Source organism: Niallia sp. RD1, from assembly GCF_024219955.1.
In the GTDB taxonomy this organism is placed as follows: Bacteria; Bacillota; Bacilli; order Bacillales; family Cytobacillaceae; genus Niallia; species Niallia alba.
Genome location: NZ_CP100420.1, coordinates 3,154,802 through 3,270,144, shown reverse-complemented (window position 1 = coordinate 3,270,144; position 115,343 = coordinate 3,154,802). Strand labels below are relative to the sequence as shown.

The following is a 115,343-nucleotide window of genomic DNA, read 5'->3' as shown; positions in this document are numbered from 1 at the left end:
AAGCGTTTTTGTATGTTATTTATTGTGTTAATACTGCTGTTTTTTGATAGGAAATTCAGGCTAATATTTTGCATTTTCTCCACATTAGCTGAACTACTTACTTATTATTATGCTGCATTCTTATAATTCTTCTGACTTGATGCACGACGAATCATCATATAAATCCTTTGACTTAAAAAGCCTACTAGCAAGATAACCACTAATAATAAAGTAATCGTTGCACCTGGAGGAGTTCCTAAATGATAAGAAGAAAACAAGCCAGTAAAAATACTAACAGCAGCTACTAAAATTGCAACGATAAATACCCATTTAAAACCTTTCACTAATTTAATGGAAAAAGCAGAAGGCAAAACTAACAATGCTGAAACTAATAACACACCTATAGTTGGAATGATAACGGAAATTGCAATACCTGTTAAAATACTAAAAGCAATCGATAGCATATTTGTATTAATACCACTAGTTGTAGCAGTATCTTGATCAAAAGTCATTATATACATCTGTCTTGTAAAGAAAACAAAAAATAATAGAATAATTCCAGTAACAATTGCTAGTACATTTACTTGCTGTTTACTGATTGTAATGATACTCCCGAATAAATACTGATCCATGCTTGTCGTCATTCCACCACTTGATAAGCTCATAAGAAACAAAGCAAATGACAATCCAGCTGCCATTAAGATAGCAATGGATACTTCTGAATACGTATGGTATGCTCTTCGCATATATTCAATCCCAATTGCCCCAGCGATAACAACTAGAAGACTAGAAAGCGTCACATTCGTTTGAAAGAAAAAACCAATCGCCACTCCAGCTAGTGAGATATGTGACAAAGTATCTGCCATTAATGCCTGTCTTCTTAAAACTAAATATATCCCAATGATTGGTGCGATTATTGCAATGAGCCCACCTGCCCAAAATGCTCTTTGCATGAATTCAAGCTCAAACATCTCCATCCGCCTTTTTCTCCTTTCTCAATATGAATGATTTTATCTAAATAATCCTCTACTTCATCTTGATCATGTGTTACCATGACAACCGTTCTATTATGTTCAATTACCTGGTGCTTCATAAATTCATAAAAACCTTTCCTACTATCCGCATCCATTCCAGTTGTTGGTTCATCCAATACAAGTAAATCAGGTTCTGACGCCAAGATTCGCGCAATCACAATTTTTTGCTTTTGTCCTCCTGATAACTCCCCAACTTTCTTATTTCGATACTCCCACATACCAACCATTTCTAATGACTTCTTCACTGCCTCATGGTCTACGTCTTTCAATCTTTCATACCATTTCTTGCGCTGATATCTACCAGAACGAACAAGCTCTAACACAGTGCTTGGAAAACCAACATTAAAAGAGGAAATTTGCTGGGGCACATATCCTACCGTTAATTTCTTTCCATTTGCATTAAGCTTATTTATTTTCACACTGCCTGACCAAGGCTTCAGTAAACCTAATAATAGCTTTAACAAAGTAGATTTACTTGCACCATTCGGACCTGTGATTCCAACAAACTCTCCACTTTCTAATTCGAAAGAGACACCTTCAAGAGAAGGAACATGTTCATATCCAAATGTAATATTCGATACTGTCGCTAGTTTCATAGTAATTACCCCTTTCTATTTGTAATTTCTGTTTTAATATAACTATCTCTTATACAAAAAATCGCTTATCTTAACTTGCGGTTGGGTTTTACATTCCTCTAAGATTAGGATGAAACAAAATGCTTATTTATACCATCATTAGAGTCTAGCAAAAATCGCAAAATTCCATAATAAAATATTTATAATTTTAGCTATTCTCTTACCTATTTTCTCCATTTATTGACCGTTTAATTCCCCATACCTTTTTGAGAAAGCTCGTTAGTTTGCAACCATTTCGTATTCATTACGATTTAAAGAAAAGATTTACTATTTAATTTAAAGAAAATCATCATTTATTTTATGAACGTTTCCTATATTACTACTTATACACGACACTTAATAATAGACTTTTCCTATTATGGTGTCAATATAAAATGAGACTTCCAACAGTGGGGCTTTTCCTTCCTCCCCCACTGATGGTTAGTTGAACCAATCGGACCTTTACGGACAGTTGATCTCCCACCCATCTTCCTCTTATTCTCATAAGCTTTAGGGAGGAGTCTTACTGTCCGTTAAAAGTGGGATAAATCCAAACGATTCCGATTAAAAATTTTATAATAAATTTGTTAATTGGTCAAGAATTCTCCCTTATTATAGGGAAATTAGTGCTGTTTCTTGCAAGATGAGGCACATCGAAATATTACGAAAAAATAAAGTGAAACTTCCATCAGTAGGGAATTTCCTTCCTTCCCCATTGATGGTTAGTTGAATCATTAGAACCTTTACAGACAGTTGGATCTTCCACCTATCTTCTACGAATTCTCTTAAGCTTAAAGTTGAGTCTCACTGTCCATTAAGAGTAGGATAAAATATTAAAATATCTCTTTTAAAACGGCATATATTTTTAAAAATGGGGTAAATATATGTTAAACAACATAAAAGCATTACAAGATGACATTCATCAAGTAATGCTTTCTTAAAATCCTAATATTAGAATCTTACAACTCTTCCATTAAATACTGTTTTCCAATATCCACTGTCCATAGATGCGATTGCAACACCAGTAGAACTTTGAGAACCAATAAACTTACCGCCACCAACATAGATACCAACATGTCCATCTGTTTTATAAGTATTAAAGAATACTAAATCTCCTGGTTGCATATCACTTGTAGATACGCGAGTACCTGAGTTTTTCAAAGCATCTGTACTAGCAGGAATGCTGTATCCAGCCTGAGAATAAGCCCAGCTAACAAAGCCAGAACAATCAAATAGACCATTTGCTATATCTGAAGCTGTTCTACCTCCGCCAAATTTATAAGTCGAATTACCAATATACTTATAGCCAGCAGTAATTGCTTTTGATTTTCCACCACTTGGTTTCACAGTTTTATTGGAACTTGACGTCTTATTTGAAGTCTTACTTGCACTCTCACTAGTTCCAACTGTTGAAGCAACCAATTGATTTATATTATCTTGTTCTTTTTGTTGAATCATTTTTTTAATTTGTGGTTCTACAGACTGTAAAGAACCATATTTTTGTTCTAATTCTGTTTTATGTTGTTTGTTATCTGCTTCTTTTGCTTTTAAATCTTTTTTTGCTTGCTCATTTTTCTTCTGTTGCTCTAGGTTTTGCTTCTGCATTTCTTCAAGATCTAATTTTGTATTGTTTAAATCATCATATTTTTCTTTTATTTCATTTTGTTTCGTTTCTAAATCTTTTTTATCAGCTTCATTGCTTGCAATTAAGTCTTGATCTGCTTCCATGATTGTAGCTACTGCTCCTACACGGTCAACAAACTCCTTAAAGCTGGCAGCACCGAAAAGTACTTCTATATAATCTACACTTCCCCCATTTTCTTGGAAGGTACGTGCTCTTTCTTTTAATACATTATTACGCTTTTCAATTCTATCTTCTAATTCTTTTATTTGTTTCTCAAGAGAAGCAATTTCTTTTTCGGTTGTTTTCATCTTAGCTTTTGTTTCATTAATAAGACTTTTATTTTCTTCAACTGCCTTATCTACTCTTTTAATTTGTGCTTCTAATTTCTTCAATTCTTCTTGTGCTTCTACAATTTTAATTTGAGCGTCTGAAATTTGGCTTTGTAAAGATTCTTTTTGTTGAGCAACGCTAGTTGCATGAGCATTGATTCCTGGGATGGTAAAGCTAGTACCTAATCCAAGTAGTATTGTCGTGTTTAGAATCACTAGTTTCTTTTTTAACATTTCCATTTTCCCCCTGCACATTGTCTAATGTAGAATTCTTCTAATATATTTATCTATGTATTTTCTTTATGTTTATGGATGCAATTGGTAGAGAGACCCTTTTAATATAGTATTCTCTACTCTATAAATCAAACGAAAACCCTGTTTTCGACGAAAGTTCTTTATATAAAACATCTTTCGCCACAAATAGAAGTATAACATCATAATTTGTCATTTAAGTAATAGGAATATTACAGTTATGTTTCAAATGGCTTTTTTCTTCAATTGTTCACAATTTTTTCAAACTTTTCACCTATAAATTTTTATAAAAAATATAAGTGTATCAATTCTATTAAATAAAAGAACCGTTCTTAATAGAAGTATTTTATCGTTTCCAATCGACAATTCCCATCATTTTTTGCATTTTTCTTTTTTATCTAAAAAAACTATCACATCATTTAAAAGTACTGCTACATAATTAATAGCCTTCTTTTACCTATCCTTCTAATGAAATTACACATTATGTTATAGTAGAATAAACTTGTTATTTACAAAGTGAAGGAATTGATTAATATATGAAGAAAGTAATAGTTGTTGGCGGTGGAATACTTGGTGCTGCTATCACATTTGAATTAGCCAAACGAGGGGCTCAGGTAGTTGTGATCGATAGAGAAGATCGAGGGCAAGCAACAAAAGCAGCTGCGGGCATTATTTGTCCATGGAATTCCCAACGTAGAAACAAAAAATGGTATGTATTAGCTAGAGAAGGAGCAAAGTACTATCCATCTCTCGTTAATGAATTACATAGCTTCAATCAATTAAATACTGGCTATAAAAAGGTTGGTGCGCTTAGCCTGCATTCTGACGAAGCTAAATTAGAAGCAATGAAAGAGAGAACATTAAAACGAAAAATAGAGGCACCAGAAATTGGCGATATAAATATTCTTACCTCTACAGAAGCAAAATCGTTATTTCCCTTATTAGCTCCAGGATATAGTGCTTTACATATAAGCGGGGCAGCAAGGGTAAATGGTTGGGCATTACGTAATGCCCTTATAGATGCGAGCCAACAATTAGGGGCTACCTTTATCCAGTCAACTAGTACCCTTATAAAAGAACACAATACAATTAAAGGTGTTAAACTTAGTGATAACACAACTATCTATGCTGATGAGGTTGTGATTGCTGCTGGAGTTTGGGCGAATGAATTACTTGAACCACTTCAATTATCCTTTGACGTCAAAGCACAAAAAGGACAGATTCTCCATGTAAAATTAACTGATCATCTGTGTTCAGATTGGCCAGTAGTAATGCCGCCACATGATCAGTATTTATTAACATTAGAAAATAACAATATAGTTATTGGTGCTACACACGAAAATACAACCGAGTTATCTGATACTATTACAATTGCCGGGATTAAAGAGATCATCGATAAGGCCTTATTATATGCCCCTGGATTGTCGGATGCAGTATGGAATGAAGTGAAAGTAGGTTTCCGGCCTTTTACAAATGACTTCCTTCCCGTGTTCGGAAGACTGAAACAATACGCCGGACTAACAATTGCTAATGGCTTAGGTGCATCAGGACTAACAATGGGTCCCTTTATTGGAAAACAACTCGCAAAATTTCTTCTTGAATCTGAATGCGAGATTGATTTCCCCCCCTATTCCATTGATAGTTCGATTCAAGAATTATAATGAAAACTTCCAGCAGTGTGGGGAATCCTCCTCCCCTCTGATGGTTAGTTGAACTAATCGGACCTATACGGATAGTGGGTCTCCCACCTATCTTCCTCGTGTTCTCATAAGTTTATGGTTGAGTCTTACTGCCCATTAAGTGTGGGATAAATGTTTAGGACACTTAACTATAACTATGCTGAAAAAGTAAAGTGTCCTTTCTCTTTATCTACATTTACGAACACATCGAATAGGTACATACGCTCAATTTTTTTCTTCCTTTGATAATCATTTTTTCCTTAACACTTTCAGCAATCCCATAAATTATTACACCTAATCAGCCTTTTTCCCTATTACTCATCCTAAATTCTATCAAAAAAGGAGAAAAACACTCTAAACAAGTGGAAAAACCAATAGAATAGATAGTAGTTTCTACATATGGCTCTTCTACACTTTTCATATTAAAATTGTTCTGTATTACGTTCACTTTCATTCTATTGAGCGTTCCTATTAATTGATTATTTAATGTTTACATAAAGGAAAACTTCTATTAGTGGATTTTTATCCCCACTGGTTTTAGTTTAGCAAATAAACAAAACTTCTCATAAATAGGATATAAGTCATTCGACTTTTTTGTTTATTTAATTTTTAGGGGGATTTGGGGAATGAGTCGAATTATCACGATTACTTCAGGGAAAGGAGGAGTTGGGAAAACAACCGTTACTGCAAATCTAGGTAGTGCACTTGCATTAAAGGGATATAAAGTTTGCTTAATAGATGCAGACTTTGGATTACGGAATCTAGATATTCCTTTAGGCTTATCAAACCGAATTATTCTAGATATCTCTGATTATTTGCAAAAAATGTGTTCCTTTAGTCATATCATCGTTAAACATCGAACTATGAAAAATCTTCATTTGGTACCTGGTAGTAAAAAAAGATTATCGGAGATGGAGCTGAAATCATTTAGAGAAATGCTTAAACAGATAGATTCCCTGTATGATTTTATCTTAATTGATTCTCCTTCGGGATTAGAAAGCGGATTTTTTTATGCATTAGATGGAGCTCATGAAGCGATTATTGTAACTACCTCCGACAAAACTGCTTTACAGGATGCAGATAGAGTAATCGGTATATTAGAATCACAAAATGAACTGGAATTATCCTTGGTTGTAAATTCTTATAGAAATAACCAAGAAGTTGAAGATATATTACAATTATTAAATATAAATTTTCTAGGAGCCATTCCTGCAGATGTAAATATAATCGCGGCTAATAACAAAGGAAATCCGATAGCATTAGATCCTGCTATCCAATCTGGAGTGATGTTTAGAAAGATTGCACAAAATCTTTCCAAACACCATTATAACCAGACAATTGATTTACCTACTTATAACCAAACGATTTTTACACATAAGAAATTGAAGTTATCTTTTTAACATTCACGTGAACCTTAAAAAGCTTCTATTCTACTTTGAGCTTATTTGGTATGTTGGAATTTCATAGTTTAAAGTATAGGAACTTAATAGACTATATAAGTTATAGATTTGATTTACTTGTTTAGTAGCCCAGCCTATATCTGAAGCATACTGATGTGTTGCTTTTCCTGTTTTCTCAGCTGCATCAGGATTCCATCTCATTTTATATAAAGTATCCTGTCCAGCATTAACATAACCTTGAGCAATAAATTTCGCTCCACCTATAATAGCAGCTTCTGGAGTAAACCAGCCTGCATTATACGCATATTGTGCACCACTTGAAACAGCAGAGCCGTCATATGCACCAATGCCATACATATTATAAACAGTTTTACCATTAACAACAACGCCATTTGCCAAGGTAGACGTCCCGTTGCCAGTTTCTAAAAGCGCATGTGAAATCAAATAAATTTCATTTATACCATAAGCATTAGCTGCGGTTACGAAGGAAGATGCTTTTCCAGCTAAGATTCCTTTTCCAGCTAATATTTTACTATCTACTTCCTTATCATCTACATTTGCTTTTGCAGATAATTTTAGAAATTGAAGAGATTGTGTTTCACTATTAAGAAAGTTATCTGGGTTAAGATAGTATGCAGTATCCTCTTTGCTAGCACTAACCCATGATTGTGAATAATTTACCTTATACCAGTAGTAACCATCTGTTCCCTTCACTTTGGAAACGATTGTTAATACTTGCCCACTAGTTAAGGTACTTACAACAGAATAATCGGTTCCTGCTCCTCCACGTAATCTCCAGCCATTGCCGAGCACAGTTCCTTTTGTGGAATCAGCCGTTTTGAATGCAATAGCATCTTCTCTGATGTAGGTATCATACTTCTTGTCTGTTTGTGGATTTACGCTTAATTGAATATTCGTCATTTCATCTAATGTAAGGCTATAATTCACATAATTCTTATTTATCGTTGCATTAGAGGTTCCATTGCCTTTTGTAGATAAAAATTCAGTACTTACATAGCCTTCTAAATTATTAACTTTTATTTTAGACCAACCATTTTCTTCTGATTGTACAATTACTACCGTTCCAGCCGAAAGCTTGCTAAGAATTGTACCGCTTGTTGATGGTGTAGATCTTAAATTTAAGCTAGATCCCGGTTGGACATTAACAATTTTTTCTACGAGTGTTGGTGTTTCTTCTGGCTGTTCCTCATCGTTTTTGTCTGTTTCCTTTTCTGGTGTTTCAGGGGCAGATGTAGAAATACTTGTTAAATATTCACTGCTTACATAGCCTTCTATGTCATTTGTTTTAATTTGAGACCAGCCATTTTTCTCTGATAATACTGTTACTATTGTCCCTGCAGCTAGTTTGCCTTTAATCGTTCCGCTTGTGGAAGCTGTCGATCTTACATTTAAATTAGAACCAGATTGCACATTGACTTTCTTTTCTACTGTTGGTGTTTTTTCTGGCTGCTTTTCTTCATCTTTTTGGTCTGTTTCTTTTTCTGGCGTAGTCGGTGTAGAAACGCTTGTTAAATACTCGCTACTTACATAGCCTTCTAAATTATTGGTCTTGATTTGAGACCAGCCATTTTTCTCCGACAATACTGTTACTACTGTCCCTACAGTTAGTTTGCCTTTAATCGTTCCGCTTGTGGAAGCTGTCGATCTTACATTTAAATTAGAACCAGATTGCACATTGACTTTCTTTTCTACTGTTGGTGTTTTTTCTGGCTGCTTTTCTTCATCTTTTTGGCCTGTTTCTTTTTCTGGCGTAGTCGGTGTAGAAACGCTTGTTAAATACTCGCTACTTACATAGCCTTCTAAATTATTGGTCTTGATTTGAGACCAGCCATTTTTCTCCGACAATACTGTTACTACTGTCCCTGCAGCTAATTTACCTTTAATCGTTCCGCTTGTGGAAGCTGTCGATCTTACATTTAAATTAGAACCAGATTGCACATTGACTTTCTTACTGATTTGCGTTGTAGCTTTGTCCGTTGTGCTTTTCCCACTATCTTTTTCGGTTCCTGGATTATTGTTCGTTGTATTATCAGTTATTTTCTTATCAGACAAATAACTATTGCTTACATAGCCTGTCTTCCCTGATACTGTTACTTTATCCCAACCATTTGCACTTGAAAGAACACTTACTGCAGTCCCTCTAGAAAGCTTTGTTACAATAGAACTAGTTGTATTTGCATCCTTTCTAACATTTAAAGAAGAATTTTTATCAACATTTACATACTTCGTTGTTGTTTCTTTATTAGTACTTGTATTTGTTTCTTTCGCTTGTTCTGTACTAACACTTGATTTCTTTTCTGCAAGATATTGCGTTGCTACATATCCTTGTTTTCCATACACTTCTACTTTTGCCCAACCATTCGTTTCAGAATAAACGGTTACCGGTACATCCTTTGCCAATTTAACAATAATAGAAGCGGAATTTGATGGACTATTTCTTAAGTTCAAACTCGAACCAGCAGTGACATTTACGTATTTAGTTACTTTTTTTTGTTCATTTGCTACTTCGGTTGTTTTCTTTTCCTCTGTTGGAACAGCTTTTATGTATTCGGATGCTACATATCCTTTTATTCCATTCACTTTTACTTCTGACCAGCCATTCGATTCAGAAACCACTTCTACCTTTGTGCCATTTTTAAGCTTTGTAACCACATTTCCTTTTGTAGAAGCTGATTCTCTAACATTTAAAGTAGAAGAAGGGTCAATGGAAACATATTTGATTGTACTTTCTTGCTTTGATATTAAAAAGCTTGAAGAAACATAGCCAACTTTTCCATTCACATCCACTTTTGACCAGCCATTTGTTTCGGAAAGGACATTTACTTTTGCTCCAGCTTTTAAAGTTGTTACAATACTTGTACTTACTGATGGACCGCCCCTTACATTTAATACCGATCCTGCATTTACTTCTACATACTTGATGTTGGAAGCAGCTTGAACCTCTTCCATGAAAAGGGGAGAAGATAATGCTGCTAGAAATACTCCAGGTACTACTACTTTTTTCACTACTACATACCTCCTAGATCTATTATCTCGGTTCATTATTAGGCATTCTTAAAACTATCATCTTATTACTAATAAATACTATTACCCCGATTATGTATTCTTTGATACCTATGATATTATCTATTATTCTACTAGTATATAATCCTTTAGTCACGTTTTTTTATGGGTTTTTAACGTTTCAGGTCAAAAGTTTTAGATAAATTGATAATACATCCATATAAAACACGATAAAAGCTGTTTCTTTAGCCACGTTTATATATTTTCTAAATATTCATATAATAAATCCGAAACAAAATTAGGTAGATAATCCTAATCTAATCAAACCCTAACTAAAAAACCTCCTATCTATCGTAAATCACGATAGAAGGAGGTTTCAACAATAATCAAGCCTTTAATTCTCCCAATCTACTGAAAGGTCATAAGCAATTTGACTTTCCATGCGGTTTTTTATTTCCTCTATCGCTAACTCGCTGCCTAATACCCACATTAATTTAGCAACAATTGCTTCAGTATTCATATCTGCTGATAAAATAACATTGTATTGAGCCACTTTTCTTCCTACTTCGTATAATAACAAGTCTTGCCCTTCTTCCAAACATTGAGTAGATATAACAACAGCAACCCCTTGACTCACCATTTCTTCAATCTTCGGCAATAAACTTCTTTCCTCAAAGGGTAATCCTCCATTACCAAAGCTTTCGATAATAACTCCTTTATAGTGGTGTTTAATAAAGTCAAAGATTTCTGGTTTCGTACCTGGATGTAGTTTTAATAAAAACACATCTGGACATATACTTATATCCACCTTCAAGTCGGTCGTCGGCTTGTCCGGTTTCCATATATAATGAATCTGACCTTCCTCTATTGTCGCGACATAGGGATGATTAATACTAGCAAAAGCATCATAGCTTTTCGTACGCATTTTTACTGCTCTCGTGCCAATAATCACTCGCCCGTCAAAGACAACAAATACGCCACCTATATCTTCTTTAGCAAAGCGAATACTATCCATTACATTTTTCTTAGCATCTGTTTGTTTAAAACTTATCGGGACCTGTGAACCTGTAATTACCACTGGTTTTTTTAGATCTTGCAGCATATAAGAAAGGGCAGCTGAGGTATACGCCAATGTATCCGTACCATGTGTAATGACAAAACCATCGTATTCATGGTAATGCTCCGCAATTGTCTTAGCCATCATGACCCAATGTTCTGGCTGCATATTCGTACTATCTCTATTCATAATGATTTCGCAAGTTACATCCACTTCGAGAATATCATTTTTAAAATATTGAAGGAGCTCTTCTGCAGACAAACCGGGTACTAGCCCTTCCTTTCCTTCTACTGAGGCAATTGTACCCCCGGTTGCAAGTAACAGCAATTTTTTCATTTACAGTCCTCCTAAATGCATTACTCCTTAAAGTATACCACTCGCAATATATACCACGTTATTATATAGACTTATATCAGTTTCCGCAATAAGAGGATTCTATCCAATTTGTGGTCTAAAAGTTAGTTTGTTTAATATCTATTAAATAGAAAAAAGAGGCGTAAGATGTTCTATTACGCCTCTCCTTATATTAAGGAATATTTTCGACTTAATCAGTTAATCTAAATAAGTAATTTTCTCTTCAATTGATGCTCGTTCTTTAGGTGCCATAATTTCGTCAGGATAACCAATTGCCAGGACTCCAGCAACTTCATAGTCTTCACTCACTCCTAATGTTTTACGTCCTAAAGAAGAGGAACCAACAGAACTCCAAAACGTTCCAACTCCTTCATCCCAAGCCTGTAGCATGAAATTTTGAATAAAACAGGATACAGCGGACAAATTTTCATCTCGCTCAATTTGGTTCCTTCCTTTATGGGATAAAACAGCAATTATCTTTGATGCATCTCCGAAGTTTGTTTTATGTTTTAGTTCTGCTCGGGTCTTTTCGCCGACAAAAAGAATCTGCCACGGTTCTGTCATCTTATGGTTCGGAGCAAATCTTGCCCGTTGTAGCCATTCCAAAATAACCCCTTTATCTACCTCTTCAGATGTAAATTTTTTTATTGTTCTTCTACTTGTGATAACCTCAGATATATTCATTTTTACCTCTCCCCTTTTTGTAAAGTCTTATTTCTTTCTATAATAACCCTATTTTTATATTTTTTAAATAATACTATTTCTTACTATTTTATTGATTTATTTTGTACTTTAGCTATAAAGCAGTCCATTATTCAAGTAACTACATTTACTTTATATCATAGCTGTTGTTTCTAAATCCACTTCTCTTTATTTCTACATTTACATGGACGTTTATCTTTGCCTCTTTAAAACCTACATCCCAATTATCTTCATATTGTTTAAAATGCTTGTAATCTTGATCTCTAAATATTTCCCCCAATCCAAATATATCAGCCACATATTCTTTTTGCATTTTTTCAATTAATTGATTAAATTCTATTTCTAAATAACTATTAGTCAGGTCTTCAAACTCTTCAAATGCTTTTACCTTTGCAACCTTTATTGCTTTATCAGATCCATCTAGCGTAGATTCAGCATGGACATATATATCAATTTGTGGACTGCCGTTTACTTGCCTAGCTTTAATCTTTGTCTTAGAATGAATGATTCGCAAAGCAAAAAATTTTTTTTCATTATATGGAACAGTTAGAGCAGTTCGTTCCAACTTATTTTGAATCCATAATAAAATTCTTGTATCATATAAATCTAGATACCCTTGCAGCTTCCCATATTTAAAAACAGCTAAAGAATCAATTTTTGCAACTGCTCCTGGGGTCGTCGTTTTCAAATTATCCATATTGCCGCCTTTTTCTTTATCACCCTGTATTTTCATTGCTGCTAAAACTGGAACTTGCCCCTGTGATGCGTATGTACGAATAAAATCATTTAATTTAATTCCAGGTGTCCCTCCCCATTCATCTAACATATTATCCAGCTGTGGAAAAATTTTCAAAGAAGAGACTTTTTGATATTCATTCGTTATTCGCAAAAAATCAACTGCTTCTGTGTCTTTAGCTACCACTATATTAAAGTCATCCCTTATTTCTCTATCCCTGTCGAAATAATCCATAAAACTAAGAATTCCCTCTTTGGCAACTTCTTCTCCAATAATAAGCAATCGCATATGTGAAAAAACCAAATGAGTGGATACAGCAATATTGAATTTATGGGTAATTTCTCCAATTGTATCTCCTTCTATGGTATAAACAATCGCAGGGGCTAAGCCTTGAGCGGTTTTCGGATTTAATTCTGTTGCAGAGGTGCTCTCTATGGATAGTTTATATTTATAGTCATCCCCTTTATCAATTGCTATCCCTGTAACAATTGCATTTTGATTTAACTCCGATTGATCCCAACAGCCAGTTAATAAAAAGATGGATAAAATAGATATACTCAATATGTAGCGTTTCATATTTTTACTACTCCCTTAGAATCATCGATAGCTTAATTTTGTCCATCACCGTTTCATGTTATGGTGGATGAGAAAAAAATAGAAAAAGGATAATTTTATCTTTTTCACAATTTACCAATAGCTTATGAAAAAGAATGAAAATTATCCTTTCTATCCTTATAATTCTATTTATTATTTTTTTTAATGGTAAGGAACAGTTGTGGCTATTATATTTCTCTTATATAAAAGATGGGCGTTTATCCACAGACTGGATTGATTGTGTAAAATATTATGCCAACTTTTCTTTGTGATGAATTGCGGAATAAGACCTGTTACATGGATATTTGTGGTCTTCAGCTTTTTCCTCTATCAATAATAAATCTTGCTAGTGGTTTAATTAAACTTCGATAGTGTGAATGGATCGTTACTAATCGAACTTTTACGGACAGTGGATCTCCCACCTATCTTCTTCATATGTTCATAAGCTTGAGGGGGAGTCTTACTTTCCGCTAAGAGTGGGATAAAAACGCCGATTGCATATAAGTTGTTCTGTATGTCCACCAAAGAAAATTCAATCCCTAGTTAGAATAAAAAAAAGATGAGTACGGTGCTATTGCACCATATCTCATCTTTTTTACTACTATTAATAAGCTAAGCTGAATAGCCCTTTGATATGTGATAAATAACGAATATTACTTGCTTCTTTCATTAAGGAAGCTGGTAATCCCTTTAATGGAGTTGAGCTTCCACCAACGATTGCTACTCCATCTTTTCTACCAAGGCTTGCAAGTGTACCAGAGTTAATTGGATCAAATGTATCTAATGCTTTGTTTTCAAGGTAAGCATATAAATTATAACCAATCAATTCTCCCATTTGCCAAGCAATTTGAGCAGTCGGTGGTGCTGGACGACCATCTCCATCAGCAGGGAAGTATACTGCACTATCACCTGCTACAAATACATCAGGGTGAGAAGTGGATTGTAAGAATTCATTAACAGTTGCGCGACCACGGTTTACTTCCAATCCAGAAACACCAACAAGTGGATTTCCTTGTACTCCGCCAGTCCATACAAATGTATTAGCAATAATTTGTTGACCATCTTTTAGATCAATTACATTGCCTGAAACATTTGTTACTGGTAAGCCAGTTAAGAAAGTTACGCCACGTCTTTCCAAGCTTTTTGTAGCACGTTCGATTAAGTCTTCTGGTAAAACCGGAAGAATTTTCGGACCAGCTTCTACTAATAGCAATTTAATATCACGGAAATCAACGCCATATTTTCTTGTTAATCCTGGTAGGATATCTGCAAGTTCACCAACAAGTTCTACACCTGTTAGTCCGCCGCCACCGATTAAAATAGTAGCATCTTCTTGTTTTCTTGATTTTGCATATTCACGAATTCGCTCTTCTACATGATTGTAGATTTTGTTTGCATCATCTGCAGATTTAAGAACCATGCTGTTCTCTTCAAGCCCTGGAATACCAAAGTATGCAGTTACACTTCCTAAAGCTACAACTAATGCATCATAAGTTAATTTAGATCCATCGCCTAAAACAACTTCTTTTGTATCCACATTGAAAGAATCAACGGAAGCAATTTTCAAATCAATATCTTTTCCTTTAAATAATTTTTCTAGTGGCATAGCAACTGCTTTTTCAGAAACATTACCTGCTGCTAAACGGTGCAATTCAGTGATAATTTGATGTGTTGGGTATTTATTAATAACGGTAACTGTCGCTTCCGCTTTACTGTAAAATTTACGAACATTTAAAGCTGCTAATAGGCCACCGTATCCAGCACCTAAAATAACGATATGTTTTGACATAGTAAATCCTCCGTCCTTATTACATTTAAAAGTATTGGCAGGCTCCCTATCAGTTTGACAAAACAAACTCCTTTTGAAATGGCATTTCTGACTAGGCAAGACTACTTGAAAGATTATTTATTATTACGTTCTGACATAATTTGAAGATAGCTCTGTAAAAAACGGAACATCTTTTGTGCTTGTGGGTCTTTTAACATTTTCATCAACCCGAATACACCGATTGTTTCATTGCTTGCATCTGCACGATCTTTTGCTTCAATTGTAGCTGAAGCCATTCCCTTAACGGAATGAATAACTGGCTCGAACATTTCAGTCGTTGCGCCAACAATATCGCTTTTAAATACTTGGTCTTGTGATAATGATTGAACAACATCATACGTTTTAGATAAACCATTAACCATTTCAGTTAACTTTGGTAATTGCTCGATTAATGTTGTCAATGATTCTTGTACCTCAGGCTTTAACAACTGATCCAATAGGTCTTGATTTGATGTTGCAGTCAGTTGTTGCTCAGCATTTGTTTGGGCAGTAGTTTCTGACATAACTGATTCTCCTTTACTATAAGCTCTTCGCTTAAATGTTATTAACAAATTTTTTGTGATTGAGTGCACAAAAATTTGCGAAAGATAATTTTTACCAACTCTAGTTAAAATGAATGAAGGTATGTACAAATACAAATACTCTATCATGCTCTTCTTTCTATCAGTAGAAGAGGATGTACAACCTCTCCATCATTAAACTCCTTTAATATAATACCACTTTTTGAATAAAAATAAATGTAAGTTTGACAAAAAAATAGAGTTTTTTTAAACAAAAGTGAAGTTTATCACGAATATAGAGTTTAACGTCACAAAATAATCAAAATAAACAATAACTCAAAATATTTCTATTTTTTTACTCTCTCATACTATTATGCTAAAAAAACATGCTATTATTCTTTCCCACTTTATTAACATTCTTCATATACCTTCTAATTTCCTGTAAGCGTTTTTATTTTCTTCAAAAAAAATGTATGGACGGTATTGTTTATACTCTATCCATACATGTTATATATTATTATTTACTTAAGATTGGTAAATAAACAGAACACGTAGTTCCTTTGTTCATTTTGCTTTTCATCTCTATTTTCCCATTCAAATGATGTACAATATTAAAACAAACCATCGTACCAATTCCAGTTCCTTGTGTTTTCGTTGAATAAAAAGGGGTACCTAATCTGTTCAGCTCCTCTTCCGTCATCCCTTTTCCATTGTCTGCAATATTTATTTTTACATAATTCTCTGTGGTTTTTTCAGAAACAATCACTTCACCTTTTCCCTCGATTGCTTCAATAGCATTCTTAATTATATTAATAAATACTTGTAAAATTTCATCTTGCCCTGCTTCAATAATACATTCTGTTTGAACTTGATTATAAATTTTCACATTATTCAAAAGCGCATAGGGACTCATAAGCTCTTCAACTTTTTTTATAAGCTTACCTAGATTGATCTGTTCTTTTGTCCCTTCATTCGTCCGAGCCAGTGATAAATAATCATTAATTATCTTTTCTGCCCGCACCAATTCGGATGACATAAGCAAAAGCATATCTTTTTGCTTCTCCGTAATATTAGATGCTTCCTTTAATAAATGAGTATATCCTTTAACAACAGTTAACGGATTTCTTATTTCATGAGCAACTGATGCAGCCATTTCTCCTATCAACCTTATTCGTTCCGTTTGTTGCATTTGTTCCTTCTTGCGCTCTTGATAAGAGAGTGACTCTATTAGATAGACAGCAATACTTAATGTAACAATATGAGATAAGTATAAATAAATAACAAATGTCCAGGTCAGCTTATTCGTAAAAAATGAAGTAGCAATTAAATCGATGCTTATTGGGACAAGCGATATTAAACAAGCAATCATTATTTTTTTTCCATAGGATTCTGCTTGCTTGTACTTCTTTATAGCTACGTACAGAATAGGTAAAGTGAGTAAAACAATGATAAGCATAACTATTAGGCCCTCATTGTACCCAATCATATATCGATAAATTGCCATCACTATCGTTGTTAATAATCCAGCCGGAAATCCTCCATACAAAAAAGCAACTAACCAAGGAATTGTCCTTAAATCATATATATGACCTGGAGCTATCTCTAAAGGAAAAGACATGGCTAAAATTAATATGATGGAACAATATACACTTGTAAAAAGAACTGTATTCTTAGTTTTCATTTTATGGAAATAATAATAATAAATAAAAATTGGTACAACATTCAATAATAAAAGAAATAAGTAATTGTCAAATCTAATCATTTTTATATCCATTCCTTTCGCTTCGCTCAAGGCACAAAACGTAATGAAACAAGTTTGCACTGAGCGTTATTTTGGCAAATCTATAGCCATAGGGATACCAATCAACTACAAATCACGCGGAGGTGAGTGGGCTGCTCCAGTTGTGGAGTGACCGCATTTTTATATGTGTAGATTGCCTTTCCAAGCACAAATAAGTGTGACTTCGAGCACGCAGACTTATCTTTGTATAAACATTACTCGTTTATCGCTGGGCAATCAGTCAATGTTGTCTATCCCTATAAATCTTATAAAGGAGTTTTCCCTATGGCTTTAAAAATTGTTTATCCCATTTGTTGTGGAATTGATGTCCACAAATCCTTTGTTGTGGCTTGTATTGCCTCCACTTCCAAAGGAGTAACCACTTACAAACGCCATCGCTTTTCAACCTATACAAAAGGATTGCTTGAGCTGTCACAATGGCTTTGTGAAAATGATTGTCAGGATGTTTGTATGGAATCTACCGGGAAATACTGGATTCCTGTGTTCAATGTACTAGAAGATTCCTGTAACATCACCTTGGCGCATCCTAAGTATGTCAAGGCAATCCGCGGTAAAAAAACCGATAAAAAAGATGCTAAATGGATTGCTGATTTATTTAAACATGATCTTGTAGCCGGAAGCTTTATGCCTCCACTTGAGATTAGGCAGCTTCGTGACCTTATGCGTTATCGCTTCAAGCTGACTAACTTTATGTCGAGTGAGAAAAACCGTCTTCAAAACAGTTTAACTGTGTCTAATATTCAGCTTGGAAATATTGTTTCGGATACCTTCGGCAAAAGCTCCATGAACATTATTGAGAAGCTACTAAAGGATCCATTAGACACCTCATTTGATTTAGAACCTTTAATTCATGGCTCCATGAAGCATAAACTTCCTGAACTCGAGCTCGCTATTGATGGATACATTACATCTGAACAGGCTGAAAAATTAAAGGTTATTAAACAACATTATGAAGACCTTGGAGCCCGTAAAGCAGATCTTGAAAAAATTATTCTTTCACTTGCCGCGTCCTACCATGATGAAATCAACTTAATCTTAACTGTTCCGTCTTTTAAAAACATTTTTTCCGCCATTGCCGTGGTTTCCGAAATAGGTGTTGATATGGACGTGTTTCCGACAGCTAAGCATTTATGCTCCTGGGCAGGACTTACACCCACAAATAACGAGAGTGCCGGCAAGAAAAAGTCAGTAAGAATTTCAAGAGCTGGATGTTACATAAAACCACTTTTGGTGCAATGTGCAACCGCAGTGGTTAAAAGTGAAAAACATCCCGAAATTCGAAACCGTTACCTACGGCTAAGAAAACGCCGTGGTCACAAACGAGCAATTATTGCGATTGCACGAATGCTTTTAACAGCTATCTACAATATTCTCAAAAAGAAAGAAGCCTATAACGCTGAATTATATTTAAAATCGGATGTTCTTCCAGTAAACCGTGAAATCACGGTAGAACAAGCGATTTTATTAGCTAAAAACCATGGTTATCATGTGTTAGAAGCATCTTGATTTTGTCGTATAAATTTTAAAAAAATCATCCAATGATGGTTTATTTGTCATGCATTCTTTTTGAGATAGTGATTTCAATAATTATTTCAGACTTTCTCCTCTATTAAAATGAAAATCCTCACCTTATCTAAGTTACCATCTTTTCTCAATTATTTCATCAGGAAATATTTTTTTCCTTTTAGAAAAGAATTTTGGAATAGATATTGTTTCATTACGGGTTATAAGTGAAACAAATAATTGCTGAAAAAGCTGACATACTAATAGTGGTTAACTGCTCTTAATCTTTTGTAATCCCCTATCATTATTTAAAGAGGAGAAAACAATGACAAAATAAGGACCACCCGTGAGAACGGGTGGTTTTCTCTGCGGCTGAAAGCCTTTGTTACTGACCAAACCCTAAAGGGCTACTGAAAGGTTCGCCAATTGTACTACTTCTACTGGCCAGACCTCAAAGGCCTTCTCTCCTAATTTTTTCGTTTCTTTTTCTTCACTTCTTCCCCTGTAAATGGATCAATATATTCCATAATCGTTAATTGTTCTGCGACTAGATCATCTTGTATTTGATTACGGATATATTCTTCAATTACCTTCTTGTTTCTTCCTACCGTATCTACATAATATCCTGTACACCAAAATTTTCGATTTCCATACTTATATTTCAGTTGTGCATGTCTATCAAATATCATCAAGCTACTTTTTCCTTTTAGATATCCTACGAATGCTGATACACTTAATTTTGGCGGAATACTCACTAACATATGTACGTGGTCCTTACACGCAGTTGCTTCTATTATCTCTACGCCTTTCCTCTCACACAAGGTACGTAAGATTTGCCCAATATCTTTCTTTATTTTCCCGTAAATTATTTGTCTTCTATATTTTGGTGCAAATACTATGTGATACTTACAATTCCAAGTTGTGTGTGCTAAACTATTATTGTCTTTTGACATAAGGACTTCCTCCTGGCTATTTATTTTCGGTTGGCGAACCAAAAAATATTTTAGCACCACGAGGAAGTTTTTTTAATACCACGCTGTAAGCTTTTTGGAACCCTAGGCATAGCCCAGGGTTTTCTTTTCTATAATAAAAAAGCAAACTCAAAATCAGAAGATCTTAAGTGGTGGCAACTATCATTAATTGGTGTAGGTTGTACGATTGGTACGGGCTATTTTCTTGGTTCTAGTCTAGGAATAAAGGAAACAGGCCCCTCCATTGTTTTTACATTTATCTTAGCTGCTATCGGTACGTATATTGTTTTTAACCAATTAGCAAAAATGACTGCAAAGGATCCACAAGAAGGATCGTTCTGTTACTATGCAAACAAAGCATTTGGTCCATGGGCTGGCTTTAGTTGTGGGTGGAATTATTGGTTTTCTAATATTCTAATCATGGGAAGCCAATTAACAGCGCTTTCCCTTTTATCTCAATTTTGGTTTCCCAAAATACCATTATGGGTGTTTGCCTGTATTTATGCAGTTCTTTCCTTATTTGTTGTCTTTCTAGGAACAAAAGGCTTCGATCGTGTAGAAAATTATTTGGCCATTATTAAAACAGCAGCCATCATTATGTTTATCGGTTTAGCTGCCGCTGCTGTTTTTGGGTGGATTCATGGTGGAAACGGTGATGTCTCCATTCCTCGTTCCATGGATGACATCTTTCCAAAAGGCTATAAAGGCTTCTGGATTTCATTATTATTCGCATTTTACGCTTATGGCGGAATTGAAGTCATTGGATTAATGGCGATGCAGCTGAAGGATAAAAAAGATGCACCGAAAGCCGGCACCAATATGCTTATTATTCTTGTAATTATTTATGTACTTTCATTAGGATTAGCGACAATTTTAGCTCCGCTAGATCAATTTTCGGAAAAAGAAAGTCCGTTCGTAACTGCGTTATCGGACTATCATTTAAACTTTTTCCCCCATGTTTTTAATGGCGCTATCATAATCGCTGGATTTTCCACAATGACAGCAGCTCTGTTTGGAGTAACTAGCCTTTTAGTGACAATGGCAAAAGGTGGAGATGCCCCCAAAATATTTACAAAAAAGCTAAAAAAATTCAATCAGTTACCTCTTCCTTCCTTTATTCTCGGAGGAGTTGGACTCTTTGCCTCTGTCATTGCAGCACTATTATTGCCTGGGAAAATATTCGAATATATTACAACAGCAGCCGGAATTCTTCTATTATATAACTGGACTTTCATCCTCCTTTCTTCCTTTAAAGTACTTCAAGGAAATTTGTGGGATAAATTAAAGGCGTCCTTTGGTATATTGCTCATCGCCATCGCAGTAGCAGGTACTATTATAGAAAAAGCAGTACGAATCGGCTTTTTTGTTAGTTTAGCATTTGTTTTGATCATTGCAGCTGCCACATTTTTTATGCGACATAAATTAGGTAAAAATAAACCAAGTTGTTCGTAATAGGAGCATTATTTATTCCTTAACTGCGTTAAGCTTGCAAACCAAAACGGGAAAAGTCAGTTAACACTTTGACTTTTCCCTTATCCGTAGGTATTAACGATTCTGTTTGGAGAATACTTTCTCAATTCTTGCCGCAAGTGTAACCACTGTTTCGGTAAATGGCGTATCTTTCACTTCCAGCGATAAGGATTTCAATGTACTTTCTAAAATAAAATACCTAGGATATCTCATCTCTATTTCTTCTTCAATAAACTCTAACAATTGATCCATTTTTTCTTGAGTTTGAAAAAATTCTTCAGCTCTTTTTAAATCTGCTTTCAATTTATAAAGCAAACAAAGAATTTCCTTTTTTCCAGAATCATGATCTTTTAATGATTGTACATTAATCAAATTGTAAAGCGTCTCTGGCTTTAAAAGAACATCCTTAGAATGAGATAATTGTTTTACCATCTCTAAAATTCGATTTACACAATACTGAACAATTTGATGAATATTGGCGTTCTCCTGATAAACTAAGCTATGCATATAAATAGTAGAATGAATCATTCCCATTAACAGGATGGAGCAATCTACTAAATAGTTTCTGCTTGTTGGTCCACAAACATCCATTAACCGATTGTACACCCAGTTTAACTCATGCACTCTTCTGTTTTTTATATAGCCTTTCAATTCTTCATCATTTGTAAAAAGAATTTCTTCAAATAAAGAAATTATCTTATATTGGTTATTTGTCTTAATTAGCATTTCTATTTGTTTTATAAATAGAACACTATCAGCTTTATCCTGCCCTATAAGCAATTGTTTCCTTTGCCATTCCAATTCTGTATAAATGTTTTTGAAAATAGAAATTAACAATTCATTTTTACTGGAAAAGTAATTATAAAAAGTCCCCTTTGAAATATTACTTGCAGCTAGTATATCTTGAATCGATGTGTGCTGAAATCCATTTTCAATAAATAATTCATGCGCTTTATCCATAACATGCTTTTTACGTTTGTTCATTTAACCACCTTGATAATAAATTTAGACTGCTGGTTCAATTTATATACTAGGTTATTTAGAGAAGAATTACAATCATTTCTCTTTAAGATATGGTGGTAAAACATTGTTTTAATAAGGTTTTTTTCAATTAAATAAAAGCGAATTGTAAAGAAATTATTTTTTATTTAGGGATTCTAAACATTTTTATTGCAATATTTATACTACAGGTATATTATTATTTAGGCTTAGATCCAATGGATAAAAAGAACGTAGAGTTCATAGGGAGGAATTGTTTTAATGAACACAAATGCAACATCGAATGAAAAAAAACCGCCATATGGCATTATCGTTATTTTAATGGCGGGTGCCTTTGTCGCATTTCTAAATTCAACACTATTAAATATTGCTTTACCATCTATTAGTGCAGACTTCAAGGTTGATCCTTCGGTTGGTCAATGGCTTGTTACAGGATATATGCTTGTAAATGGAATTATGATTCCAACCTCTGCATTTTTAATTCAAAAATACTCGACAAGAAGATTATTTATTACAGCAATGTCTCTATTTGTAGCCGGTACATTAATGGCTGGAATAGCACATTCCTTCCCAATTTTGTTGCTTTCTCGAATGATACAGGCTTCTGGTTCATCCATTATGATGCCTGTTTTAATGAACTTTTTGTTGACTAGCTTTCCAATAGAAAGACGCGGGAGTGCAATGGGGATTTTTGGTCTTATTATGACATTTGCTCCAGCAATTGGTCCTACTTTATCAGGATATATCGTGGAACATTATGAATGGAGAATGTTGTTCTATGTTGTATCGCCTTTTGCTATCATGGTCTTAGTCTTAGCAATTTTCAAACTTAAAGATAAAAAAGAAAAAACAGATATTCATATCGACCGCCTATCTGTCCTTTTATCAAGCTTAGGGTTCGGTGGATTACTATACGGATTTAGTTCTGCTGGAACAAAGGGATGGAGTAGCATTCATGTATATGGAACTTTAATTATTGGTCTAATAGCGCTAATTTTCTTTGTGCTTCGTCAATTAAAAATGACTGCTCCCATGCTTGAGTTCCGAATCTTCAAGTATCCATTATTTTCTTTGTCAGCGATCATTACGGTTGTAGTAAACATTGCACTATTCTCTGCAATGCTACTTATGCCAATGTATATTCAAACAGTTAGAGGTATCTCACCTTTCCATTCGGGTCTATTATTATTACCTGGTGCGATTATCATGGGGATCATGTCTCCGATTACGGGCAGGCTTTTTGATAAATATGGTGCAAGAACACTAGCCTTAGTAGGTTTAGCACTTACGGCTTTCACAACTTATATGTTTAGTCAATTATCCATGACCACAACTATTACTACACTTGTGATTATCTATTCCTTACGTATGTTTGGTATGTCTATGGTTATGATGCCAATTATGACAAATGGATTAAATGAATTACCATCTAGAATGAATCCTCATGGTACAGCTTTAAATAATACGTTGTCTCAGGTTTCAGGTGCGATAGGTTCTGCAGTGATGATAACCATCATGTCTCAACGTACAAAAACACATGGTGAGGAATTAGCGCAAGAAGCAATGCAAAAAATGAGTAATACAACTACTCAACCAAGCCCAGAAGTAATTGCAACCATGCAAGAGCAGCTTGGAATGAAAGCAATGCTTGAGGGAATTAATGATGCATTTCTTATTTCCGTTGGTATCGTAATTGTAGCACTTGTGCTTGCCATGTTTGTCAAACGTGCGGTTCCACCAAAAGAGTTAGATGAACAAACTGGTCCAACAGAAATGAATGAAGCAGTTGAATGAGAATATAATAGAAACAAGGATATCCATTTTCCGGAAATCCTTGTTTTTAAATTCTATCATTTATTCTGCACTTACTAAAATCTTCACTTGATTTTTTTCGGAAATCAATGATTGAAACCCTTCTTCAATAACATCATCTAATTTAATTTTTTTCGTCACTAATTTATCAGCTGAAAAATATCCTTTTCTCATTAAATTCAGCACACTAGGAAATACATCTCGATAACCAATAATTCCCTTAATAGTACGTTCTTTAATGACGATATCATTAGGAAGGATTTCCGCCCCTTTTTCCCAAATACTAACAATGACTGTTTCCCCTGCAATGGAAGTAGATTGAATAGCTTGTTTTAAAACTACTGGTACTCCAGTTACTTCAAAAGATACATCTACACCACCATTTGTACGATGAATAAGTTCTGCTACAACATCTTCGTATTCAGCTGGATTTATAACGATCGCTCCAAGTTCTTCTGCTTTCGCCTGACGTTCTGGAGAAAGCTCAACTGCATAAATATCTGTTGCACCTGCTGCTTTCAACGCTTCTATTACGAGTAAGCCAATTGGACCACAACCAAAAACGGCTGCCGTATCTCCTGCCTGAACTTTACTTGAACGAACAGCATACAAAGCTACAGCTGAAGGCTCTACTAATGCTCCTTGCTCATAGGACAATTCATCTGGCAATTTATGAAGTAATTCTGTATCGACAGAGACATATTCAGAGAAACCTCCACCTCCACCTGCTAAACCAAGGAATCCCATATTCTCATCTAAATTATAAGCACCTTGGTGGCCATGTGTCGCAAAAATAGGTTCAACAACCACACGATCACCTACTTGATAGTCGCTTACTCCTTCTCCAATTTCCACTATTTCTCCTGAAAATTCATGCCCTAATGTAACGGGTGCTATTTCATTTGTTAAAGGATGTGGTTGATCTACCGGAATAAAGATAGGTCCACCTAAATATTCATGTAAATCACTGCCACAAATACCACACCATTTTACTTTAATTTTCACCTTTCCTTGTGCTACTTGCGGTTCTTCTATATTTTCTAATCGAATATCCTTTTGATTATGCCATCTTAAAGCTTTCACTACCAAACATCCCCTGACTTAAATAGTTTTATAGCTTATCTACTATTTTTCCTAGCTATTTGTTATTTAAGGCCTTAAAAACTTAAGTTTCAGAAACAATTTAATTATAGTACTTCTGTTATTAATTTAAAATTATATTATAATTAACTATAGTTAACTGTTACTTAACTATAATCTATCATTTTCGGAAAGGGATTATTTATGAATATAGAGCAATTAAAATATATAGTAGAAATCTCAAATGCTGGCTCATTAAAAACGGCTGCTCAAAAATTAAATATTTCTTTACCTGCTCTTAGTCAATCTGTGACAAAGCTGGAAAAAGAATTGAGCATTACCATTTTTCATCGTTCAAGAAAAGGAACACATCCAACAGGCGAAGGAAAAATTCTTATTCAAAAAGCTAACGGAGTACTGGAGAAATTACAAGCGTTTTTCGATGAAGCCGAAAAGTTTACACATACATTAAAAGGCGAGTTAAAAATCGCTACCTTTCCAGGTCCATTGGATTTGCTGGCAGATCAAATAACTTTGTATAAAAAAGATTTTCCGTTCACCAAGGCTTCTATAGAAGAGGATAATTCTCAGCATATTATTGAAAAAGTTATAAAGGAAGAAGTAGATATTGGTTTCATTCTATATACGGAAGAAGATATCAAGAATAACAAAAACATACGTTTTCATAAATTATATAATGGATGTATGGTTGTTGCAGTAAATAAGAAGTCTCCTTTAGCAAACAATTCGTACATCACCGAGAAAATGCTAGAGAATCAACCAATTATTTTATATAACGATCATTCTATCTTAGACTTTGTCCAAAACTTAGATGTTTTAGAACATAAAATGGAAATCTTATTTACCACCAACAATGTAGAAACTATTCGATATGCATTAGAAAGAAATACGGCCATAAATATAGGCTACGATTATGCTTTTAAAACAATAACTGGGTTAGCAAACAATAACAGCTATGTCACACTACCATTTGTAGATACGATAAAAAACAACTATTACTTTGGATATATTTATCCTGCGCATAAAGGAATTACTCAGGTTACTAAAGAGTTTTTAAAAAGGTTAACATAAGGTGTTAAAAATTAACCATTAGTGACACCGAAAGGGCACATATAAATCAATTTTTGCTAGTCTTTAATATCAACAAATGCTTTTCCCTTATGAAAAAGATTATGGTGGATTTTATATAGGAAAAAACCAAAAATAATCCCTAACATATTTAAAATAACATCATCAATATCGGTACTTCTTCCAATAAATAATTGGGTAATCTCTATAAATAACGGAATGCAAATGGACATCCAAAGTAATGACGTAAACTTTCTAAATATGCTCCATAATAATGGCAGGAAAATTCCAAATGGGACAAAGACAAGAACGTTTCCCAATAGATTGACTAGAGAAACCTGTTGCCAATTACTAACTTGATCATTTGAAAAAGCTAAGTAAGAATAAATCGTAGAAAAAGGAATAAGATTAATGCTTCTTACCCCCTCTGTCATTTGAATAGAAAGTTGCTGTTTTCCATCCTCTCCAATCGTCATATACCAATGGGGAATCAAAACCACCAGTGTGAACTGGTGGTTTGCTCTGCGGCTAAAAGCCTCTCTTACCGGCCTCGGCCTTAAAGGCCCACTGAAAAGGTTTCCCTTCTGCACCACATTCACTCACCAATTCTAAAGAATTTCTTTATTTACTTCCGATTTTTCTCACCCGTGAACGGATCGAATTCTTCGAACAAAGTTAGCTGATCAGCCATATAATCTTCTTTCAGCTGATTTCTTATATATTCTTGTATTTGTTTCTTATTTCTCCCCACGGTATCAACGTAGAAACCACGACACCAAAATTTACGATTCCCATAGCGATATTTCAAATTCGCATGTCGATCAAATATCATCAGGCTACTTTTTCCTTTTAGGTAACCCATGAACTGCGATACACTTAATTTTGGTGGAATACTAACCAACATATGGATATGATCCGGACAGGCATTTGCTTCATGTATAATGACACCTTTTCTTTCACATAGCTCTCTTATGATTTGTCCTATACTCTTTTTGTATTTGCCATAAATAATTTGCCTTCTGTATTTTGGGGCAAAGACTATGTGATACTTACAATTCCATGTTGTATGTGCTAAACTGTTCATGTCCTTCATAAGGGCATACCTCCTTCTTGCGTGAGATAAAGTGGTCGGGAAACCAACTTTATCCTACCATGAAAGGAGGTTTTTTTGTTACCTCGCTATAAGCTCTCCGGAACCCCCGGCATAGCCAGGGGTTTTCGAAACCATCAAATAATGGTCTGTGATGCTACCCCAATACAGAACATGACAAATAGAAAGAGAAGGCTTTCCTTGATCCATTGTATTTGTTGTTTTTTACATTTGACATATAAATACCGAATTAATAGATAAATCGGTGCTCCCATTAATATATAAATAACCATTGCCTCAAGATACATTCGAATCATACCGTTCCCCCAAATACTATTGAAAATTTTTTCTGCGAATAACGCTTAATATTAGACCAATTAATAATGCATTAATAACGGTTGGCACAACACCATAACTTATAAATGGCAAGGATAAAGAAATAACTGGTAGAAACCCCATGCACATTCCAAGGTTATAAATGACTTGGACACTATACAACGTGATAGATCCTATTAATAGAAATTTTGCATATTGATTCTTTATTTTTTTGACATTGGTAATCATCTTTAGAATAAGCGTACCGAATAGCAATACAAGAATCACAGCCATCACATATCCAAATTGATAGGTAAGTTGAAGAAACACAGTGTCCGTATTATTAATAAAAGTTAACTTTTCCATATCTGGAGGACCAATCCACTTCAGATTAGCCCATATTTTTTCTAAATATAAATAAAAGTAACCAGCTTCTTGGGCATATCTTTCAGGAAATATAAATGCCATCAGTCTATTTAGTTGATAACTTCCTCTTGTAATAAAAAGCATCCATAAAAGAAGGATTGTTCCTGTTCCAAATGTAATAAAGACTTTCTTTTTAGAAAAACCACTCCAAAATAACATAACAGCAACTGTAAAGATATAAATAAAAACAGTGGAAATACTATCAAATCCGAAGAGAAATAGGACACATGAAAAGAAAAATAAGCATAAGAAGGAAACATATCTAAATTCTTTCTTACTAAAAAAAGAAGCCCAGGCTAATAAAAAGAAGGGGATTGCCATTATTCCTTTGATTATAATTGGTCCAATTTTTATATAGTTCATTCCATTAATTGTAATATTGTTAAAGAAAATAACAGTTATCAATATCAACGATCCTGTTAAATAAAATAAATATCCAAAATCAGCAAATTTACGGTAATCCACATACATAAAACCAATGACTATTGTTATGCCCAACAAAATCATAAATAACTTTTGGGCGATAAAAAGAAGAGGTGATGATAACGTTGGCAAAATCCCTATCATTAATAAACTCACTGTTAAGGCAACGATAACCCAATCAATGATAGGACGATAAATTTCACTTAATTCTCGACCTAATTGGATAGGACTTCCCATTTCATTGATTGCTTTTTCTTCCGCTTCTTTTTCTGTCAAGCCCTTTCTTATCCATCCTTTTTTAGCAAGTTGGATATGATGCTCCATTTCTAATTTAATCGATTGCTTTGCTTCTTTCGATTTCACTTGTTCCGTTACTTTATTTAAAAATAGATGCTTGTTACTCATTTACGTACACCCAATCTATCAGTTCTCTAATATTTTTACTACGTCCCCCTTCTGTTTCCAACTTTTTTTCAAGTTTTTTCCCTTTGCGATCTATTTGGTAATATTTAATCTTGTTATTTTCCCATTCTGAAACAATTATATTTTTCTGTTCCAATCGATGCAAAAAAGTATAGATAAACCCTTCCTGATTTTCAAACTTTTGAAAGCCGCGAGCGCGCAACAGCTCTGTTAATTCAAAACCAGTTTTTCTATTATGAAGTAATTGCAAAGCTGCTAAAAGAATTTCTTCTTCCTTATTCTTTATTTGAATTTTTTTCATGATTTCTTTGCGATGCTCAGCCGTAAATGGAAGATGATCAAAATAAGTCTTTTTCAAGCCAGGTTGAAGGTTTTTTAGTCGCTTTTCCATTTCTCTTCATCTCCTACCTCTTTTAGTAAATGCTTTGCTCTTCTTAGCCGTGTTTTAATAGTATTTTCATTCACCCTTAAAATAGAAGAAATCTCCTTCATCGTTAATTCTTCAAAGTAAAAAAGAAAAATTATTTCTCGATACACTACTGGTAAGTTCATCACCGCCTGAACAAGTAATTGTTCTTCCTCTTTCTGAACAATTACTTGTTCTATGCTTTCTCTACTGTCCTCTCCATAAAGATATTCGTCATTCACTTTTATGACATTTTTTGTATACCAGCTTTTTAAATAATCTTTACAATGATTTATAGCAATTCTCCAAATCCAAGTTCGAAAACTCGATTTCCCTTTATATTTATGTAATGAATAATATACTTTAACGAAAATATCCTGCGTTAATTCTTCTGCGATCGCTTCATTTTTCACATAAGAAAAGACTAAATGTAATAGCTCTTGTCCGTATGTGATCATAATTTCATCAAACACTTCTTCTTTATTATCTATTTCCCTCCAGCATATTGACAATTCTTCCAAAACATTAAACCTCCTTACCTTACATTAGACGAAAGACTAAAGAAAAAAGTTTGGATAAAAAGGAAAATTATTTAAAAAAACAAAACCTCCCCGTAATTGACTTATAGCCACTTACGGGGAGGAAACTTGCAGTCCTTTATAATTGTTTCACAGCTTGTAGATTTCTTTTTTTCGTTTCGAATTGTTTGAACATCACGTAATAAATAAAAGCACTTATTACGGCTAGTATTGCGATAATTAGGAATGTCCATTCGAATCCGAACCATGCACTCATTGGAATCGATAGTGGTGCAATCATTTTTGAAAAAGTAAACCTGAGACTTGCTGCTGCAAAATATTTTCCTCGTTGGTTATCTGGAGCAATTTCGGAAATAAAGCTTTGTTGAATTCCTGCTGTCATCAATTCTGCAAAACTAAATAGCAGCATTGCGAACATTAGTCCCCAAATTAAATTTGTTTGGCTAAACATAATAACAGCCGTTGCATAAATAAAGGAAGAAACAATAAAAACATTCTTCTCTTTGAATTTAGCCATCCATCTTGTCACCATAATCGTAAATAAAGCTACTACTAATCCATTTTCCGCTAAAATTAATCCAAAAGCCTGTGTACTTTGAATTTCTAACGACCAATTCCCGATGGAAATTAAGTTTTGCGTAGCAACCATTTCATCAACATATACTGGTAATAATAAATCTAATTGCATAAAGGTTTGCCCAATTAATATGCCTGCTAAAATGAACAATAAGAAAGTGCGGTCTCTTACAATTACTTGATAGTCTTTTAACTGCGTACCAAGTGCCATTATCCAATTCTTTTTCGTACGATCTAGCTCTTTATATGGCGGAGCTGTTTCAGCAATCCAAATTTTTAAAACAATACTTAATAGGATATTTAATAGTCCAGCTGCTAAAAGGAGAAAGAAGCGATAATCTTTATAAAAGAAGCCTCCTAGTATCGGACCAATTACTACTGCTATATTAGTAGACGTATAGAAAATAGCAAAAACGCTGCTACGATCCTTCTCTTTTACTACATCAGCCACCATCGCCTGACTTGCTGGCCAATAAATACTAGTAAACAGGCTAACAATAGTAAAACAGATAAAACTAATGGCCGGAGAATCAAGCCAAGGAGAACTTGCTAGAGCAAAAATTAGATATACAATCCCTTGCGCCATGCTTGATATGACCATCATTTTCTTTCTACCGAATTTATCTGCATAATAGCCGCCAAGCAAATTAGCGACAATAGAAAAAGCTTGAGAAAGTATTAATAAGAACCCAGCAATTGATTTTCCAAAGGATTCAGTAAAATATATCGCTAAAAACGGAAAAAACATCCAAAATGTAACATTAACCGTTGATTCACCAGCAAGGCGAATCTTTAAATTTCGATCCCAATCTCTAAGTCGCATCGCCATGATAGTTATTCACTCTCTTTCTATTTGCTTCCCCTATCATACCTTGATATTTCGGTTTAGGAAAGACTTTCTTTTCTAATAATGGAATCTTTGCAAAATTAGCCCAGCTGCTCTTTTTCTATTGCTTAAATCAAATCACTAGTGTTGCATAAATGTTGTTAGAATATTCAGTTTAAATATGTCCCCTGTTAAGAGCCAAAAAAGTAAATACCCAACTAAAGGTGGATCCATCCATTTGGAAATTTTTTTACAATTAGACTTAAGAGACGACGACAATTTGTTTATTAAGGAATGGTTTTTCCTTCAATCTTTCGAAGCCAAATATGTGCTGGTTTCCACAAAGCTGCCCGTAAATATCGGCTAATTTGTAGGGTTTTTCGTTTACTTTTTGTCTCGATTTGTGCGAGAACATGCAGGCAAAAAACAATAAGTGCGATAAACACTTGATTCTGAATTGCCCATTCGCTTTGGCCGTAAAACTTTTTGATATGGAGATGTTGTTTAATCCATTTGAAAAATAACTCAATCGCCCAGCGTGATTTATACATCTTTGAGATTTCTTCAGCACTTAAATCAAAACGATTTGTGATTAAATGAAGCTCATTTCCTTTTGAATCAATCACTTTTAGAAGACGAAAGTAATTTTCGGCACGGTTTTGCGTCGTACCAATCAACACCATTTGATCCGACAAAACAGATGTATTCTCGGGTAGTTTAAAATCGTAAACCTCCCGTATGACTGCGTTTTTTCGCAGCCTAGAAAGGAAAAAGTAGCCGTCATCTGTCATCCGATCAAAGCGTTCGTAGTCTAAGTAACCACGGTCAAACACATACATACATTCCTTGTCATCAACCATTACTTCAAGCTGACCGCGGTCATGTTCTTTGGCCGTTGTCATAATGGCCTTTTCGGGATAGGATATACCTTTTTCCATAAACACAAGGCGTAAGTGCAATTTAACACCCGCTTTTGTTTTGCGGAATTTTGCCCATTTATGATTAGTCAAATTGAGAGGCAATGTGCTTGAATCAATGATTTTTAATGGCATCACAAGTTTCGTGTTGTGCGTTTTGGCATGAATTTGTGAAACTAAATCAAGGAAAAGCTTTTGGAATAAGTCTGGATTCATGCCATTTAAACGGCGTGAGAGTTGGGAAATACTGATAGAATCAAGATCAATGCCCTTTTGCAGTTGATCATCGAAAAGACAATCGCTCAGCGCATGCAGACTTTCGACTTCTTCTAGCTGCGCAAAAAGTAATAATTTTAGAAATGACTCTGTCGTTAGTTTTTTCGTATAGAAATCTAATTTCAACGTTTTCACGTTTTCTTCAAATAATTGAAGATTTATTGGTGAAAACCATTGTCCAAATGAAGTTTTTCGTGTAATCTTGTCCATGCGATAGTCCTTTTTAGTGGATTTGGACGGGTTACCACCTAACTTATCCATTATAAAGGACTTTTTCTTTGCATAAAATGATAAAATTGAACATTTCAAGTATTTTTAATAGTTAAATTAAATTAACGCAACACTAGTGAAATCAAATATTTAATAGAAAAACAAAGAGGCTTGCTTTCTAGTAACAAGTCCTCTTTTTTAAAGAAGATTTATAAAGTCTTCTTTTTTGCTTCCATATATTTGTTATAAGCTTTTAACCAGGTTTGCGCCATTAACATATTTCCAGCAGAATTCATATGTACACCATCTGTCGTTAATACTTGATGATTTTGTTTTTGTAAATACTCTATAAATACTTGATGTGTTGGGACAACTGTCGCACTATATCTTTCTGCTAGTTGATGAATCACTTCTACATAATCCTTTAATAGAATATTGCCTTCTGCTTCCATCTTTTCTTCAATAATTGTTGGTTCCATCAAAAAGATACTGGCTTCAGTATTCTTAGTTACCTGTTCTAATAACCGATCATAGATTTCTCTAAATCTCACTGGAGTCACTTGTTTCCATTCAGGATGATCTAATTGCCTCCACACATCATTAATCCCAATCGATATTGATACTAGATTGGGGCATAAGGATAGAACATCCGCTTCCCAACGTTGCTCTAGATCAGGGATTCTATTACCATTTATTCCTTTATTAAAAATAATTGGTAATTCTTCTGGTTGATTAATAACAAAGTAGTCTTTAATATAACGAACGTATCCATAACCAATCTGCTCACTATCTTCAAATTTTCCTGCCTGTGTAATACTATCACCAATAAACACAATCCGTTGATTTGCGACCATCTATACCCCTCCATAAAACGGTTTCATTTATACAATAGCACGCTTATCTTGAGCAAATCAACAGCCAATATATACTACATTAAAAGCCTCTATTAGAGCTTAAGAAAACTCCCATAGAGGCTTAAATAAAGTGAAACTTCCTTCCCCACTGATGGTTAGTTGAACCAATCGGACCTTTACGGGCAGTTGATCTCCCACCTTTCTTCCTCGTGTTCTCCTAAGCTTGAGGGGGGAGTCTTACTGTCCGTTAAGAGTGGGATAAACGATTCGATTATTGTTGAGCTTGAACAATTTTTTCTAAATTGCGTTCCATTACCTTAATATAATCTAATCCATTTTCTTCATCTTCTTTACTTAACACTTCTAAAGTGCTTAGCACCTCAGTTTTTGCACCAATTTCAGATGCCAGAGTATCAGCTACTTTTTTAGATGCAGTTTCTTCAAAATAGATAACACTAATATCATGTTCTTTTGCAAATTCTTTTAATTCAGCTAATCTTTGTGCATTTGGTTCTTGTTCTGGTGATAATCCTGCAATCGGCACTTGTGTAAGTCCATATTCACTAGCCAAATACCCAAATGCAGCGTGCTGTGTAATCATTTCTTTTTTTGCTACTTTGCTTAAAGCATCGTTATATTTTTGGTCAAGTGCAGATAATTCAGCAATATATTTTTCACTATTTTGTTGATATGTTTCCTTATTATCTGGGTCTGCTTCGATTAAACTTTCAGTAATTGTTTCTACTTCTTTAATCGCTAATGCTGGACTTAACCACACATGCGGATCTTTCTCATGGCTATGCTCGTGGGCCTCTCCTTCACTTTCATGGTCATGTTCTGCCTCTTCATTCTCATGATCATGATCTGCCTCTTCGCCCTCATGGTCATGGTCTGCTTCTTCACTCTCATGATCATGATCTGCCTCTTCACCCTCATGTTCATGGTCTGCTTCTTCACTCTCATGATCATGTTCATCGGTAATACCCTCTTTTAATGTTATACTTTTACTAGCCTCAACAAATACTGTTTCCTTATTATCAACTGCCGACTTAATTGTATCGATAAAACTTTCCATATATACACTGTTAAAGATAAATAAATCTGAAGCTTGTACATTAGCTATATCTTTCGGAGTTGGCTCCCAACCATGTGGTTCCTGATTAGAAGGAATAAGTAATTTTACATCCGCTTTATCGCCTGCAATATTTTTCGTAAATTCATACATAGGATAAAAAGTAGTCATAATTTGTAGCTTTTCTTTGTTTGCTCCACTTGACTCATCATTATTCCCTTTCCCACATGCTGCTATTACCAATACTGCAAGTAACATAATACTAACTAATTTAAATTTTTTCCCCATTTTTTTCACCCTGCCTTTTTATTTACTTTCTTTATGCAAAGTTTTTCGTTTTAATCGTGGACTATATTTCATAAGTTCTAACCGATCTGGATTATTTCGCTTATTTTTTGTTGTAATATAATTGCGGTCTCCTGTTTCTGTACAAACAAGTGTTATATTTACTCTCATAATTACCATACCTTTCTTTATTCATACCCTTATTATTCTAGTGCCATGCAGGAGTAGGATTCTTGAATAAGTCCCATCCTGCATGGCAGTTATGTACTTTGACGGATCCTTCCCCCACCTAGTTTCCTCCATTCTCCTCAGTTTTGAGGTGGTGGTCTTACTGCACATTAAGAGTGGGATAAACTCCTATCCACACAAATCGAAATTATTACGATTTAAAATATTAAATTAGAAATATAAAAGATTGTTTCATCGACTATACTATATTAACCGTAACGATTACGATTTGTAAAGTGTTTTTTTAAATTTTTTTTCGATAAGTTTCTCATTACAAAAAAGGTTTTTAGAGTAGCAGAATGACTTTTAAAAGAAAAAAGCTATATCTTCCGAAATTTACGGAATTAATATAGCTTTTTCGAAAATTTAAACTTTGAAATATTTAGTAATTAGTTTTTTTATAATGTTTCAACTGTCGATTTAAAATAAACACGTTCTTTTTTCTTCCCAGATTCATATACAGCACAGATCATTTTTTGTGTTTTTAATGCTTCTTCTCCTGTTATATCTAATGGAGTTCCATTTACTAACGAATCATAAAAATTATTGATTTGCTTTACATGACTTACTCCCCAATATCCTTTTACACCATTTTCATAATGAAAAGTTTCCTGAGGGTTATTGTCTGCAATAAATTCTCTTCCATCCAGTAGACGTACAGTTGCCCGATCCGCAACCATTTTGGCAATTCCCTTTTCACAGTGCAGCTCTATTTCAACCGGAGCATCATACGTATAATAATTAATTGCATGAAAAGCAGTCACGATCCCTTTTTTATAGGCAATAACTCCTTCTGCTGCATCTTCTACTTCAATTATTTCATGGGCCCGATTGCTTATGGATGCATCTACATACTTAATCTCATCATTTATAAACCATCGCATTAAATCCATTGTATGGATTGCCTGATCGATTATTACCCCGCCTCCTTCTTTTTCCCATGTACCTTTCCAATCACTTTTTTGATAATATTCATCAGAACGATCCCATGTTACAGATAGCTTTCCGGACTTTACTGTACCAAGTTCTCCATTTTCTAACATTTTCTTTATTAGCTGTGATCCAGGATTATAGCGATTTTGGAAAATGACACCAAGGGTTACCTCATTTTCTTTCGCTGTTTCTACCATTTCTACAGCATCATCATAGTGAATAGACATCGGTTTTTCTGTTAAAATATGAATCTGTCTTTTCGCAGCTTCAATTGCCACCGGTGCATGCAGATGATGTGGTAAACAAATATGCAAAACATCTAGATTTTCTTTTTCAAACATTTCTTGATAGTTTGTATAGGCGGCACAATGATAGATTTTCGCTTTCTCTTCTGCTCGTTCAGACTTTACATCACAAACTGCAACTAACTCTGCATCTTCTCTTGATACGATTGATTGTGCATGCATAGGAAAAATATTACCACACCCGATAATCGCTACCTTTAATTTGGACATTTTTCTCCCCCGCTCCCATTTTTAAAATTGAATGTTAACCGTATTCTCTTTCCTAAAGCTTATACCCACCACATCTGGGAAGGTGTTTCTTCAATCAGAACAGATTTCAGGTTGGTAACAGCTCTTGTTAGTCCTTCTCGAATCGACATAATTGGATCCTCATGTTCAATGCTGACAACGTAGTCATATCCATAAGTTCGTAAAGCACTCATCATGTCCGACCATTCACTAACACTATGTCCGCATCCGACTGAACGAAATGTCCAAGCCCTAGTTTGGACTTCGCCATATGGTTGCATATCTGTTAAGCCATACATATTGGCATTATCCTGATCAATATACGTATCTTTTGCATGAAAATGGTGAATGGCATTTTCCTTTGCTAGAATTTTAATAGCTGCAACTGGGTTAATACCTTGCCACCATAAATGACTAGGATCCAAGTTTGCGCCAATCGCATCACATGTTTCCTCTCGCAATTTTAATAGTGTGTATGGGGTATGCACAAGAAATCCACCATGTAGCTCTAACCCAATTTTCACTCCATGTTCTTTTGCAATATTTCCTACTTCTTTCCAATACGGGATTAATTTTTCTTCCCATTGCCACTTTTTCACATCAGCATATTCATTCGGCCATGGTGTAACAGGCCAATTCGGATATTTCGCTCCGTCATGATCACCAGCTGTTCCAGAAAAACAGTTTACAACTGGAACCTTCATCAAAGATGCTAGTTTAATTGTTTTAATTAACGTTTCATGAGATTCCTGAGCAAATGCTTTATCTGGTGAAATGGGATTTCCATGACAACTGAATGCACTTATGATTAGCTCACGTTTCGCTACCTCTTCAAGATACGCTTTTCTTTTTTCTTCTGACTCCAATAATTCTTCTAAATTACAATGGTTGTTTCCAGGATATCCACCTGTACCTATTTCAACAGCTTGAATACCAGCTTCTTTCACTGCATCAAGCATTTCTTCAAATGACTTCTCTGCAAATAAAACGGTAAATACACCTAATTTCATGAGAACTCTCCTTTTCATCCGTTCCAATTTACATGAATACGGTCTATCTATATTTTCGTAATAGTCTTCGTTTCTTGCGATTCTAATGCTGCAAGAATAATAGCTAACGATTTTTTCCCTTCTTCTCCACAAATAAGCGGCTCTTTATCTTCTACAATACTTTCAACAAAATGGTCAATTACACCAGTCTTATTCTGTCCACCTTCATTATTTGACTGAATTCTTCCTAACTCATAATTCACTTTTTCCCCATTTGTATATTGAATAATTAGCGAATAGTTCGGATCATCCTCTAAACGAATGACCGCTTTTTCTGCATAGATTACAGTGGAATTGTCTTCTTTCCCTCTATAAGCCCAGCTTGCTGTCAATGTTCCAATAACGCCACTTTCTGTTTTTAAAATACAAACAGCATTATCATCAACACTGGAGAATTCTTTTGCATTTGTTTCTACAAATGCTCCAACCTCCGTGAATTCTTCTCCTAATACATACCGTAACAAATCTGCTTTATGTACCCCTAAATCACCCATAGCACCAATAAATGCTTCTTCTTTTTTAAAGAACCAGCTTTCTTTTCCATCCACACTCCAACCTTCCGGACCACCGTGACCGAATGTAGTGCGGAAACTGTATATTTTCCCTACTTCTCCACTTTTAATTAACTCATGTGCCTTTTGATGGGATGCTACAAAACGTTGGTTATGTCCAATCATCAATTTTTTGCCGCTGTTTTTGGCAGCTTCTATCATTTGAGCTGCTTCTTCCTCTGACGTAGCCATCGGCTTCTCACAAAGAACATGTTTACCTGCATTCAAGGCATCGATGGAAATAGGTGCATGAAGATAATTAGGTGTACACACACTTACTGCATCTAATTCCTCCATTTTTAATAGTTCTTTATAGTCTGTAAATGCTTGAACTTGATACTTTTCAGCAATTTCAGTTGCTCTTTCTTCATTTATGTCACATAGCGCAACCAATTTTACCTGATTATTCCATAAATATTCTGGAATATGACGATGCTGTGCAATACTTCCACATCCGATTACGCCTACTTTTAATTTAGCCATTATTTTTTCCTCCTTATAATTCACTTAACTGAAATGGTTTCCAAAGGTTTTGCATTTCCATAAACAGGTTTTTCTCGCTTAACTGGTGTTGCCCATTTAACTGCGTTTATAATAACCTGTTGAATTTCTTGATGATGATAGGTTGGATATGTCTCGTGACCTGGTCTAAAATAAAATACCTTACCATTTCCTCTTGCATACGTGCAGCCGCTGCGGAAAACCTCTCCTCCTTCAAACCAACTAGTAAAAATTAGTTCATCTGGTGCTGGAATATCAAAATGTTCGCCGTACATTTCTTCCTTTTCTAATTCAATATATTCATTTATCCCTTCCACAATTGGATGATTAGGAGCTACAACCCATAAACGTTCACGATCGTCTGCCTCTCGCCACTTTAAGTCACAGCTAGTACCCATTAGAGATTTAAATATTTTCGAAAAATGGCCAGAGTGAAGAACGATTAGCCCCATTCCATCTAAGACACGTTGTTTCACTTTTTGTACGATTTCGTCCTGTACCTCGTGATGTGCTAAATGTCCCCACCATACCAATACCTCCGTATTATTCAGCACTTCCTCCGTTAGTCCATGTTCTGGTTCATCTAATGTTGCAGTATATGTTTCATAACCTGCCTTCTCCAAAAACGCAGCAATCGTACCATGAATGCCATTTGGATAAATTTCCGCTACTACGGGATTTTTCTTTTCATGACGATTTTCGTTCCAAACTGTAATCATTCTTTAGCCACTCCTTCTCTCTTTAAATATGGCTTCATTATATGAAATGTAAGCGCATAAAAAAATCCTTAATCCTGTCTTTTTTTTATGCAATTATGTCATTTGATTGCCAGCTTTCTGCTAAAATAGAGAGGAGAACATATACCACTGAGTCTCGTTGAACAGGAGGAGAATATAAAGTGGAAATGGAGACAAAGCATACCATTAATCAACCAGTTAATGAAAAAGTAATTTATCAGAATCCTCTATTGTCTTTAAAAGTATGGGAAATTAATGATGAAAGAGAGCATGTAATGACTCCGGTTGATTATTATCCTTGGCACTATCATAAAGAAGTAGAGTTACTTGCAATTATTGATGGAGATTTGACGGTACAAACGAAAGAAAATTATCTAACGATTTCTTCAGGGGATGTCCTTATCATGGGAGCGTCACAACCGCATAGAACAAGTAAAGTGAAGAAAGGTAAATTGCGCTATATTGTCTTACAAATCGATCTTCATAAACACTTTGATCAAAGTATTCTTCCCTATTTCTATTGCTTTTCCGAATTAACACATCCATTAGAAAAGATAAATTACATATTTGAAGATAATAAAGAAATAAAACAAGAAGTACATTACTTAATTAATGAGATACATAAAGAAAGCCAAACAAAAGAAAAAGGATACGAGATTGCTATCAATTATTCGATAAAAAGACTATTACTTTTGTTCGTGAGAAACGATACCAAAAATATGCTTCACTATTCAGAAGAACAAGACCTTACCAAACTAAAACCCGTTTTAGATTATATAGATAGCCATTTAGAAGACAGAATACTTGTTGAAGATGTCTGTAAGCTATTGAATTTCAGCTATCATTATTTTATCAAATACTTCAAAAAGGTAATGGGCATGTCTTTTGTCGATTATATAAACTTGAAGCGAATAAAAAAAGCAGAGTTATTACTTTTAACTACTGATAAAAGCATTCTAGAAATCAGTTATGAAGTTGGCATAACAAATATGGCGCAATTTTATAAGTTATTCAAGCGTGAAAATCAATGTTCACCAAAAGCCTTTAAAAATAGAATGTTAAAAGCTAACACCTTATAACGAATTTAAACAGCTGACTAACAGCTGTTTTTTATTTGTGACAATTTCGTTATTTTTTTCTGACTTTTCACAAATAAAAATGAGAGATTTTATAAAAACCCTTCATTTTTGTCAAAACTTGTCGAAATAATAATTAACTTTTATAAAGCAAATGCGAAAAGTGTTGCATAGTTCGGTTCTCTAATAAGTACTAGCAACTATGTAATTTATAAAAATGAATAGAAAGGAGATGGTGTTAATGAAAAAAATAAAATCATTAAACCGAAATTTAAATTTAAGCACAAAACTCTATATTGCTTTTGTCCTTATTCTAATTATTCCTACTTTGACTGTGGGTTACCTATCTTTTCAAAGCGCAAAACATGAACTTAGTGAGAAAATAATGGAGAGCACAAAAGAGAATGTAAAATTGTTGAATAGCAGTATTGACAACACGATCTCCCCAAAGCTTCATGATGCAGATTATTTGGCAGAAATCATTACAAATGAATTATATGATAAAAACGAGGACAGTCCAGAGGCACTTATGACAAAGCTTGAGCAATATAAAGGACTTCATCCAGATAAATGATATATTATCTTTTGCGCAAGAAACGGAAAAAACAGCAGAAGTAATATCAGATTTAGCTAAAAACAATGCTGCTTCTTCTGAAGAAGTTGCAGCTTCAACAGAAGAACAGCTTGCTGCAATGGAAGAAATATCTTCTTCTGCTAATACACTTGCTTCCATGACGTATGAGTAAAATGTTTGTGGGAGAATAAATATCCTTTTTGTCTAGTTGGGGGACGCGTCCTCCAACTAGACAAAAAGGCCACCAAGCGAAAGCGCGGTAGCTGGAAAAAATTAAGCATTAAAAAAGAGAGCATCCTTTTGTAAAGTAGAATTTGGCGAAAAATACGAAAAGGAGAGGCTCTCATGAATCAATGTAACATAAAAATGCCATCATTAAAAGAATTGGAAAAAACTTTATTTCGAACACTACAAATGACGTTTCAAGAAATCCTTATTCAAACATTAGAAAATTGGGATCTAGAGATTGCTCAGCAACGAGACAAAAGAAGATTTGCTTTACGTGATAAACGAGAAATACGATTAGATACAGCGTTTGGAGCTGTGGAGCTGAAGCGTAATTATTATTTTGATCGTGTGACTAAAAAATATATTTGTCTATTAGATCACTATTTACAGTTTCAGGGGAATAAGGGATTTAGTCCGCTACTAGAAGAATGGGGGCTAGAACTAGCGACGAATGGCTCCTCCTATCGAAAGGCGGTGGAAACGTTCGAACAATTTTTAGGCTATTCGGCGATGAGCCACGAAGCATTACGGCAACATCTTCTTCAAACAAGCGTACTTCCCGCTAAGGAAAAACGCCCTTTTCAAAAGGTATTGTTTGTCGAAGTAGATGGATTATATGTGAAGAGTCAAGAAAAGAAAAAGCGTGGATGGGAGTTGAAATTCGCCGCTGTACACGAGGGATGGAAAGAAAACGGAAAGCGAATCAGGCTCCGAAATAAAAGGCATTTTCTTTATGAAGGAAAAGAACCCTTTTGGGAAGCCTTTGAAACGTTCTTACAGAATAATTATGCGTATGATCCTACCCAAACCTTGCTTATTATTAATGGTGATGGAGCAGGCTGGATAACGGCATGTCGGGAGTATTTTCGGGAACGCGCCTTTTTCACCATGGACCGTTTTCATGTCGCTCGTTCGATGAAGCAACTAATGAAGAGCCATCCTCGATACCGCTACATGAAAAGAGCGTTAAAAAACTACCAGGTAGAAACATTACTTCTAGAGTTGAATAGCGCAGTAGGAACAATGGATACACCAGAAAAAGAAGAAAAACTAGCGCATTTCCTTGCCTTTTTAACGCATCATCAGGAAACCATAAAAGATTACCGTAGTTGGTTACAGGAAAAAGGTGTGGACACGACAGCGTATCGTCCAATGGGAAGTGCAGAGGCGATGATGAATCAATTAGCCAAACGATTAAAGAATGGAAGAGCATGGAGCAAAAAAGGGGTCATGAGCATGGCGCGCTTGTGGATTGGATTGAAGGATGACCTATCCATCCAAACGATATATGGGAAATGGGAAAAAGCCACGGAAAAATCAAAGAAAGAGCATCGAGCGAAAAGAAAAATACCCACAAAATTAGTAACAGAAACCGTGCGTCAGAACATGCCATACTTAAATCAAGCGATTGGAAAACCCGTTCACTTTGCCTTACAGGGATTAAAAGGTTTTTAAAAAATGAGAGAATCAACAGTTGGAAGAACAAAACCAATTGGAAAGCGGATTCAAACTTAGAGGTTTTACTTTATAAAAAAGGGAGCTAAAAAAACTCCCACAAAAACTTGACTCAATCTTCCATGACAGATGAGTTGATTCAATTAATAAAAAAATATAAACTTTAACTACAACCATTTTCAAAAACTAAGGAAACAAATAATATAAAACGAAAATAGTCTGAATACATCTACACCTCCATATATTTTCTTATATGGAGGTGTGCTATTTTACACATACAAGAAAGGAAGTGGAATGATTGAATCCTAAACAGGTACTATTAATCATCGGTGGTGACTTTAGACAGCTTGAAGTGATCCGCCTTTTAGCACCAGAATTAAGCAAAATTTATTTAATTGGTTTTGAAGATGCTTCCATTTCTTATGAGAATGTCATAAAAGTTAAGTGGCAAAGAGTCCCACTTCATGAAGTGGACAGTATCCTCCTTCCTATTCCAGGAATACAAGATAACAGAATTGCCGAATCGACATTTTCCAAGGAAAAGGTTCTTCTAACTAAAGAAATGATTAATAAAACAAAACCGAACTCCACTATGTATTCAGGCATTATAACGCCTTATTTAAAACAAATTGCAACAGAAACAAACCGAAATTTGGTTGCTCTCTTTGCAAGAAACGATGTAGCGATTCTTAATTCAATTCCAACTGCAGAAGGGGCGTTAATGCTTGCAATCCAGCATACGGATATTACGATACATAACGCTCATGTACTTGTTCTCGGTTTTGGAAGAGTTGGTAAGACTGTTGCCCGCCTATTTTCTGCCGTCGGTGCAAAAGTTACAGTTCTTGTTCGAAAAAAAGAAGATGAAGCAAGGGTGATTGAAATGGGATTGGCTCCAATTTTTGAAGCTGCATTAGAATCAAAAATCCCACTTCAACAGATTGTTATTAATACTGTTCCAACACTTCTTTTAACTTCTAACCTTCTAAAAAAATTACCAAGCCAGGCTTTAATCATTGACTTAGCTAGCAAACCTGGAGGAACAGATTTTGCCGCTGCTAAGGAACATCATATTCAAACCTTATGGGCCCTTGGTTTACCTGCAAAAGTTGCACCAAGGACAGCTGGCACCATTATTGGAAAGACGTTGATAGAATTACTACGAACAGAATAGTACTGGAAAAATCGGAGGTAGCCAGAGCTATCTCTTTTTTTTTGCATAAATCACCATATCATCCATTTACAATTTTATACAAAAGTGATATCATAATTATATCAAATTGAAATTATAGGAGTGATTCATTTGAAAGAAAAAAACGCATTTCATTTTAATGGATTTATCGGTGTTCTCCTTATTGCTATTTCCCTTTTTCTTGGTGTCTATTTACTTGTACAAGAACTTCCAGGTGTAGGCATTCCGTTTATATTAATAGCTGCACTTCTTAGTAGTGGGATCACCATTATTCAACCAAATCAGGCTGTAGTTGTAACCTTTTTCGGTAAGTATTTAGGTTCGATTCGCAGTAGTGGATTATTTTTAACAATTCCACTAACTTTAAGAAAAACCATTTCCTTACGTGTACGCAATTTTAACAGTAAGCGATTAAAAGTAAATGACGTCGATGGGAATCCAATCGAGATAGCAGCCGTTATTGTATTCAAAGTAATTGATTCAGCTAAGGCGATTTTCGATGTGGACAATTATGAGGAATTTGTAGAAATCCAAAGTGAAACAGCTATCCGCCATGTTGCCACGAAATATCCATATGATACCTTTGAAAATGTGGAATTGACATTAAGAGGAAATGCAGAAGAAGTTTCCAACGAGCTTACAACAGAATTACAAGCTCGACTTGATCTTGCTGGAGTCGAGGTAATCGAAGCAAGATTAACTCATTTAGCCTATTCTACTGAAATTGCTCAAGCAATGTTGCAGCGCCAACAAGCCTCTGCTATTATTTCTGCTCGTCAAAAAATTGTGGAAGGCGCTGTGGGTATGGCGCAAATGGCCATTAACCAATTAGAACAAGATAAAATCATTGAATTAGATGATGAAAGAAAGGTACAATTAGTAAATAATTTACTAGTAGCGATTGTTTCCGAAAATCCTACAACTCCTGTAATTAATACAGGTACTTTATATTAATGAGTGGTATACATGACGAAGAAAAAAAGCTTTCCATTACGCATTGATCCGGAGCTATACGAAGTACTGCAAAAATGGGCTGCAGATGATTTTCGCAGCATTAACAGTCATATTGAGTATTTGCTTCGTGAATCTGCCAAAAAAGCCAAGCGATTTCCAAAGCAAAAAGAAGAATGACTTAGCAGATGATTCGTTTCATCTAAAAAGGAGACTAGAGCTTTTATAAAAAGCACTGGCCTCCTTCTTTTTTTGCATTTCGCTATTTAGCTTAGCTTAATAATTCCATTAAATCCTCTTCTGTTATGGAAGATATCATTTTTTCATCTGAATCAATAATTTCATCCACTAAGCTCTTTTTCTTTTCCTGTAGTTCATATATTTTCTCTTCAATCGTTCCTTTGGAGAACAGTTTGATGACATCTACAATATTTTCCTGCCCCATTCGGTGCGCACGATCTGCCGCCTGCTCTTCAACAGCAGGATTCCACCATGTGTCATATAGAATAACCGTATCGGCAGTCATTAAATTTAGTCCTGTTCCCCCAGCTTTTAAGCTTATCAAAAAGTAATCTCGTTCTCCTAAATTATAGCGATGACATAATTCCACTCTTTCATCTGAAGGCGTATTCCCGTCCAAATAAAAAAATGATAATCCCTTTTTCGCTAATTCCTGTCCTATAATGTCCAACATACTTGTAAATTGAGAGAAAATCAGTACTCTTCGATTGGAACGTTGTGCTTCTTCCATTAATTCCATTAAATGCGCTAGCTTAGCAGAGCCACCATCATAATTTTCTACAAATAAAGCAGGATGACAGCATATTTGACGTAGTCTTGTTAACCCAGCAAGAATTCTAATCTTATTTTTTCGTAATGTATCTTTATTTAAGTGCTTTAGTGCATCATGTCTTAGTTTTGCCAAATAGGCTGCGTATAATCTCTTTTGCTCTGGTAACAATTCCACCATTTCGCTCCACTGCCTTTTCTCAGGTAGTTCTGCTAAGACATCCTCTTTTAACCGGCGCAGCATAAAAGGTCTTATTTTTTTCGCAATCTGCTTATTTGTAAGATTTGCGTATTCCTTTAACCCCTTCAATAATTCAGGGAAAACAATATGGAAAATAGACCATAGCTCTTCAATGGAATTCTCAAGCGGCGTACCCGTTAAAGCAAAACGATTTATCGCTTTTAACCTTTTCACTGACTTAGCTGTTTGAGAAAGTGGGTTTTTGAAATACTGTGCTTCATCAAAGAAAACAGTGTGAAAAGCTTGCTGTTCATACCATTGTATATCTTGTCTAATTAATGGATAGGACGTAATCAAAACATCGATATTTTCTAAATCCTTTTGTAGCAGCGCTCGCTCCTTTTTATTCCCATCGAGGACAATACATTGAATAGTTGGAGCGAACTTCATGATTTCTCTCTGCCAGTTATATAGAAGGGAAGAAGGACAAACGACTAGCACTTTTTGTTTTTCTCTGCGAATCACTGGTAATTCAGATACGATAAAGGCAATACTTTGAAGCGTTTTGCCTAACCCCATATCGTCTGCTAAAATTCCGCCAAAATGAAATTGCGATAAAGTTTTCATCCACTTAAATCCATCTTTTTGGTAGGACTTCAGCACATCCTCTAAATCAGCGGGAACCTTAATCGTTAATGTTTCTGGATGTAGGAGAGAATTAATCAGTTCAAAATATGATTCGTCTAGTTTAAATATCTTTCTGTCTTCCTCTATAAACGATAGGCTTTCTAAAAGAGTGAGTTCAAATCCACTGACAAAATCCTTATCTTTTATTTGTGGGGAGTGAAGATAGCTTTGAATTTCCTCCATCTCCCTCGTTTGTAAGGCAAAAAGGGACCCATCCTGTAATCGATAATATTTACGCTTTTCTTCTAAAGCAGCTAACAGTCCCTTGATTTCACGTTCTGGAAAGCCTTCCATCTCAAATTTAAACTCTAGCCAGTTTATCCGGTCCTTCTTTAGCTTCACCGAAAAACGAGGCCATGTTTTCTCCTTGAAAATTCGAGTTCTAATCGCGGTTGTTGCATAAACTTTCACAAGCTTTTGCAGCTTTGGTAATACATAATATAGAAAATCAAACTCCAATTCTTCGTTAAAAAGCATATACCCACTATCCGTTTTCGCAAATGAACTTCCATCCATTAATTCTAAAATTACTTCTTCTTTTTTCCAATCTCTAATAAGCACTGCTTCTATGTCTTTGTCTCGTTCATGAACTGGATTGATAACGATATTTTCATAGCGGAATTCTAGGCTTGCCAACAATCGATTATTCACTCTATCTAAGTATAGCTCTGCTTGTAGAGGCGCTTTGCCAATTTTTTTTGAAAGCTCTCTCTCCAATTGAACTTCTCCCAACTTTTTCAAGCCTGGGGCAACCTTTTCCAAAAAGAAGTCTAATTGATTGTTTGCAATAGGAATATCATTCTTGCCAACTTTCTCCGTCATTTTCTTCATTTCTACAAGCCTGTTAAAATCCTCCGATTCCATTTGGATAACCTTTCCGTCTATCATTACTGCATAATATTGATGCAAGAATAAAACAGAATCTATTCCATGAACATTCAATTGATAGCTTCCTGTTTCCTCCTGATATAATCGAAAGGTAAGTGGAAGAGGTTCATGAGAAACTTGCAAGGGTATTCTCGTCTCGCTATATTCTTCTAAATAGATTAATTCCTTCCAGTGTGAACGGAGGGTAATCCAAGAGGACGGTGGTATTAATAGAGTATCTTTACCGCCTAGATTGCTTAATTCGTTGTGATGATTCAAAAAAATCGTTTCATCGCTTACCACTTTCCATAATTCCTGAAGGATTGCTTCCCTTTCTTCTTTTACACAGTGAAGCATTGGGTCAAATTTCTGCGATGGGGCATATTCATATGCTTTGCCTTCTTTCATTCGTTCTAAAAATTGGCGAATGTCTTTAATTTTATTAGATAAAAGGTGAATTTCGATGCCAAACATATTTGCTTCTGATCCAACTTGCATAACCTTTACCCAGAATTCAACCGGTACTACTTCCCTTTTTTCAAAGTGCCGTTGTTTCTTTGGTGAAGGAGAACGCGTCTGATTAAATAAGGCAAAAAAATCATTAGATACATTTGGATTCGTATCTTCCATTAAAGAAGGCTCCTTGCCACTCATCTGAAATTTCTTTATCTCCATCAAGACAGCTGCAATATGCTGACACTCCTTTTGGAAGGAAGCAAGCTTTGGACAAGAACAAGTCGCTTTTATTTCACCAGCCTCTAGAGCAACCATTACAGCAAAATCTTCAGATGCTTGAACGAATGCTTCACAGTAATCTTCTTTATATTCTTTAAACAACACCTTATGATTCTTCGAAAATGCCTCGCCCCTTTTCAAAGATACAGGACCACACATCTCCATGACCATTTTTCGTGTAATAACGATATTCAACAATCTAATCTCCTTCATTTAATATTACAAACTACGCACAAATACCTCCTTACACTTTACTACTTTTTTCGTAACATTTCTATTATGAGAGTATTGTAAAATTAGGTAGAAGTTGTTGTTGTTTGTTAGATGCTTTATTGATGGTGAATTGAAAATTTGGATTATATCCTTGTTTGGTTGATCATATATAGGGTTTGGATCATATATTTGATTTTTGGATCATTTCCTTGTTGGTTTTGATCATATATTTAATTTTTGGATCATTTATCCGATTTTTGGATCATATAATCTTTTTTTCATCCATCCCGCCACTCCGTTCTTCTTCCACTACTAAAAAAAGTGGACAATCTTCCCTTTTCAAGAAGTTTGTCCACTTTTAAAAATATTTCTTTCCTCTTAAATACTATTGGCAACAAGTAATTGCACAGCAAATTGGAGTTTTTCCGTCAATTCATCTGGAGCCGTTAAATAGAGAATCCCATTCCCTTCTAGGCTTGGTTTATTTCCTAATGGGATGGTTCTTTTAATCAATTGTGCATAAATTTCTGGTTCTGTTAAATTTCTTTCAAAAGCTTCATTGCTGATTATTTTAATTAATGCTAACGCACCGCTTACATGTGGTGCAGCCATCGATGTTCCTGTTAGGCTTGCATATTTCCCATCTAAAAAGGTAGAAAGAATCTCTTCCCCAGGGGCTACTAAATCGACTTCTCTATTTGAATTGGAAAAACGAGAAGAATTTCTCTCTAAATCGACAGCACCAACACTTATTACTTCATTATAGGCAGCGGGATACCCCAATTCTTCGGTTGAAGCGAGACCATCCCCTTCATTACCTGCTGCACATACGACGAGAATTTGCGCTTCGACTGCTTTTTTCACTGCCGCGTGTAATTCCTCTACATCTTCCGGTCCTCCAAGGCTCATGGAAATTATGTCGGCCCCCTGCTCAATGGCATAATAGATTCCATTTATAATCCAATCATATTGCCCGGAACCTTGTCCATTTAAAACTTTTACAATTAAAAGAGAAACTTCTGGCGCTACTCCTGTTAATCCACTGTCACTTCCAGACGCTCCAATTGTTCCAGCAACATGTGTCCCATGCCCATTATAATCCATATAAATTTCTGAATTTCCATTGTCATCATCCGTAAAGTTTTTACCACCTATAATACGTTCTTGTAAATCTGGATGATTAATATCACACCCAGTATCCAAGATAGCAATGGTAATCCCTTTTCCTTTTGTTTTATTCCATAAATCAGGTGCCTGAATTAGTTCAATTCCTTTTGGTATTTCTGTTGATAGGTCAACTACCTCTTTCACTTGATAAGGAATTACTCTACATTCTTTTTTCATATAACAGCCTCCTAATAATAGAATGAATAACACAAAGATAATTTTAACAATTCTGAATTATATTAATAAGAGGCTTAAGACTCATTTCAGAACATTTGTTCCTTTTCCTTATTTTAATAGACCATATTAATAGAAAAAAATAGCCTTACCAATAAAGACTATTTTTTCTTCGTCCTATTCTCTTTATTTAAAAATAAAGGCTGTTTGTATGAAAACTCTTTAGGTAAAAGGCAACACTAAGCTGAACCTTCTAAATTTGAACTTTTTTAAAAGGCTAGGAATGATTAAATATAGTGCTTTTGTTATTCATTAAGCAATTTGTTCATTAGTGGGTTCAATACGATACCCTTTCCTTTTTAAGTATTGAATCATTTTTTGTTCTTTACTTTGTTCGAGATCAACATAATCAGGGCCTAGTTCCTGATATGGTTGCCTTGTTTTTAAAATATTGTAAGCAATTGTTAGGATTAAATGAGCGGAAGCGATCCGTGCTTTCGATTTTCCTTGTCGTTTCATAATTCTTTTTCTATGTGCAGATATGCGATTATACTGTCTATCTGTAGCCATGGAACATTCAACAGCGGTGGTTCTTAATGATTTGTTTCCGTACTGAGTTTTACCTGTTTTTTTTTTACCGGCACTCTCATAATTTCCTGGACTCACTCCAGCCCATGAGGCTAGATGTTTAGAACTTTTAAATACTGACATGTCTACACCCATTTCAGCTATAAAGATTGCGGATGCATTTTTATCCACACCCGGTATGGTATCTAGTAGTTCGCACTCCTCTTGATAAGGAATAAGCGCTTGGTCTATGCGTTCAACTACTTTTTCGATTGTTTCATCGATGTGATTGATATGGTCCCAATGGAAACGTAACATATCAATATGATGTTTACGTATTCCACCGTTAAGGGCTTCTGCAATATCTGTTGTGCTCGCCTTAACTCTTGAATCAACCATTTGTTGAAGTTCAAACACACCTATTTTTTCGCCGTTTATTAGGGCTTCAATAATGCGACAACCAGTGACACCAAAAATGTCAGATAAAACAGAAGTTAGTTTAATATTTGCATCCTGTAGAATTTTGTGGATTCGATTGCGCTCAGAAGTTCGTGTATGGATGAGTTTTTTACGATACCGGGTTAAATCTCGCAAATCACGAATTTCTTTGGGCGGTACAAAATTTTTTTCAATTAGTCCAGAACGCAAAAGTTTAGCTAACCACTCCGCATCTTTTACGTCTGTTTTCCTTCCGGGAACATTTTTAACATGTTGGGCATTGGCAAGGATTAATTGGAAGTCACATTCTATAACATTCCAAACGGGCTTCCAATATACACCGGTACTTTCCATTACAGCATCCGTTATTTTGTGTGAGGATAGCCAGTCGCTAAGTGCCAAAAGGCCACTTGTGGTTGTTGGAAAGGTTTGAATCTCTTTATTTGGTTTTTTATCTAATGAACCAAATAAAACACAAGCAACTACTGTTTCTTGGTGTACATCTAGGCCTGCACACCGTTCAATCATAGCTTCCATATAATCACCTCAAAGATTTTAATACAATACAAGCGACAGAAGTCATCATACAAAATTTTTGTATTCGTGTTTATAAACACATTAGACGGTTCTTTTAAACTGTCACAACCAGTTTTTCTAACGGGGTATCAACTTGTATTGATCCACCAAACAGTCTTCGGACTGGTCGTATTGTACTATTAATTATGGTCAGGTGTTAAGTGGTTTAGACTTTCTATCATGGGATAGGAGCAAGTTTTCATGATAGACGGTGGCGGCGGGTAACGCCGCCATGAGAGTTTTTCTAAAAGATTGTTGCTTTCTCAATAGAAAAAATCAATTAATGAGGAAATCTGAGCAGCCTGAATACACGTAGACTCCTGTGGGATTAGCGAGACAGCCTGAGACCCTGCAGGGGGAAGCAGACCGCGGCACAGCGCGAGCCCCACGGAAAGCGGAGTGTATTCAGGCTGCGGGTCATAGCAACAAACTTTACGAAAATAGCCAAAATAAAAGAAACATTTATTTTACTCCATATTTTTTCCTAATCAACAAATAAAAAGAAACAAAAATGACAATCGACCAGATTAAGGAATACAATGGACTTGTATCGATAATTCTAAAAAGACTTGGGATATCTCCTGCAACAGAATCATCGTATGTAAATAATAAGAAGATCATCATATTATTCGCCGCATGTGCACCAATAGATAACTCTAAACTGCCTGTTTTTACAGCTATAAAGGTTAGAGCAAATCCTACAAACAAATAATCTAATCCCACTAATAGTGCAGAATGATTCATTTCAGGATTTGCAAAATGCAAGGATCCAAAAATCAGTCCCACAATAAGTGCTAATAGAACGGGATTCTTCAATTTTTTTCCAACCCATTGTAGCAATAATCCCCTAAATAAAAGCTCTTCTACCGTCGTTTGAATCGGAACAAACAGAATTACGACAAGGAATAAATAGACATACTCAGAAAATGAAACATTATTCCATGTATAATCAGCTGCATTTATTAAGAAATCCAAACCTGATGTAACTAGGAATAGTCCAGTAAATACGGCAAATCCCCAGCCTATCTTTTTCCAATTCACTCTTTTTTCGCCAGTAATCAATGTCCGGAATTTTCTTTTGTGAATAAAACGTACTCCAATCCATAGACCAACTAAAGAAATGATATAAATAATATGTGTCAATAATAAGCTGATAGTGCCATTTCCGCCAACTACCATTCCTGTATCTAGATCCAAATATGTAGCATCGTTCCCATCTAACTCCACGCGCAGTAACTCAATAATAAAATAAATAATGGAACCTGCTATCATAAAGCCAACAGCCAATAAAATGGAAAATAAATAGCGCGGCCATTTATTTTTTCCTTCTGTTACGTTCAAATAATGTTTCAATCTCTCTACTCCTTTGTATCATTTTTTCAAATCAGATTCTCTTTTCCAAAGCGAAATTTGCACGTATTTCGCCAATTTTTTCTTTTCTTGCATTGAGCACTGGAGCATGCACATATCTTTCTAAATCAGCAAAAATTTTCTCCTCTTTATAGCCTAGCTGACTTAGTACCTCCATTGCTGCAACATTTACTGCTCGTGCTCCCCCATCTTCCACCTTAATCGCAATTCCGATTCCTTCTTCAACAAGCCCCATACACTGAACGGCCTCAGCACCTGCTTTTGAAACAATCTGTCCTTGATATGCAGTCATTAAGTCCGTATCAAATCTCCTTGTACCACCAACCATTTCAGGAAATTCCATCATGCTATCTCTTATCCGTTTCACTATATTTCTGCGCTCTTCGGATTTAATAGCATCTGGGCTTGCTAGTCTTGCATAACCAAGTGCTGTATGATATAGAGGTAATTGATGGACTGGTACGCCACAACCATCTACACTAAGCTTTATATTTTCTTTCGGAAAATCACATATGTCTTCAATCGCCTCTAAAATTCGTTGTTGATGTGGATGCTCTATTTCCCGATAAGTGGAGATATCTTCTTTCATGTGAATAGCAGTTGCCAGCATACCAGTATGCTTACCAGAACAATTACTGAAAACAGGTGTCACATCTCCCCCATTTCGCAACAACTCTTTATAGCTTGTTAAGTTCCATGGTGTATGGGTTCCACATTGCAGATGATCTTCCTTAATGCCTAGTCTTTCTAACAGCTGAAGAATGGTTTCTCTATGGAAGGATTCTCCTGCGTGAGAAGCGCAAGCAATTGCTATTTCAGCATTATTATAAGAATAGGTATCTGCAGCTCCTGTTTCTAAAAGCGGAATCGCTTGAAATGGCTTCATCGACGACCTAGGAAATGTCATCCTATTTGGATTTCCATAGGAATATAGTAATCTACCTTCTTTATTTACTACAGCAACATGAATAGTATGTGTACTTTCCACATATTGTCCACGATAGACAAGCATCGGCTCATTCAAATCAATCTACTCCTTTTTCTTTTTAAGCATGGAAATTTTCCTTCAATGCTTCATATTGAAATCCTTGTTTTTGATAGTTTTGCATTTTATACATTTCTTTTGGCGTATCCTCTCCATCTGCTAATAAAATGATGGTCTTATTTGGAAATAAATCCATCACCATTTTTTGCATTCGAGCGGCAATCCCTTTTCGTTGATATGCTTCAATTACAAAAATTCCGTCAATTTCGACCGTTTTATCTGCTATAATTACTTCTAAAGCACCAGCTGCTTTTCCTTTATAATAAGCTATTACTTGCAAAAATTGAGGATTTTTAAAATTTTTCCGATAGATTTCTGTTTTGCCTTTAGCAAAATCTATTCCATATTCTAAATCCTGATTATATTCCAATTGTAAATAATCCTCAAAATTATCCTCCGTTACTTCCTTAATCAGAATCTCCTCTATATGCGACAATGCAGGAAATTCACTGGGATCAATTGCATAAAGCTCCGTCAATCCCACATCATAGTGAAGGTTACGAACAATATGGTCTAGTAGCTCTTTCGTAAATTTTTGATTTTCTGGAAAAATAAATTTAAGATGCTTCTGCCCAGTTCTTTGATGAAACTCTTTCAGGTATTCTTCTACCAGCTCAAATTCCATTATTGTAGGCATTGCTTTAAATTGGATGTAATTACTGTCATACTGAAGGAGCATTTCTGCATTATGAATATGTATCCAATTAGTAGTTTCCTTTATTTGATTTCCTTCCTTATGGATGTTGCTATAGGTCACTTTCTCCATGATGTTATTCCTACCCTCTCCCAAACTACTTTTTTACCGTAATATACTAATAATAAACGATTCATTTATAGAAATCAGTAGATTATAGAAAAAAATGACAATATTTCATTTCACCCAAACGCAAATAGGACTGCTCATAAAGGAACAGTCCTAACAAAATAATCATTCTCTCTACAATTATATGGCTTCTGCATTTTCCCTCCTTTCTCTCCATAAAAATACTTCGTTGCCTCTTTCATTATAGTGCACTTTTTGAAAGATTTTCATCATCATTAAAATACCTCTTCCTCGTTCCTCAAGCACAATATCACTCAAAAGCTTTTCTGTACCATATTTTTCGATATCATGAAATTTCTTTGCCACATTAAATCCTTTTCCATGATCTTTAATCCGCATATCGACAGTATGCTTTGTATATTGTAGTTCTAAAATAACAGGAAACTCCCCATGTTCAATAGCATTATTTACAGCTTCACCGATTCCCACACTAAGCATAAAATCCTCAGACAACCAATCTCTTAAATCCTTATTTAATTTATCTTTCCATTCTTTCTCTGTATGATCCTGTATTACTATCGTTTGATAGCTAATATGTTCACTCATATGTTGCCCCCCATTTTTAGAAAAGCACAAGCTCCTTATAATCGACAAATATCGTTAATACATATTTACAAGAAACGAAGATTTGATGTTTGTCGGCACATTGATGCTGGAACTGAACATTCATTAGAAATATGACTCTTTTGTGTCCATAAAAAAAGACTAACAAAACAAACAAGGATAGTTTGGTTAGCCGGTTGCGCTAGTAGCTCATAATCAACAAAGCGCCCAAATAAGTTGATTAATCAAAGCTTTCTACCTTTATATCTTTCTCCATAATATGAAGTTAATCAATTATATAGTATTATATACCCAGATAGAATCGTCATAAACCTATATTGTTAGAAAAATTATAGCAAACTACTCTTACTTATCAAAAAATGGAAAAAGCCAACTTTTTAAATGGATATAAAAGACCCGGAACTATGAAGGACCCTTGAGAAAAGATTACATTTAAACGAAATATACTAACTAGTTTATATTGCATTTACTTACTATAAAGGATAAATACAAAAAATCAGTGGGAATTTTAACTCCCACTGATAACAAAGTTACTTATACTCTTCATACCCACTTAATTATCACCAAAATAAAACATCCTTTTGCCGCAATACGTTAAGAGCCTCAACAAAAAAATAGTCTCCATAAATTAAAGGAACATCCACATTCTTTTGCTCTGGAAAATGACTTGTTCCGTTATTTAGTAAACCTTCCTCTTCTTTGTCTTCTTTTGTAGCACAAGTAGTGTAGAGAGTTTTTAATAAATTTGCTCCTGCCTCCTGATATATTGGCTTTTCAAAATCAGTTACAAGTTTCCCAAGCATGAGTAACCCACAAGCTGCAATCGAAGCTGCCGATGAATCAGGGTAGGAATATCGTTTTTCTCCGTCTTCAGGAATACGAAAATCCCAAGCTGGACATTCATTTGGACGAAGATTAGAAAGAAAGAAATGGGAAACTGATTTTGCCGCATATAAAAATTCTATATTATTAGTATGCAAATAGGAAAGAGTCAAACCATATAATGCCCAAGCAGTTCCTCTTGACCAAGCACTATCTGGTGCATAGCCTTGACCACCAAGCTTATCTACTACTTCGCCTGTTTCTGGATCAAAGACAACAATATGATGCACAGAACCATCTGGCTGAATAAAATGCTTTTTAACAGTTTCTGCATGCTTTTCGGCAGCTATTTTGAAACGCGGGTCCCCAGTTTCTTCTGAAGCCCAATATAACAATGGAAGATTCATCATGCAATCAATTATTGCAACGCCTCGGTTATCCTCCTTCTTTGACCAAGCATTCCATGCACGAATATAATTGCCCTGTGCATTAAATCTACCTAATAAAAAATTGGCTGCTAATAAACCTCTTCTTCTTGATTCCTTATTACCAGTAAGTTTATAATTTGCTAGACTCGTCAGCGTCCACATAAACCCCATATCATGATCTAATTTTTCTGAATCAGACAATAAATAATCCAAGTTCGCTTCACACTGTTCTGCCGTTTTTCTAAGTGCGTCATCCTTATTTTCTTGATATACCTGCCATAAAAGTCCTGGCCAGAAACCAGCAGTCCACCATTCAGGATCTTCCAATACATATTTCTTGTCTACACTTGCATGTGGAAAATTCGCACCAATCGTTTCATTATTTCGAGTTGTTTTCTCTATTACAAACTCCCAAGCTTCTTCAAGCCATTTTTCGTTATCACTCATTATAATTGCACAACTCCTTTTATTCGAATCAGCCAACTCCAAAAAAGAAAAGGTTTTCATTTTTTAAAAAAAATGTTAATAAGCCCTCTCTTTCTCTATGGTTACTATACTCTCATTATAGGAATTTCATTACCTATCAACAATGTACAATCTTTACTACTTCTCGAAATAATTTTACTCTTATTGCTATTCCTTTTATAAATCATTATTTATTTTGTGTAGTTTTTTTCCATACTACTACATTTTTTTCCTTTGAATAATCCATTGTAAATTACTCCAGATTTCCCTCAAATTTCAGCTCTCATAATCCGTTCCCCTTCATGGATAATTTTCTGCTTAGTCTAAATGAAAAACTTCTTCTAATTTATGGGTTACAGGACTATAATCTTCATTTGTTTCCATTATTGGCGCCATGTATTTCCACCATTTTCTGCATATTGCTGTTTGGGAGATAAGTTCATATGTCTCTTCATCCGCTACTTCTAAATAAGCAAATAACACTTGCGATTCACGATGAAGGTAAATAGAATAATTGGTGGCACCATGCTGTTTCAACGCTTCCTCCATTTCTGGCCAAAGTTCATCATGCCTATTTTTGTATTCGTTTTCATATCCGGGTTTAATAAACATAATAGATGCTATTCTTTTCATTGAATCTCCTCCTTGTTTTTAACAAAAAAAAACTATCTTAATTAATACGCAAACTACTGCTTCATTGAATAAAATGGGCTGAGAGGGTGAAGAAGACTACTTTTTAACCAATGTTTTCTAATTGCCCAATTATTAGTTTCTGTTTAATAGTTGAATTCTCCTTCAAGAAAAGCAATAATCGTACAATTCCATACTTATTCATAGATTTATCTACCTATATAATTCCTTTAATGGAGAGGCATCCTTTTACCCCTTTATGCCGAATAATGCAATTCCTTCCCATACTTGTTTTTGCTATATCGGAAGTCTTAACTTCTGCGCTTACACTCTTTGCCTTTCACCTCTCTCCTCTTATTTTCTTTTTATTATAGTAAAAATTGCACTTACATTAACGTTATTTTGCTATATACAGAGACAATATTTACTTCTTTTTATTTCATAAGGTTTGGGTTCATGATTTTTAAGGCAGTAGCCATTAGGTTGAATTAGTGGTTTTTGCCATTATTAAGATCTTTCTATCCACAAAAATAGGAAAAAACCATCATGATGATTTTTTCCTATTTTTGTATTTATGCCTATTCTTTTATTCTGTTACTCGAAATTTCAATTTCGTTTCAGCATGATATGTTTCTTCAGGTTTTAAAACAACGGATGGAAATTCAGGATGGTTAATTGCGTCGGGAAATCCTTGTGTTTCTAAACATACCCCTAAGTATTTTCTTCCCGTTACGCCATTAAAATCATATTTATCTTCTAATTGGTTACCTGAATAAAGAATGAGTGCAGGCTGATTCGTTACTAAAGACATTTCTCTTCCACTCTCTTTATCTCTTAAAATAGCAGAATGGGATCCTTCTTCAGAGAAAATAAGGGGATGGTCATATCCATTACCTACTAAAGTATTTTGGTCAAAATCATTATCAATTCCTGCTTTCAACAGCTTTCCTTCCGAAAAATCAAATGGTGTATTTTCTGTATGTACCATTTTTCCTGTTGGAATAAATCCTTCATCTAGTTCTAAGAAACGATCAACATCAGCAATTAGTTCATGATTAGTTATATCTCTTTTATTATTCCCACTTAAATTAAAATAGGAATGATTGGTCACTGTTACAGGTGTTTCTTTGTCTGTTTTTCCGTGGTATGTTAGGACTATTTCATTCTCATTAGTCAGTAAATAATCTACAGTAAAGTCAAAATTACCTGGATAACCTTCTTCTCCATCTGGACTATGATATGTATAGCGAATTCCAATTGCCCCTTCCTCTTCTACAATACAAGAATCAAAGACTACTTCACTCCAACCAACATTTCCCCCATGTAAGTGATTAGGAGGAGTATTTGTATTTAATCGATACTCTTTTCCATTAAGTTCGAATTGACCACGATTAATTCTTCCTGCAACGCGCCCAACAATCGCCCCTAAATAAGGACCTGGATACTGTCTATACTCCTCTAATGTTTCAAAGCCAAGCACAACATTTTCCTTGTTTCCTTCCTTATCTGGAACTATAATTTTCGTGATAATGCAGCCATAATTCATACTAGAGAAACTCATTCCATTGTTATTCGTAAAAGTATATTCTGTTATCTTTGCTCCGTTTACTTCTCCCATTGATCTTTGACTATAATTCATATTAATCACTCCTTCTAATAATCATTCTTTCTCTCTTATTTTCCCACTTCTAATTTGAAATCGCCTTCATTTCCATGTTTTTAAATGAACATATATTGAAACGCTTTCAATAGTTTGTTTACCCTATTAACTAATCCCCAACTATATCTTACTTTATTTTATCAGAATTGATAATATTTTTTTTATTTTTTCTAGAGAAAATAAAAAAAGCTGTCAATATCTCACTTATCGATGATGTTGACAGCTTCCGTAATGTTTTCGATCAAATGCTTACAACAAAAGCTTCATATGGCTTTAAATGCACATTTCCAAAATCCACACTTTCACGATGATAATTACTAATAATCACCTCATCACACTCGTTAAATTCTGGTAAATGCAGCATTTTTTCTTGGTCACTAAAGTTGGCCACTACTACCCAAGTTTTTCCTTCAAACTTTCGTGTATAAGCAAAAATCTCTTCTTCCGTATCTTCGATTAGCTCAAAATCTCCCCATACTACGATTGGATTATCTTTTCTCAATTGAATTAAAGATTGATAACAATAGAAGACGGAATTAGCATTTTCTAAATTATTCTTAACATTAATATCCAAATAATTCGGATTAACATGCAGCCACGGTGTCCCGGTAGTAAACCCTCCATTCTCCGTATCATCCCATTGAATAGGTGTTCTTGCATTGTCTCTACCTTTTACATTAATCGAATGAAGGATTTCCTCTTTCGTATACCCTTGCTCTATTCGCTCATAGTACATATTAATACTCTCTATATCATTCACTTCACTAATATCCGAAATTGGGCAATTAGTCATCCCAATCTCTTCCCCTTGATAAATATATGGAGTTCCTTTCATTAAATGTAAAAGGATGGCAAACATCTTTGCACTTTCCACCCGATACTCTTTATCATTTCCCCAACGAGATACGATTCTTGGTAAATCATGATTATTCCAAAACAAACTATTCCAACCTTCATTCCCAAGAGAAGTTTGCCATTTTGCTAGTATGGATTTTAATTGCTTTATTTCTAATGGCTTTAAATCCCATTTTTGTTTCCCCTCTTGCTCGTCTAATCCAATATGTTCAAATTGAAAGACCATGGAAAGCTCATTTCTTGCTGGATTCGAATATAATTTAGCGATTTCAGGAGTTGCTCCCCAAGTTTCTCCTACTGTTAAAACATCATAATTACCAAACGATTTTTCATTCATTTCTTGAAGATAATCATGTAGCTTTGGTCCATTTCCAGTAATACCAAGATCTGGTTGTTTTCCTACTAAATCAATCACATCCATGCGGAAGCCACCGATTCCCTTTTCTAGCCAATAGTTCATCATATTCCAAACTTCTTCCCGCACTTTTTCATTTTCCCAATTTAAATCTGGCTGTCTTTTACTGAATAAATGCAAGAAATATTGTCCGCTATCTTCATCAAATTCCCAAGCAGAACCGCTAAAAGTAGATTTTAGTTCATTTGGTGCTTCGCCATTAACCGGGTCACGCCATATATAGTAATCTCGATATGGATTGTCTTTTCCTTTTTTTGCTTCAATAAACCATTTATGCTCATCTGAAGTGTGATTTACGACTAAATCCATAACAATTTTAATTCCTTTTTCATTCGCAGTTGCAATTAATTCATCCATATCTGCCATCGTACCAAATTCATCCATAATATCTTCATAATCACTAATATCATAGCCATTATCATCATTAGGCGATTTGTATACAGGGCTTAGCCAAATAACATCGATTCCTAGTTTTTGCAAATAATCAAGACGATTGATGATTCCTCTTAAATCTCCAATTCCATCTCCATTACTGTCTTGAAAGCTTCTTGGATATATTTGATATACGACTGACGTTTGCCACCATTTCTTTTCCATTATGTTACCTACTTTCTGTGAAAATATATTCTTTACATAAACGTTTATGTAAAGTTTAAAAAATTTTACTCCATCCTATTTATTACAGACGCCCTTTCTACTAATCGAAATGGCATCCTTTCTGTTTTCACTTCTACTTTTTGCTGAATAGCCTCAATCACTTTCAAGCAGCCCTTTTCTCCCATTAACTGAAATGGTTGCTCTATTGTAGTTAAGGGAGGAACAGCCATTTCTGCAACTCTCGTATTATCGTAGCCTATGACAGAAAGTTGCTCTGGTATTTTTATCCCTAAGTCAAAGGCTGCTGAAATAACACCAAGTGCTACTTCATCACTTACACAAAATACAGCTGTTATTCCAGCCTTTTCAGCATGGAAAGCATAGAGGGCTTCTTTTCCGGCAGAAAAACTATAATCTCCTGCTTTTATGTAGTTAGCCGAAATACTTAATCCGTGATCCATTAATGCCTTTTTATATCCTTCTATCCTCGGAATCCCAGCTACTCGATCAGCGTAATCCACACCTGCCAAGCCAATTTTTCGATGTCCATGGTCAATTAGATACTTTGTAGCAGCATAGGAAGCTTCAAAATCATCTACTTTAATAAAAGGTATTTGTTTATTTTGTGTATCTGTAGACAATAGCACATAAGGGATACTCAATGATTCAATAGCTTGAATTTGCTCCTCGGTTAGTGGGATAGATACAAGAACAAGCCCATCCACTTTTCTTTCTTCTAGCATTTTTAAGCAATCAATTAATCGATTACCTTTCTCCCCAGCATGGGAAAGAATGACACTAAAGCCATGACATTGCGCTACCTTCTCCATCCCATTTACAATATCAGCATAAAAGATGGTTGACACGTTTGGCATGATAATACCAATTAAATTACTAGATTTTTTCACTAAGCTTCTCGCCATTTCATTTCTCCGATAGCCTAGCTCTTCTGCCATTTGCAGGATTTTCTTCTTTGTCTCTTCATTGTAACCACCTGCTCCATTTAAAACTCTTGAAACAGTTGCTGTGGACACATTGGCGACTTTTGCTATGTCTTTAATTGTTATCGTCATTTATTTCACCCTTCACGTAAACGTTTACGTAACTTTACTTTAACACAAAAATGTAACGCTTACAATAAAAAAACGTGTGCTTTGGTAATGGTATGATGAATACCACTACCAAAGCATGCAGCTTATTTTACTTCTATCTTTACATCCCCTTCGATGTAATTAGGGTAAGCGAATAATTCAAGACGTAAAGGATTTTTATAAACAGTGTTTTCTAAATGTAACTCCCATCTCTTTTCATTATTGGTACTTGTCATTAGTTCAGTAGATATTGAGAGTTCTTTTCCATCAGCATCTATTGCATAACTAAAGAGACTAAAATGATTTTCTGAATTCGATTCCATATAAAATTCTATTTGATTCTCAGAAGTTTTTCCTAATTTAAGCTTACCGTCTTTCGGACTTTTTATTAATTTACTTGCTTCCGTGTCTACAATAACCATCGCGTCTTCCTTATCAATTGCCATCAACTTATTTATACACAAATAAATTTCCTTCGTTTTTTCAAAATAATTAGACTGCAAATAAAATGTTTTCTCATTTTCACTTATATGCCTCATTACAGTTCCGTTTTTAATAGAACTCCAAACTTCTTCTTTTTCATTTTCCAACCGCATATCTTCAAATCCCAAAATTTCTTTTGTATTAGCAGGATCAAATGCTACCTTCACTCCAATTCGTAATGGGTACACGATAATTTCTTCTATCGTGATTTTTTGATTCTCCACTTCCACAACCTGGTTTATTGGATAAGTTATATTCTTCTTTACATTTTCCTTGAGTTCAAAAGGAATCAGAAATTTTATTTCTTGATTGTCCATTACTGTAACTAATTCAAAGTTAAACGTTAATTCCTCAAAAGAAAAAGAGTTTACAAATTGGTACTCAACCATATCTTGAAATTCATTTTGAATATCATCAGGAAAATATACATTATAGCTACGTGAATGCTCAGGAAATTCTTCTTTATTTAGGAGATTAATATACTTTATCTCTCCGCCAGTTAGTGGCTTTGTCGATTTCAACGTATAAAATACATTCATTCCTGATTCATCCATAATTACTCCATCTATCGTTAACGTCAAATCTCCTTTTGTCTCAGAAACATCTACCTTTTGATAATAATCATTTTCTATAATGGCGGAAAAGCCTTTATCTTGTTCAATAAAACCAATCATCCATTCCATCCCAGGGATTGTTGAGAGAGCATTTGCAAAAGTTGGGGATATTCGAATGGAAGTTACAAAGAAAATGATAATAATGGCAGCAATCGCAAGCCCTACTAATCGTTTTTGTTTTTTCTTAACCAGATTTTTTTCTCGCTTAGCTTTTAAAAATCCACTTAAAATGGCTTCATCGGCTTTTTCGATCGGTAAACTTATTTTTTTTAAGTCATTCTTTAATTTAGACAAACTTTGTTCCTCTTGTTCATACATGATCACTCTCTCCTTTCTCCTTAAAATATAGCCTTAATGTTTTCAGTACTTTATGTAATCGAGACTTTACGGTTCCTTCTGGTATTTTTTCCATTGCGGCAATTTCTTTGATCTTCGTATTTTGAAAATATTTCAAATAGATTAATTGCTGATCTTCATTAGATAACAATTCAAGGGCTTCCTTTAGTTCAATCAAGGATTGGTCTTGGTAAACAGATATATCATATACTTGGTTATCAGAAATAACTCTGTTGGATCTCTTTACTTGATCTTGACAATAATTGATCATAATTCTTGTTAGCCATGTTTTTAAATAGGCTGGCTCTTTAATGGTATGTATCTTTTTATAAGCTCGATAGGTTACTTCCTGCAATGCTTCTATTGCCGCATCTTCATCTTTTAAAAATGCTAAAGCAGCTCTTAGCAATGATTCTTTATATAATTGCATTACTTCCAAAAAGGCATCATCATCTCCTTTAATAGCTTTCTTACTAATCTCTAACTCTTCCAATTAATCACCTCCTCTATTCTCCTATACATTAGACTTTATACTGGGGAAAAAGTTCACGAAAAATATAAAATAAATTCCTTTTTATCTAAAAGCAAATTATACATGAAATTTCAAGCATAAAAAAAGCCACCAAGACAAAGTCCTAGCAGCTTCCTACTTTACTTTAATACAATCCCTCTGTTTCTTCTTTCGTTACAATATAAATATTTTTCGTCTGTGTATACCCATCTAATATGCTCTTATATGTTTCCCTACCGATACCAGATTTTTTGTATCCTCCAAATGGTGCTCCTGCTGGAAGCTGATTATACGTATTCACCCACATACGTCCTGTCTCAACCCCTCTTGCGACACGAAGTGCTGTATTAATATCGCGTGAGAATACTGCTCCTCCGAGTCCAAATTCTGATTGGTTAGCGAGCTCAATCACTTCTTCTTCTGTCTTAAATTTTATAAGCGTTGCAACTGGACCAAAAATTTCTTCTTGAGCAATACGCATCTCATTCGTGGCATCTGCTAAAATCGTCGGTGCCATAAATGCTCCATTCTCTAATCCGTTATTTATAAGCCTGCACCCACCTGTTACAACTCTTGCTCCCTCTTCTTCTCCAATTTTTACATATTCTAAAATTTGCTCTAATTGGCGTTCATTTATTTGCGCGCCCATCACGACATCTTCTTCCCACGGCAAGCCAACTTTTACATCTTCGAATGCCAGCTTCATTTTTGCAAGGAACTCATCATAAATGCCTTCTTGAATGAAAATGCGGGAACCAGCACAGCACACTTGTCCTTGGTTAAAGAGTATTCCTAATTGAACCCCTTCTAATGCGCGCTCCATTGGTGCATCATTAAAGATAATGTTCGCTGACTTTCCACCTAACTCAAGTGTAGATGGTATCAGTCTCTTCGCTGCTGCAACTGCAACTTCTTGTCCTATTTCAGTGGATCCTGTAAAAGCAATTTTTGCAAAGCCCTCATGTTTTAGCATATAGTCTCCTGAATGAGAACCACGGCCGGTAATCACATTGACTACCCCTTTTGGTAAAACTTGATCTAAAAGCTTGGCTAATTCTAATAGGCTCAAAGAGGTAGTAGACGACGGATGAATAACTACTGTATTACCTGCAGCGATAGCAGGAGCAATTTTCCATGCAGCCATTAATAACGGGAAATTCCATGGAATAATTTGTCCAACTACTCCAATAGGCTCTTTAATCGAAATCGATAAGGTATCTTCATCGAAGGCTTGAGCAGTTCCCTCTTCAGAGCGGATTACGCCTGCAAAATAGCGGAAATGATCAGAGCTTAATGGAACATCAATATTTCTTGTTTCTCTTAGTGGCTTTCCGTTATCCAATGTCTCCACTAAGGCTAATTTTTCCGCATGTTCATCAATTAAATCAGCAATTTTTAATAATAAATTGCTTCTATCTATTAAACTTACTTTCTTCCATGTTTTTAATGCCTCTGCTGCTGCAGCCACTGCTTGATCTACATCTGCATAGGTAGCGTCCACAAAATCAGCCAACTTTTCTCCATTACTAGGGTTATAGCTGCTAATTAGCTTTCCTTCTGAACCTTTTACCCATTGCCCATTAATATATAGACCATATTCCTTGTCCAATACTGTTGTTGCATTTAAAGCAGTTACCACTTTCAAAACCCCTTTTTAATATATTTAAAAATAAGGCATGTAGGAAAAATGCTTTTGTTTTAAAAAATCCCAGACCTTATTTTTATCCTGGTTATTAAAACAGACTATTAAGAATGCGTTTGCAAAACATCTCAAAAAAGAATTACATATGTGAATTTTTTAACAAGCTAGTAGATAATTAAATTATAGATTCTATTAAAAGTAATGTCTATTAATAACCGTGTACTTCTTTTTGTTACAATTGCGAGAGTCTTTGGTGAAAATTTCTATTTATCTTCCAAAACGTTTATCATGAAAAATGACATGTGGCTGCCCACATGTCATGCTTTTCTTGCTTTCATAATCATAGTAGTTGGAAATTTTCTTGCTTTGTATAAGGAACCTGAATCCGTGATAAAAAATAATTCTTCCGATAATTTTAGGAATTCCTTATTTTCTTGCCATTCGTACTAATTTAAGTTGGATTGATTGTTTTTTGTGTACACTAAATAAAACCTGCTTACCTATAATTTTTTTCAGGTCTTATTACCTATTCAGTTTCCTAGGCTTATGTTGTAAATGAAAGATACAGTCGTTTAAAAGTAGGAAACCAAGGACTATGATTTCCAAACTTTAAGTAAATTCTTCGGGAATGCTTTACCAATTTTGCAGCTAATGTAATCAAATTCTGGATAACCGTTTTTACTCGGCGACGGAAGACCTTTCTTTTAAGCGGCGCATCCCCTGATTTCAGGCTTTCTTGGCCAATAATCCGAAGGAGATTGTAGGTTAAACATCCAAGATGTAAGATTAATTCATTGGTGGCAAATTTCCCAGAAGGGAAACGTTCTAGGTCTAAATCCGTTTTTAATTCACTGTGGAATTGTTCACAAGTGGCATGTTCGTGATAAAGGCTAATTATTTCCTCTGTTTCATTAGGTAGGGTAGTCCAATAGCTCTCAAACTCAACATCTGGGATTAAGAGGATTTGGCCGTTTTTATCAATCGTTCTTTCTGTTACTTTATAGACTTGGCGAATGGCTTTTTTCATTCCCTTTGGAGTTGTTTCTAAAGCACCATAGAATACACGTTTTCCTTCTCGCTCCTGAACGCATTTACCGAATTGTTCAGCTACCATGAGCCAGTTTTCAGGCTTTTCACGGCGAGGATTTCGTTTAATTATGAAATCGGCCTTTTCATTCACACAAACTTTTAGGTTTTCGACACTATCGTTTCCTGCATCCATACGGACCAATAACGATAGATCAGTAATCATCCGAGAATATATAATACTTTTCTCGAGAAATTTCTCAGTATCCTTTTGAACGTGTGTGCTTCCCTCCCGAAGTTCCACATTTACAACGTAGCCTTCTTGACCCAAATAGGAGAAGTTAGGGGAATACCCGTCACATCCTTTGTATGTGCGACTAACCCCTTCTTTCTTAGTATTTGAGTTATCAAATGGCGATACATCAATATCCAGAGGTACGTATGATTTTTTGTCACTAGTAATTGTTGGAGTGACAGGAGAATCAAATTGCCGTATTAGTTTAGCCGATTCTTCCAGAACAATGGATTTCCATCCAGTCACCTTGGCAATTTGATCGAGTCGTTGCCGTAGTGTGGGACTTGATGGAACCACTTGAATATCCAATGCACGATAAAAGAAGGGATCATCTCGAAATTCTTCGATATGGTCGAAATCATTCTTACCTTGGCACAATAGACCCACATAAGAAGTGGTAACATCCCCATTAAGAATGGCCGGAGACGACTTGATTTCTGGGACCTTTAAGGATGAAAAACGTTTGTAAAATTTTGTTTTTGATAAAAGCAAACCTATTAAACCTAGACCCGAATGGGTCGTTAATGTATCATCGGAATCTTCTAAAATAAACTTAACCAATTTCAACACCTGCCTGGTGAAATAAAATTATCAACATAAATCAGCTGATAACATTATTATATCAGACTTTGTGGGCACATTTATTATTAATTACGTCACGGATTCAGGAGGAATAATAACGATCAGAGATTTCCGTTTCGATCGTTTCAAAATTTTTGGAAACCTCACTTTCTATAACGGATTCAATGGTAAATCCAGCTTTAATTAATTCATTTATATAAGTACTCATCTTTCTTTTTGGTATGACTACTGGTGCTTCTTCTCCTTTAAACCTTTGATAAGCTGTTAAACCTTCTTCTTGATAGGAACCTTGAAGATAGATTTGCCCGTTTTCACTTTGCATATGCGCATATAATGGATGATCCCAACTAAAAATAAATTCTCCTCCTGGCTTTAAATATGAATAAATAAGTTTAAAGGTCGAGGCTAAATCTGTTGTCCATCCAATTGCATAGATAGAATAAACGGTGTCGAAATATAATGTCGGAAGACCGATATCTTCCTCCATCGCAGCACAGAATAAGTTGGAAGATAGACCTTTTAATGTTTCTTTTGCAGTCTCTATTTGCTTTTCAGATAGGTCTATCCCCCATAATTCACTAGCTCCTTTATCAGCCATGTACAGTAAAGAATGTCCACTGCCACACCCAATATCAAGGACTTTTTTATTTGTTATTTCTTTCAATAGTCTTAATTCCTCTTCCGTTTGGCTAAAAGGGCCATAGCTAGGCAATGCGTCTATCCCATTAAAATGATGGGCTAATTTATTCCAGCTTTTCTTATTTTGTTGTAAAATATCAATCGTCATTTTTTATCCTCCTCCGTCTTCTTTTATTGATTCTACATTCTTCTTTCCCTTACCTGCTTGCTTTTACATAGGAAAAAAAACACCAAAACGGATAACGGGTTCGGATACCTGTCTCATTTTATGAAAATGTATTTAAAAATTTCCTTTTGTTTGCTATATCTTTTGTCCTGCAAAATGCAGGGCTATTTGTTATGTGTATGAACATTACAAAGTGTCGCTAAAAGTATTTTTGGTCCAAGGCTCAATAATAACTGGATGTTCCTTTCACCGTGATGGGAACATAAACGTAAAAATTTCGCTTATATTGAAAATTGTCCCTATTCACTTAAAAATAAGGTTAGTTTTTCCGCTTATATGCTACAAAACTCTTGATTTTGTCTTATTTAGAGGAGTTAACCTGAAAATTTCCGTTTATTTTTACTTTATAAGCTTTCTTTTGTGCATTAGCCGGAAATTCTCCGCTTATGAATTCTCATAGCTACGCGAACAACAACAGTAACCAAAGCCGAAGAAAAAACATAAATTTGCAAATAAAAAACACCGCATTTTGCAGTCCGATTATCAAGGTAACAGAAACCTCTGTAACCTTACATTTTGATATACAAATTAGCTTACAGCTTCACGCCTATTTTATAATTTTTCCGCGTTATATCAACAGAAAAAGACCATCAAAATTCTATTACAAATTGATAGTCTCTTTCATATACATTTTTAGTTTTTGTGATAGGAATCAGAACCAGTTACAAAACGGACGAGTTTTTTTCTAATTCTTCTCTATTTTTCTTTTGTTCCTATTAAGCATTCTCTTGTTTTAATCCATCAATAATATTTTCTTTCTTAATTTTGCTGACTGAATATAGCATGGCCGAAGCGACAATGATAAATATTGCAATAACTACAAATAGAATACTCAACCATGGAAGCTCAAAGCCGTATTCAAATGTATTGCTTATGGACCAGTATAGTGCTGCTATGACTCCAATACTAATCGGAATACCATACATCAATGCTTTTATCCCATAAAAAATACTCTCAAAATAAATCATTTTATTAAACCTAGTTGGCGTCATTCCTACAGAACGCAACATTGCAAATTCCCTTTTTCGTAAGGAAATACTAGTTGAAATCGTATTAAAGATATTAGCAATACTTATTAATGATATGAGGGAAATAAAGCCGTACATAAAGACAGACATGATTATAATCTTCTGTTCCGATTGCTTCCGATTCATTTCCACATTGTAAATGTACATAGAGCCTGTTTTTAAATCTTCTAATTCCTCTTGGGCTTTCGCCGGATTATCACTGTTTAAATATAGATTGTAGTCCAAATTAATAGTTTCATCTTCAAATAATTTCTCTGCTACTTCGTTGGAAATTATCATCGTAATGGTTCGATAATTATTAGAACTTATTCCCATTAATGTCTCATCTGTAAATAAGCCAATTTGAATCTTATTAAAAATTTCTTCCTTGCCACTGTCCTCTCGATACATATAGAGATCAATAGAATCACCAGGTTTTGCATCAAGTACTTTTTCCTCAATAAATTTCTCTGCATATGGATCAAAATAAGATGTAGTCTCAAGAACAATGCCTTTTGGAACATCGGTATTTAAATATTCATTGCTATTAAAGCCTGCTGCTTTAGCGTAATCTTTAAACGAGGAATCCGATAAAACAAAGAAATTCACATTAAATGACAGTTTACCATCTTCTAACATTGTATTATCTTTCTCTACCGATTTTTTATTATTTTCACTTAATACATCCTTAGCTAAAAAGGTTGTTACGTATATGTTCTTAATTAAATTACTTTGTGTAATACTTGGAGCATTTGCTAGAGGCAGCAGCTCTTCCTCTGTACTATTTGAACCAGCAGACACAGCAATATCGTAGTCGATATCTTCTTGTGACAGTTCCACAGACTTTTTCATATTATCTGAAAAAAAGGAAACGGTTAAGAAGAGTAAAATACTAATAACTAAAGAAAAAACGGTTGTTTGATATCTTCGTTTATTCCGTTTTAAATTTTTCAAGCCGATTTCCGCTTCTATCCCGAATAACTTACGCACAAGTTTAGAAGTTTTCACTTTTTTTCCGGATAATTTGATATCTTGTGTTTGTCTAATTGCATCTATCGCAGAGATTTTTGATGCTTTTCTAGCTGGTAGATAGGTTGAAACAAAGATAGTTACAAGTGAAATAAGAATAGAAAACAGGATTGAAAAAGGCGTAACTACTAAATTTAATCCTTCTGTAGTGTTTAAAGCCTCTTGAAAATACTTATTTATAAATGAGAATGTAATTCCAATTCCCACTAGACCAGCAATTATTCCTAAAGGAATGCTGATTCCACCTATAACTGCACCTTCAAAGAATACAGAATTTCTTTTTTGTTTCTTGGTTGCCCCTACGCTTGAAAGCATTCCTAAATGCCTTGCTCGTTCCGAAACACTAATAGCAAAAGCATTATAAATCAATGCTACAGAACCAATAACGATAACAAGGATAATAATACCTAATAAAGAATACATCGTAAGAAGCAGATTATCATTCGATGATACTCCATAATAACGCAGTAACCCACTATTATAATTAACTTTTTCAATGTTTAATTTCTTAGCTAAGGATTTTGAATCCTCATAAATAGACTGCTTTACCTTTTTCATCACAACACTTGCATTTATACTACTATTACTCGTTAATTCATTTTTGTCCATGTAATTAACAATGCTATAACCTGGTGACCAAGTAGGTTCCCAAGATGGACTTTCCATGATCCCGACAATTTTAAATGTATAAGATTTTACACGTTGTATTTCCTCAACGTTTTCTCCTTCTTCATTCCTTTGCAAAGGATCTATTTGTGTGAGGATTGAATCTTCTTCTTTTAATTTATAGTGCCTTTCTCCAATACTAACTTTTAATTCGTCTCCGATGTCATATTCTCTTTTCGCATTCTTCACCATTTCATCTGATATAATAATTTCATTAGAGGCTTTGGGATACGTTCCTTTTTTTAATGTAATCGGAAACTGCGTAAGTCCTTGTTCATCATATTGTCGAAAAAATAAATACGGCTTATATTCACTTTTAGAACCCTTCCAGTCCGCATAGCCTAAATCATTAGATAAGATTACCTTTTCTATTTTTTTATCCTCTTCTATCTCTTTGACTTGCTCACTATTAACCCCTATGAATTGTGTATGCCACTCTCCGGCTCTTGCAATACTATCTCTTTTTAATAAATCAATAAAAGAAACACCAAGTGTTGCAACAGCTGTCAGCATACTAACAGAAATAATAACACCAATGATTGTTACGAGTGTTCTTCGCTTATTCTCCTTTAAATTTCTCAAAGTAAGTTTATTCATAATGTTCATGGGCGAATCACCTCATTTTTGGCGATTTTTCCATCTTCTACAGAGATGACACGATCAGCTTGTAATGCAATCCGTTCATCATGCGTAATAACAATTAGTGTTTGATTATAGGTTTTATTAAACATTTTTAATAGTTCCATAATCTCTTCACTATTTTTACTATCTAAATTCCCCGTCGGCTCATCTGCAAGCATAATGGCAGGATTACTAATTAATGCACGTCCAATTGAAACGCGCTGTTGCTGTCCGCCTGATAATTGATTAGGAAGGTGGTCTAATCTTTGCTCTAAGCCTAATATAGAAACAATTCGATTAAATTGTTCTCTATCTACTTGATGATTATCTAATAAAAGAGGAAGCGTAATATTTTCTTCCACCGAAAGAATCGGGATTAAGTTATAGAATTGATAGATTAGGCCAATTTGTCTTCTTCTAAAAATAGCTAATTGTGTTTCATTTAATTGATAAATATCTGTATTATCAACATAAACTTTTCCGCTAGTTGGTCTATCTACTCCACCTAACATATGAAGCAAAGTTGATTTTCCCGACCCAGATGGCCCTATAATGGCAACAAACTCACCCTTGTTAACAGAAAAAGAGACATTATCTAACGCTTTAACAGCTGTTTCTCCTTTCCCATACACTTTAGACAGATTATCTATTTTTAAAATTTCCATTTTATCGTCCTCCTATTACTTGATGCTCTTAGTCTACCTGTCTAAAGTGACTCTCGAGTGACTTTAAAGTGACAATTTAGTCACTTAGTAGAAATAGGTGGCAACTTGTTCTCTTTTTATGTTTATGTATTCTTTTTTCCTTTGGACTAAAGGAGGTTTTTGGCGTTCATTCGCTTGATGAACACCACTTTTCGCTTTGTCGCTCTGCTTTTTGGTTTTCATTCCCACGATGAACGCCACTTTTTGCTTTGTCGCTCTGCTTTTTGGTTTTCATTCCCGCGATGAACGCCACTTTTTGCTTTGTCGCTCTGCTTTTTGGTTTTCATTCCCGCGATGAACGCCACTTTTTGCTTTGTCGCTCTGCTTTTTGGTTTTCATTCCCGCGATGAACGCCACTTTTTGCTTTGTCGCTCTGCTTTTTGGTTTTCATTCCCGCGATGAACGCCACTTTTCGCTTTCTCACTCTACTTTTCGGTTTTCATTCCCGCGATGAACGCCATTTTTTGCTTTCTCACTCTGCTTTTTAGTTTTCATCCCCACGATGAACGCCACTTTTTGCTTTGTCGCTCTGCTTTTTGGTTTTCATTCCTGCGATGAACGCCACTTTCCACCTACGCTTCAACGATTCGGTGTTCATAAAAAACTAGCACACTAAATCACCTGTTTATAAAACTTAATATGAAAAGTTGTTCCTCTTCCTAATTGACTTCTAACTTCAATATCACCATGCTGGCTTTTTATAATACTATACGCCATGGCTAAGCCTATACCTATACTATCTTCGCTTGCATTTTCGCCTTTATAAAACCGTTTAAAAATATAGGGTAAATCGTTTTTGGCAATACCCTTTCCATTGTCTTGAATAACAATTTCCGTAAACAAGACATTTTCCGAGAAATGAATCTGAATTTCTCCACCTTCTTTTGTATGCTCCACACAATTTTTTAAAATATTGATAATTGCTTCCACTGTCCATTTAAAATCTCCTATATAGGTAACACCTTCGTCTCCTATAATGCCAAAAGCCTGTCCCTTGATATCCATCGGAATTAATACTGGTTCCACTGCCTTATAAAGCAGTTTTTTTACATCAACTTGCTCCTTTTTAAATAGAATCGTACCAGCATCCATTTTCGATAATTTCAGCAAAGAAGAGACTAACCACTCCATTCTTTCCAGCTGTATTGATAGATTATTCGTAAACTCGCGCCTTTTTCCCTCTTTTAAATGTGGATCACTTAATAAATCAGTCATCACAACCATAGATGTCAACGGTGTTTTTAATTGATGGGATATATCTGAAATCGCATCAGTTAGCTTTAATTTTTCCTGACGAAGAAGCGCACTATTTTCCGAAAGCATTAAGGTCACTTTGTAGATATTATTTTTTAAAACACTCAGCTCGCCCTCCACATTATCACGAATATCTAAGCTTTTATCCCCATTACTAATTTGCTGCAAGTAACTCGAAAGCTTTTCTATTTCCTTGTATCGAAACCTTGTAAATTGATAAAAGCATCCGAAAATAATGATAATAACTATAAGTAAAAATATTGTGACAGAAATGGAATATGCAATAATAGCATACATAATTGCTACTGTACTAATGAGAGCTAAAACTGTTGTTAATATCTTCACTTCTCGATTACGAAGCATGTTAGTCACCTACCTTATAGCCCAGACCGCGAATAGTTTTAATAATAGTCGGTTTTTGCGGATTATCTTCTAATTTCTCACGCAGCCTTTTGATATAAACAGTTAAGGTATTGTCATTAACAAAATCTCCTGCTACATCCCATATGCGCTCCAATAGCTGTGTTCTTGTTAATACTTGTCCTAAGTTATTAGCGAAGATAAGAAATAATCGGTATTCAAGGGCTGTAACTACTACTTCTTCGTCCCTTTTATAAATCTTTCCTTCCAATGTATTAATTCGAATATGATCAATTTCAATAATCGGATTATTTTGTTGCTGCTTATTATAGCGTCGCAAAACAGATTTAATTCTAGAAAGTAGCTCTCTTAAGCGGAATGGTTTTGTAATATAGTCATCTGCTCCCATATCAAGACCCATGACAACATTTACTTCGTCATCTAATGCAGTTAAAAAGATAACAGGCTTATCTGATTTACTTTTCACAATTTCGCATAGCTCATAACCAGAACCATCTGGCAGCGACAAATCAAATAGACATAAATCAATATTTATTAGCTCTTCTTCTATAGTCTTTCTAGCAGATTTTGCGTCATAACAAGTAATTGTTTCATACTTTTCACTTTGTAAACTGTATTCTAAACCAGAGGCGATGGTTTTATCGTCTTCAACAAGTAGTATCTTCATTATCTACTCCCATAAATTTTTCTTTTTTCTGTATTATTCTAAACGATTGAAACAAGGAGCGAAAGTGATTCTATTTTTTCAAAAAAATTCTCACCATTAAAAAAGGATTCCCTATTAGTAATTAAGTTTAGCATATGATAATAAATGCTCGTGAATACTAAAACAAAATCCCTTTAAAGGAGAATGAAAATGGACACGCAAAAACCACTAAATATACGTTCAACAAACATAAACCATAGTGAAAAGCTTACATCAGCAGAGTTGGGTAAACTTTGGGCGACTTATAGGGGGAACAGCATGTCTACATGTTTTCTACACTATTATTTACAGCACGTCGAGGATACAGATATTAAAAAATTACTAGAAGAAGCGTTTACATTAACTACAGAATTCTTAAATACTTCAAAAGAAATATTGAAGAAAGAAAATTTCCCTATACCTAAAGGTTTCTCTATAGAAGAAGACTTGAACCCTCAAGCCCCTCGTTTGTTTGAAGATGAATTCTATGTTCATTATCTTAAATATGCTGCTAATGCAGGGATGAGCATTTATAAAGTAGCCATTCCACTTGTTTTTAGAAAAGATGTAGAAGAGTTTTATAAGTATTGTATGGAATCTACCATGGCTTTAATGGAGCAAATCAAAGAAGTATTAATGAATAAGGGATTTATTCGTAAACCGCCTATTATTCCGATACCAGAAAAAGAAGATTTTGTTGAGAAGGATTTTTTAAATGGATATGTTGGACATGTAAGACCTTTACATGCATAGAGATAGCCCATCTTTATGATAATATTGAAAATAACGTTACTAGTAAAGCATTAATAACGGCATTTAGCCAAGTTACCCAACAAGAAGAAATTCGTGATTTATTTAAAAGAGGCAAAAACTTCACACATAAGCATATTGAGTTATTTGTGGAAAAATTACATAAAGAAGATTTACCAGCACCATCCTATCTAGATCATTTAGTAACAACTTCTACTGATACTCCTTTTTCCGATAAATTAATGTTATTTCATAAAATGGATATGTTTTCAATAAGAATTAGGTCCTTCGGAAACTCAGTAGATGTTAGCGGAAGACATGATTTAGGAGTTATGTATACAAAAGGATTACTTCAAATTAGTAAATTTGCCGAAGATGCAGCAAAAATTATGATTGATAATGGCTGGATGGAGCATCCACCTTACGCAGCCGAGAGGGATAAGTTAGTTAAATAACTTAAAATTATGATTTTTCTGTAGGAAAGAAGCTGGGACATAAGTATTTTCAACCAAATAACCCCGAACGATTATACGTACAGACTAAGAAAAGTTCGTATGGCGTCTGATAATAAGTATCAGGCTCAATGTCCCAGAGAATCGTATCTATATTTGCTTGTTTTAAATAATATGGAAGTCCAAATAACTTCTTCCCATTTGGTGGTCTAAAATCTATTTCACCTGTGAAACCTGCCTTTTCAATTAATTGATTTGTTTCTTCCACTTCTTTCTTTATAAAAGCCTGTGATTTAAAAATCATCCGTTCATGAGAATATGTATGATTTCCAAGTTGATGTCCCTTTTCCACTATTTTCTCTGCTAATTCAGGATTTCTTTCTATCTCATTTCCAATAAGAAAAAAAGTAGCTTTTGCGTCATAAGTATCTAATAATGCTAATATGTCATCCACATTTTTTGTTGGTCCGTCATCAAATGTTAATGCAACTACTTTCTCCTTTGTCTCCACCTGATACGTTAAGCCCCCAAACAATTGAAAAGTCCGCGCATTCATTAATTTATAGGTAGCAACTAAAAGAAGAAACAGAACCAATAATCCTATTAATATAATCCATATTTTTTTCATTCTAACAGCCTTTCTCTCTATTTATTTAACCACTATCCATTATACGTGTCCCCTTCACCAGATACAAAAAGGAGAAAAATGAATAGTCATTTTTCTCCTTTTTAATACTAATTTATTTTTCTTCCTTTTCCTTCTTCTTATCAATTGTACCCTCTGTTAAACTATTATTTGCTTGCTCATGAGTTTCTTTCAAGCCTTTTGAAGCCTCATCTTTTTGATTCTTCTCGTTAGGCTGATGTGTTTTTCCTGCAGGGCTTGTTATTGATTCTTTATTCATTTTAAAACGCCTCCCATTATTTCTTGATGAAGTAAAATTAATCTATTAGATTTATACCACCATTCACGAAACAGGAAACATTCTCTATTAGGAACCGGTTGACCGATAGTGGCGAACACCCACTATCCATACAAAAATACAGGGAAGGATAAATATTATTCCTGCTAGGGGTGTCAGCATATATAGCCATTCTTCCTTTCCTCCTTTACCAAGCAGGTAAAGTAAAGGTAAATAATTAACACTTCCAAAAGGAATCACAAAAGTAAAAAAACGCGTCACCCATTTTTGATAAATATTTAACGGATACTGCGCCATCTCCCTACCACCATCAGTAAAAATATTGGCAATTTCTAACCCTTGAATCGTCCAAAAGCTGAGGGTAGCTGCTAAAATAAAAATGCCAGTAAAAATAAAAACCCCACTTATAATCATTAATAGTAACGTTAAAATTTTCAAAAAACTCCAATCGATTGCTAAGTTACTTACAGCCCAACCTAGCACGATAACACTCTGCAAAAGTCTCCCAACTCTCGTAAACTCGAATTTTGAACCAAGGACCTGTACAAAGGTTGTCCTTGGCCTAACAAGTAATCTGTCAAAATCACCACTCGCAACAAGACTAGAGAAATTATCAAACCCTCTTGCAAAGCATTCACTTAATGCAAATGCCATATGAATGATAGCAAAACAAAGTGCAACCTCATAAAAATCCCAGCCCTTTATTTGTCCAAATCGCTCGAATAAAAAATATAATCCGGCAAAGGCAGAAAAGGGGACCAGAAATTGTCCTAATGACAATAACCAAAAAGATGTTCGATATTGCATTTGTGATTTAAATAATAATAGAAGGTATTGAAAATATAGTCTCATCTAAGCTTACCCTCCCTGTACAATGACTTTTTTCATCGCTTTTTGTAAAGCTATTTTCCCAAAGAAAACGAGTACTAACAGCCAAGCAAGCTGAATGAAGATTCCTTCCATTGCTTCTCCATTTGGAATATGACCAGAATAGACCCGGAATGGAAAATCAGCTGTTAATCGGAACGGCAGAAGATAAACGATTTGTTGTAACCACTCTGGCATTAACGGAATAGGAACGACCATCCCAGCAAAAAACTCTCCTACAACACCAAATACTAGAAGAGAACCCATCGGGGATAATGTAATAAATACGGAAATATAGATAAACATTGAAATAGCCACTAAAACCAATAATCCCAATAAAAGCGAGAGACAAAATAACAAGAACGTTTTGACATCTTGGGGTAACATCATCCGATAAGCTGGAGGCAGCAAAAAAGCCAGCAACAATATCGGAAAACACCTTAATAATGCGCTAGCTAACCGCTGTGCTAGTAACTTGCTAAACCAATATTCATAAATCCCAATTGGTCTACATAATTCATATGCAATATTTCCTGTTGTAATTAAATCAAATAACTCATTGTCGCGAAACCATAGCATTATAAATGCTAAAAAAGATTGTTGTAGCCATAAATAAGTGACCAATTCTTCTAAAGAAATTGGTTGATTCGAGCTCGCTTGTGCATAAAATGCCTGAAAAATCATGATATAAATAAATCCCCAGAAAAACTGTGTAGCAACACCTGCCAATGCTGCAGCACGGTACTGCATACCATTTAATAAACGCAATCTTAATACAGCCATATATGGTTTCATTGTCCTCATATCTCATACTCCTTATAGAGTTGTACAATGATATCTTCAATCGGCTGTGACATGACGGAAATATCGACTAAATCTAGTGAATGAGACAACTCCATGATTACTTCCGATACAGATATTTGCGTCGTATCTACACTCAGGATTGCTCTTTCTTCTGTCCGGGAGAGATTAATGGTCCCGGGAATTTGAATAGGTATATTACTAGACTTATAGTCTACCGTTATTGTTCGATGAGATCCAAAGCGATTTCTTAGTTCCTGTAGATTCCCATCATATAATAGGCTCCCTTTTCCGATTAGAATAACTCGATCACAAAGTGCTTCAATATCAAACATATCATGTGTTGTAAGGATAACCGTTACATTCTTCTGTTTATTGATTTTTTTTATAAAGTTTCTTACTGCAATTTTGCTAACTGCATCAAGACCGATGGTAGGTTCATCTAAGAATAGAATTTGTGGATTATGTATAAGGGAAGCTGCAATTTCACAACGCATCCGCTGTCCTAAACTGAGCTGTCTTACTGGTGAATGTAGGATATCTTTTAACTCGAGTGTGTCAATTAATAACGATAACGTTTCATCATACTCTTTATCTGGTATATGGTAAATATCTTTTAATAAAGCAAATGAATCGATGACCGGTACGTCCCACCATAGCTGGGATCGTTGCCCAAAGACGACACCAATATTTTTCACATATTCTACTCGATCCTTCCATGGTGTATAGCCCATTATTTCACAACTTCCACTATCTGGAACTAAGATGCCGCTCATTACTTTTATCGTAGTTGATTTCCCTGCTCCATTCGGACCAATATAACCGACAATTTCTCCTGGATTTATCGTAAAACTCACATCATTTAATGCATGGACAATCGTGTGCTCCCTAGAAACAAGGGCTTTTAGTCCTTCCACCAATCCTGTTGCTCGCTTAGCAACCTTAAAGGACTTATTTATCCCGTCTACTTTAATCAATGCTTCTCCCTCCTTTTCAAAAGAAGAATATAATAGCATTTTATTGAAGAATTTGTCAATGGTGTTTTTTGATTTTTTAAAATTTTCTTTCGCTCAAAATCAAGGGATAATAAAAAGCCTGAAAATGATTTACAAATCATTTTCAGGCTTAATTATTGTTTAGAAAGAAAACTTCCTATCAGTGGGAGATTTTCCTTATCCCTGCTAACACTTAGTGGGCCTTTACGGGTTAATCCAACACCTAGCTTTCTCCATTTTCCGTAGCTTAAAGTGGGGATCATGAGCAAGATAAGATATTATCGATAAGAATGTCTAACCCATTTAAGATGATAAATTACCAATAGTAAAATAAACCATACTGGTGTCACAAACAATGCGATTCTTGTATCCTCTGCAAGTGCTAGCACAACAAGAACAAACGCTAGAAAAAGGAGGATGATATAGTTAGCTACTGGAAACAGTGGCATTTTAAACTTATTTTTTGCTGCAAGCTCTGGTCTTGTTTTTCGATATTTCAGATGACAGAGAACCGTAATTGCCCATATATAAATAAAACAAACAGTAGATATACTTGTAATTAACGTAAACACACCTTCTGGCATGATATAATTTAAAATAACAGCAATTAAAACGACAATAACCGAGAAGAACAAAGCATTAGAGGGAACATGATGTTTGGTTAATTTAGCTAGTGCCTCTGGTGCATTCTTTTCCTTTGCTAAAGCATACGTCATTCTACTTGTACTAAAAATTGCACTATTACAAGCCGATGCAGCCGAAGTCAAAACAACAAAGTTAACAATTCCTGCAGCAGCGGTTATACCGACCGCCAGGAAAACCTGAACAAATGGACTTTTTGCTGGATTAATAGCATTCCAAGGGTAAATACTCATAATAATAAGCAATGCCCCTACATAAAAAATCAACACTCGTATAGGAATATTGTTAATTGCTTTTGGAATAACCTTTTCAGGATTTTCTGTCTCACCAGCTGTTAAACCTACTAGTTCAATGCCTACAAAGGCAAAAACAACCATTTGGAAAGACAAAATAAATCCATTCATCCCATTCGGAAACATGCCATCATGGCTCCACAAATTAGTAAAACTTGATGGTCCTGCATCTGTTGAAAAACCTTTTACAATCATGATAAAACCAATGATGATTAAAGCAATAATCGCAATTATTTTGATTAAGGCAAACCAAAACTCCATTTCTCCAAATAACTTAACTGTCGCTAAATTCATAATTAGTAAGACAATCAAAGCTATTAATCCGGGTACCCATTGAGGAATATTCGGAAACCAAAATTGAGTGTACATACCAATTGCAGTTAGGTCCGCCATTGCAATGGAAATCCAACAAAACCAATAGGTCCATCCCGTTACAAAAGCGACTCTTCTTCCAAAATAATCATTAACAAAATCAACAAATGAATGATACTCTAGATTGGATAAAAGCAGTTCCCCTAAAGCACGCATAATCAAAAAACAGATAATACCCGTAATGATGTAAGCAAACAAAATGGAGGGTCCAGCTAAATGAATAGACTTACCCGCACCGAGAAACAGTCCTGTACCTATTGCTCCACCAATCGCAATTAATTGAACATGTCTGTTTTTCAAGCCTCTAGACAATGTTTCTTGTTGCATTTTAAATCACTCTCTTTTCAGTTGTACTATTTAAATATATTATGTAACAAAGTCAACGAATTATAGTTTAGCACATTCTAAGACAAGATACACGAATCTGTTTACTTCTTGATAGATATAGGAATTTATCTCTATTTAATGGCTAATTTTATTTTTTTAACATATGCTAAAAATAGGTATATACTAGTAATATTTCCATTCTATGTCATGAAAAATGATCTTGTTTTATGCGAAAAATCTATTAATTGGTTGCAATGCAAATATCAGTATCCTACAATATTTGATAGAAGTATCTTTAGGTAGAATGAGCATCGCTAAGTATGTTCAAAATATAGGAGGAAGCAATCATGCCCAATACATACCAAGGAACAAAATTAAAAGTATTCTCTCTTAATTCAACACCAGAACTTGCCCAAGAAATTGTGGAACATCTAGGTACAGAATTAGGAAAGTGTACAGTCAAAAAATTCAGCGATGGCGAAATTCAAATCAATATTGAAGAAAGTGTACGTGGTTGTGAAGTATTTGTTATCCAGTCCACTTCCGATCCCGTAAATCAAAGTATTATGGAATTGCTTATCATGATTGATGCTTTAAAACGAGCTTCCGTCAATACTATCAATGTGGTTATTCCTTATTATGGTTATGCGCGTCAAGATAGAAAAGCACAGCCGAGAGAGCCAATTACCGCTAAATTAATTGCCAATTTAATTCAAAAATCTGGTGCAGACCGTGTGATAACTTTGGATCTTCATGCACCACAAACGATGGGCTTCTTTAATATTCCAGTGGACCAATTAGTTGGTATCCCGCTACTTGCTGATTATTTAAATACGAAAGAATTTTCCCATGATGTTGTGGTAGTAGCGCCAGACCACGGTAGTGTTACTCGTGCACGTGAGCTTGCCGACCGCTTAAAAGCACCTATTGCCATCATTGATAAACGTGGTCCGAAAGATATTGGTCCTCGTGAAGTAAACGTTGTCGGTAATATTGAAGGAAAAACCGCTATTATTATCGACGATATCGTCGATACATCTTACCGAATTACGACTGCAACGAAAGCATTACTTGATAATGGAGCCGAGGAAGTATACGCATGTTGTATCCATCCCGTTTTATCTGAACCAGCTATTGATATGATTCAAGAATCACAAATTAAAGAATTGATTGTCACTAATAGCATACCGCTTCCAGAAGAAAAGAGAATCTCCAAAATCACACAGCTATCTATTGCTGAATTACTTAGTGATGCGATTATCCGCGTTTATGAGAATAAATCAGTTAGTGTCTTGTTTAAATAAGGCTATTTGTGCAAAGGTTGTCCAATTGGACAGCCTTTTTGTTTTTAGGAAATTCGTATTCTAACTACGTACAAATAGACTCCGGCAAAATACTTCCTCTTTTTTTGCCTTGGAGTCTATCGTTTTTACTTTACCTGTTTCCTAGCTTTAGATTACTCTCATCGTAACAATTCCATCAATTCCTTTTAGTTGCTGAGATAGCAGTGGAATAATGTGATCTGCTACTTGATTGTCAATATCGATCATCGTGTAAGCATAGTCACCGCGACTTCTATTTACCATATCTGCAATATTCAACTGATAGGTGGAAATTACTTGTGTAATCTGTCCAACCATATTAGGAACATTTAAATGGAAGGCTGTTACACGACGTTTCCCTGTGTATGGAATAGAGGCATTTGGAAAGTTAACAGAGTTCTTAATGTTGCCAGTTTCCAAGAAATCCTTTACTTGTCTTGCTGCCATTACGGCACAATTTTCTTCTGATTCTTCTGTAGATGCTCCAAGATGCGGAATCGCAATCGTATTTTTCATTTGGAGAACATTTTCATTTGGAAAATCTGTGATATAGCGTCCTATCCTTCCTTCTTCCAATGCGACAGCCATGTCTATTTCATTAACCAGTTCTCCGCGAGAGAAGTTTAAAATTTGTGTACCTGGTTTCATGAAATCAAATGCTTGTTTGTTAAACATTCCTTTCGTGTCTTCTGTTAATGGTACATGGACCGTTATATAATCAGACTCTGCAAATAGCTGTTCTAATGTCATTGCTCGCTGTACATTACGTGATAAATTCCAGGCTGTATCTACAGAAAGAAATGGATCATATCCAATAACATCCATATCAAGAGCAAGAGCATCGTTAGCAACAAGTGCCCCAATTGCTCCTAAACCAATTACACCTAGTGTTTTCCCTTTGATTTCATGACCAACAAATTGTTTTTTGCCGGCTTCCACAAGTTTTGGAACTTGATCACCTTCCGTAGCGATTGTTTTCGTCCATGATACTCCTTCAAATAAATTGCGAGAAGAAGCCATCAACGACATCAGCACCATTTCTTTTACCGCATTTGCATTCGCACCTGGTGTATTAAATACAACGATCCCTTGTGCTGTACATTGTTCAACCGGAATATTATTGACACCTGCCCCTGCGCGGGCGATTGCCTTTAACTTATCTCCCAGTTCCAGTCCGTGCATATTAAAACTGCGCAAAAGAATCGCATCAGGATTATTACTTGTATCATCCATTGTATAATTGCCTTTTTTAAATACATTTAGGCCACTTGCTGCAATATTATTTAAGGTCTTAATTGTTTTTACTTCTTTTACAGTCGTAGTGCTCATCTCCATTGCTCCCTTTTTCATCATTTATATTCTTTATAAGCTTGGAAAATACTCTTTCCTTTTTAAACCAAAATAGTTTAAAAAAGAAAAAGGCAAGGAGTTATAATTCCCTTACCTCTGCCCAGGCGAACGGCATACGACGCTATGTGCTCCCCTACGGTTATCCGTATTTCGCCAGTTACACACAGCCTTTAGATTGCCTTTATTCTATCAGACTATTCAGTAATCATCAATTACTAATTTCTTATGAATTTCGTTCTTTTTCATGCTTTTTTTAGAACAGTTTATTGATATAACTTATTTTTCTTTATATACTCATAGCACCTTTCTGGTAAAAGATACCTCGGTTCTCCTCCCATTGAAAGCTCCTCTCTTATATAGGTAGAACTTATTTCCATGGCTAACCCTTTATCTAACAAATGAAAAGTTTTTCCATCGTCATGATTGCGGAGGATCGGCGATCGGCTAATCGTAGATAACATATCAATTCCATTTCGTGCCATGACAATAAATCGATTTTCTGCTATCAATTCCTCTCCTTTGCTCCACTTACCTTGGCCAATATCAACAAGTAAATCCGCTCCCATAATAAAGTAGACTTTATCCTTAGGGAATAGCTTTTTAAAATAATTCATCGTATGATACGTATAAATTTCCCAGCCATCTTGCTTCATTTCATAGTCATCTATAGCAAACTTATCATTATTCTCAATAGCCATATTCACCATCTCTAGACGATGTTCATCTGCTGTTTCCATCGTTTTATCTCTTCTTTTACTCGAACAGGGTAGAAAGATAACTTTATCCAACCTGCAACGATGGGCAACAGTACTTGCCGTCCATAAATGAACATTAGTAATTGGATCAAAGGATGATCCGTAAACCCCTATTTTCCCCAATTATTGCCTCTCCCCTTTCACGTTAATTTTGGTTAGCCTTCGCCTTCATTTTTTCGATATAGTTCCGCTTATTTTCCCAGCATGCTTTACTTAAATCTACTGGATACTCTTCTGGATTAAGTGTTCTTTTATATTCATTCCAAAGAAACTTTAAGTTCTCCTTAACCTTTATTTGAATAGCAGTTAATTCTGGTGTTTGAATTTGGACATGTCCATTCTTTATAACTTGCTGATGTAATTCAATTGCTCTATAATTTGTGACAACCTTATTCAAATACGGGTGAATTGGATGAAACATTTTTAAAGGTTCTTGCGTGATGCTTTCTGATGCTAGTGTAATATAATCTCCCTCTGCATGATTGTTCTCATTATTAATAATTCGATACACTCTTTTCTGCCCCGGTGTAGAAATCTTTTCCGGATTTCCAGATAATTTAATCGTATCCTCCATTACGCCGTTTTCACTTTCAAAACTAACTAATTTATAAACAGCGCCTAATGCAGCCTGATCAAATGCTGTAATTAGCTTTGTTCCAATCCCCCAAATATCAATCTTTGCTCCTTCTGCAAGCAAATTCATAATGGTGTACTCATCTAAATCATTAGAGGCAATAATTTTTGTATCTTTGTATCCTGCTTCATCTAACATTTCTCTTGCTTTCTTAGAAAGATACGCTAAATCACCGCTATCTAAGCGAATTCCTTTAAAGCGAATTCTATCACCAAATTCCTTTGCTACTTTAATTGCATTTGGTACACCAGATCGAAGCGTATCATATGTATCTACAAGGAAAACACATTCTGTGTGCGTACTAGCATAGCTTTTAAAAGCTTTGTATTCATCTTGATAAGCTTGAACTAGTGCATGAGCATGTGTACCAGACACAGGAATACGAAAGATTTTTCCAGCCCTTACATTACTAGTAGCCGAAAACCCGCCAATAAAAGCAGCCCTTGTTCCCCATATCGCAGCATCCATTTCCTGTGCTCTTCGTGTTCCAAACTCCATCGCCGTTTGATCTCCAATTACCTGCTTCATTCTGGCTGATTTTGTTGCAATTAGCGTTTGATAATTAACAATATTTAACAAAGCAGTCTCTATTAATTGCGCCTCTGCAATAGGAGCTTCTACTCTAAGAATTGGTTCATTAGCAAATACCAACTCCCCTTCCTCCATACAATAGATGTCTCCAGAAAAAGTTAAATTTTTCAAATAGGCAAGAAAATCTTCCTTATAACCAACTTCGTTTCTTAAGTAGGCAATATCACTATCTGTAAAACGACAATTTTGTATATAGTTTAAAATTCGTTCTAATCCCGCAAAAACGGCAAAACCATTACCAAATGGAAGCTTACGAAAATAAAGTTCAAATACTGCTTTTCGTTTATGTATCCCATCTCTCCAGTATGTCTCCATCATATTAATTTGATAAAGATCTGTATGAAGCATAAGACTGTCATCCGCATAGTTCATCTATTTTCCTCCTCTTGCTAAATTAATTTCTAGTTCTAAAAACATTGTCTATTGCCTTAGCATGTGACAAATCTCTCTTTGTTATATAAATATCCTTTTCATTGTCAAATCATTCTCTTTTGACAAAGCTTTTACACAGGTATAGAAAAATTATTTTTCCATAAAAGAGCGATTAGCCATTATCCAAGTGACTCTTTTCGATACTTTGTTGTGCTTCCACTAGGAGCTCGTCTTTTACTAAGGCTTTTTTCTACAGGATTGATGTTTTTTCAATAGAAAAAAAGAATTAGTTGGAAAAATGGAGCAACCGGAATACACGAAGACGGCCACGGGGAATAGCCAGACAGTCTGAAACTCCCGGAAGCGAAGCTGAGGAGACTCAAGCGTGTATTCCAGCTGTGGGTAATCGCAACAAACTTTACGAAAACAGCCTTTATTAATGATTGAAACCAGCAAAAAAAAAGCAAGTAGGTCAAATATAACCACTTGCTTTGTCTCATTCTTTTTAAAACTTTACTTTTTCTAAAAATAATCCGTTGGCTTCTGCCATCATGCCTATCTGACTACGATCTTTTTCTGCAATAATAGTTGGAATAGTATCTCCATCTATTTTTCCTAGCCCAACCTCAATAAGTGTTCCAACCATTTTTCTGACCATATTGTAAAGAAAACCATCGCCGCTTACACGAATTTCAATAAATCCAGCTTCCTCTTTTATATCAATAAAATAAATTTCCCTAACCATTGATTTCTTCTTTGATTTCGCATTTGAAAAAGTAGTAAAGTCATGTTTTCCGACAAAATGAACTGCAGCTTGCTCCATTTTATTTTTATTTAATCGTTTCTCTACATGCATACTATATTTACGCATAAATGGATTGCTATACGATTTATTCCAAATTTTATACAAATATATCTTATCCTTTGCATTATATCTTGCATGAAAACGATCTGAAACATTTTCTACTTTCAAAAGGCTAATATCATTCGGTAAATAGTGATTAACATAATCCATTACTTCTGTTTCAGTCATGTCTTTATTCATCTTGAAATTCGCAACCTGAGATAAAGCGTGTACCCCTGCATCCGTTCTGCTGCAGCCAATAATTTCTATTTTTTCTCCAGCCATTTCTGTTAGGACATTTTCAATTTTCCCTTGAATCGATTGGTCTCCATTACCAAGGCGTTGCCACCCTTTGTAACGTCCACCGTCATATTGAATAAGCAATTTATAATTTTTCATTTGTTCTCCTGTTCTCTTCTTTTTTGTTCTTAAAGGATTATTGTTTTTCAATACAATAAATTTAAAAATACTGAACAGCTTGAATACCGGTAGGCTCATGCGAGAGCTATCAAAATATATTCAGGCTGCGGGTATAAACCTAAAGAATATCCCTCATTATACACTATTATCTCTATCATTATCATTGGCTGAAAAGTAAGATTATAACGGAAATACTCCTTTTTTATAAATTTTTTTATTTAATTTATTTCCTAAATAAAAGAATCAATGTTAGAGTAAGATATAGCAATAAACTATATAAAGAGTTGTAGGTGATCATTAATGATTGAAATTAAAACATCTCCTTTAAGTGATGGAGAATTTAATAGAGGCGTATTTGCTACATGCGATATTAAAAAAGGGACCTTATTTCATGAAGCCCCAGTAGTTCCTTATCCAAATGACCAACATAAGTATATTGAAAAAACAGTACTAGAAGATTATGTTTATGAATATGGCATTAATCACAGTGCAGTTGTTTTAGGCTATGGCATGCTTTTTAACCATTCCTATGAACCAAATGCCACTTATGAAATCAATTTTGATAAGCATACCTTTGACTATTTCGCTTATAAGGATATAAAAGCTGGCGAAGAAATTTTGATAAATTACAATGGTGAAGTCGATGATTATGAGCCATTATGGTTTAATAAAGACAAAGAAGAAGATTAAGAAGAAAAAAGGCTCGATGTTATATCGAGCCTTTAGTTTGTCGACAAAAAGATTTTTAGAAACTCACATTGAATTTTCATGCGTTGCTTGGAGTGGAAGGGTGAGTCTCCTGTGGGATTAGCGAGGAGGGCACAGAAAAATGGCTAGTTTATGATGATGGACAATAGCCACTTTTTAAACATAAGATGATGGCTTTGTTTTCCGAGGCGTCCGCTCGCTTTCCATGGGACGAAAAGCAACATCTCTATTCAAAGAGACTAATAAAATATACTATAGACAAACCTCTATTTCTATAATTCAGGGGTTTGTCTACAGCCTGAGGCTCGATGCTATATCGAGCCTTTTTTCTTCTTCCACTTTGATTCGTATTCCGCTTTTTCATGATGTACTTCCTTTAATAGACTTACCGTCATTAAAATCATAATAACAGAAAAAGGGAGAGCCGCAATGATCATCATATTTTGCAAGGCTTGTAATCCGCCAGAATAAAGCAACACAAGTGAGATCGTTGTAAGCAAGAGTCCCCAAATAATTTTGATTCTATTACTAGGATTTTGTATTCCATTTGCTGAGAGCATTCCTAATACGAATGTACCTGAGTCTGCCGAGGTAATAAAGAATACTCCTATGAGCACAATGGCCAAAATTGATAAAACAGAACTCAGAGGATAATGCTCTAAAAGTGCAAATAGTGTTTCTTCTGTAGCAAAAGTGGAGATAGAACCTAATCCTTTATGTTCTATCAACATCGCATTTCCGCCAAATACAGTAAACCATAAAAATCCAATTAAAGAGGGAATAAATAATACGTAAGTAACAAATTCACGAATTGTTCTTCCTTTGGAGATACGGGCAATAAAGATTCCAACAAAAGGCGACCATGCAATCCACCAAGCCCAATAAAAAATCGTCCAAGCATCTATCCATTGTCGATTTTCTCCATTTAAAGGAGCAATTCGAAAACTCATCCGAATGAGATTTTGCAAATACGTACCAATCGTATCTGTAAATAAATTTAGAATAAAAACAGTATTTCCTAATATAAAAACAAATAAAAATAAGATAAAAGCTAAAATCATATTGGCATTACTGAGGATTTTAATTCCCTTGCCTAAACCAGAAATTGCCGAAAGTAAAAATAACACGGTGACTATAATGATAATAATAAATTGCGTTAAAAAACTTGATGGAATGCCATAAAGAAAGGACAGTCCTCCGTTAATTTGCACTGCCCCAAATCCAAGCGTTGTGGCAATACCTGTGACAGTTGCAAAAACAGCAATAATATCAATGATCCTTCCCAATCTCCCATCCATCGAATCCCCTAATAAAGGCTTCAAAGTTGAACTTATTAATGAATTTCTCCCCTTCCTAAAAGTAGTATAGGCAAGGCTTAAGGCCACAATTCCATATACTGCCCAAGCATGGATTCCCCAATGGAAATAGGTAAATCTCATTGCATCTCTCATTCCTTGATCTGTGCCAATTTCATTCGTGGGAGAACTTATTGCATAATGGCTTAAGGGTTCGGCTGTCCCATAAAAGACAAGACCTATTCCCATTCCAGCACTAAAAAGCATCGCTAACCATACTAGTCGCGAGAACTCAGGCTTATCTTCTTGTTTTCCTAATTTAATTTTCCCTACAGGGCTTATCAATAAATATAAACAAATGATTACGAAAAACGTAACCACCATTAAATAATACCAACCAAATGAATCAGTAATAAAAGATTGCGCATTAGCTGAAGTTTGTTCAAGTGTTTCTGGAGCAAAAACTCCCACTAATACAAGCAATAATAAAATGATTACAGAAACATTAAAGACAAGATAATTTTTAAACTTCATATAAATAAATTCTCCTTCTAATCGAATAAAGATGTATGTAGATTTGTGCTTAGTTATTATATCCGTTATCAGGAGAATTAAACAAATACTAGTCTCTTCAGCTTTCTAAAGCAGATATCATTTTTCCTGGTTGCTTACTGGACTCGATAATAGCTTCTAAAACTTGTTGATTCAGGACACCTGCCTGAAAATCTGGAAAACCTAATCCTACCTCACCTTTTAGCATTTTGGCGAAATCTTCCCATTCGGTCAAGTATGCCGTTTTAGGAACATGCATTTTTTTCTCCACAAGTTCAGCCGTTTTTTCATCGAAATAGATCAAATGCACGATGTTTTCTTCCTTTGTACTTGCATGGATAGTTCCTTTATCACCATAAATGGACACTTCATGCTGATTCCCTGAGCCTATAGCATTTCTTATAGTCTGAAACGTACCAACTATGCCCGTTTCCATCCTAGCCTGAAAACACGCAAAGTCATCAATAACGAATTCCTTCCATTCATTTGATTGTTCACTTCTCCTTTTTGTAATAAAACTTTCCATTTTAGCTGATACTTCTTGAAATGGACCAAATAAATAATGGGCCATATCAATCATATGAGAACCTAAATCACCTAATACTCCTGTTCCTGTGACTGTAGGATTAAAACGCCAAACATAAGGAGTATCATAAGGAGGCGCTCCCCAGCCTTGCAAATACTGAATGGAAAAACTCCTTACTTGACCGATTTCTCCTTTATCCAGTAATGCCTTTACAAATCGAAATGCAGGTGTATATCGATAACTAAACCCTACCATACAAGGAATAGGGTGTTTCTTATATTTTTCAGCAAGTTGTATAGCTTCCGCATAATCCAATGTAAATGGCTTTTCTGTCAAGATCGGCATATTCTTTTCCATACAATATGCCAAAATAGGTGCATGCACATTATTTGGTGTGATCGAAACAACAGCATCTACTTTTTGAGAATCAATTAACTTCCGGAAATCTCTATATTGGTTTTCTGATTTAATAGCTAATTGCTCGCCGACTTTTTGTAGGGTTAAGTTATTCACATCACAGATTGCCTTTATTTTAAACGTTCCGACATTTTGTAATCCCCTTATATGAGATTGGGCCATCCCACCAACTCCAATTAAACCTATACGTATTGGTTCCATCACGCTTCTTCTCCTTTTTTAATTTCATATTTTGAAAAAATCCTTTTAAATATAAATGAATTTACAAAAGCTAAAATGGAAAATCCACCGAAAGTAATAAAATAGACTCCTGTCAAAAACCCAGTAAAAGATGATAAAAAGAATACAATAGGCACTGCATTAATTAGGATTAACAGGAAAAGATATGGAAAATGAAAACCTCCCATCAATAAAGAATTTAGAATCGCTGTTTTTATTGAATCCTCAAATCTAGCTATATAGGGAAAAATAATTAGCAATAATGTAAGGTATAAAAAGCCAAAGAAAAGTGTCAGGCTCATAAAAATGACTTTCCAAATTCCATGTGCGTAGACAAGATAATAAATATCTCCAAGTAGAATAACAGCAATTCCTATCAAGAGAAACCAAACCAACGAACTTTGTTTTAAATTCTTTTTAAATGCTTTGGTAAAGTTTCTCCAAACTGATGGATCTTCTCCTCTTGCCATCTTAAAACTAACTGTATACAAAGCTGTAAGCGAAGCACCTATCGTCACAACTGGAAGAGAAAAAAGGATAAAAATAAGATTCAGCAAAAGAACATCTACGATTCTAGCTAAATTCCTGCCGATGGGACCTTCGAGTTGAAAGAATGAACCCATATTTCATTCACCTGCCATTTTCTAATTAAGTAACATACTTTTTACTTCTAGTTCTCTCAATTTTCCACACCAGGATCCAGCGTTCTTTCTGTCCGTTAAGAGTGAGATAAAGAAACAACAGCCAGAATATAAGCTCTAATCTGACTGCTGTACTTCTTACTTCCTACTTTAATGATTCTTGATAGCGGTTAAATGCAGTATTTTGGATTTCCATAAACTCATCGAATCCCATTTTCTTTAGTTGACTTATATAGTCATCCCAATCTTTTTCTATGCCGCCCTCAACAACCCACTTCGATTGCATCGAATTTACATACGAACTTAAGTCTACATTCAATGTATTTAAACGCTGCATTTCTTCTGCTGTAAAGCTAACTGTTGGAAATTGTTCTCTTGCGTATTCACTTATTTTTTTATCTAATTCTAGCTTCAATCCATCGCCACTATCTGTTGGCAAAGTTACCTTTTCATTAAACCCAGCTTCAATATACTTAGGACCGAAGTCACGGAATGAATTTGTCCATGCAAATATATCTGCTGATTCACCTTCTGGCGCATTCAATACTTGATACGTTCCATCATCCTTCTTTTCTACCCCAATACCAAATGACCCATAAAAGGTTTGAATACTGGCATCCTCTGTATAAAATTTATCTGCCCATTGTAATAATTTTGCTGGATCCTTAGCTTGAGTAGTAATAAGTAATTCATTTCTTGAATATGTTTCCGTATCGGAAATTACGTATCTTTCTCCATCCGGACCTTTAAGAGGCGCAAGCGGTACATATTCCTCTGCATTTGGACCAAATACAGCATCCGGGGTCCAACCAAAAGCGACACCCACTAATGCATCATTTTCATCTTTGCGCTTTGCCTCTGCCATAGAGTCATCTTGCGTAAACAGTTCTTGATCGATTAAACCATCTTTGTACGCTTGATGCATCCACGCAATCCCCTCTTTGTATTCTTCTTGTGTAGGAATGTAAGATGGCTTTCCATCTTTTAAAGTCATTAAGCCCGCTTTATCATTGCCCTTTGTTACGCCAAATGGCAATATAAACCCATAAATATTCCCTCCATAAGGAATTTCATCATTCAAATCCCCATTTCCATTTGCATCCTTTTCCTTAAATGTCTTGAGAACATTATAAAAATCTTCATACGTATCTGGCATTTCTAAGCCTAAATTATCTAACCATTTTTGATTAATAAATAATTGATTTCCCGTTAACGGTCTTAAAGGCAATTTTTTAGGCAAACTATAAATATGGCCATCTGGCGAAGTAACTAGAGCACGTAACGCTGGCTCTTTCTCAAATGCCGCCATTAAATTTGGCATATGTTCTGCGATTAAATCCTCTAACGGAATGAATAAACTTTGGTTTTGGGCAATGTCTCCATCACTTAAAGCCAACGATCCCCAAAAAGCATCTGGTAAATCTCCTCCCGCCATCAGGACTGATTTTTTATCTCCCCATTCTGAATTTAAGTAAATATCCCAATCTACTTTAATTCCAGCTTCTTTTTCCGTATCTTCTACAAATCCTTTAAGAAAATCATCGCCCCAATCTGACCAGCGAACGGTTGCAATTTTGTATTCTCCATCTTCCTTTTCTTTTATGTTCGTGTTAGCATTACTGCAGCCAACAATTAAACTACTTGCTAAAACTACACTCCATAACCCTTTCCAGCTTCTCTTTAACATTACAATTCCCCTTTCTATTACTCTTTAATGGAACCAACCATGACACCTTGGTTAAAATATTTCTGCAAAAATGGATATAAGCACATAATCGGTGCAGTTGATACAACAATCGCTGCATACTTCATCATTTCAGATAATCTTCTTAATTCCGATGCAAGTTCTCCGGATGCAGTGCCAAGCAATGACTCATTAGAAATTAGAATTCTTCTCAAAACTAATTGAAGCGGCTGTAAATCTTCATTAGAAATATAAATCAATGCATTAAACCATGAATTCCAAATACCAACGGCAGTCCATAAACCAATTACAGCTAAAATTGCTTTTGACAATGGTAGTACGATCGTTAGAAAATACCGGATTGTTCCACAGCCATCAATTTGAGCTGCCTCCCACAATGTATCTGGTATACTATTTTTTAAAAATGTTCTAGCAATGATTATATGAAAGGAGGACACAGCAAAAGGTAGTACCATTACCCAAAAAGTATCAAGCAATCCAAACCCTTTTACGACTAGATAAGTTGGTACCAATCCTCCACTTACAAACATAGGGATAAGAATAAAAATAGCCAGCCACTTTTTTCCGAATAAATCAGCCCTTGATAAAGCATAGCCTGCAGGAATATTGACGATTAAAGCGATAATCGTTCCCACAACTGTATAAATGATCGTATTTAAATAAGATCTCCAAATAATTTCCTGTTTAAATAATTCAATATATCCATCCAACTTCCACTCCTTCGGCCAAAACCATACGTTTCCATTGGTAACGTCAGTTGGATTACTAAAGGAAGCAATAATAATAAACCATAAAGGATAGACAATCATTAAAATCATTAAGATAGCAATCGTATAGACAGCTATGTCAAACAAGCGATCATTCCAACTTTTTTTCCTTTTTGATTTCTTATTGAATTTTTGAATAAGTGCTCCTTCCAATTCTAATGCCTCCCTTCTATAATAAACTTGTTTTTGTTAGTTTCTTCGATAACCAATTCACAAGAAGTAAAATGATAACATTGACTACCGTATTAAATAGACCAATGGCTGTTGATAAACTATATTGAAAGTTTTGCATCCCAACCTTATAGACATAGGTTGAAATGACCTCACTTCCAGTTAAATTCAATGGATTTTGCAATAATAAGACTTTTTCAAAACCTACACTTAAAAGGCTTCCAGCACGCAAGATTAATAAAATCATAGCAGTAGGCATGATAAGTGGTAAGTCTATATGGATAATTTTCTGCAGTCGACTTGCCCCATCCATCGTTGCAGCCTCATAATAGGTTGGGTCAATTGCTGATAATGCGGCCAGAAAAATAATACTATCCCATCCTAAATGTTGCCATACATCACTCCATACATATACACTACTGAAAAGCGTTGGTTTCGATAAAAGATTCGGCATTTCCATCCCAAATAACGATAAAAAATTAGCTATTAATCCTGTGCTTGGTGATAAAAAAATTAATATCATTCCACACATTACCATCGTTGAAATAAAATGTGGCAAATAGGTCGTAACCTGAAAAAACTTTTTAAACATTCCAATCCGCATTTGATTACAGAGAATCGCTAAAGCTATTGGAAGTGGAAACCCTACTAGAAGACTGTACAAACTAATATATAGGGTATTTTTTACCGTTAAACCAAATTGATAGGAATGAAAATATTGAATAAAATGCTTCATTCCCACCCATGGACTATTCCAAATCCCAAGCGCTGGGGAATAATCCTTAAACGCCATGATAATTCCATACATCGGAATATACGTAAAACAAATTAATAGAATGAGAGTAGGCAGAAGTAACACATATAATGGAAGACTTTTTTTCATCTGTTTTATATGTCTTAGCTTATTTGGAAAATCAGGTGTGATTTGCGTGTTTTTTTCTGTAGCGATCGTACTTTTCAATTCTTCCACCTCCTTTATTTGATATAATCATTATATGAAAGCGCATTCAATGAAAATAGAGCTATGCCGACCTAAAATAATACTAAAAAGGACAGATTTTTATCCATTGCTTTTCTATTCAGACGCAGTAATAGCAGTATTCCGTTGTATTTCTGCTACTTCCCCTTTTTCTAGACGGAATACTGCTAGAAATAGTCTGTTAACTTTATATAATGAAAATAAGCATTGGAGATGAGTAAATGATACGTTCCATTGATAAGAACCCATCGCGTTCCATAAATTATTATCTAAAAGTACTTTTAATCATTATAGTAATTATCTTACTAATCAATATGTTGATTAGTATGTTAACTCTCTCTATTACAAGGAAACAAAGCATTGATACCATTACCAATACCGTAAACCTTTATATAGAAAATGTTCGCTCTAATTTAAATGCTGTAGACCACTTTATGATTTGGACAGTAGTGCACGAACCATTGATTGAAGAAATGGAAGAGAATATGGGAATGGATAAATTTCCGCAAAATTTAACTAATTTTCGAACGAGAGTAAATGACTTTCAATACTCGATAGGAAAAGAATATCAGTTCTTTCTTGGTCTAAAAGAGGAATCTTTTTTTTCCAATGCATCGCCTATAAAACTACCTTATCAAGATTATCTTCAAGTAAAGAATTACTTTTTTTCTCAAAACGACTCCTTACATACATATGAAATATTTAGCACATGGAAAGCGATAAAAATAAACGAAACCTTTTATTTTTATCATCTAGTAAGCTATGAGAATCGGATTTTTGTTTGTTTAGTTTCTGCTGAAGATCTTTTAAAACCGTTAAATAGCTTTAATTTAGGGAGTAATGGTTCGATCGTTATAAAACAAGAGGGAAAAACAATTTTAACAACCAATCAACAAATGGGAGAAGAGGAAACGGCTTCCTATCACTTTTTTACAAGCAAGTTACTATTTCAAGAAAAAAATATATTACTGCCGTTTAGTTTACAAATAAACGTAGACCATTTTGGGGCATTTAAACATGTGGTCATCACTCAAGTAATCTTAATTTTGGCAACCATTGTTATTAGCATCATCTTATTTTTCATTCTGCTCTATATTAAAAATCGCTTGATCTTTCCTATTCAAAAGTTTTCTAAAAATCTGTCTGAGATAAACAATAATAAGAATATGATAAACTTCGAAAGTAATAGCATTATCGAACTCGAGCAAGCTAATACACAATTCAAAAACTTAATTCAAGAAATAAAAAAATTAAAAATTAATATTTATGAGCAGGAGCTTGAAAAGAAAAGAATAGAGATGGACTTTTTACGATTACAAATTAAGCCTCATTTTTATATCAATTGTTTATCAAGTATTCATAGTATGGCGGAAATGCAGATGTTTACTGAAATCAAGAAGATGTCGATTGCTACATCCCGTTATTTTCGGTACCTTTTTCAAACAAATCACCACTTTGTTTCGTTAAAAAAAGAACTCGATCATATTCGCGATTATCTTGCCATTCAACAATTATTGCATGGACCAACCTTTCAATATAAAACATCCATTCGACTAAACATAGAGGAAATGCAAATACCACCGTTGATTCTGCAAACTTTTATTGAAAATAGCATCAAACATGGATTTTCTGATATAAATTATGAGGAGACACTAATTATTTCACTAAGCATTACCCCTGCAAAAGACGAGCAAAAATTGAACATTACGATAAAAGATAATGGTCCTGGTTATCCACCTGATATTTTGGATAAGCTCCAAAACCAACTACCCATATCAGCAGCTAATGGCAAACAAATCGGAATAAATAATGCCATCCAAAGGCTTCAAATGCTTTATGGAAACAGTTTTTCCATCTCCTTTTCAAACGGAATGAATGATGGAGCTATTGTTGAATTAGTTATCCCAACACAATTAATGGAGGAATAATCAATGAATGTCTTAATAGTAGATGATGATCGATTTGTTGTTAAATTATTGAAAGAAAAAGTTGATTGGGGAAATTTAGGGATTGAACACGTTTATACTGCTCATAATATTCGCCAAGCAAAAAATGTTTTTATTAAACAAAATATTCACTTGCTAATTTCAGATATAGAAATGCCATACGGTAGCGGTCTTGAATTATTAGCATGGGCCCGTCAAGAAGGGTATACGATCCAAACGATTTTTTTAACAAACTTTGCTGATTTTATTATGCTCAAAAAGCCATTGAGCTCCAAAGCTTTGAATACTATTTAAAACCGATTGAAATCGATAAATTAGAGTTTAGTATTTTGAAAGCGATTAAAAGGGTGAAAATTACTCAGCAAAGTGAAAAAGCTATCCAAGTAGGTCAGTATTGGCAGCAAAATAAACAAAAACTAGTGGATCATTTTTGGAGTTCCTATATAAGAAATCAAGAATGGCTTAAAGCAGAACTTGAAGAACAATTATTAAAAAATCATCTGAATTATTCCATAGATGACAGCTTTTTGCCCATTCTATTAAATATATTTCCATATAATATTTCGTTTAAAGAAAATAGCCCTGCTATTTTAGAAATAGACGAAAAACTGGTCTCCAAATTGATCGCCCATTTAAATTCCACCTTTAAAGATACTACCTTTACTTTAGAAAGCGTAGTCGGATTAGATATTAATAAAGAAAAGTATGTCCTTCTTTTAAGAAATAACGGGGTGCATTTAGAGTATCCACCATTAGTTCCATTATGCGAGAACTTAATCCAGACACTTAAGCATGATTTGTTAATAGATACCCAATTTAGTATTGGGTATTCAACCACTTTAGTTAAAATTCATACAGCAGTAAAACAACTGCAGCAAAAAAGCGAGGATACGATTGATTTTAGAAACACGGTTCATTACTTTCTATCTTATGAAAAGAAAACATATAAATATGGAGAACCTAATTTAGCCATTCTAGAAAAGTATCTTCAAAACGGTAATAAACAAAGTTTTCTAAACAAATGCAGACAATATTTAGTTCACTTAAAAGAGAAAAATAATCTTAACCTCAGTGTTTTATGCAATTTCCGTTTAGACATCACTCAATTATTGTTTACCTACTTAAAAAAGAAGGAGGTGCTTGCTCATAAGTTGTTTGATGGAAATACAAATAACTTATTACAAACGCAATCATTACGTTCAATCGATGATATGATGATTTATATTACCTACTTAATAGATGTCTCGCTTCATTATTTAGATTTCATTTATTCTCAAAAATCTGTTGTGAATACAATTTGTGATTATATTGATGAACATTATCAAGAAAATATTACAAGAGATAGCATTGCAAAAATTGTGTATTTAAGCCCAGATTATATTGCGAGAATTTTCAAGAAAGAAAAAGGACTCTCGCTTGTAAACTATATCATCAAAAAAAGAGTAGATATCGCTAAGGATTTACTCATTCAAACTACATTACCAGTACATATTATCTCCGATAAAGTTGGTTACGGGAATTACTCCTACTTTACTAAACTTTTTAAAAAAGAAACAAACTACACGCCCTATGAATATCGGCGCAAAGAAAAAGCCTCCACCCTTTAAGTAAGGGAGAGGCTTTATTTAAGTCTAGCGTTTTAAATAAATAATTTCCTCAGCTAATTTAGCCATTCGCTTTTTAGCATCTAAATCTGTAATTTCGTTCTCATCATCAAAATAGTCATTGTGCACAAATACATTTTGTACGGTAACTAATCCTTTAAAATACGTCAGTATTGGCTTTAATTGATATTCCATCACAAGAAAATGTTTATCTGTCCCACCTGTGATAACCATCCCCGTTACTTTTGATTTGAACGCATCAACTGGAAGATGATCAAAGAGATTTTTTAAAACACCTGTAATGGAAGCTTGATAGACAGGCGTTCCAATAACTAGAGCATCCGCGCCTAAAATAGTGTTTACTATTTTAATTGTATCATCATTATAATAGCTTAATGGTGCACCATTAACAAATTCCATCTCATACTCTCTTAAATCGATCAATTCCACTTGAATCGCTGGATCAAGCGATTTTGCAGCAACTAAAACTTCATTTACTGCCTTGGCAGTTTTCGAACCAATTAACGAGCCGGAAATCCCTACAAGCTTCATATTATCCTCCAAGCTTAAAGATAAGCATGAAACACTTTATCTTCAACAAACTTATTAATTATTTGCAAATTTATCAGCAACTATACTCCAATTAATGATAGAGAAGAAATTGGAAATGTATTCAGGTCTTCTGTTTTGGTAATTTAAATAGTAGGCATGCTCCCATACATCTAATCCTAAGATAGCACGTTCTCCATCCATAATTGGATTATCTTGATTTGGTGTGCTTGTTACTTTTAAATTGCCTTCTTGGTCAACAACTAGCCACGCCCATCCAGATCCAAATCTAGTAGTAGCAGCTACAGTAAATTGTTGTTTAAATTCATCATAGCTACCAAATGCTTTATTGATCGCTTCTGCTAATTCACCAGAAGGAGCATTCGTACCTGTAGATGGTGCAATAACCTCCCAAAATAAGGAATGGTTTAAATGACCACCTCCATTATTTCTTACAGCTGTTCTAATTTGTTCTGGTACTTCATTAAGATCGCTTAATAGTTCTTCTAGAGTTTTTCCTTGTAATGCATCTTGCCCTTCAAGAGCAGCATTTAAATTGTTTACGTATGTTTGATGATGTTTTCCATAGTGAATTTCCATTGTTTTCTGGTCAATATGAGGTTCTAAAGCATTAAATTCATATGGTAAAGCTGGTAATGAATATGTAGTCATTTTGTAATTCCTCCAATTTTTTATACTTATTGGTTTAAAAAGTATAATTAAACATTAACCCATTAATAAAAAAAAATCAATTACTTTATTTCAAATTTTGGATATTTTATCACAAAACTAATTTAATTCTATGCAAGCAATCTTGTACAAAGTAACTACTTTCAACATTTTATACTTTCTGGTATAATTAATTTCTCTACACTTTTATTTAGGCTGTTTTCTAAAAGGTTATTGTTTTTTCTATAGACAAAAAGAATTAATTGGAAAATAAAGTAGCCTTTATTTATAATTTTTCTCTCCACTGAAATAGAATGGAGGTTTATAATGGTTAATACAAAAACGACAAAAGATAAAATTCTTCATCTTCTCAAAAAAGAAGGTTCCTTAACCGTAAACGATTTTACTGATCGTCTGCAAATAACACATATGGCCGTGCGAAAGCACTTAACGATATTAGAAAAAGATGATTTGATTCAATCCGAACTAATAAAACAACCAATGGGACGCCCTATTCAAAGCTTTACATTGGCGGAAAGAGCAGAATATTTTTTTCCAAAAAGCTATGAAGGAATTAGCATCGATTTATTACATGATGTAAAAGAACTATATGGAGAAGATTCAGTGCAACAGTTATTTAATAAACGGGAAGAACGTCTAACAAAAGAGCATATTTCTCGCATGGAAGACAAAAAACCTTCTGAAAAAATGCAGGAAATGGTTACTATTCAAAATGAAAAAGGCTATATGGCTGATTTATCACAAGTGGACGACTATACTTTTGAAATAACAGAATATAATTGCCCCATCTTAGAAGTTGCTAAGGAGTTTAAGATTGCCTGTCGATGTGAGACAGAAATGCTGAAAAAAGTTCTCGGCACAAATGATGTTGCTAGAACATGCTGCAGAACGGAAGGAGATAATCACTGTAAGTTTTTAGTGAAGTTTGTTCCACAACCTGCTTCTTCCTTAGTAGAGGTATAACAGCTATTTATTGCAAGCTAAGTAGTAATAATAGAAAAAAGAGGCTGGGACATAAGTATTCCAGCCAAGGATAATTCCGAACAATTATACGAAGATGCTAATGAATGTTCCGTATAATTGTTCGGGCTTTTATTTGTTTTTCAAAGGATGTTTCCATGAAGTTTGGTGCGATTCCCCGCAGCCGGAATACACTTCGCTTTCCATGGGGCTCGCGCTGAGCCGCTTCGGCCTGTGGCCTGCAGGGTCTCAGACTGTCTCGCTAATCCCATAGGAGTCTTCGTGTATTCCGGCTGCTCTGTTTTTCCAACTAATTATATTTCCTCTTGTAAAAAGTATGCGAAAGCAGCCGCTATTTACTAACTATATTAGAAATTGTTCGTCTTTACAGAGTATCTATTTAGTTATGTCCCTTCCTCTTTTTTCTATTACTATTATGCAAAAACAGCTAATTCAGCTTCAATTTGTTTCATAATTAGTTGAAGACATTCTTCTGTAGTTTTCGCAAATATTCTTTTTCCGTTAACAATTGCGTAAGGCCGTTTCGCACACATTCCACAAAATGAAAGACAGCTACTTTCAATCACGGCAACTTCTGGATATTTAGATTCTATTATTTCTTCTAAATTTATTGCTGTAATCAAACTTCCATCGCAAATTTCTACCACTACAATGCCCACTTTTGTGTTCCTCCCCTCGATTGATTATTTCTTAAACTATCTATATCGAATTAAGTATGGTTCTTATTTATAGGTAAAATACTGAATCATTTTCATAGACGATTCCTTTTACAATATACGAAAATAATTATTTATTGAGTTTTTTATACCATAAAGTATAAAAAACAAGTATATACATTTAATCATTTTCCACCTAAAAAAGCAAGTAAAGAAGCACTCAACTGACCTAGTAAACTTTTCTTCCATGAAAAATAAAAATACTCCTTTGTAGCTGAAATGTAATGTAATAACAGGTTCATGATCATCTACAGAAGGAGTTTTTGCATTAATATTATTTGTTCAATGGATAATTCTTCTATTATCTTCCAAAAAAGAAATAGAAAATATCCTTTTTAAATATTATTGGAAATATCACCCTAAAAAATAATAATATTCGGACAATTAGTTCACCGATTCACAATGTTTGATTTTGAAATCGTTTTCAAATATAATGTAAATTAGGTTGGATAACATTAGTGGTTATCATTGTATACAGCGTAGGTGGAGCTGATACTATAAAGGAGCTTTTTTAAGTTCTAATGAAAAGCAGAAAATCTTTTATAAAAAGGATTTTCTGCTTTTCCAAAATTACCTTATTGCCATTTTCCATTTTTGCTCATGTCTAAGCAGCCACTCTTTTCTCCACAAGCCACCAGCATACCCAGTTAACGTTCCATTGGCACCGATTATTCGGTGACATGGAATAATTATGCATAGCTTGTTTTTTCCATTTGCACTTCCAACTGCTCTCACTGCCTTTTCGTTACCGATGTTGTTAGCAATATCCTTATAGGATCCGGTTGCAGCATAAGGTATACTAGTTAATGCATTCCATACTTGCTTTTGAAAAGGAGTTCCTTCCATTTCAATTGGAAAAGAAAAATCAAAATATTTCCCACTAAAATAGGCATCTAACTCGTTGAAACATGTAACTAAAACAATAGGTGTCTGATCATCTATCTTATTTTCTGGTAACTCTTTTTCCGAAAACAAAATAGAATAAACAGCTTTATCCGTCCCGCTTATCTCTATTACTCCAATTGGAGATTGGTAATCGATTGTAAACATCCTATTCCCCCATAAAACGCTTATTTGCTCTTTATTTTAACAGAAAAACAAATATTGTTGCTTCATTAAATTTCCCTTTGTTTATTTTTCAAATTATTGTTTACAAATTAGTAAAATAGTGTTAGTCTTTTAAATAATTTACTTAATTCCTATTTAACCTATAGGAATTACAATTTTAAAGGAGGACTTAGCATTGAACTTTTTCGCTATATTAAACATTCTTATCTTACTTATTTTGCTTAGTGTTCTTTTCTACATGCAAAAGAAACATATTTCCTTTTCTAAACGCGTCTTTACAGGGTTAGGACTTGGTGTTTTATTCGGGGCAATCTTACAGTTATTTTATGAACCAAGTTCTGAAGTAATCACTGTTACAAATGATTGGTTTGGATTAGTCGGAAGCGGATACGTAAAACTATTGCAAATGATCGTTATGCCACTAGTTTTTATCTCCATTGTCGCTGCATTCACAAAGCTTGAAAAATCAGCAAACCTTGGTAAAATCAGTGGTCTTGTAATCGGAACATTATTAATCACTACAGCTATTTCTGCTGGAATTGGGATTGCAGCAACAGCTGGCTTTGACTTAAAGGCTATTGATGTAAATGCTGGCGATGCCGAAATTCTTCGCGGACAACAATTAGAAGAAACTTTAGGAGAAGTACAAAGCACAACTGTACCACAAAAAATCCTGAGCTTTTTACCTGCGAACCCATTTCAAGATTTAACAGGGGCAAGACCAACTTCTACTATCGCAGTAGTTATTTTCGCAGCATTTGTTGGGGTTGCATTCTTAGGAATTAGAAGAAAAAATCCTGAGCAAGCTGCATTTTTCCAAAAGATTGTTGAAGCTTTACATACAGTTGTTATGCGAATAGTTACATTAGTGCTACGACTAACTCCATATGGAATACTTGCACTAATGGCGAAGACTGTTGCGGGAAGCAACTTTGATGCGATTGTGAAGCTAGGTAAATTTGTTATTGCTTCCTATGTAGCATTAATTGCCATGTTTATTGTTCATTTAATAATCCTTGCTGTTATGGGACTTAGTCCAAAACAATATCTTAAAAAAGTTTGGCCAGTTCTGACATTTGCATTCACATCACGTACAAGTGCAGGAACAATGCCATTAAACATTGAGGCACAGAAGAATAAATTAGGTGTACCTGAATCGATTGCTAACTTTTCTGCATCCTTTGGGGTATCCATAGGGCAAAACGGCTGCGCTGGAATCTATCCTGCAATGCTTGCAGTCATGATTGCACCAACCCAAGGCATTAACCCTCTATCCCCTTCTTTTATTGCAACATTGATTATTGTTGTCATGATTAGTTCTTTCGGGGTAGCTGGAGTTGGTGGTGGAGCAACTTTTGCAACATTAATTGTTCTGTCTACTTTAAACTTACCAGTTGCTTTAGCTGGGGTATTAATCTCCGTTGAACCATTAATTGATATGGGTCGTACTGCTCTAAACGTAAGTGGATCTATGGTTTCTGGTGTCGTAACAAGTAAAACACTTGGTGAATTAGATACGAAACAGTATCATTCAAATGAAGTGGATACTGCTGAGAATATTGCGTAATAGAAAAGCAAAGCTCCTCCTAAGGTGCTTTGCTTTTTTAGTGTATTCATGTTAATGCTAAACTATATTGTCCAGAAATTGACGGTATACTTTGTCCCGATTTTGATGGAGAAAATGACCAAAAAATGGAGGCTGCGAATCACTAAGCCTCCATTTTCAATATCAAATTCCAATTTTATATATCTCATTTTCCTTTAAATCAAGCTTTACACCTTCAGATCCCATTACAATATACCACTGCCTATCTAATTCCAACCGACAAGGAATTCCAATGTCTCCTTCAATACAAAGTTCAAAAAACTCACCACAATGTATCATGTAGTTATCATCATCCATTACCACTGACCAGCAATCTAAATCCTTCTCATAGATCATATTCAACCACAGTCTGCTCATGACAGTTCCCCCTGAATGACATGCTTAACCATATGATCATCAATGATACGACGTCCATTTTGGGCTCCATACAGGAGACTGTGTGTGCATAATTTATTTATAAGTCTTGGCGTTCCACCAGAAAACCGATGAATTTCCTCCAAAGCACCGTCTGAAAAGATTTGTTGGTCTACCCCAGCATAATCTAGATGTCGTGAGACATATTCATTAACCTGAGCCTGATCATAGTGACTTAATCTAAATTGAATATCAATTCTTTGGCGAATGGCTGCGTATGATTGAAGACGCAGACGGTCCCATAATTCACTTTGTCCCACAAGGATAAGAGCCATCGGACTTTGCGCATCCATTTTAAAATTCAGTAAAAATCTAACCTCCTCAAGCATCTCACGGTCTAACAGGTGGGATTCATCTATTACAACTACGGGTTGGATCCCATGAATGCCTCTCATTAACTCAATTTCCCGATGTAGCTGCCGTTTTGCATCCCCTCGATAAAATTTCGCTTCCGACCCCAACTGCTCTAATAATCCTTTATAAAAATGCCGGGGAGTTAGTTTTGAATCGGATAAATATAGTACTTGAAATTTGCCGCCATCAAGGCCATCGACAAATTTCCGAATTGTTGTGGTTTTCCCAGTGCCACAATCTCCGGTTAATACGGCAAATAACTGTCTTTCTGCCGCATACTTTAACCGGCCCAAAACTTCTTGCATCGTAAACGATTCATAAAGTTGAGTTGGAGGAACATCCCGAGTAAAAGGGGTATGTTTCATTCCATAAAAGTCCTCAAACATCTTCGCCATCCTCCTTCCAAATAGCACGGAAAGAAACGGCTGGAGCTTGCTCAATTTTTCGTTCTTGATGCTTCTGTTCGGCTGCTTTAAGAAGTCTGGAAGAATCAGTTTTATGTGATTGGAGATGTGAAGGCAATGTTGGACGTTTCCCAGCTCTTTCACCAATCACAAGCTTTTTGGCTTTCCACGGGGAATGCCCCTCGTATTCAATTGTTAGCTCATCCAAGTACGCAGGGTCATAAACAACATCTACTTGACGACCAATAAAGGATAGGCCAACCTCATATTTCTGATCCATAAAACTAATGCATCCCGACTTATCTACTTTCCGCGTCTCACAATGCAAGAATGCATTCGCTAGTTTGTCAGGATCAATAAATCGAAGGGCTTTTTTATCGCTTCGAAAAGCAGTTTCAGGGCTAATGTTCTCCCCAAGACCGGAATGTGGTTTATTTTGATAACACTCTGATAACCATACTTGAAAGAGCTCATTCAAGCGATCTAATGAATTGGGCTTTTCAAGCGCTGCTTCACCTAAGAAAGAGTCTACCACTCTATTAAAGCGTTCAACCTTTCCTTTTGACTCAGCCGCATACGGTTTTGCATAGATTAGCCTTGTGCCTAATTTGGAACAAGTACGAGACATCCACCTAGTTCTGTACTGTTTACCGTTATCAAAATAAACAGCATCAGGGACGCCGTATTTTTGTATAGCGTTTCGAAAAGCATCTTCTATAATCCTGGAATCTAGGGTAGGATAGAAGGCACCATGCAGAATAAATCGGGTTGCGTCGTCTATTATAGCTACTAAATAGACCTGCTTCTTCGTGCCGTTTGGTCCAATGGGCAAATAAGGTCCATATTTAATATCCGATTGCCACAGCTGGTTACGATGACGCTTTTGAAATCGTCTAGCCGCTACTCCTGTTTGAGAGTAGAGCCTCATTTGCCTAGAACTATATCCTCTTTCAGTTAACTTTTCTTGAAGGGTTGAACGTTTTAGCTGCCCTGGTTTAGCCAAGCCCTCCCACTCTAGTATTTGAATAATTTGGGCAACACTTCTAGTAGGGGCTTCTTTTCGAAGAAGAATCGCTTGATCCAATAAATGCGAGGGAATGCCCTCTTTTTTCATTTGTTCTGAGATTCCTTTTGGCTTTAGCCCTTCAAAACTTTCATTACGATACTGCTCAAGGTAACGTCTGATTGTCCTTTCAGAAAGACCGCTGGTCTTACATATATGGTTTTTCAATTCCTTTGCTTTTCCAGCATCTAGCCCTTCCGCCAACAAAGGGGCAATGAGTTGGAACCTTTGTACTGCAATCTCTTCTGCCTTTTTTTGATTTCTCATGATAACACTCCTTTTACAAATGTGATTATCATGAGTGTAAATCAGCTTTCTTCGGACAAGAATGCAGAACGGGTATGTAGCCACAAATTAAAATTCACAATTGGCCGGACAATTCTCTCCAGCCATCTGGGGGCATTCCCCACCAGCCGTCCTATTCTTTGAAGTGCAGGCTCTGAATTTGCGGACGTCAAATTCAAAGGGACCTCGCCTTGTTTAGTTCGAAGCACAATAGACATAAGACAATTAGCCCAGTAATCTACAAAATAATTAAACCAATTTAACCAACGAAATAGGGTAGACTCATCAGCTGGAACATCATGTGAAGAAGGGTTCGAAAGAACCGACTCAATACACTCTGCCTTATACCTCTTATATGGAACTAAGAAATCTGGTAATTCATGATGAATCCGGCCGCATTGATCACAACCTAATCGCCGAATGTTGTATACTTTTGTCTCTCCAGAACTTTCTCTTGATTTTCTATCTCTAGTACCAATTACGCTCATGCTTTTCCCGCAACAGGGAGAAGGAATCCTCCCCGCACCTCTAACTAAAAACTCCTTTGTTTTCAATTAGTTTATAATCTGATACAATAATCATATGGTTTTTTAGGGGACGTCTCCCGTATATCTGTTGGCGCAGGTATACATAATGGGAGGCGTCTTTTCCTTTCTCCAGAATCATAATCATAAATGTCGAAATGTTTCGAATCATGTACATATGGACATTATAACCGTCTAATTCTGGACAGGCAACACCGTCAACTTTCGGTCATTTTGAATTAGCAAAAACAGTATTCACTCAAATTCATTAATAAGATCAAAATAATTAATTAACATTACTTCTATTTTGTGTTCTTCATTTAAATTTGCTTGCCCAGTAATTGTTCCAACTTCTGCTGTACTGCTGTCCTGTTTACGGTACTCTATTTTTGCAGAAAAATTATATATAATCTCATCAGAACTGGTCTTTTCACAATTAATTTCCAATACTCTTAAAGTGTAATGATATCTCGCAGGTTCATTCCATACTACGGACCCATATCTTGAAACGTATTCAACATACGCTCTATCACTTGCAAAATACTCTTTATATAAGCCCTCTTCATATTCGCTTAATCCCTTTATTTCTCCCTCTTCTACCGAACTCATATTATTCATTAATCTTAACCATTTCTCGTCAGGTCCCGTAAAGTTATTTTTTATAACAGCTTCTATTGTTCTTATACCCGCTTCTTCTTTCGCTGCTATACTATCACTTGGATTTCGTGCCGAATCAGAAGAATTTAAACTTAACCCAAGCGGAATTAATATAATGATAAACGTAGCTACAGCCATAAAAGGAAAAATTTTTGAATAAATCCTCCTTTTTTTTCGTGTTGTAGAAATCTGTGTCCACAATTCTTCTTTTAGTCCACTAGGTATTTTAATAGAGTTATACTCCTTCTCTAACTGCTCCTTTAATCTTTCATCTTCTTGATTATTCTTCAACTTTACTTTCACCTCCTGATTGATACTGTCGATACATTTTTTGTTTTGCACGATATATTCTTGATTTAACTGTTCCTAATTTAATAGAAAGCAATTTAGCAATTTCTCTCTCTGATAAGTCATCCATATATTTTAATATCAATACTTGTTTTTGTTCCGGTGGTAAATTGGCTAAATAATATTCTATTTCATCTTTCTCATCATTAAATTCATAAGTGTTTAACACATAGTTTTCTTCTTCAAACAATTGTGCTGATTGTCTTTTGTTTTTATTATAGATATCAATGGCAGTTCTTGTTGCAATCGTAGTTATCCAAGCACTTAACTTGGAGTGGTTATTTATTTTCCCTAAATTTTTTAATACCTTTATAAAGGTATCATGAGTGGCATCTTTCGCAAGTTCCTCATTTTTCAGAATATAAAAAGTTGTTTTATATACCTTCTCAAAAAAGAGTTCATATATCTCCTTCTCATTAAAACCAGTAATATCGAACACCCCCCTTTACCTTAAAGACCAGTCTATCCACGAAAAAGTTCCACTTTTATTATAAAGGCTGTTTTCGTAAAGTTTGTTGCGATTACCCGCAGCCGGAATACACTTCGCTTTCCGGGGTCTCAGACTGTCTCGCTAATCCCCGTGGCGTCTTCGTGTATTCCGGCTGCTCCAATTTTCCTATTAATTCTTTTTTCCTATTGAAAAAACAACAATCCTTTAGAAAAACTCTCATGGCGGCGTTACCCGCCGCCACCGTCTATCATGAAAACTTGCTCCTATCCCATGATAGAAAGTCTAAACCACTTAACACCTGACCATAATTAATAGTACAATACGACCAGTCCGAAGACTGTTTGGTGGATCAATACAAGTTGATACCCCGTTAGAAAAACTGGTTGTGACAGTTTAAAAGAACCGTCTAATGTGTTTATAAACACGAATACAAAAATTTTGTATGATGACTTCTGTCGCTTGTATTGTATTAAAATCTTTGAGGTGATTATATGGAAGCTATGATTGAACGGTGTGCAGGCCTAGATGTACACCAAGAAACAGTAGTTGCTTGTGTTTTATTTGGTTCATTAGATAAAAAACCAAATAAAGAGATTCAAACCTTTCCAACAACCACAAGTGGCCTTTTGGCACTTAGCGACTGGCTATCCTCACACAAAATAACGGATGCTGTAATGGAAAGTACCGGTGTATATTGGAAGCCCGTTTGGAATGTTATAGAATGTGACTTCCAATTAATCCTTGCCAATGCCCAACATGTTAAAAATGTTCCCGGAAGGAAAACAGACGTAAAAGATGCGGAGTGGTTAGCTAAACTTTTGCGTTCTGGACTAATTGAAAAAAATTTTGTACCGCCCAAAGAAATTCGTGATTTGCGAGATTTAACCCGGTATCGTAAAAAACTCATCCATACACGAACTTCTGAGCGCAATCGAATCCACAAAATTCTACAGGATGCAAATATTAAACTAACTTCTGTTTTATCTGACATTTTTGGTGTCACTGGTTGTCGCATTATTGAAGCCCTAATAAACGGCGAAAAAATAGGTGTGTTTGAACTTCAACAAATGGTTGATTCAAGAGTTAAGGCGAGCACAACAGATATTGCAGAAGCCCTTAACGGTGGAATACGTAAACATCATATTGATATGTTACGTTTCCATTGGGACCATATCAATCACATCGATGAAACAATCGAAAAAGTAGTTGAACGCATAGACCAAGCGCTTATTCCTTATCAAGAGGAGTGCGAACTACTAGATACCATACCGGGTGTGGATAAAAATGCATCCGCAATCTTTATAGCTGAAATGGGTGTAGACATGTCAGTATTTAAAAGTTCTAAACATCTAGCCTCATGGGCTGGAGTGAGTCCAGGAAATTATGAGAGTGCCGGTAAAAAAAAAACAGGTAAAACTCAGTACGGAAACAAATCATTAAGAACCACCGCTGTTGAATGTTCCATGGCTACAGATAGACAGTATAATCGCATATCTGCACATAGAAAAAGAATTATGAAACGACAAGGAAAATCGAAAGCACGGATCGCTTCCGCTCATTTAATCCTAACAATTGCTTACAATATTTTAAAAACAAGGCAACCATATCAGGAACTAGGCCCTGATTATGTTGATCTCGAACAAAGTAAAGAACAAAAAATGATTCAATACTTAAAAAGGAAAGGGTATCGTATTGAACCCACTAATGAACAAATTGCTTAATGAATAACAAAAGCACTATATTTAATCATTCCTAGCCTTTTAAAAAAGTTCAAATTTAGAAGGTTCAGCTTAGTGTTGCCTTTTACCTAAAGAGTTTTCATACAAAACAGCCATTATAAAAAATGGTAAGTTAATTTAATAAAAAAAATCCTGCTCTCACAGGATTTTTAACCTTTATCAATAGTTCATCTTATTTTATCATCGCAAATACTTCTGCTCGCTTGTCACTGTCTGTTTGGAAAACACCACGAACAGCAGAAGTAACTGTTTTAGCACCTGGCTTTTTCACTCCACGCATTGTCATACACATATGTTCTGCTTCTACCACGATCATCACTCCATAAGGCTCTAAAGTTTCCATCATTGTATCTGCTACAGTGGATGTAATTCGTTCTTGCAGCTGTGGGCGTTTCGAAACTGCCTCTATTGCTCTTGCAAGCTTACTTAATCCTGCAACCCTTCCTCCTTTAGGAATATAGGCTACATGTGCTTTTCCATAGAAAGGAACTAAATGATGCTCACACATAGAGTAAAAAGGAATATCTTTTACTAATACAAGTTCTTCATGGTCTTCATGGAAAATGGTTTCAAAATATTCTTTTGGATCGATTGTAAGACCTGAAAAAACTTCTTCATACATTTTTGCTACACGTTTTGGAGTATCCAATAATCCTTCTCTATTTGGATCTTCTCCAACCGCTTCTAATAATAAACGAATTGCCTCCTCTATTTGAGGAGTATTAATTTTACTCATTCCAAAATCCTCCTAAATGCCTTCCAGATTATCTACACGCCACGCTTATTTCCCCAAATATACGTATGTAGCTGTGGGAGTACCTTTACATTTTTGAACTTATGATCAAGCATTGTTTTACCAATCAACCACTTATACTTAGTCAATAATTGCTCTACTAATTGAATGTTATCAGTCGTTTTGTTATCTTCATTACCGACTTGCAGAAAAAAAGGAATATCTGAATAACGCAGATGCACTTTCTTGGCATAGTCATAATCTTCATCTGAAAATACAACGACTTTTAGACTAATATGATTACTTCGATTTGCATCTCTTAATCTTTGCATAATCGAATCTAATATGTCAAAATCAGTATTCATTTTAGAACTTGGTGGTTTTGGTGAAATAGTCAATTCATCGATATCTACAAACCAATCCTGCCATTTACTTCCCTGGGTTTCAAGTCCTATTTTTATTTCCTTTTCCTTTAAAAAATCAACCAAATACGAAAGATTTTTCAATAGGGCTGGGTTTCCTCCAGAAAGGGTGACATGAGAAAAACCATCGCCGCCTAATTGCACTAGCTCCTGCCAAATCTCTTCTGCCTGCATTTGCTTGATTAGTCCCTTGCCGCTGCCATCCCATGTAAAGGCAGAATCACACCAAGCACAAGAATAATCGCAGCCTGCTGTTCTGACAAACATCGTTTTTTGGCCAATGACCATTCCCTCTCCTTGAATCGTTGGTCCGAATATCTCCATTACAGGTACTTTACTCATACTCCATCCACTCCCTTTTCATTTCTGCAAAACTAGTAGGAGTTTCATAGAGGCGAACAAATTCCACTCTTGCCCCATTATCTACTTGTTTCATCTCATCTTTGTTCAAGGCTTCTTCCATTTTTTTGAAAATCCAATAAACAATATTCTCTGCTGTAGTATTCATTGGTGGAAGTGTCTCATTTAAATAGCGATGATCCAAGTAAATTTCAATGTCGCTTTTCCAAATCTTTTTAATATCGCCAAAATCTATCATTAATCCGCGGTCATCTAAATAGCCACTAATTCCAAAAACAACCTTGTACGTATGTCCATGCAGATTCATGCATTTCCCTTCGTAGGCATGCAAATGATGTGCTGCATCAAAGGTAAACTCTTTACTAACCATCACACGCTTATGATGATATTTTAATTGCTTTGAAGAAATATCTTCCCCAAATTTTTGCAGTTTATCTACTACTCGAAAGTCATGCATCCTATTATACCCCCTTTCGACCAGCTAAATAATCATCTAAGCCCTTTTTGCGCAACTTACAAGCCGGACATTCCCCACAGCCATCTGCAACAATTCCGTTATAGCATGTCAATGTCTTTTCACGAACAAAATCGAACGCATTCAGTTGATCTGCGAGTCCCCATGTCTCTGCTTTATTTAACCACATTAGTGGAGTATGAATAACAAATTGATTGTCCATTGAAAGATTTAACGTTACATTCAATGACTTAATAAAGATGTCACGACAGTCCGGATATCCACTAAAATCTGTCTCACAAACGCCAGTTACGATATGTTTTGCTTGTATTTGACTTGCTAATACACCTGCAAATGACATAAACAATAAATTACGTCCTGGAACAAATGTGGAAGGCAATGCGCCATCCTTCCCTTCTTCTACCGCAATATCTTCCCTTGTTAAAGCATTTGGCGCAAGCTGATTTAGTAGCGACATATCAAGAATATGATGTTTAATGCCAAGTTCTTCATTAATCTTCTTCGCACATTCAATCTCTGTAATATGCCTTTGGTTATAGTCAAACGTGACAGCCACTACTTCTTTGAAGTTTTTCATCGCCCAAAATAAACAAGTAGTGCTATCTTGACCACCACTAAATACAACAACCGCTTTTTCGTTTTTCATTTCTAAAATCTCCTTCATATAGAAAAAACAGCACTACTAAGAAAGCAGTCCTGTTTTTCTTAGTTTTTTAAAGAGGGTAGCTAGAACCTCCACCGTAGAAACGGATTTTACTATGCTATTGTTTTAGCTCGACTTATTATATCGCATATTAGACAATTATTCTATGAGAATATTATTTTTTCGCTAAACAAAACTTATATGAATTACATCACTAGTGTTGCATTAATTTAATTTCACTATTAAAAATACTCGAAATGTTCACTTTTATTATTTTATGCATAGAAAAAGTCCTTTATAATGGATAAGTCAGGTGGTAACCCGTCCAAATCCACTAAAAAAGGACAAATCTCATGGACAAGATTACACGAAAAACTTCATTTGGACAATGGTTTTCGCCAATTAATCTTCAATTATTTGAAGAACAGGTGAAAACATTGAAATTAGATTGCTATACGAAAAAGTTAACGACAGAATCATTCCTAAAACTATTACTTTTTGCACAATTAGAAGAAGTTGAAAGTCTTCATGCGTTAAGTGATTGCCTTTTTGATGATCATCTTCAAAAGGAAATCGACCTTGATTCTATAAGCATTTCTCAGCTCTCGCGCCGTTTAAATGGTCTAAATCCAGATTTGTTTCAAAGACTTTTCCTTGATTTAGTCGGACAAATTCACGCCAAAACACACTACACAAAACTTGTCATGCCGTTAAAAATTATTGATTCAAGTACTTTGCCACTAAATTTGACCAATCATAAATGGGCGAAGTTCCGCAAAACTAAGGCAGGCGTAAAGTTACACTTACGCCTTGTATTTATGGAAAAGGGAGAATCCTATCCCGAAAAAGCCGTGATGACAACGGCAAGCGAACACGATCGTGGTCAACTTGAGATTATGGTTGACGATAAAGAATGCATGTATGTGTTTGACCGAGGTTATCTAGACTACGAGCGTTTTGATCGCATGACCGATGAAGGCTACTTTTTTCTTTCTAGGCTACGAAAAAACGCAGTCGTACGGGAGGTTTATGATTTTAAACTACCCAAGGATTCATCTGTTTTGTCGGATCAAATGGTGTTGATTGGTACAACTCAAAACCGAGCTGAAAACTATTTTCGACTTCTAAAAATAATAGATTCAAAAGGTAATGAACTTCATTTAATCACAAATCGTTTTGACTTAAGCGCCGAAGAAATATCGGAAATGTATAAATCACGATGGGCAATTGAGCTGTTTTTTAAATGGATTAAACAACATCTCAATATCAAGAAATTCTACGGTCAAAGTGAATGGGCGATTCAAAATCAAGTGTTTATCGCACTTATTGTTTTTTGTCTTCATGTTCTGGTACAACTCGAAACAAAAAGTAAGCGGAAAACCTTGCAAATTAGCCGTTATTTAAGGGCAGCATTGTGGAAACCAGCACATGTCTGGCTTCGCAAAATTGAAGGAAAAGCCATCCCTTAATCAACAAATTGTTGTCGTTGCACAGGTCTAATTGTAAATAAATTTCCAAATGGACAGGAGCCGCCTTTAGAAAGGTAATTACTTTTTTGGCTCTAAGTAGAGTAAACAATTAAACTGAAAATTATGACACTATTTACGCAACACTAGTGGAATTACATCACTCTTTTCTTTGTATATAGATTAGTAACAACAAAACCTAGAACAATCATTAAAG

Annotated in this window: 104 protein-coding genes, 2 pseudogenes and 2 riboswitches (1 of these 108 cut by a window edge); of the genes and pseudogenes, 24 read left to right on the top strand and 82 right to left on the bottom strand. The window is 35.0% G+C overall.

Translation table 11 applies throughout. The features are described from left to right. Window positions 1–107 precede the first annotated feature (107 nt). The 3 genes from NKG37_RS15510 to NKG37_RS15500 all read right to left on the bottom strand — a co-directional run bounded on the left by NKG37_RS15510 (window position 108) and on the right by NKG37_RS15500 (window position 3,814). Window positions 108–956, bottom strand: coding sequence for a metal ABC transporter permease (locus NKG37_RS15510; protein ID WP_254414915.1), 849 nt, complete (start codon window positions 954–956; stop codon window positions 108–110). Beyond that, complete coding sequence (locus NKG37_RS15505) at window positions 893–1,609, bottom strand: metal ABC transporter ATP-binding protein (protein ID WP_016200879.1); 717 nt, start codon at window positions 1,607–1,609, stop codon at window positions 893–895. Before NKG37_RS15505 ends, NKG37_RS15510 begins: the two co-directional genes overlap by 64 nt. A 969-nt stretch (window positions 1,610–2,578) precedes the next feature. Further along, on the bottom strand, window positions 2,579–3,814 hold the full coding sequence (locus NKG37_RS15500) for a coiled-coil domain-containing protein (RefSeq protein WP_016200878.1): 1,236 nt from the start codon (window positions 3,812–3,814) through the stop codon (window positions 2,579–2,581). Window positions 3,815–4,368: 554 nt separating this feature from the next. On the opposite strand from NKG37_RS15500, the gene NKG37_RS15495 reads away from it, so the two are divergent. Continuing rightward, complete coding sequence (locus NKG37_RS15495) at window positions 4,369–5,493, top strand: NAD(P)/FAD-dependent oxidoreductase (protein WP_254414914.1); 1,125 nt, start codon at window positions 4,369–4,371, stop codon at window positions 5,491–5,493. Between the two features lie 644 nt (window positions 5,494–6,137). Next, a complete protein-coding gene (gene minD / locus NKG37_RS15490) occupies window positions 6,138–6,911 on the top strand; it encodes a septum site-determining protein MinD (protein ID WP_101730115.1) in 774 nt (257 codons plus the stop codon). 30 nt (window positions 6,912–6,941) lie between these two features. Here the strand turns inward: minD and NKG37_RS15485 are convergent, their stop codons facing one another. The 8 genes and pseudogenes from NKG37_RS15485 to NKG37_RS15450 form a co-directional block, all read right to left on the bottom strand. Continuing rightward, complete coding sequence (locus NKG37_RS15485; RefSeq protein WP_254414913.1) at window positions 6,942–9,938, bottom strand: SH3 domain-containing protein; 2,997 nt, start codon at window positions 9,936–9,938, stop codon at window positions 6,942–6,944. Between the two features lie 391 nt (window positions 9,939–10,329). Beyond that, window positions 10,330–11,328 carry an asparaginase gene (locus NKG37_RS15480; protein WP_101730117.1) on the bottom strand — a complete coding sequence of 333 codons (999 nt, stop codon included), beginning with the start codon at window positions 11,326–11,328 and terminating at the stop codon, window positions 10,330–10,332. 216 nt (window positions 11,329–11,544) lie between these two features. Further along, on the bottom strand, window positions 11,545–12,030 hold the full coding sequence (locus tag NKG37_RS15475) for a nitroreductase family protein (RefSeq protein WP_224427847.1): 486 nt from the start codon (window positions 12,028–12,030) through the stop codon (window positions 11,545–11,547). Between the two features lie 145 nt (window positions 12,031–12,175). Further along, the gene (locus NKG37_RS15470; protein WP_254414912.1) at window positions 12,176–13,360 is read right to left on the bottom strand and encodes a Ger(x)C family spore germination protein; all 1,185 of its coding nucleotides are present in this window, start codon (window positions 13,358–13,360) and stop codon (window positions 12,176–12,178) included. 180 nt (window positions 13,361–13,540) lie between these two features. Further along, window positions 13,541–13,779: pseudogene (locus tag NKG37_RS15465) on the bottom strand (amino acid permease); the annotation flags it as partial. 203 nt (window positions 13,780–13,982) lie between these two features. Then, window positions 13,983–15,167 carry an NAD(P)/FAD-dependent oxidoreductase gene (locus tag NKG37_RS15460; protein WP_016200871.1) on the bottom strand — a complete coding sequence of 395 codons (1,185 nt, stop codon included), beginning with the start codon at window positions 15,165–15,167 and terminating at the stop codon, window positions 13,983–13,985. Window positions 15,168–15,280: 113 nt separating this feature from the next. Continuing rightward, window positions 15,281–15,709, bottom strand: coding sequence for a DUF1641 domain-containing protein (locus tag NKG37_RS15455; protein WP_016200870.1), 429 nt, complete (start codon window positions 15,707–15,709; stop codon window positions 15,281–15,283). Between the two features lie 514 nt (window positions 15,710–16,223). Continuing rightward, complete coding sequence (locus NKG37_RS15450; protein WP_254414911.1) at window positions 16,224–17,468, bottom strand: ATP-binding protein; 1,245 nt, start codon at window positions 17,466–17,468, stop codon at window positions 16,224–16,226. A gap of 303 nt (window positions 17,469–17,771) precedes the next feature. On the opposite strand from NKG37_RS15450, the gene NKG37_RS15445 reads away from it, so the two are divergent. Continuing rightward, window positions 17,772–19,013, top strand: a complete 1,242-nt coding sequence (locus tag NKG37_RS15445) for an IS110 family RNA-guided transposase (protein ID WP_016205480.1) — start codon at window positions 17,772–17,774, stop codon at window positions 19,011–19,013. A 464-nt stretch (window positions 19,014–19,477) separates the two neighbouring features. Here NKG37_RS15445 and tnpA (NKG37_RS15440) read toward each other — a convergent pair whose 3' ends face one another. Continuing rightward, on the bottom strand, window positions 19,478–19,963 hold the full coding sequence (tnpA, locus tag NKG37_RS15440) for an IS200/IS605 family transposase (protein ID WP_061800923.1): 486 nt from the start codon (window positions 19,961–19,963) through the stop codon (window positions 19,478–19,480). A 108-nt stretch (window positions 19,964–20,071) separates the two neighbouring features. On the opposite strand from tnpA (NKG37_RS15440), the gene NKG37_RS15435 reads away from it, so the two are divergent. Continuing rightward, window positions 20,072–21,433 (top strand): amino acid permease, encoded by a 1,362-nt coding sequence (locus tag NKG37_RS15435; RefSeq protein WP_169189643.1) that lies wholly within the window; start codon window positions 20,072–20,074, stop codon window positions 21,431–21,433. Window positions 21,434–21,526: 93 nt separating this feature from the next. On the opposite strand, the gene NKG37_RS15430 is transcribed toward NKG37_RS15435, so the two are convergent. Next, window positions 21,527–22,435 (bottom strand): TetR/AcrR family transcriptional regulator, encoded by a 909-nt coding sequence (locus NKG37_RS15430; protein ID WP_101730121.1) that lies wholly within the window; start codon window positions 22,433–22,435, stop codon window positions 21,527–21,529. Between the two features lie 276 nt (window positions 22,436–22,711). Here NKG37_RS15430 and NKG37_RS15425 point away from each other — a divergent pair, with 276 nt between their 5' ends. After that, complete coding sequence (locus NKG37_RS15425; protein WP_254414910.1) at window positions 22,712–24,244, top strand: DHA2 family efflux MFS transporter permease subunit; 1,533 nt, start codon at window positions 22,712–22,714, stop codon at window positions 24,242–24,244. 60 nt (window positions 24,245–24,304) lie between these two features. Here the strand turns inward: NKG37_RS15425 and NKG37_RS15420 are convergent, their stop codons facing one another. Further along, on the bottom strand, window positions 24,305–25,345 hold the full coding sequence (locus NKG37_RS15420; protein ID WP_016200865.1) for a 2,3-butanediol dehydrogenase: 1,041 nt from the start codon (window positions 25,343–25,345) through the stop codon (window positions 24,305–24,307). A 201-nt stretch (window positions 25,346–25,546) separates the two neighbouring features. Between NKG37_RS15420 and NKG37_RS15415 the strand changes: the two genes are divergently transcribed. Further along, the gene (locus NKG37_RS15415; RefSeq protein ID WP_212118731.1) at window positions 25,547–26,434 is read left to right on the top strand and encodes a LysR family transcriptional regulator; all 888 of its coding nucleotides are present in this window, start codon (window positions 25,547–25,549) and stop codon (window positions 26,432–26,434) included. A 56-nt stretch (window positions 26,435–26,490) separates the two neighbouring features. Here the strand turns inward: NKG37_RS15415 and NKG37_RS15410 are convergent, their stop codons facing one another. From NKG37_RS15410 to NKG37_RS15340, 15 genes are all read right to left on the bottom strand, one after another. Then, window positions 26,491–26,907 (bottom strand): VanZ family protein, encoded by a 417-nt coding sequence (locus NKG37_RS15410; RefSeq protein ID WP_254414909.1) that lies wholly within the window; start codon window positions 26,905–26,907, stop codon window positions 26,491–26,493. Window positions 26,908–27,056: 149 nt separating this feature from the next. Continuing rightward, window positions 27,057–27,524: an IS200/IS605 family transposase gene (gene tnpA, locus NKG37_RS15405; protein ID WP_100525941.1), complete on the bottom strand. Its 468-nt coding sequence runs from the start codon at window positions 27,522–27,524 to the stop codon at window positions 27,057–27,059. Window positions 27,525–27,658: 134 nt separating this feature from the next. After that, window positions 27,659–27,838, bottom strand: coding sequence for a hypothetical protein (locus NKG37_RS15400; RefSeq protein WP_254414908.1), 180 nt, complete (start codon window positions 27,836–27,838; stop codon window positions 27,659–27,661). Between the two features lie 16 nt (window positions 27,839–27,854). Then, window positions 27,855–29,090: an FtsW/RodA/SpoVE family cell cycle protein gene (locus NKG37_RS15395; RefSeq protein ID WP_254414907.1), complete on the bottom strand. Its 1,236-nt coding sequence runs from the start codon at window positions 29,088–29,090 to the stop codon at window positions 27,855–27,857. Further along, window positions 29,083–29,499, bottom strand: coding sequence for a PadR family transcriptional regulator (locus NKG37_RS15390; protein WP_212118735.1), 417 nt, complete (start codon window positions 29,497–29,499; stop codon window positions 29,083–29,085). The genes NKG37_RS15395 and NKG37_RS15390 overlap by 8 nt, the downstream gene beginning before the upstream one ends. Then, on the bottom strand, window positions 29,484–30,035 hold the full coding sequence (locus NKG37_RS15385; protein ID WP_212118736.1) for a sigma-70 family RNA polymerase sigma factor: 552 nt from the start codon (window positions 30,033–30,035) through the stop codon (window positions 29,484–29,486). The genes NKG37_RS15390 and NKG37_RS15385 overlap by 16 nt, the downstream gene beginning before the upstream one ends. Before the next feature lie 136 nt (window positions 30,036–30,171). Beyond that, window positions 30,172–31,452, bottom strand: coding sequence for an MDR family MFS transporter (locus tag NKG37_RS15380; RefSeq protein WP_254416405.1), 1,281 nt, complete (start codon window positions 31,450–31,452; stop codon window positions 30,172–30,174). A gap of 290 nt (window positions 31,453–31,742) precedes the next feature. Then, window positions 31,743–32,858, bottom strand: coding sequence for an IS4 family transposase (locus NKG37_RS15375; protein ID WP_100525938.1), 1,116 nt, complete (start codon window positions 32,856–32,858; stop codon window positions 31,743–31,745). A 209-nt stretch (window positions 32,859–33,067) separates the two neighbouring features. Beyond that, window positions 33,068–33,712, bottom strand: coding sequence for an SGNH/GDSL hydrolase family protein (locus tag NKG37_RS15370; protein WP_169188298.1), 645 nt, complete (start codon window positions 33,710–33,712; stop codon window positions 33,068–33,070). A 271-nt stretch (window positions 33,713–33,983) separates the two neighbouring features. Further along, on the bottom strand, window positions 33,984–35,072 hold the full coding sequence (locus NKG37_RS15365; RefSeq protein ID WP_254414906.1) for a metal ABC transporter substrate-binding protein: 1,089 nt from the start codon (window positions 35,070–35,072) through the stop codon (window positions 33,984–33,986). An 18-nt stretch (window positions 35,073–35,090) separates the two neighbouring features. After that, a complete protein-coding gene (rpmG, locus tag NKG37_RS15360; RefSeq protein WP_016200859.1) occupies window positions 35,091–35,240 on the bottom strand; it encodes a 50S ribosomal protein L33 in 150 nt (49 codons plus the stop codon). A 455-nt stretch (window positions 35,241–35,695) separates the two neighbouring features. After that, entirely contained in the window at window positions 35,696–36,745 is a 1,050-nt protein-coding gene (locus tag NKG37_RS15355; protein ID WP_016200858.1) for a Gfo/Idh/MocA family protein, read from the bottom strand. 59 nt (window positions 36,746–36,804) lie between these two features. After that, window positions 36,805–37,773 (bottom strand): sugar phosphate isomerase/epimerase family protein, encoded by a 969-nt coding sequence (locus tag NKG37_RS15350; RefSeq protein WP_016200857.1) that lies wholly within the window; start codon window positions 37,771–37,773, stop codon window positions 36,805–36,807. Between the two features lie 47 nt (window positions 37,774–37,820). Further along, entirely contained in the window at window positions 37,821–38,846 is a 1,026-nt protein-coding gene (locus NKG37_RS15345; RefSeq protein WP_169188296.1) for a Gfo/Idh/MocA family protein, read from the bottom strand. 20 nt (window positions 38,847–38,866) lie between these two features. After that, entirely contained in the window at window positions 38,867–39,583 is a 717-nt protein-coding gene (locus NKG37_RS15340) for a ThuA domain-containing protein (protein WP_016200855.1), read from the bottom strand. A 185-nt stretch (window positions 39,584–39,768) separates the two neighbouring features. Here NKG37_RS15340 and NKG37_RS15335 point away from each other — a divergent pair, with 185 nt between their 5' ends. From NKG37_RS15335 to NKG37_RS15305, 7 genes are all read left to right on the top strand, one after another. Continuing rightward, window positions 39,769–40,680, top strand: coding sequence for a helix-turn-helix domain-containing protein (locus NKG37_RS15335; RefSeq protein WP_169189641.1), 912 nt, complete (start codon window positions 39,769–39,771; stop codon window positions 40,678–40,680). Window positions 40,681–40,918: 238 nt separating this feature from the next. Further along, window positions 40,919–41,251: a hypothetical protein gene (locus NKG37_RS15330; RefSeq protein WP_254414905.1), complete on the top strand. Its 333-nt coding sequence runs from the start codon at window positions 40,919–40,921 to the stop codon at window positions 41,249–41,251. After that, on the top strand, window positions 41,217–41,423 hold the full coding sequence (locus NKG37_RS15325) for a hypothetical protein (RefSeq protein WP_254414904.1): 207 nt from the start codon (window positions 41,217–41,219) through the stop codon (window positions 41,421–41,423). Before NKG37_RS15330 ends, NKG37_RS15325 begins: the two co-directional genes overlap by 35 nt. 194 nt (window positions 41,424–41,617) lie before the next feature. Next, window positions 41,618–42,934, top strand: a complete 1,317-nt coding sequence (locus tag NKG37_RS15320; protein ID WP_254414903.1) for an ISLre2 family transposase — start codon at window positions 41,618–41,620, stop codon at window positions 42,932–42,934. A gap of 298 nt (window positions 42,935–43,232) precedes the next feature. Further along, complete coding sequence (gene dpsA / locus NKG37_RS15315) at window positions 43,233–44,108, top strand: dipicolinate synthase subunit DpsA (protein WP_016200852.1); 876 nt, start codon at window positions 43,233–43,235, stop codon at window positions 44,106–44,108. Window positions 44,109–44,237: 129 nt separating this feature from the next. Then, window positions 44,238–45,080, top strand: a complete 843-nt coding sequence (locus NKG37_RS15310) for an SPFH domain-containing protein (RefSeq protein WP_169188295.1) — start codon at window positions 44,238–44,240, stop codon at window positions 45,078–45,080. A gap of 12 nt (window positions 45,081–45,092) precedes the next feature. Further along, window positions 45,093–45,257, top strand: coding sequence for a type II toxin-antitoxin system antitoxin (locus NKG37_RS15305; protein WP_016200850.1), 165 nt, complete (start codon window positions 45,093–45,095; stop codon window positions 45,255–45,257). A gap of 91 nt (window positions 45,258–45,348) precedes the next feature. Here NKG37_RS15305 and NKG37_RS15300 read toward each other — a convergent pair whose 3' ends face one another. The 22 genes from NKG37_RS15300 to NKG37_RS15195 form a co-directional block, all read right to left on the bottom strand. Then, window positions 45,349–48,531 (bottom strand): DEAD/DEAH box helicase, encoded by a 3,183-nt coding sequence (locus tag NKG37_RS15300; RefSeq protein ID WP_224427852.1) that lies wholly within the window; start codon window positions 48,529–48,531, stop codon window positions 45,349–45,351. A gap of 396 nt (window positions 48,532–48,927) precedes the next feature. After that, window positions 48,928–49,893, bottom strand: coding sequence for a S8 family peptidase (locus NKG37_RS15295; RefSeq protein ID WP_254414902.1), 966 nt, complete (start codon window positions 49,891–49,893; stop codon window positions 48,928–48,930). 309 nt (window positions 49,894–50,202) lie between these two features. Continuing rightward, entirely contained in the window at window positions 50,203–51,432 is a 1,230-nt protein-coding gene (locus NKG37_RS15290; RefSeq protein ID WP_100525939.1) for an IS110 family RNA-guided transposase, read from the bottom strand. Window positions 51,433–51,933: 501 nt separating this feature from the next. Then, a complete protein-coding gene (locus NKG37_RS15285) occupies window positions 51,934–52,824 on the bottom strand; it encodes a CPBP family intramembrane glutamic endopeptidase (protein WP_016200847.1) in 891 nt (296 codons plus the stop codon). A gap of 31 nt (window positions 52,825–52,855) precedes the next feature. Then, window positions 52,856–53,866, bottom strand: a complete 1,011-nt coding sequence (locus tag NKG37_RS15280) for an asparaginase (protein WP_016200846.1) — start codon at window positions 53,864–53,866, stop codon at window positions 52,856–52,858. A 22-nt stretch (window positions 53,867–53,888) separates the two neighbouring features. Then, window positions 53,889–54,653 (bottom strand): GNAT family N-acetyltransferase, encoded by a 765-nt coding sequence (locus tag NKG37_RS15275; RefSeq protein ID WP_101730131.1) that lies wholly within the window; start codon window positions 54,651–54,653, stop codon window positions 53,889–53,891. A gap of 177 nt (window positions 54,654–54,830) precedes the next feature. Next, window positions 54,831–55,256: an ATP-binding protein gene (locus tag NKG37_RS15270; RefSeq protein ID WP_016200845.1), complete on the bottom strand. Its 426-nt coding sequence runs from the start codon at window positions 55,254–55,256 to the stop codon at window positions 54,831–54,833. 179 nt (window positions 55,257–55,435) lie between these two features. Further along, a riboswitch (cyclic di-GMP riboswitch) is annotated at window positions 55,436–55,518 on the bottom strand. Window positions 55,519–55,834: 316 nt separating this feature from the next. Next, window positions 55,835–56,971, bottom strand: coding sequence for a glycoside hydrolase family 88 protein (locus NKG37_RS15265; protein WP_254414901.1), 1,137 nt, complete (start codon window positions 56,969–56,971; stop codon window positions 55,835–55,837). 336 nt (window positions 56,972–57,307) lie between these two features. Then, the gene (gene rhaM / locus NKG37_RS15260) at window positions 57,308–57,622 is read right to left on the bottom strand and encodes an L-rhamnose mutarotase (RefSeq protein WP_016200843.1); all 315 of its coding nucleotides are present in this window, start codon (window positions 57,620–57,622) and stop codon (window positions 57,308–57,310) included. Between the two features lie 583 nt (window positions 57,623–58,205). Then, complete coding sequence (locus NKG37_RS15255; protein WP_224428354.1) at window positions 58,206–59,258, bottom strand: aldose epimerase family protein; 1,053 nt, start codon at window positions 59,256–59,258, stop codon at window positions 58,206–58,208. Window positions 59,259–59,520: 262 nt separating this feature from the next. Continuing rightward, entirely contained in the window at window positions 59,521–61,146 is a 1,626-nt protein-coding gene (locus NKG37_RS15250) for a glycoside hydrolase family 13 protein (RefSeq protein WP_101730136.1), read from the bottom strand. 65 nt (window positions 61,147–61,211) lie between these two features. Then, a complete protein-coding gene (locus NKG37_RS15245) occupies window positions 61,212–62,219 on the bottom strand; it encodes a LacI family DNA-binding transcriptional regulator (RefSeq protein WP_224428353.1) in 1,008 nt (335 codons plus the stop codon). Between the two features lie 122 nt (window positions 62,220–62,341). Continuing rightward, window positions 62,342–63,652, bottom strand: a complete 1,311-nt coding sequence (locus tag NKG37_RS15240; RefSeq protein ID WP_169188292.1) for a DUF4179 domain-containing protein — start codon at window positions 63,650–63,652, stop codon at window positions 62,342–62,344. Continuing rightward, a complete protein-coding gene (locus NKG37_RS15235; protein WP_101730138.1) occupies window positions 63,645–64,163 on the bottom strand; it encodes a sigma-70 family RNA polymerase sigma factor in 519 nt (172 codons plus the stop codon). Before NKG37_RS15235 ends, NKG37_RS15240 begins: the two co-directional genes overlap by 8 nt. A 163-nt stretch (window positions 64,164–64,326) precedes the next feature. After that, entirely contained in the window at window positions 64,327–65,820 is a 1,494-nt protein-coding gene (locus tag NKG37_RS15230; RefSeq protein WP_254414900.1) for an aldehyde dehydrogenase family protein, read from the bottom strand. 547 nt (window positions 65,821–66,367) lie between these two features. Further along, window positions 66,368–67,711 (bottom strand): IS1380 family transposase, encoded by a 1,344-nt coding sequence (locus tag NKG37_RS15225; RefSeq protein WP_118977697.1) that lies wholly within the window; start codon window positions 67,709–67,711, stop codon window positions 66,368–66,370. Between the two features lie 97 nt (window positions 67,712–67,808). Further along, on the bottom strand, window positions 67,809–68,513 hold the full coding sequence (locus tag NKG37_RS15220) for a class I SAM-dependent methyltransferase (protein ID WP_254414899.1): 705 nt from the start codon (window positions 68,511–68,513) through the stop codon (window positions 67,809–67,811). 794 nt (window positions 68,514–69,307) lie between these two features. Then, window positions 69,308–71,899 (bottom strand): ABC transporter permease, encoded by a 2,592-nt coding sequence (locus tag NKG37_RS15215; protein ID WP_254414898.1) that lies wholly within the window; start codon window positions 71,897–71,899, stop codon window positions 69,308–69,310. Then, complete coding sequence (locus NKG37_RS15210; protein ID WP_016200833.1) at window positions 71,896–72,579, bottom strand: ABC transporter ATP-binding protein; 684 nt, start codon at window positions 72,577–72,579, stop codon at window positions 71,896–71,898. Before NKG37_RS15210 ends, NKG37_RS15215 begins: the two co-directional genes overlap by 4 nt. 84 nt (window positions 72,580–72,663) lie before the next feature. Further along, window positions 72,664–72,801 carry a hypothetical protein gene (locus tag NKG37_RS15205; protein ID WP_254414897.1) on the bottom strand — a complete coding sequence of 46 codons (138 nt, stop codon included), beginning with the start codon at window positions 72,799–72,801 and terminating at the stop codon, window positions 72,664–72,666. Between the two features lie 429 nt (window positions 72,802–73,230). Continuing rightward, complete coding sequence (locus NKG37_RS15200; protein ID WP_254414896.1) at window positions 73,231–74,235, bottom strand: sensor histidine kinase; 1,005 nt, start codon at window positions 74,233–74,235, stop codon at window positions 73,231–73,233. Window position 74,236: 1 nt separating this feature from the next. Further along, window positions 74,237–74,920, bottom strand: a complete 684-nt coding sequence (locus NKG37_RS15195) for a response regulator transcription factor (protein ID WP_224427538.1) — start codon at window positions 74,918–74,920, stop codon at window positions 74,237–74,239. 183 nt (window positions 74,921–75,103) lie between these two features. Here NKG37_RS15195 and NKG37_RS26360 point away from each other — a divergent pair, with 183 nt between their 5' ends. Together NKG37_RS26360 and NKG37_RS26355 are read left to right on the top strand one after the other, a co-directional pair. Further along, complete coding sequence (locus tag NKG37_RS26360; protein WP_367975899.1) at window positions 75,104–75,691, top strand: DUF3231 family protein; 588 nt, start codon at window positions 75,104–75,106, stop codon at window positions 75,689–75,691. After that, window positions 75,658–76,143: a DUF3231 family protein gene (locus NKG37_RS26355; RefSeq protein WP_318010490.1), complete on the top strand. Its 486-nt coding sequence runs from the start codon at window positions 75,658–75,660 to the stop codon at window positions 76,141–76,143. The genes NKG37_RS26360 and NKG37_RS26355 overlap by 34 nt, the downstream gene beginning before the upstream one ends. Before the next feature lie 103 nt (window positions 76,144–76,246). Here the strand turns inward: NKG37_RS26355 and NKG37_RS15185 are convergent. The 6 genes and pseudogenes from NKG37_RS15185 to NKG37_RS15160 form a co-directional block, all read right to left on the bottom strand. Beyond that, a pseudogene (locus NKG37_RS15185) lies at window positions 76,247–76,768 on the bottom strand (polysaccharide deacetylase family protein); the annotation flags it as partial. Window positions 76,769–76,880: 112 nt separating this feature from the next. Beyond that, a complete protein-coding gene (locus NKG37_RS15180) occupies window positions 76,881–77,045 on the bottom strand; it encodes a YozQ family protein (protein ID WP_016200829.1) in 165 nt (54 codons plus the stop codon). Between the two features lie 87 nt (window positions 77,046–77,132). Beyond that, on the bottom strand, window positions 77,133–77,915 hold the full coding sequence (locus NKG37_RS15175; RefSeq protein WP_254414895.1) for an ABC transporter permease: 783 nt from the start codon (window positions 77,913–77,915) through the stop codon (window positions 77,133–77,135). A 6-nt stretch (window positions 77,916–77,921) separates the two neighbouring features. Then, the gene (locus NKG37_RS15170) at window positions 77,922–78,725 is read right to left on the bottom strand and encodes an ABC transporter permease (RefSeq protein WP_224427541.1); all 804 of its coding nucleotides are present in this window, start codon (window positions 78,723–78,725) and stop codon (window positions 77,922–77,924) included. Window positions 78,726–78,730: 5 nt separating this feature from the next. Further along, complete coding sequence (locus tag NKG37_RS15165; protein ID WP_016200826.1) at window positions 78,731–79,708, bottom strand: ABC transporter ATP-binding protein; 978 nt, start codon at window positions 79,706–79,708, stop codon at window positions 78,731–78,733. Window positions 79,709–80,004: 296 nt separating this feature from the next. Then, a complete protein-coding gene (locus tag NKG37_RS15160) occupies window positions 80,005–81,360 on the bottom strand; it encodes an amino acid permease (protein WP_101730142.1) in 1,356 nt (451 codons plus the stop codon). A 347-nt stretch (window positions 81,361–81,707) separates the two neighbouring features. Between NKG37_RS15160 and NKG37_RS15155 the strand changes: the two genes are divergently transcribed. After that, a complete protein-coding gene (locus NKG37_RS15155) occupies window positions 81,708–82,664 on the top strand; it encodes a ribose-phosphate diphosphokinase (RefSeq protein WP_101730143.1) in 957 nt (318 codons plus the stop codon). Between the two features lie 147 nt (window positions 82,665–82,811). On the opposite strand, the gene NKG37_RS15150 is transcribed toward NKG37_RS15155, so the two are convergent. From NKG37_RS15150 to truA, 4 genes are all read right to left on the bottom strand, one after another. Beyond that, window positions 82,812–84,011, bottom strand: a complete 1,200-nt coding sequence (locus NKG37_RS15150) for a phosphoglycerate dehydrogenase (protein ID WP_101730144.1) — start codon at window positions 84,009–84,011, stop codon at window positions 82,812–82,814. A 112-nt stretch (window positions 84,012–84,123) separates the two neighbouring features. Further along, window positions 84,124–84,203: riboswitch (ZMP/ZTP riboswitch) on the bottom strand. Between the two features lie 92 nt (window positions 84,204–84,295). After that, entirely contained in the window at window positions 84,296–84,910 is a 615-nt protein-coding gene (gene nadD / locus NKG37_RS15145; RefSeq protein WP_169188281.1) for a nicotinate (nicotinamide) nucleotide adenylyltransferase, read from the bottom strand. 22 nt (window positions 84,911–84,932) lie between these two features. Further along, window positions 84,933–86,384 (bottom strand): nicotinate phosphoribosyltransferase, encoded by a 1,452-nt coding sequence (locus tag NKG37_RS15140; RefSeq protein WP_016200820.1) that lies wholly within the window; start codon window positions 86,382–86,384, stop codon window positions 84,933–84,935. A 505-nt stretch (window positions 86,385–86,889) separates the two neighbouring features. Then, window positions 86,890–87,627 carry a tRNA pseudouridine(38-40) synthase TruA gene (truA, locus tag NKG37_RS15135; RefSeq protein ID WP_101730145.1) on the bottom strand — a complete coding sequence of 246 codons (738 nt, stop codon included), beginning with the start codon at window positions 87,625–87,627 and terminating at the stop codon, window positions 86,890–86,892. A 321-nt stretch (window positions 87,628–87,948) separates the two neighbouring features. On the opposite strand from truA, the gene NKG37_RS15130 reads away from it, so the two are divergent. Next, complete coding sequence (locus tag NKG37_RS15130; RefSeq protein ID WP_016200818.1) at window positions 87,949–88,338, top strand: SET domain-containing protein; 390 nt, start codon at window positions 87,949–87,951, stop codon at window positions 88,336–88,338. A 329-nt stretch (window positions 88,339–88,667) separates the two neighbouring features. Here the strand turns inward: NKG37_RS15130 and NKG37_RS15125 are convergent, their stop codons facing one another. From NKG37_RS15125 to NKG37_RS15100, 6 genes are all read right to left on the bottom strand, one after another. Beyond that, on the bottom strand, window positions 88,668–90,185 hold the full coding sequence (locus NKG37_RS15125) for a glycine betaine uptake BCCT transporter (protein ID WP_169188279.1): 1,518 nt from the start codon (window positions 90,183–90,185) through the stop codon (window positions 88,668–88,670). A gap of 97 nt (window positions 90,186–90,282) precedes the next feature. Next, on the bottom strand, window positions 90,283–91,347 hold the full coding sequence (locus NKG37_RS15120) for a Gfo/Idh/MocA family protein (RefSeq protein ID WP_224427536.1): 1,065 nt from the start codon (window positions 91,345–91,347) through the stop codon (window positions 90,283–90,285). Beyond that, window positions 91,347–91,988 (bottom strand): YesL family protein, encoded by a 642-nt coding sequence (locus NKG37_RS15115; RefSeq protein WP_016200814.1) that lies wholly within the window; start codon window positions 91,986–91,988, stop codon window positions 91,347–91,349. The genes NKG37_RS15120 and NKG37_RS15115 overlap by 1 nt, the downstream gene beginning before the upstream one ends. Window positions 91,989–92,151: 163 nt before the next feature. After that, window positions 92,152–93,693 carry a type 2 periplasmic-binding domain-containing protein gene (locus NKG37_RS15110; RefSeq protein WP_254414894.1) on the bottom strand — a complete coding sequence of 514 codons (1,542 nt, stop codon included), beginning with the start codon at window positions 93,691–93,693 and terminating at the stop codon, window positions 92,152–92,154. 17 nt (window positions 93,694–93,710) lie between these two features. Next, window positions 93,711–94,631, bottom strand: coding sequence for a carbohydrate ABC transporter permease (locus NKG37_RS15105; RefSeq protein WP_254414893.1), 921 nt, complete (start codon window positions 94,629–94,631; stop codon window positions 93,711–93,713). Between the two features lie 16 nt (window positions 94,632–94,647). After that, on the bottom strand, window positions 94,648–95,610 hold the full coding sequence (locus NKG37_RS15100; protein WP_205835594.1) for an ABC transporter permease: 963 nt from the start codon (window positions 95,608–95,610) through the stop codon (window positions 94,648–94,650). Between the two features lie 239 nt (window positions 95,611–95,849). Between NKG37_RS15100 and NKG37_RS15095 the strand changes: the two genes are divergently transcribed. The 3 genes from NKG37_RS15095 to NKG37_RS15085 are packed head-to-tail and all read left to right on the top strand — an operon-like array spanning window position 95,850 to window position 99,181. Beyond that, the gene (locus NKG37_RS15095) at window positions 95,850–97,556 is read left to right on the top strand and encodes a sensor histidine kinase (protein ID WP_101730148.1); all 1,707 of its coding nucleotides are present in this window, start codon (window positions 95,850–95,852) and stop codon (window positions 97,554–97,556) included. A gap of 3 nt (window positions 97,557–97,559) precedes the next feature. After that, window positions 97,560–97,868 (top strand): response regulator, encoded by a 309-nt coding sequence (locus NKG37_RS15090; RefSeq protein WP_254414892.1) that lies wholly within the window; start codon window positions 97,560–97,562, stop codon window positions 97,866–97,868. Window positions 97,869–97,903: 35 nt separating this feature from the next. After that, window positions 97,904–99,181 (top strand): helix-turn-helix domain-containing protein, encoded by a 1,278-nt coding sequence (locus NKG37_RS15085; RefSeq protein ID WP_254414891.1) that lies wholly within the window; start codon window positions 97,904–97,906, stop codon window positions 99,179–99,181. A gap of 24 nt (window positions 99,182–99,205) precedes the next feature. Here NKG37_RS15085 and NKG37_RS15080 read toward each other — a convergent pair whose 3' ends face one another. Continuing rightward, window positions 99,206–99,730 (bottom strand): NADPH-dependent FMN reductase, encoded by a 525-nt coding sequence (locus NKG37_RS15080; RefSeq protein WP_016200809.1) that lies wholly within the window; start codon window positions 99,728–99,730, stop codon window positions 99,206–99,208. Between the two features lie 54 nt (window positions 99,731–99,784). Further along, a complete protein-coding gene (locus NKG37_RS15075; RefSeq protein ID WP_254414890.1) occupies window positions 99,785–100,399 on the bottom strand; it encodes a superoxide dismutase in 615 nt (204 codons plus the stop codon). Between the two features lie 324 nt (window positions 100,400–100,723). Between NKG37_RS15075 and NKG37_RS15070 the strand changes: the two genes are divergently transcribed. Beyond that, the gene (locus NKG37_RS15070) at window positions 100,724–101,380 is read left to right on the top strand and encodes a helix-turn-helix transcriptional regulator (protein WP_169188274.1); all 657 of its coding nucleotides are present in this window, start codon (window positions 100,724–100,726) and stop codon (window positions 101,378–101,380) included. 431 nt (window positions 101,381–101,811) lie between these two features. Here NKG37_RS15070 and NKG37_RS15065 read toward each other — a convergent pair whose 3' ends face one another. Next, window positions 101,812–102,057 (bottom strand): YuzB family protein, encoded by a 246-nt coding sequence (locus NKG37_RS15065; RefSeq protein WP_016200805.1) that lies wholly within the window; start codon window positions 102,055–102,057, stop codon window positions 101,812–101,814. 627 nt (window positions 102,058–102,684) lie between these two features. Further along, window positions 102,685–103,164, bottom strand: a complete 480-nt coding sequence (locus NKG37_RS15060) for a methylated-DNA--[protein]-cysteine S-methyltransferase (protein WP_169188273.1) — start codon at window positions 103,162–103,164, stop codon at window positions 102,685–102,687. Between the two features lie 193 nt (window positions 103,165–103,357). On the opposite strand from NKG37_RS15060, the gene NKG37_RS15055 reads away from it, so the two are divergent. Then, entirely contained in the window at window positions 103,358–104,749 is a 1,392-nt protein-coding gene (locus NKG37_RS15055) for an L-cystine transporter (protein WP_016200803.1), read from the top strand. 162 nt (window positions 104,750–104,911) lie between these two features. Here the strand turns inward: NKG37_RS15055 and NKG37_RS15050 are convergent, their stop codons facing one another. The 6 genes from NKG37_RS15050 to NKG37_RS15025 form a co-directional block, all read right to left on the bottom strand. Then, on the bottom strand, window positions 104,912–105,145 hold the full coding sequence (locus tag NKG37_RS15050; protein WP_254414818.1) for a DUF5348 domain-containing protein: 234 nt from the start codon (window positions 105,143–105,145) through the stop codon (window positions 104,912–104,914). Next, window positions 105,142–105,942, bottom strand: coding sequence for an ExeA family protein (locus NKG37_RS15045; protein WP_367976433.1), 801 nt, complete (start codon window positions 105,940–105,942; stop codon window positions 105,142–105,144). The genes NKG37_RS15050 and NKG37_RS15045 overlap by 4 nt, the downstream gene beginning before the upstream one ends. Further along, a complete protein-coding gene (locus tag NKG37_RS15040; RefSeq protein ID WP_254414816.1) occupies window positions 105,935–107,290 on the bottom strand; it encodes a DDE-type integrase/transposase/recombinase in 1,356 nt (451 codons plus the stop codon). Before NKG37_RS15040 ends, NKG37_RS15045 begins: the two co-directional genes overlap by 8 nt. Before the next feature lie 41 nt (window positions 107,291–107,331). Further along, on the bottom strand, window positions 107,332–107,796 hold the full coding sequence (locus tag NKG37_RS15035; RefSeq protein ID WP_254414815.1) for a DUF6431 domain-containing protein: 465 nt from the start codon (window positions 107,794–107,796) through the stop codon (window positions 107,332–107,334). Between the two features lie 291 nt (window positions 107,797–108,087). Continuing rightward, complete coding sequence (locus NKG37_RS15030) at window positions 108,088–108,780, bottom strand: hypothetical protein (protein WP_254414889.1); 693 nt, start codon at window positions 108,778–108,780, stop codon at window positions 108,088–108,090. Next, the gene (locus NKG37_RS15025) at window positions 108,770–109,276 is read right to left on the bottom strand and encodes an RNA polymerase sigma factor (protein WP_254414888.1); all 507 of its coding nucleotides are present in this window, start codon (window positions 109,274–109,276) and stop codon (window positions 108,770–108,772) included. The genes NKG37_RS15030 and NKG37_RS15025 overlap by 11 nt, the downstream gene beginning before the upstream one ends. A 503-nt stretch (window positions 109,277–109,779) precedes the next feature. Here NKG37_RS15025 and NKG37_RS15020 point away from each other — a divergent pair. After that, window positions 109,780–111,009: an IS110 family RNA-guided transposase gene (locus NKG37_RS15020; protein WP_100525939.1), complete on the top strand. Its 1,230-nt coding sequence runs from the start codon at window positions 109,780–109,782 to the stop codon at window positions 111,007–111,009. 190 nt (window positions 111,010–111,199) lie between these two features. Here the strand turns inward: NKG37_RS15020 and folE are convergent, their stop codons facing one another. Genes folE through queC form a run of 4 tightly spaced genes read right to left on the bottom strand, consistent with a single transcriptional unit; the run spans window position 111,200 to window position 113,663 of the window. After that, on the bottom strand, window positions 111,200–111,763 hold the full coding sequence (gene folE, locus NKG37_RS15015; RefSeq protein WP_016200800.1) for a GTP cyclohydrolase I FolE: 564 nt from the start codon (window positions 111,761–111,763) through the stop codon (window positions 111,200–111,202). Window positions 111,764–111,795: 32 nt separating this feature from the next. Beyond that, window positions 111,796–112,524 (bottom strand): 7-carboxy-7-deazaguanine synthase QueE, encoded by a 729-nt coding sequence (gene queE / locus NKG37_RS15010; protein WP_254414887.1) that lies wholly within the window; start codon window positions 112,522–112,524, stop codon window positions 111,796–111,798. Next, entirely contained in the window at window positions 112,517–112,999 is a 483-nt protein-coding gene (gene queD, locus NKG37_RS15005; protein ID WP_254414886.1) for a 6-carboxytetrahydropterin synthase QueD, read from the bottom strand. Before queD ends, queE begins: the two co-directional genes overlap by 8 nt. 4 nt (window positions 113,000–113,003) lie before the next feature. Then, window positions 113,004–113,663 carry a 7-cyano-7-deazaguanine synthase QueC gene (queC, locus tag NKG37_RS15000; RefSeq protein WP_254414885.1) on the bottom strand — a complete coding sequence of 220 codons (660 nt, stop codon included), beginning with the start codon at window positions 113,661–113,663 and terminating at the stop codon, window positions 113,004–113,006. A gap of 350 nt (window positions 113,664–114,013) precedes the next feature. On the opposite strand from queC, the gene NKG37_RS14995 reads away from it, so the two are divergent. Continuing rightward, window positions 114,014–115,129: an IS4 family transposase gene (locus tag NKG37_RS14995; protein WP_169188410.1), complete on the top strand. Its 1,116-nt coding sequence runs from the start codon at window positions 114,014–114,016 to the stop codon at window positions 115,127–115,129. Window positions 115,130–115,281: 152 nt separating this feature from the next. Here NKG37_RS14995 and NKG37_RS14990 read toward each other — a convergent pair whose 3' ends face one another. Next, on the bottom strand, window positions 115,282–115,343 hold the 3' end of the coding sequence (locus NKG37_RS14990) for a CPBP family intramembrane glutamic endopeptidase (protein WP_254414884.1). 826 nt of this gene lie beyond the right edge of the window; 62 of the gene's 888 nt are visible here — the last part of the coding sequence; its start codon lies beyond the right edge, outside the window; its stop codon occupies window positions 115,282–115,284.

What these genes read in the sequence shown, in the direction of transcription:
- NKG37_RS15510 (WP_254414915.1), bottom strand. Translation starts at nt 956, where the DNA reads ATGGAGATGTTTGAGCTTGAATTCATGCAAAGAGCATTTTGGGCAGGT.
- NKG37_RS15505 (WP_016200879.1), bottom strand. Translation starts at nt 1,609, where the DNA reads ATGAAACTAGCGACAGTATCGAATATTACATTTGGATATGAACATGTT.
- NKG37_RS15500 (WP_016200878.1), bottom strand. Translation starts at nt 3,814, where the DNA reads ATGTTAAAAAAGAAACTAGTGATTCTAAACACGACAATACTACTTGGA.
- NKG37_RS15495 (WP_254414914.1), top strand. Translation starts at nt 4,369, where the DNA reads ATGAAGAAAGTAATAGTTGTTGGCGGTGGAATACTTGGTGCTGCTATC.
- minD (WP_101730115.1), top strand. Translation starts at nt 6,138, where the DNA reads ATGAGTCGAATTATCACGATTACTTCAGGGAAAGGAGGAGTTGGGAAA.
- NKG37_RS15480 (WP_101730117.1), bottom strand. Translation starts at nt 11,328, where the DNA reads ATGAAAAAATTGCTGTTACTTGCAACCGGGGGTACAATTGCCTCAGTA.
- NKG37_RS15475 (WP_224427847.1), bottom strand. Translation starts at nt 12,030, where the DNA reads ATGAATATATCTGAGGTTATCACAAGTAGAAGAACAATAAAAAAATTT.
- NKG37_RS15470 (WP_254414912.1), bottom strand. Translation starts at nt 13,360, where the DNA reads ATGAAACGCTACATATTGAGTATATCTATTTTATCCATCTTTTTATTA.
- NKG37_RS15460 (WP_016200871.1), bottom strand. Translation starts at nt 15,167, where the DNA reads ATGTCAAAACATATCGTTATTTTAGGTGCTGGATACGGTGGCCTATTA.
- NKG37_RS15455 (WP_016200870.1), bottom strand. Translation starts at nt 15,709, where the DNA reads ATGTCAGAAACTACTGCCCAAACAAATGCTGAGCAACAACTGACTGCA.
- NKG37_RS15450 (WP_254414911.1), bottom strand. Translation starts at nt 17,468, where the DNA reads ATGATTAGATTTGACAATTACTTATTTCTTTTATTATTGAATGTTGTA.
- NKG37_RS15445 (WP_016205480.1), top strand. Translation starts at nt 17,772, where the DNA reads ATGGCTTTAAAAATTGTTTATCCCATTTGTTGTGGAATTGATGTCCAC.
- tnpA (WP_061800923.1), bottom strand. Translation starts at nt 19,963, where the DNA reads ATGTCAAAAGACAATAATAGTTTAGCACACACAACTTGGAATTGTAAG.
- NKG37_RS15430 (WP_101730121.1), bottom strand. Translation starts at nt 22,435, where the DNA reads ATGAACAAACGTAAAAAGCATGTTATGGATAAAGCGCATGAATTATTT.
- NKG37_RS15425 (WP_254414910.1), top strand. Translation starts at nt 22,712, where the DNA reads ATGAACACAAATGCAACATCGAATGAAAAAAAACCGCCATATGGCATT.
- NKG37_RS15415 (WP_212118731.1), top strand. Translation starts at nt 25,547, where the DNA reads ATGAATATAGAGCAATTAAAATATATAGTAGAAATCTCAAATGCTGGC.
- NKG37_RS15410 (WP_254414909.1), bottom strand. Translation starts at nt 26,907, where the DNA reads ATGACGATTGGAGAGGATGGAAAACAGCAACTTTCTATTCAAATGACA.
- tnpA (WP_100525941.1), bottom strand. Translation starts at nt 27,524, where the DNA reads ATGAAGGACATGAACAGTTTAGCACATACAACATGGAATTGTAAGTAT.
- NKG37_RS15400 (WP_254414908.1), bottom strand. Translation starts at nt 27,838, where the DNA reads ATGATTCGAATGTATCTTGAGGCAATGGTTATTTATATATTAATGGGA.
- NKG37_RS15395 (WP_254414907.1), bottom strand. Translation starts at nt 29,090, where the DNA reads ATGAGTAACAAGCATCTATTTTTAAATAAAGTAACGGAACAAGTGAAA.
- NKG37_RS15390 (WP_212118735.1), bottom strand. Translation starts at nt 29,499, where the DNA reads ATGGAAAAGCGACTAAAAAACCTTCAACCTGGCTTGAAAAAGACTTAT.
- NKG37_RS15380 (WP_254416405.1), bottom strand. Translation starts at nt 31,452, where the DNA reads ATGCGACTTAGAGATTGGGATCGAAATTTAAAGATTCGCCTTGCTGGT.
- NKG37_RS15375 (WP_100525938.1), bottom strand. Translation starts at nt 32,858, where the DNA reads ATGGACAAGATTACACGAAAAACTTCATTTGGACAATGGTTTTCACCA.
- NKG37_RS15370 (WP_169188298.1), bottom strand. Translation starts at nt 33,712, where the DNA reads ATGGTCGCAAATCAACGGATTGTGTTTATTGGTGATAGTATTACACAG.
- NKG37_RS15365 (WP_254414906.1), bottom strand. Translation starts at nt 35,072, where the DNA reads ATGGGGAAAAAATTTAAATTAGTTAGTATTATGTTACTTGCAGTATTG.
- rpmG (WP_016200859.1), bottom strand. Translation starts at nt 35,240, where the DNA reads ATGAGAGTAAATATAACACTTGTTTGTACAGAAACAGGAGACCGCAAT.
- NKG37_RS15355 (WP_016200858.1), bottom strand. Translation starts at nt 36,745, where the DNA reads ATGTCCAAATTAAAGGTAGCGATTATCGGGTGTGGTAATATTTTTCCT.
- NKG37_RS15350 (WP_016200857.1), bottom strand. Translation starts at nt 37,773, where the DNA reads ATGAAATTAGGTGTATTTACCGTTTTATTTGCAGAGAAGTCATTTGAA.
- NKG37_RS15345 (WP_169188296.1), bottom strand. Translation starts at nt 38,846, where the DNA reads ATGGCTAAATTAAAAGTAGGCGTAATCGGATGTGGAAGTATTGCACAG.
- NKG37_RS15340 (WP_016200855.1), bottom strand. Translation starts at nt 39,583, where the DNA reads ATGATTACAGTTTGGAACGAAAATCGTCATGAAAAGAAAAATCCCGTA.
- NKG37_RS15335 (WP_169189641.1), top strand. Translation starts at nt 39,769, where the DNA reads ATGGAGACAAAGCATACCATTAATCAACCAGTTAATGAAAAAGTAATT.
- NKG37_RS15330 (WP_254414905.1), top strand. Translation starts at nt 40,919, where the DNA reads ATGAAAAAAATAAAATCATTAAACCGAAATTTAAATTTAAGCACAAAA.
- NKG37_RS15320 (WP_254414903.1), top strand. Translation starts at nt 41,618, where the DNA reads ATGCCATCATTAAAAGAATTGGAAAAAACTTTATTTCGAACACTACAA.
- NKG37_RS15305 (WP_016200850.1), top strand. Translation starts at nt 45,093, where the DNA reads ATGACGAAGAAAAAAAGCTTTCCATTACGCATTGATCCGGAGCTATAC.
- NKG37_RS15295 (WP_254414902.1), bottom strand. Translation starts at nt 49,893, where the DNA reads ATGAAAAAAGAATGTAGAGTAATTCCTTATCAAGTGAAAGAGGTAGTT.
- NKG37_RS15290 (WP_100525939.1), bottom strand. Translation starts at nt 51,432, where the DNA reads ATGGAAGCTATGATTGAACGGTGTGCAGGCCTAGATGTACACCAAGAA.
- NKG37_RS15275 (WP_101730131.1), bottom strand. Translation starts at nt 54,653, where the DNA reads ATGGAGAAAGTGACCTATAGCAACATCCATAAGGAAGGAAATCAAATA.
- NKG37_RS15270 (WP_016200845.1), bottom strand. Translation starts at nt 55,256, where the DNA reads ATGAGTGAACATATTAGCTATCAAACGATAGTAATACAGGATCATACA.
- NKG37_RS15265 (WP_254414901.1), bottom strand. Translation starts at nt 56,971, where the DNA reads ATGAGTGATAACGAAAAATGGCTTGAAGAAGCTTGGGAGTTTGTAATA.
- rhaM (WP_016200843.1), bottom strand. Translation starts at nt 57,622, where the DNA reads ATGAAAAGAATAGCATCTATTATGTTTATTAAACCCGGATATGAAAAC.
- NKG37_RS15255 (WP_224428354.1), bottom strand. Translation starts at nt 59,258, where the DNA reads ATGAATTATAGTCAAAGATCAATGGGAGAAGTAAACGGAGCAAAGATA.
- NKG37_RS15250 (WP_101730136.1), bottom strand. Translation starts at nt 61,146, where the DNA reads ATGGAAAAGAAATGGTGGCAAACGTCAGTCGTATATCAAATATATCCA.
- NKG37_RS15245 (WP_224428353.1), bottom strand. Translation starts at nt 62,219, where the DNA reads ATGACGATAACAATTAAAGACATAGCAAAAGTCGCCAATGTGTCCACA.
- NKG37_RS15240 (WP_169188292.1), bottom strand. Translation starts at nt 63,652, where the DNA reads ATGTATGAACAAGAGGAACAAAGTTTGTCTAAATTAAAGAATGACTTA.
- NKG37_RS15220 (WP_254414899.1), bottom strand. Translation starts at nt 68,513, where the DNA reads ATGACGATTGATATTTTACAACAAAATAAGAAAAGCTGGAATAAATTA.
- NKG37_RS15215 (WP_254414898.1), bottom strand. Translation starts at nt 71,899, where the DNA reads ATGAACATTATGAATAAACTTACTTTGAGAAATTTAAAGGAGAATAAG.
- NKG37_RS15210 (WP_016200833.1), bottom strand. Translation starts at nt 72,579, where the DNA reads ATGGAAATTTTAAAAATAGATAATCTGTCTAAAGTGTATGGGAAAGGA.
- NKG37_RS15205 (WP_254414897.1), bottom strand. Translation starts at nt 72,801, where the DNA reads ATGAAAACCAAAAAGCAGAGCGACAAAGCGAAAAGTGGTGTTCATCAA.
- NKG37_RS15200 (WP_254414896.1), bottom strand. Translation starts at nt 74,235, where the DNA reads ATGCTTCGTAATCGAGAAGTGAAGATATTAACAACAGTTTTAGCTCTC.
- NKG37_RS15195 (WP_224427538.1), bottom strand. Translation starts at nt 74,920, where the DNA reads ATGAAGATACTACTTGTTGAAGACGATAAAACCATCGCCTCTGGTTTA.
- NKG37_RS26360 (WP_367975899.1), top strand. Translation starts at nt 75,104, where the DNA reads ATGAAAATGGACACGCAAAAACCACTAAATATACGTTCAACAAACATA.
- NKG37_RS15180 (WP_016200829.1), bottom strand. Translation starts at nt 77,045, where the DNA reads ATGAATAAAGAATCAATAACAAGCCCTGCAGGAAAAACACATCAGCCT.
- NKG37_RS15175 (WP_254414895.1), bottom strand. Translation starts at nt 77,915, where the DNA reads ATGAGACTATATTTTCAATACCTTCTATTATTATTTAAATCACAAATG.
- NKG37_RS15170 (WP_224427541.1), bottom strand. Translation starts at nt 78,725, where the DNA reads ATGAAACCATATATGGCTGTATTAAGATTGCGTTTATTAAATGGTATG.
- NKG37_RS15160 (WP_101730142.1), bottom strand. Translation starts at nt 81,360, where the DNA reads ATGCAACAAGAAACATTGTCTAGAGGCTTGAAAAACAGACATGTTCAA.
- NKG37_RS15155 (WP_101730143.1), top strand. Translation starts at nt 81,708, where the DNA reads ATGCCCAATACATACCAAGGAACAAAATTAAAAGTATTCTCTCTTAAT.
- NKG37_RS15150 (WP_101730144.1), bottom strand. Translation starts at nt 84,011, where the DNA reads ATGAGCACTACGACTGTAAAAGAAGTAAAAACAATTAAGACCTTAAAT.
- NKG37_RS15140 (WP_016200820.1), bottom strand. Translation starts at nt 86,384, where the DNA reads ATGAACTATGCGGATGACAGTCTTATGCTTCATACAGATCTTTATCAA.
- truA (WP_101730145.1), bottom strand. Translation starts at nt 87,627, where the DNA reads ATGAAAAATTATAAATTGCTTATTCAATATGACGGTGGACGTTACAAA.
- NKG37_RS15130 (WP_016200818.1), top strand. Translation starts at nt 87,949, where the DNA reads ATGATTGAAATTAAAACATCTCCTTTAAGTGATGGAGAATTTAATAGA.
- NKG37_RS15125 (WP_169188279.1), bottom strand. Translation starts at nt 90,185, where the DNA reads ATGAAGTTTAAAAATTATCTTGTCTTTAATGTTTCTGTAATCATTTTA.
- NKG37_RS15120 (WP_224427536.1), bottom strand. Translation starts at nt 91,347, where the DNA reads ATGGAACCAATACGTATAGGTTTAATTGGAGTTGGTGGGATGGCCCAA.
- NKG37_RS15115 (WP_016200814.1), bottom strand. Translation starts at nt 91,988, where the DNA reads ATGGGTTCATTCTTTCAACTCGAAGGTCCCATCGGCAGGAATTTAGCT.
- NKG37_RS15110 (WP_254414894.1), bottom strand. Translation starts at nt 93,693, where the DNA reads ATGTTAAAGAGAAGCTGGAAAGGGTTATGGAGTGTAGTTTTAGCAAGT.
- NKG37_RS15095 (WP_101730148.1), top strand. Translation starts at nt 95,850, where the DNA reads ATGATACGTTCCATTGATAAGAACCCATCGCGTTCCATAAATTATTAT.
- NKG37_RS15090 (WP_254414892.1), top strand. Translation starts at nt 97,560, where the DNA reads ATGAATGTCTTAATAGTAGATGATGATCGATTTGTTGTTAAATTATTG.
- NKG37_RS15080 (WP_016200809.1), bottom strand. Translation starts at nt 99,730, where the DNA reads ATGAAGCTTGTAGGGATTTCCGGCTCGTTAATTGGTTCGAAAACTGCC.
- NKG37_RS15075 (WP_254414890.1), bottom strand. Translation starts at nt 100,399, where the DNA reads ATGACTACATATTCATTACCAGCTTTACCATATGAATTTAATGCTTTA.
- NKG37_RS15070 (WP_169188274.1), top strand. Translation starts at nt 100,724, where the DNA reads ATGGTTAATACAAAAACGACAAAAGATAAAATTCTTCATCTTCTCAAA.
- NKG37_RS15060 (WP_169188273.1), bottom strand. Translation starts at nt 103,164, where the DNA reads ATGTTTACAATCGATTACCAATCTCCAATTGGAGTAATAGAGATAAGC.
- NKG37_RS15050 (WP_254414818.1), bottom strand. Translation starts at nt 105,145, where the DNA reads ATGAGCAGACTGTGGTTGAATATGATCTATGAGAAGGATTTAGATTGC.
- NKG37_RS15045 (WP_367976433.1), bottom strand. Translation starts at nt 105,942, where the DNA reads ATGTTTGAGGACTTTTATGGAATGAAACATACCCCTTTTACTCGGGAT.
- NKG37_RS15040 (WP_254414816.1), bottom strand. Translation starts at nt 107,290, where the DNA reads ATGAGAAATCAAAAAAAGGCAGAAGAGATTGCAGTACAAAGGTTCCAA.
- NKG37_RS15035 (WP_254414815.1), bottom strand. Translation starts at nt 107,796, where the DNA reads ATGAGCGTAATTGGTACTAGAGATAGAAAATCAAGAGAAAGTTCTGGA.
- NKG37_RS15020 (WP_100525939.1), top strand. Translation starts at nt 109,780, where the DNA reads ATGGAAGCTATGATTGAACGGTGTGCAGGCCTAGATGTACACCAAGAA.
- folE (WP_016200800.1), bottom strand. Translation starts at nt 111,763, where the DNA reads ATGAGTAAAATTAATACTCCTCAAATAGAGGAGGCAATTCGTTTATTA.
- queE (WP_254414887.1), bottom strand. Translation starts at nt 112,524, where the DNA reads ATGAGTAAAGTACCTGTAATGGAGATATTCGGACCAACGATTCAAGGA.
- queD (WP_254414886.1), bottom strand. Translation starts at nt 112,999, where the DNA reads ATGCATGACTTTCGAGTAGTAGATAAACTGCAAAAATTTGGGGAAGAT.
- queC (WP_254414885.1), bottom strand. Translation starts at nt 113,663, where the DNA reads ATGAAAAACGAAAAAGCGGTTGTTGTATTTAGTGGTGGTCAAGATAGC.
- NKG37_RS14995 (WP_169188410.1), top strand. Translation starts at nt 114,014, where the DNA reads ATGGACAAGATTACACGAAAAACTTCATTTGGACAATGGTTTTCGCCA.